The organism is Aerococcus loyolae, assembly GCF_002871915.2.
GTDB lineage: Bacteria > Bacillota > Bacilli > Lactobacillales > Aerococcaceae > Aerococcus > Aerococcus loyolae.
In genome coordinates this window covers 1,383,514-1,498,856 of the sequence record NZ_CP126958.1, presented here as the reverse complement: position 1 = coordinate 1,498,856, position 115,343 = coordinate 1,383,514, and the positions used below count along the sequence as shown (strand labels likewise).

Here is a 115,343-nt window from a genome sequence, read left to right as displayed (position 1 = left end):
TTTACATTGCTTGGCTAAAATGGACAATGTACTTTAATGGAAAGGAGAATTCACATGAAGTTTTTGCATCTTTCGGATACCCATTACTTGGATAATTACCAAGGCGAGTTTGAAGTGTTTGGGATCGACTATGAACCCCATGAAAAACTTTTTCACGCTTTAGAGACTTTCGATTTTAATAGCGTGGATTTTGTGGTGAATACGGGTGATTTGATTCATGATGGTGGCGTAGAAGACTACCAGGCGCTTGACCGAATATTGCGGTCCTACATGCCTAAAGATATGCCCCTTTATTATGTATTGGGCAACCACGACAATAAGGCAGCTTTTTACCAAGCCTTATACGGCAAGGAAGCTGATGAAGGATTAAATTATGTGGTTGATTTTCAAGGCTATCGCTTAATTATCTTAGATACTGCCGAACAGAGTCGTCACCACGGGATTATTTCTAAGGAAATGGAAGCTTGGTTAGCTGATCAATTAGCCAAGCCTAGTGAAAAGGGAACCTTACTTTTCCACCACCATCCTCTACTTATTGGCTGGGAACCAGGAGTTATCGAAACTGAGATTAGTGACAGCTATCTGGATCTATTAGAAGAGTCCGATGTACGGGGGATTTTTACTGGTCACCTTCATGAAAACCGCCATGCCATGGTTAGAAATATCCCGCAACACACGGCGGCTTCCTTGGCTTTCGGTCTGGAGCAAGTGGGGGATGTCGCTTTCTTTACCGATCAACTGGGTTATTCCGTGGTTGAAGTGAATGATGAGACCATTGATGTCTTTACGAAGACAACCAATCCCGTCACGGAACGCTACAAGCAACAAAGATTATAAGTTATTGGTCACTAGATATCGCTTAAAGGAGTAGGCAAATGAAACTAAAGAAATGGTTGTTAGGTGGTTTAACCTTACTTACAGGTTTATCACTGGCCGCTTGCGGCAATAGCTCAAGTGGCAATGAAAGTGCTGCTTCGGACGGGCCAATTGAAATTGAATATTGGCATCCTAATGGTGATACCAAGGGAGGGCCAACCGTCACTGAATTAATTAATGAGTTTAATGAGTCTCAAGACGAAGTCCATGTGACGGGTGTCTTTCAATCAGGGACCTTCCAAGGCTTAATGCAAAACTTACAAACCAATGCTGCGGCGGGGAAGACGCCGGCTCTGGTTCAAGTTGGTTGGTCTTATCGTGAATACTTTGCTAATAACTTTGAATATAGTCAGCCACAAGATATTATTGACAATTTATCAAAAGAGGATAGTGGCTTTATCTCTGATAAGTTTGAAGAAAACATCTATAACTTAGCCACTGCTAATGATGGTTCCCAAGTCGGACTACCTTATTCCTTATCGGTAGCTGTTATTTATTTAAATATGGATATCTTGAATGAAGCCGGGGTTAATAAAGACGACCTGAAGACATGGGAAGATATCCGCCAAGCTGCTCAAACCATAAGCCAAAACACTGATCACATCGGTCTCTATATCCAAGAAGCCCAAGATAATTGGAATATCCAGGCCATGGTAGAGTCTAACGGTTCACAGGTGCTAAAAGATGGCAAAGCCGCTTTTGCTGACGAAAAGGGTAAGGAAACTTACCAGTTTTATCAAGATATGGTTGAAGAAGGGAGCGCCCTCCATGCTACTGGTGAGGAGGGACAACAAGCTTTTATTTCAGGAAATATCGGGATGTGGCACCAATCGGTTGCTCACCGGACTAACGTGATGAAGAATGCCAATTTTGAAGCGGTAGCGATTCCTTCACCAGCTTTTGAAGGGGAAGAAAATAACAAACCGGCGGGCGGATCCATGCTAGTGGTTACCGGTCAAGATGAAGAACAACAATTAGCTGCTTGGAAATTTATGAAGTTCTTATATGAACCAGATAACATTGCCGCATGGACTGCTGGAACTGGATATGTGCCACCAACGAAAGATGCCTCTGAAAATGAAGATTTACAAGCCTTAATTAAGGACGACAAAATCTTCCCAGCTGCTTATGCCAACTTAGAAAACATGGTCCCCTGGGCACCGTTCCCTGGAGACTCCGGGATGCAAGCAGAAAAAATGCTTATTGACCTCAAAGACCGTGTCCTAAGTGGCGCTGACGTAGAGACTGAAGTCACTAAGACCCAGGATGAAATTAACCAATTGATTAAATAAGAATGTATGATATTTGGAAGCTAAGCATGTCTATTAATTTAAGATTCTCAGTTTAATTTAAGAAAAGGAGTAGAGAAATGAAGCTTAAAAAATGGTTATTAAGTGGCTTAACCTTATTAACAGGTTTATCACTAGCCGCATGTGGCAATAGCTCAGGAGAGGGCGATAGCGCTGCTTCTGACGGCCCCGTAGAAATTGAATATTGGTACCCTAATGCCGACACCCAAGGGGGACAAACGGTTACTGAACTGATTAATGAGTTTAACGAGTCCCAAGATGAAATCCATGTGACCGGTGTTTTCCAATCGGGGATGTACCAAGGCCTAATGCAAAACCTTCAAACCAATGCTGCAGCTGGTCAAGTGCCGGCCTTAGTACAAATTGGCTGGTCCTACCGCGAATACTTTGCCAATAACTTTGAATATAGCCAACCCCAAGAGATTATTGACAACTTATCCACTGAAGACAGTAGTTTTATCACCGATAAGTTCGAAGAAAATATCTATAGCCTAGCGACAGCCAATGACGATTCCCAAGTTGGTTTACCTTATTCCTTATCGGTACCGGTAATTTACTTGAATATGGATATCTTAAATGAAGCCGGGGTTAATAAAGATGACCTCAAGACCTGGGAAGACATCCGGGAAGCGGCTCAAACCATCAGTGAAAACACTGACCACACCGGCCTATATATCCAAGAAGCGGAAGATAACTGGAACATTCAATCCATGGTGGAATCTAACGGTTCTCAAATGCTAAAAGACGGTAAAGCTGCTTTTGCTGACGATAAAGGGAAAGAAACCTACCAATTCTACCAAGACATGGTTGAAGAAGGCAGTGCTATCCATGCTTCTGGCGAAGACGGCCAACAAGCCTTCATCTCAGGAAACATCGGCATGTGGCACCAAACCATCGCCCAACGGACCAATGTCATGAATAATGCCAATTTTGAAGCCATAGCGATTCTTTCTCCTGCTTTCGAAGGCGAAGAAATTAACAAACCAGCTGGGGGTTCTATGTTAGTGGTGACTGCCCAAGATGATGACCAACAATTAGCTGCTTGGAAATTTATGAAGTTCTTATATGAACCAGACAACATTGCTGCCTGGACTAAGGGAACTGGCTATGTGCCACCAACGAAAGATGCTTCTGATAACGAAGAATTACAAACTTTAATTAAAGACGATAAAATTTTCCCAGCAGCCTATGCCAACTTAGAAAATCTAGTTCCTTGGGCACCATTCCCGGGTAACTCTGGTATGCAAGCAGAACAAATGCTCATTGACCTCAAAGACCGTGTCTTAGGTGGGGCTGACGTGGATACTGAAGTACAAAAGACCCAGGATGAAATTAACCAATTGATTAAATAACAATGCTTGATATTTAGAAGGTGAGGAAATATGAAAGAGCGTTATAAACCGCTATGGTATCTACTACCAGCCATTCTCATTTTTGGTATATTTGTAGCTTGGCCTACACTCTATACTTTATATTTGAGTTTCTTTGAATGGAATATGGTCAGTCCTAAGAAGACATTTGTAGGCTTTGACAATTACATCACTTTGTTTACTGACCCCCTAACTTATAAGATCCTATGGAATACCGTCGTCTATATTCTTATCTTGTTAGTGGTTAACTTTGCTGTTCCTTATGTGATTGCCTTTGTGCTTCATTTCTTAATTCCAAAATTCAAAGACTTCTTTAAATCCGCATTTTTCCTGCCTTCATTTATTTCAATGGTGGTTGGATCAATCGTCTACAACTGGATTCTGAATCCAACTTCAGGACCAGTGGCTAAATTATTAGGCTTTGTCGGGATTAACCTCCCTAACTGGTCAACCTCCCAAAGTCTGGTGATTGTGGTCATTTGTTACATTACGGCTTGGAAAGTTTTTGGTTATAACTTTATTACGCTTTATGCGGCCATTTCAGGGATTGATAATGAAGTCATTGAAAGCGCGCGTTTGGATAAAATTCCTTCCTGGCGCGTCTTCAAGGATATTGTTGTTCCTATGTCCTCCTCAACTGGTCTATACGTATTCATTATGACCATTGTAACTGGTCTCCAATACGTCTATACCCCGATTTCGGTCATTACCTCAGGGGGACCGGACAATGCCTCATCCAACTTGATTTATGAGTCTTATAAGAATGCCTTTGTTCTTTTCCAAACCGGCTATTCGGCAGCCATGTCCATAGTGACCTTATTACTCTTTTCTATCTTACTGTTCTTGAACTTCAAGTTCAGCGAAAGGGGTGTCTACTATGCAAACTAGGGGCAAATGGAGCGCAAGTAATGTTATTTGGACCATTGTCTTCATTCTTATCGTGATCATTTGGTTAATGCCAATCTTATTTGCATTGGGAACCTCACTGAGACGACTCCCGGATGTTTATGACAATGTCCTAGCCTTTATCCCTCTGCAACCGGTCTTTGATAACTACATCAAGTTGATGGACCGCTTGCCACTACTTAGGATCGTGATGAATACCTTTACTATCGCTACCACTGTAACGGTGGCTAAGTTAGTGATTTCCTTCTTAGCTGCCTATGCCTTTGTCTACTTTGACTTTAGAGCGAAGAAATCATCCTATTTTCTCTTTATTTCTTCCATCTTTATTCCCTTTACGGTAACCATGATTCCTAACTACCTCATGATTAACCGGATGGGACTGGGAGACAATATTTTTGGTGTAGTCTTCCCCTTAGTTGCTGATGCCACCGGGATCTTATTGATGAACCAAGCCATGCGGAATATTCCGTATTCACTGATTGAAGTAGCCAAGTTGGACAATATCTCTGACTGGCGGATTATGAAGGATATCATTGTGCCCTTGATTCGTCCACAATTGACCTCGACGGGGATTTGGTTCTTTATCAATTCCTGGAACGAATTTGTATGGCCATCCCTCTTCTTAAAAACCGAAGAAAACTTTACCCTACCACTGGCCTTACAACTCTTTATGTCGGCAGAAGGTGGTACTGACTTTACCGTTGCCATGGCAATATCCGTGATTACCATGAGTATTCCGCTATTACTCTACCTGGTATTCCAAAAATACATTATCGGTACCTTCACCTCAGCCGGTATTAAATAGATTAGCGACAAAGTAAGGAGTGCAAAAAAGTAATGACTAGAATCTTATTAGATAACATCAAAAAAGCTTACGGCGATACCGTCATCATGGAAGATATGAGCTTCTCGGTTGAAGAGGGTGAACGTTTAGTTTTACTCGGCCCATCTGGTTGTGGGAAGTCTACCATCTTGCGGATGATTGCCGGCTTTGAAGAAATTACGGATGGTAATTTGATGTTTGATGAACAAAAGGTGAATGAAGTGGCTCCGGGAGACCGTAATGTAGCCATGGTTTTCCAAAACTATGCCCTTTATCCCCATATGAATGTTTATGATAACATCACTTATGGCCTTAAGGTTAACAAAGTCCCCAAAGACCGGATCGATAACCGGGTCAATGAAGTGGTGGAAGCTTTAGACTTAGAAAAATATTTACAACGTAAACCTGCCGAATTATCTGGTGGGCAACGGCAACGGGTCGCTTTAGCTCGCGCCACAGTGAAAGATAGTGATGTCTTCCTTTTAGATGAACCCCTATCTAACTTGGATGCTAAGTTACGGGTCTCAGCCCGTGAATCCTTGGTGGATATTCATAGACGTTATCAACAAACCATGATTTACGTGACTCACGACCAAATCGAGGCCATGACCTTCGCAGACCGGATTGCCCTATTGAACTTTGGGGAATTACAGCAAATCGATTCACCGGAAAATATTTACCACACTCCGGCCAATATCTTTACCGCCCGCTTTATTGGAAACCCACCGATGAATATCTTTGATAACAGTTCCTACAAGGATGGCCGGCTCTTTATCCATGAGCAATCGGCACCCCTAGCCCCTGAATGGGTAGAATATATTGAAGCAGGTAACTACCGCAACCTCAAAGTGGGTATTCGTCCAGAAGCAATCAAGGTGACTGTGAATCCTACAGAGACCACTTTCACTGGGGTAGTCAGCCATGTTGAAAACCAAGGAGCTAACTACGCTAATTATGTAGATATCGCTGGCGAAACCATGGTGGTCTTAACCCAAATCCGCCTGGCTGATCCAGGGGATCCTATTTATATGGAATTTGAAAAATATGACTTACATTTCTTTGATGTCGATACCACAAATTCCATTGGCTATCCAGAAAATATTCTTAATGCCAAGCGCTTATCTGCTGGTCAAAAACCACTACCTATCGGAGCAGAAGAGCCCAAAGTTCCAACAGCTAATAAAAAATAATAATATAGAAAGAGGGTTAAAGAAGGATGTCATTAAAAAATAGAATCTTCAAGGGAGCCATGGCTCTCTTGGCTGGACTCTCCCTTGCAGCCTGTGGCAACGGGGGTTCAGAATCCGCAAGTAACAGTGGTGAGGGCGACGGCCCGATTGAAATTGAATATTGGCATGGTAATGCTGATACCCAAGGGGGCCAACAAGTTAAAGAACTGGTGGACAAATTCAATGAATCCCAAGATGAAGTTCATGTGACCCCTGTGTATAATGAGGGGTTATACGTTGGTTTGATGAAGAACCTCCAAACCCAAGCAGCAGCTAAGAAATACCCCGCTGTGGTTCAAATTGGTTGGGCTTACCGGGAATACTTCGATGAGAACTTTGAATCCATGAAACCTGCTGAGTTGATTGACAAGTATGCGGCTGAAGAAGATAAAGACTATATGAACACCAAGTTCCATGATGAATTCACCAACCTCGCTAAGAACTTAGAAGGGGAAGTTCTCGGTTTCCCTTACTCTGCATCCACTGCGGTTATCTTCGTCAATGAGGACCTCCTTGCAGAAGCTGGCGTCAACCCTGATGAAATCAAGACCTATGATGACTTATTTGAAGCGGCTAAAACGGTTAAAGACAAAACTGGAAAATATGGTCTAAATATCGACCAATCTAATGACAACTGGACTTCCCAACAATTAATTGAATCTAATGGGGGGAAAGTGGTTACTGACGATGGTAAGACAGCCATCGGTTCTGATGAATCCGTTGAAGCCATGGGTGCATGGGCTAAGGGGATTGAAGAAGGTTACATCTTCAACGGCCAAACCGCTGACGGTCAACAATCCTTCATTACTGGTGACGTCGCTATGACTAACTCCACCATTGCCCAACGTGGTAACATTACCCGTAACGCTAGCTTCAATGCTAAAGCTATCCCTCTACCAAGCTTTGGGGATAAAGAACGCGCAATTCCTGCTGGGGGTTCATTCTTAGCGGTAACTGCTCAAGATGAAGCTGAACAAGAAGCTTCTTGGAAATTTATTAAATTCCTCTTTGAACCAGACAACATTGCTATTTGGGACGAAGGGACTGGTTACCTCCCACCAACGACCGATGCGACTGAAAATGATACCTTGAAGAAATTGATTGAAGAAGATCAAATGTATCAAACCTCATATGGTCAAATGGAAGACTTAGTACCATTCTCATCCTTCCCAGGGACTAACGGCTTACAAGCTTCTGAGAAATTCAGAGACGCACGTGACCGTATCTTTACTGGCGTGTCTGCTTCTGAAGAACTGCCTAAAGCAGAAGATGAAATTAATGAATTATTAAACTAGTCTGATTAAGTGAAAGCTGGGGCAAGTGGATGCTCCAGCTTTTTTCGCCAATTAAGAAAGGGGGATAATATGGTTAAGGTCATTAAGGAATTTATCCAGGGCAAGCACCCCGACCAAGCACTTTGTGAAGACACTTATTTTATTAACGAAGATTATGTGGCCGTGATTGATGGAGTTAGTTCCAAATCAGATTTTCACTATCAAGGGAAAACGACCGGGCAATTGGCCAGTCAAATCATTAAAGATACGCTTGGCAAACTGCCAAAAGAAGCCCAGCTGGAAGAAATCTTAGCGACTATCAATGCCGTCATTAACAAGTTTTACCAAGACGTCACTTTCGATTTAGACCGGGGAGAATATGGTCTCCAAGCCGTTATGACCCTATACAGCCGTTATCTGGGTAAAATTTTTCTGGTGGGGGACTGCCAAGCCCGGGTTAATGGTAAGAACTATTACCAGCCCAAGCTATCCGATGAGGTCTTAAGCCAGATGCGCTCGCTGGTATTAGCTATTGAAGCAGACCAGGGGGCTGACCAGACTAAAGATTCGGGTCGGGAAGTGATTCTCCCTTGGATTATCCAAGCCACTCGCTTTGCTAACCAGGATGACACGCCATATGGCTATGCAGTTATTAATGGGGAAGACATCCCTGCTTCTTTAATTCAGGTCATTCCCGTTCAAGCGGGTGACCAGGTCACCCTAACTAGTGATGGTTATCCAGAGATAAAGGAAGATTTTACTGCCACTGAGTCCTACTTAGAAGCGATACTGACTAAAGATCCACAATTGTCTCGAGACTTTCTCTCTACTAAGGGGCTCAGCCCCCGCTATAATAGTTTTGATGACCGATGTTATGTCGAATTCATTGTGACTTAGGAAGGAAATACTTATGGAAATTAACAACCCGCAAGATAAATTTACCAAGACTGGCCAAGTCGTCGCTAATCCGGGCTATACGGTGATTTCCTTTGCTAATGAGGCGATGGACGACCTCGTCGCTTATGGAAAGCAGGTACAAGCAGGCTTTTCTACTTTACCACGGGAAGACCAAGACCAACTGGCCCTCTTACCTCCGTCCAGTTTTCATATCACTGTCCTTGGTCTCTTTAAGGAGCATGACCAGGGAACAGATAAATGGCCAGCTTTCTTACCGAAAACCTACTCCCGACAAAAGATCAAACAGGCTCTCTTGCAACGGTTTAACCAGGTAGTTAAACCGCAAAATATAAAAATGCAGGTAAGGGGATTGATTCCTCAAGCTATTCTCCTAGAGCCTAGTGATGTGGATAGCTACCACCGCTTAGACAATTACCGCCGCCAACTGGCGGACGCCTTCCAACTGCCCTTGGAAGAGGATTATCAGTTTCATATGAGCTTGTCCTATCTTTTAGGAGAGGAGAGTTCGGCTATCACTAATATCTGCCAGCAACTAGAAGGTGAGCTCTTAACACTAGAACCCTTTCTCTTGCCCCAGCCAGACCTGGCCTTCTATGAAGATATGCTAGCCTTTCACCCTTTGCTCAATAGTGAGACTTACTCAGGAGGCAAGTATGCGACAAGTGATTATTGATACCGATCCCGGTACGGATGACAGCCTGGCTATCTTACTCGCTCTCAGCCAGCCTGATATCAAAGTCCTTGGCCTCACAACGGTTCAGGGAAACCAGCCCTTAGATCAGATTAATGATAATGCCACTAGCTTGGTCAATTATCTAGGGTTAAACACTCCGGTATACCCCGGTTCAGCCTATAGCAGTCAGAACCCGGTCATTAAAGCGAGCCAGCGCCAAGCCTATCACGGAGGGAGGGGAATGGGTAGTTTAGACCTCCCGGATAATAAAGCTTTACTCGCTGAGGAAAGTGCGGTTGACTTTATTATTAATACGGTTAAGCAGTCGCTTCAAAAGGTGGATATCTTGACCCTAGGCCCACTAACCAATTTAGGGCGCTGTCTAGAAAAAGCACCCGACTTAGTGAATGACTTGGGTCAGGTCTATTCTATGGGCGGTGGCATCTATAAAGGCAAGCTGACGCCGGTGACGGAATTTAACTATGGCTATGACGCTCAGTCAGCTCAGAAGGTCTATCAACAAATTGGTCCTCAAAATCCGATTACCATGTGTGGTTTGGATGCCAGTTACCAGGCGGTCTTTAGCCCTGAAATCATTGGAAAAATTGAGCAAAACTTTCCTAAATTAGCCCGTCTCTTTCACGCCTTATTTGATGGTCAGATTAAAACCTACCAAGAGCGGGAGAACTTACCCGGTTGTGTTATCCATGATGTCATGGCCTTTATGGTCTACTATGACCCTGACTTTGTGGAGGAGGCGCCCTTGACTGCTATGACCATTGTGACAGACAGTGACCTGGTCCAGGGACTCTGTGTGGCTGACTTGGAGGGGCGTTTCAACCAGGTGACTACTGCGCGAGTAGTGATGAAAATTAATCGCAAGCGTTATTTTAATCAGCTTATGGAGGCATTTAGCAATTTGGAAGCAAAACTCCCTTCATAAAAACTATATAAGTAATCCATCGAGCCCTCTAGACTCTCTTTTTTATAAGAAAGTCCAGAGGGCTTTTTCTATTTTGCATTTTATAAACATTATTTTTGTACCTGTTGATTGTATTTTGATAAGTACAAATATGTATATCAGCGTCTCAATATGTAGGCGATTTATATGTTTTTTATAATAAATGGTACAAATTATTACATGTTTTCTATATTAAAGGACATTCAATCCGGTTGAAAAAATGCAATAAATTGTACATCAGATATTTACGATTATTAAATAAAATTTATATAACTATCGATAAACGCTGTTATTTGGCGATTTATCGATTTTTTTATAAAATAATAATTTGAGTACAAAAATGTTTTTTTATTAAAAATACCTAATTGACCTAGTAAACCTTAAATTTTTTTGCTTAACTGGCAGGGTGAAAGTTTTACTGTCACCCGAGCCAATAGAAAATGTTACGTTAATTAGCTAGCTATAGAGAAAGTAGTTGAAAAAATGGTTGGAAAAAATAATTTTAAGTTGTTACGGGAGAAAAATAGCAATCGCTATTACCGCTACAGCATTAAACGTTTGAATATAGGAGTGGCCTCAGTCGCTGTTGCGGTGGGTTTACTCTTTATAGGAGACGCTTCGGTAGTTCGCGCTGCCGCTAATGAAGTCCATACAGAGGAAGCCTCACTTCCAGCAGATTCTGCCCACACGCTTACGGCTGATACTAGTGCCATACTGGAAAATGCCGCAAAGAATGAAAATGTAGAAAAATTTGAAGCGAATGCTCCGGCAGATTCTGTTAGTGATAAGGCTGAAACAGAACCAGCCCCAGCGGCTGAAGTCGTTCCAGCAGCAGAAGTAACACCTGTTGAGGAAACTCCAGCTAAGACTGAAGAAGTAACAGAAGATTCAGCAGCTGAAGACAAGGCTCAAGCCCCAGCTGAAGCTGACCAGGCTAAAGAAAACAAAGAAGAAAAAGCAGCTGACACTGCCTCCCCAGAAGTGGGTGAATTGTCAGACAAATCTAAAAAAGAAACGCCTCAAAGCCAAGCAGGAAACTATGCGGCAGCTGAAGGTGCTGAAATCCCAGGTGCTTCTGCAGAAGCTGCCCGTGATGCAGGCCTCGACCGTTTAGCTAAGAGAATCTTAGGGGCAGCCAATCCTCAAGAAGCTCTTAGAACAGAACTCAAGGACATCTACACCGACGAAGAAATCGACGGTATCGTTAAGAATGTTGACTTATCTAAAGTCAGCAACGGTCGCCAGTTGATGGAAGAAGTCTCCAAGGCCGGCGTCCAATACGCAGGTGATAAACGCCGCACAGGCTTTGCCTTCTATGCAGCACCTGAAACTCCAAGTGAAGTGCGAGTTGGTGGAGCCCCTGTTGCCTTAGGAAATGCGAATACGCCGATTACTCATAAGGGTGATGGGATTGTATGGGGGACAGGTGGAGCACCTGCTAGTTACACTTTGAAAGCTATCCCCAATCGAGCAGCCAATAAAGTTGATTTTGAATTAACTTACAATGTCGGACCTAACGGGCTAGAAGGTTTAGGGTCACAAGAACACAACGCTCGTTTTGGTATTGATCTAGGTGAAGGATTTGCTGTTCCTGCGGGAGGCATAACGGGGACAACTACTGTTGTTCCAGGAAATAAATTTTTAAAACCTAGGAATTTTCAATTGAAGAAAGGTGCGGCAACTGGATATACTGGGCTATCAATCCAGGCTGGATATGCATTAGCCAATCAACATGCTAGACAAAATAATTCACTCGTATTTAATTTTTCTGTTCCTGTTAAGGATTGGAATAGTAAGTTAGATTATAAAGCAACTATCGGAATGTTTAATCAGTCTGATCAAAAGGGAGACGTTGACCCTGAAACACGGCGTAACTATTTCTATAACACTCGTATCCAACAAGGTGACTTAAATCCAGATGCTAACTTCGGTACTCGTAAAAAAGTTGAAAAAGTTCCAGTTAGATTCCAAACCATTTATAAAACAACTACTGAATTACCTGTAGGATCAAGTAAAGAAGTACGTCGTGGTGAAGATGGTATTAGTAAAACGACTAAAACAATTCGCACCTACAAGGGAATTGATATAGGTGAGATTGATTCACGAACTGAGGTAGAAAAACCAGTCGTGGACGCTGAAATTTTGATTGGTGTTGGCCTACCTGAAGGTCAAAAACAACCAATTGAGCCACCAGTAGTTAACCCTCGTTTATCAGGTGACACTACAATCAGTGGTACAGCTGAACCAAACAAGACTATTACCGTATCAGTTGGTAATAAAACTTACCAAACACGTACCAATCCTGATGGTGAATTTCAAATTTCTGATGTTCCTCCATTGAAAGAAGGAGAAACAATCTCCGCTGTTGTACGTGACGGCGATCGCACTAGTCGCCCAGGCAAGACCATCGTTCCCCGTGATGGACGTACTCCTAAGATTACAACCGAACGTGGAACTAAAGATGGCCGTCCAGGAACAAGGGTTACTGTAATCGATCCAGTAAGTGGAAGAACTCTTAACGAAACCTTTGTTTATGATGGCCAACAAGGGCCTAAAGGTGAGACCGGTGCTAAGGGTGACAAAGGTGAACCTGGTGTCGCTGGACCAAAAGGCGATAAGGGTGAACCTGGTGCAGTAGGTCCACGTGGTGAAAAGGGCGAACAAGGCGTAGCCGGTCCTCAAGGTCCAAAAGGTGACAAAGGTGATCCAGGCGTAGCCGGACCACAAGGCGCCAAGGGTGAAAAGGGCGAAGACGGCAAAACCTTCGTTCCAGTCGTTGACCGCGATGAAGCTAAGAAAGAAACTACTATTAAGTTCTACCCAGCTAAAACTGACGGTACGGCTGACACGACTAAAAACCCTGTCGCAACTGGTGTCGTTAAAGACGGTAAAGACGGTGCTAAGGGTGAAACTGGTGCTACCGGCGCAACAGGTGCTCAAGGTGCCAAGGGCGAAGATGGTAAATCTTTCGTTCCGGTTGTAAGCCGCGACGAAGCTAAGAAAGAAACCACCATCAAGTTCTACCCAGCCAAGGCTGACGGTTCTGCTGATACAAGTAAGGATCCAGTAGCCCAAGGAGTTGTCAAAGATGGTGAACGTGGTCCTCAAGGCGAAGCAGGTCCACAAGGTCCACAGGGTCCTAAGGGTGAAACCGGCGCTCAAGGTCCTAAGGGTGACCAAGGTGAAAAAGGTGAACAAGGTACTCCAGGTAAGGATGGCCGTGACGGCTTAAGCCCACTGGTTGATGTTCGTCGTAATGACGCTAACGATGGGGTTATCATCACCGTAACGCCACGCCACTACAATGCCCAAGGTCAACCTGAAAACGGGACGCCAACCACTAGCGAAGTCAAAGATGGCGCTCCTGGGACTGACGGCAAGACCTATGTTCCTGTTGTTGAAAAGGGCGACAACGGCGTAACTACCATCAAGTTCTACCCTGCTGACAAGAATGGCAATGCAGATACCAAACAAAAACCAGTCGCAACCGGCCAAGTCCAAGATGGGGCTAAAGGTGAAAAAGGTGACCCAGGTATCCAAGGTCCTCAAGGCGAAAAGGGTGAAACAGGTGCAACCGGCGCCCAAGGTGAGAAGGGTAAAGATGGTGCAGACGGCAAGTCCTACGTTCCAGTGGTTGAACGCGACGAGGCCGGCAAACAAACAACCATCAAATTCTACCCCGCTAATACCGATGGTACAGCTGACAAGACCCAAAACCCTGTCGCTGAAGGTATCGTAAAAGACGGCGAAAAGGGTGAAACAGGTGCAACCGGCGCCCAAGGTGAAAAGGGTGCGGATGGCAAGCCTTACGTTCCAGTTGTTGAGCGTGATGAGCCTAAGAAACAAACTACCATTAAATTCTACCCAGCCAAGGAAGATGGCACAGCAGATAAGGCTCAAAAGCCAATCGCTGAAGGTGTCGTAAAAGATGGCGAAAAGGGTGAGAAAGGTGAAACTGGCGCGACCGGCGCAACTGGTGCTCAAGGTGCCCAAGGCGAAAAAGGCCAAGACGGTGCTGACGGCAAGACTTTTGTCCCAGTTGTAGAGAAGGGCGAAAATGGTGTCACTACCATCAAGTTCTACCCAGCTACCCCAACAGGAGAAGCCGATAAGAGTCAAAACCCTGTCGCAACTGGTGAAGTTAACGACGGTAAGGACGGCAAGGCGCCACTCATCGAAACAACCCGTGTGGACGACGCTGATCCTAAGGAAAACGGCAACCAACCAGGCACCAAAATCACCATTAAAGATCCAGTCACCAAAGAAGTCCTCAGCGAAAGCTTTGTTAAAGATGGCGTGAAGGGTGACAAGGGTGAGAAAGGTGACCCAGGTCAAAATGGCCGCGATGGTTTAAGCCCATTAGTGGATGTTAAACGGAACCCAGCTAACGATGGCGTGATCATTACCCTGACCCCACGTTCATACAATGAACAGGGTGAAGTGGTTACTGGTGACCCTGTGACCAGCGAAGTCAAAGATGGCGCCAAGGGTGATCCTGGTAAAGACGGCAAGAGCCCTCTTGTTGAAACCACTCGTGTGGACGACGCTGATCCAAACACAGACGGGAACCAACCAGGTGCTAAGGTGACCTTCAAGGACCCAACCACCGGCGCAACTTTAAGCGAAACTTTCGTTAAAGACGGTGAAAAAGGCGACAAGGGCAATGACGGACTGACTTACGCGCCAGTCGTTGAAAAAGGCAAAGACGGCGTCACCACCATCAAATTCTACCCAGTGGATCCTCAAACGGGCCAACCTGATAAGTCTAAGCAACCATTCGCTGAAGGCCAAGTCAAAGACGGCGCTAAAGGTGACAAGGGTGACCCAGGTCAAGACGGGAAGACTTATGCACCTGTTATCACTAAGGGGGAAGACGGCACAACTTCAATCAAGTTCTATCCTGTCAACCCAGAAACTAAGAAACCAGACACGACCCAAGAACCTGTCGCAACTGGCGAAGTTAAGGATGGGAAAAACGGTAAGGACGGCTTAACGCCTAAGGTTGAAACCCGCCGTAACGATACCAACGATGGTGTCATTATCAAGGTGACCCCACAAGTTCGTGACGCTCAAGGCAATGTCGTAGACGGTACGCCAACTGAAACGGAAGTTAAAGACGGCAAGAACGGCGAAAACGGCAAGACTTACGTTCCAGTCGTTGAAAAAGGCGACAATGGCGTAACTACTATTAAGTTCTACCCAGCCAATGCAGAGGGTAAAGCTGATACGACCAAGGAACCAGTAGCCACCGGCCAAGTCCAGGACGGGGCTAAAGGCGACAAGGGTGAAAAAGGTGACCAAGGTGAGAAAGGCTTAGACGGCAAGAACGGTACAGACGGTAAGACCTTTGTTCCAGTTGTTGAGAAGGGCAAAGACGGTGTCACCACCATCAAGTTCTACCCAGCTAATGCAGAGGGTCAAGCCGACAAGAGCAAAGATCCAGTCGCTACGGGTGAAGTTAAAGATGGGAAGACTCCAATCGTTGAAACCAGCCGTGTAGAAGATGCTGATCCAAGTATTGAAGGCAAGCAACCAGGGACCAAGATTGTTGTCAAGGACCCAGAAACCAAGGATGTGATCAGCGAAAGCTTCGTTAAAGACGGGATCGACGGTCAGACCTTTGCACCTGTTGTGACTAAGGGCGCAGATGGTAAGACCACCATCAAGTTCTACCCTGTTAACCCAGAGACTAAACAACCAGATACAACGAAAGACCCAGTCGCAACTGGCGAGGTTAAGGACGGTAAAGACGGCCTAACGCCTAAGGTTGAAACCCGCCGCAACGATACCAATGACGGTGTGATCATCAAGGTGACCCCACAAGTTCGTGACGAAAAAGGTAATGTTGTTGACGGTACCCCAACTGAAACAGAAGTCAAGGACGGTAAGACCTACGCTCCAGTGATCACTAAGGGTCAAGAGGGCGTGTCAACCATCAAGTTCTACTCAGTCGATCCTAAGACTGGCGAGCCAGATACCAAACAAGCCCCAGTTGCCACTGGCGAAGTCAAAGACGGCGCTAAAGGCGACAAGGGTGAAAAAGGTGACCCAGGTGAGAGAGGTCAAGACGGTAAGAACGGCGAAAACGGTAAGACCTTTGCTCCGGTTGTCACTAAGGGCGCAGACGGCACTACCTCCATCAAGTTCTACCCAGTGAACCCAGAAACTGGCAAGGCTGATGAAAGTCAACCAGCTGTCGCTGAAGGCACCGTGAAGGACGGCCAAGACGGCAAGACCTTTACCCCAGTTGTTGAAAAAGGTCAAGATGGTACGACAACGATCAAGTTCTACCCAACTGGTAAAGATGGCCAAGCTGACAAGAGCAAAGATCCAGTTGCTTCTGGCGAAGTTAAAGACGGCGCAGACGGCAAGACCTTCGTCCCAGTTGTTGAAAAGGGCGACAATGGTGTCACTACCATTAAGTTCTACCCAGCTGCTAAAGATGGCCAAGCCGACAAGACCAAAGACCCAGTGGCTACTGGCGAAGTCAAAGACGGCAAGAGCCCAGTTGTGGAAACGACCCGCGTAGAAGACGCCGATCCAACAACTGAAGGCAATCAACCAGGCACCAAGGTTACGGTTAAAGACCCAGAAACCGGCAATGTTATTAGCGAAAGCTTCGTTAAAGACGGCGAAAAGGGTGAAAAAGGTGACAAGGGGACCGATGGTAAGAGCCCAGTTGTGGAAACGACCCGCGTAGAAGACGCTGATCCAACAACTGAAGGCAATCAACCAGGCACCAAGGTTACGGTTAAAGACCCAGAAACCGGTAATGTTATTAGCGAAAGCTTTGTCAAAGACGGTAACGACGGTCAGAGCTATGCCCCAGTCGTTAAGAAGGGTGAAGATGGCACAACCTCCATCAAGTTCTACCCAGTCGATCCTAAGACCGGCAAGGCTGATGAAAGTAAGCCCGCTGTTGCAGAAGGAACCGTCAAAGATGGTGTCAACGGTAAGTCCGCTTACACCACGGTTGTTGAAGGACCAAACGCAGCCGGTGAACCAGGTCAATGGATTATCAACTACTTCGATAAGAACGGCGACGGTCAGTTCACCGACGACGAAATTGTTTCAACCCAATTTGTCCGCAACGGTAAAGATGGGAAAGACGGTAAGGACGGTAAGACCTATGCACCAGTTGTTGAGAAGGGCGCAGACGGTACAACCTCTATTAAGTTCTACCCAGTCAACCCTGAAACAGGTAAGGCTGATACTACGCAACCAGCCGTAGCAGAAGGAACCGTCAAGGATGGCCAAGATGGTAAGACCTTCGCCCCAGTCCTCGAAAAAGGTAAAGACGGCGAAACCACCATCAAGTTCTACCCGGTTAACCCAGAAACTAAACAGCCAGACACGACCCAAGCCCCTGTTGCAGAAGGCAAGGTGAAGGATGGCAAGGACGGTAAAGACGGCCTCAGTCCTAAGATTGAAACGCGTCGTAACGATGCTAACGATGGTGTGATCATCAAGGTGACCCCACAAGTTCGTGATGAACAAGGCAATGTCGTTGACGGAACTCCAAGTGAAACAGAAGTTAAGGACGGCCAAAACGGCAAGACTTACGCTCCTGTTGTAACGAAGGGCCAAGACGGCACCACTTCGATCAAGTTCTACCCAGTGAATCCAGAAACTGGTAAGGCTGATACTGATCAACCAGCTGTTGCTGAAGGAACAGTTAAAGACGGTGCTGACGGCAAGACCTTCGCCCCAGTTGTTGAGAAGGGTGCAGACGGTACAACCACGATTAAGTTCTACCCAGTAGATCCTAAGACCGGTCAGCCAGACACCAGCCAAGCAGCTGTTGCAGAAGGTGCAGTAAAAGACGGCAAGTCTGCCTACACTACTGTTGTTGAAGGACCAAATGCAGCCAATGAACCAGGCCGCTGGATCATCAACTACTTCGATAAGAATGGCGACGGCAAGTTCACCGATGATGAAGTCGTATCTGCCCAATTCGTTCGCGATGGTAAGGACGGCAAAGATGGCGCTGACGGCAAGACCTACGCTCCAGTCCTCACTAAGGGTGCAGATGGCACAACCACCATTAAGTTCTACCCCGTAGATCCTAAGACTGGTGAGCCAGATACCAAGCAAGCCCCAGTTGCCACTGGCGAAGTCAAAGATGGCGCTAAGGGTGACGACGGTAAGAGCTTTGCCCCAGTGGTTGAGAAGGGCGCAGACGGCACCACCACCATCAAGTTCTACCCAGTAGATCCTAAGACCGGTAAAGCTGACACGACCCAAGCTCCTGTGGCAGAAGGCTCTGTCAAAGATGGTAAGTCCGCCTACACCACCGTTGTTGAAGGACCAAATGCAGCCGGCGAGCCTGGCCGTTGGATCATCAACTACTATGACAAGAACGCGGATGGCAAGTTTACCGACGATGAAGTCGTGTCTGCTCAATTCGTTCGCGATGGTAAAGACGGCAAGACTTACGCTCCAGTTGTGACTAAGGGTGAAGACGGCGAAACCACCATCAAGTTCTACCCAGTAGATCCTAAGACCGGCAAGGCTGATGAAAGTCAACCAGCTGTTGCAGAAGGTACTGTGAAAGATGGTAAAGACGGGAAGGCCCCAGTCGTTGAAACTGAACGGGTGGAAGACCTTGATCCAAACACCCCTGGCAAGCAAGCTGGGACTAAGATCACCGTTAAAGATCCAGAAACTGGTAAAGTTATTAGTGAAACCTTCGTTAAGGACGGCCAAGACGGCAAGTCTCCAGAAGTGACCACTAAGGACAATGGCAACGGGAGCCATACCATCACCATTAAGAACCCAGACGGCACGACCACAAGCACAACCGTTAAAGACGGGGCTAAAGGTGACAAGGGTGAGAAAGGTCAAGACGGCACGAATGGTGTCGACGGCAAGACCTATGCGCCTGTTGTTGAGAAAGGCCAAGACGGCACAACGACCATCAAGTTCTACCCAGTCGATCCTAAGACAGGTAAGGTTGATAAGAGTCAAGAACCTGTGGCCACTGGCGAAGTTAAAGACGGCGCTAAGGGTGCAGCTGGTCAAGACGGTAAATCTGCCTACACGACGGTAGTCACTGGACCAAACGAAGCTGGTGAACAAGGTCAATGGATCATCAACTACTACGACAAGAACGGTGACGGTAAGTTTACCGATGATGAAGTCGTTTCCGCTAAATTTGTCCGTGACGGTAAGGACGGCAAGTCTCCAGAAGTCACTGCTAAGGACAATGGCAACGGGACCCACACCATCACCATCAAGAACCCAGATGGCACAAGCACTACCACAACGGTCAAAGATGGTAAGGATGGGAAAGCACCAGTCGTTGAAACGAGCCGCGTAGAAGACGCTGATCCAAATACCCCAGATAACCAACCAGGTACTAAGATCACTGTTAAAGACCCAGATACTGGTAAGGTCATCAATGAGACCTTCGTTAAAGATGGTAAAGACGGTAAGGACGGCCTCGATGGCAAGACCTTTGCTCCAGTTGTTGAGAAGGGTGCAGATGGCACAACCACCATTAAGTTCTACCCAGTCAACAAAGAGACTGGCAAGCCAGATACCAGCCAACCAGCCGTTGCAGAAGGCACTGTCAAAGACGGTAAGGATGGCCAAAGCTACGCACCAGTTGTAGAAAAAGGTCAAGATGGCACAACGACTATCAAGTTCTACCCAGTTGATCCTAAGACCGGTAAAGCGGACACGACCCAACCAGCTGTTGCAGAAGGTGCAGTCAAAGACGGAGCAAACGGCAAATCTGCCTACACCACCGTCGTTGAAGGACCAAATGCAGCCGGCGAACCAGGACGTTGGATCATCAACTACTTCGATAAGAACAACGACGGCAAGTTCACCGACGATGAAGTCGTATCTGCCCAGTTCGTTCGCGACGGTAAGGACGGTCAGTCCCCAACAGTCGAAGTGAAGGACAACGGCGATGGCACTCATACCATCACAACCAAGAACCCAGACGGCAGCGTGAACTCTACCACTACTGTTAAGAACGGTAAGGATGGTAAGTCACCAGTTGTTGAAAGCACTCGGGTTGAAGATGCCGATCCAAATACTCCAGACAATCAACCAGGTACCAAGATTACGGTTAAAGATCCAGAAACCGGTAAGGTCATCAGCGAAACCTTCGTCAAAGATGGCGTCAACGGTAAGGATGGTAAAGACGGTAAGAACGGTATCGACGGCAAGAGCTTTGCGCCAGTGGTTGAGAAGGGTGCAGATGGCACAACCACCATTAAGTTCTACCCAGTAGATCCTAAGACTGGCAAGCCAGATACCACTCAACCAGCTGTTGCAGAAGGCACTGTGAAGGATGGTAAGGATGGCAAGTCGCCAGTCGTTGAAGCCAGCCGCGTCGACGACCTCGATCCAAACACCCCTGGCAACCAAGCCGGCACTAAGATTATTGTCAAAGATCCTGAAACCGGCGCTGTTGTTCATGAAAGCTATGTGAAAGATGGACAAGACGGCAAGTCTCCAGAAATCACCAGCAAGGACAACGGTGACGGGACCCACACCATCACCATCAAGGATCCAAGTGGCACAGTAACCACAACCACTGTCAAAGACGGTAAGAATGGTAAAGATGGCCGCGACGGTATCGATGGCAAGAGCTTTGCCCCAGTGGTTGAGAAGGGCCAAGATGGCACGACTACGATTAAGTTCTACCCAGTAGATCCTAAGACTGGTAAGCCAGACACCACACATGCACCTGTTGCAGAAGGCTCTGTCAAAGATGGCAAGGACGGCAAGTCTCCAGAAGTCACCACTAAGGATAACGGCGACGGCACCCACACCATCACCATCAAGAACCCAGACGGCACGACCACCACGACCACGGTTAAAGACGGTAAGGATGGCAAGACACCAGAAGTCGGCGTGAAAGACAACGGCGACGGTAGCCATACCATCACTATCAAGAATCCAGATGGCACGACCACAACCACGACTGTCAGAGACGGTATCGACGGTAAGACTTTTGCCCCAGTTGTTGAGAAGGGTCAAGACGGCACGACCACGATTAAGTTCTACCCAGTAGATCCTAAGACTGGCAAGCCAGATACCAGTCAACCTGCTGTAGCGGAAGGTTCCGTTAAGGATGGCCGCGATGGTAAAGACGGTAAGGACGGCAAGTCTCCACAAGTTTCTATTCGAAACAATAACGACGGCAGCCACACCATTACCATCAAGAACCCAGACGGCACCACCACCAACACCACTGTCAAAGATGGCAAGGACGGTAAGTCCCCAGAAGTTAGCGTCAAAGACAACGGTGACGGCAGCCATACCATTACCATCAAGAATCCAGATGGCACGACCACAACCACGACTGTCAAAGATGGTAAGGATGGTCGCGATGGTAAGGACGGTAAAGATGGCCGTTCCGAACGCATCCGGACCGAAAAAGGTAAGGATAGCCAAGGCAACGAAGGCGTTTGGGTCATCATTACCGACGACAAGGGCAATGAATTAAGCCGTGAATTTATCCGCGACGGCAAGACCCCATCTGTTAAGGTGGAAGAAGGCAAGAACAGCCGCGGTGAATCTGGCCAATGGATTATTGTCTTCGACGGCGACGGCAATGAAGTTTCCCGTGAGTTCGTCCGTGACGGTAAAGACGGCGCTTCATCAAGCCTCGAAACCGTTCCAGGTAAGAATGAAAAAGGTGAATCCGGCCTTTGGGTAATCGTTAAAGACGGCCAAGGCAAGGAATCCAGTCGTCACTTCGTCCGCGATGGTAAAGACGGCAAGGACGGTAAGGATGGCCGCAGCGTACAGAAGATCTACAACCGCCAAGGTAAACTGATCATCATCTTCTCAGACCACACCACGGAAGAGATTGAAATCCCATGCTGCAAACCATGCCCAGAGTCTCCAAGAACACCAAACCCAGGAGACCCAACACCAAACGTTCCGAACAAACCAGATACACCAAAACCAGGCGAGCCTAAGGTACCTGGCGATCCAAAACCAGGAGTACCAAGTGTACCGGGTGATCCTGAAAAACCAGGTCAACCAGACCAGCCGGAAGTACCTGAACCGGGTGAACCTGAAGAACCAGGTCAACCAGACCAACCAGAAGTACCTGTCCCAGGTGAACCTAAAGAACCAGGTCAACCAGATCAACCGGAAGTACCTGAATCGGGTGACCCTGAAAAACCAGGTCAACCAAATCAACCGGAAGTACCTGTCCCAGGTGATCCAACACCAGAAGTACCGAATGTACCTGCTGAGCCAAGACCAGAAGTTCCAAACCAACCTAGTGATCCAGCCCCACAAGTTCCAGGGCAAGCTGATCCAGACAATTCATTCAAGACCAAGGACAATGAATCGGTTACAAATAAAGAACAAGATGGTCAAAACAAACAAGCGAGCTTACCAGCCACAGGTGCAGAAGTGACATCAGCCATGACAGTGATTATTGCTTCATTACTACTAAGTAGTGGTGCCTTATTAGTCAAAAACAATAAGGAAGATTAATCGCTAACTAGGATGATACTCACTTGACTTAAAGCTCACTAGACAAAAGAAGCAGAACAAGACTGAAGATAATCAGATCTTGTTCTGCTTTTTTGTATACTTATAGATAAAAATTAGAATGAGCTTGGGTCAAAATTCTTACGCTTTTTTCATTGCTTCTGACCTTTGACGCGCTTGGAGCACTTTTTTAATCCAATAAATCGTCAAAGACAACTCGGTAACGGTAGACTTTACTGTTTTTAACTTTCCATTGCCCGTCGATCTTTTCGAAATAATCATCATAGTAGCCATAACCAATAAAGGCCGATACTCCGAGGTTAACTACCCTGTCTTCAAAGGGGAAGTAGGCGTGGGCCGTATTGTCTGAAGTGATTTCAATTTCAGGAATATGTCCCATGTGGGCGCTTTGTACATGCTCACCCATTAAGCGTTTAGCGTTTTTAATAATTTCTTCACACGAGGTTGAAGGAGTGGTTTTTTGGGGGATGAGTGGATGTTGGCCCTTGATGGGGTCATGGGCTACCAATGACGTATCAAAAGTGACATCGTCAGCAAATACTGTTCGAAGTAGGTCGAAATCTTTACTGTCAATTGCCCGCCAATACCGGGCCTTACATTGTTTAATTTCTTCGATAGCAGCTAATTGGTCGATTGTTTCCATAGTGAACCTCCGTATCCATGATTCTTTAGTTATTTAGAAATAAGTCTACACCCGCTTTTTATCTTTAACAATAGCTTAATTTTATTTTGATAAAAGTATAGTGAGTAAGAGAAGAATTGGTTTTCTAGAGTAATTTTTCCACTACGACTTAAGCTTTTCTTAGGCAATCCCTCAAAAATATGCGATAATGACAATGGATATTATAAAGGAGGCGGTTGTCATTATGGGAAAGCCATTGATTTTTCATAAGGAAATTGCAGCGCAAAAACCGGAAAACTATCGCAATGAGGGGGCTTATTGCCCCTTCTGTGATCGCGAGACGCTAACCAATATCTTCCGTGAAGAAGATGATAAGATTTGGCTTATGAATAAATACCGCACTCTGGATGATACAGTGCAAACCCTGGTGATTGAGTCCCAGGAGCATTGGGCCGATACTCCTACCTATAGTAAGGAAGAAAACCGCCAAGTTTTTCGTTTCACCTTTGATTGTTGGCTAGACATGATGAGAGACGACCAATTTGAGAGTGTCCTCTTATTTAAAAATTATGGACCACTTTCCGGCGGTTCTTTGCGCCACCCTCACTCACAGATTGTGGGGCTGAAGGATAAGGATGGCTATGAAGAAATTGATCTAGATGCCTTTAAGGGCTTAGAAGTCGGCAAAAAGGGGGATGTCACCGTTACCTTGTCTACCCAACCAATTATGGGAATGACTGAATTTAATGTCTCGATCGCTGATCTCGACCAGCTGGATGACTTTGCAGACGCGGTCCAAAGCATTGTGACCTATATTTTGACGGATGACTTTAGTTCACGGAGCGGGTCTTACAATCTCTTTTTCTATCCTTTAGGCGGGCGCTATTATTGTAAGGTTTTCCCGCGCTTCATTGCTAGCCCTTATTTTATCGGCTTTAAGATTGGTCAAGTTTCCTACCAGGGGCACTTAGAAAAGGTAGTTGCCGAGCTCCAAGACTACCTCCCTTTTTAGATAAATAAAAAATGAGCTTTTCCGAGTCCGGGGTAAAGCTCATTTTTTTATTTGCTAGCACGTTTTGCCTTGTAGGAAGGACACAGGTAGCTGGTAATTGCGGTTAAGATCGCTATATGGTTGTTTAATTTTCTTAATTAATAGGTCAGCGATCAGGTTGGCGTAATCTTGGATGGGTTGAACAATAGTGGACAGTTCAGGATGGTATTTTTGGATGAAACGACTACCATCGTAGCCAACCACTTTTAAATCTTGGGGGACCTGGAGTCCTAAGTCTTTGGCCGCATCTAAAGTGAGAAGGGCAGTGAGATCATCGGTACAAAAAATTCCATCCAGCTGGTCCTTTTTCAGGATACTCTGAATGTGTTGGGCGGCTATTTTAGGCGACCGCTGTTCTTGGAGCTGGTAAACATAGGGACTCAGCTTTTGGGCTTCGATGACAGAGAGATAACCTTCCAAACGTTGGTTGGTTGGTGAGGCAGATTTTTGACTACCGGTAAAGATTCCGATCCTGTTGGCTCCGCGGAGGGCCAGCATTTCTGTCGCCATTTGTCCCCCTTGGAAGTTATCGCTACCAACAATGGGAATTTCTTCGGAAAGATAGCGGTCAAAGGAGACGACTTGCTTTTGATAGTGATGATATTCTTCTATTCCCATATTATGAGCCCCAGCGACAATACCGTCCACCTGGTTAGCAGCCAGCATGCGCAAATAGTGGCGTTCTTTTTCCTTATTATTGGCTGAGTTACAGAGGATGGTGTAATAGCCCTCTTCAAAAAAACAGCTTTCCAAGGCTTCCACTAATTCCCCATAGAAGGGGTGGGCCACACTAGGAAAGATCAGACCAATTAATTGCGTTCCTTTACCTTGTAATGACCGCGCTAAGGCATTGGGCTGATAATTTAATTCCTCCATGGCTTGGCGGACTTTTTTGATGGTCTTCTCACTGAGATAGCCATAATTATTAATCACCCGGGAAACAGTCGTTGCTGACACCCCGGCTTTTTTAGCCACATCGGCTAGGGTAATCGCCATGACCAGCACTCCTTTACTTGTTAATAGTTTCTAGGGGGTAGATCTCTCCCCATAAACGACCACTTCCCTTTATTATAAGCTGACTTTGTCCCTTTTTGGGGAAAATTCTGCCGCTAAGGACTTTATAGCCGTCTTGGACAAAAATTTCGAAGGAAGAGGCATCGATAAAGATTTGCAACTGGAGCTCTTCTCCGCCTGTAAAGTGACTTTCCCGGACTTGGCCGTATTCAGGGTTGACGAGTTCGCCCTGGTCGGTCCGTGTTGCCTTGACTTTGCCTGCTGGGACATCCACCTCAATGTGAAGGGCGGCAGCTTCTTGATCATCACTCATGACCAGAAAGTTAAGTTTGGAGTCAGCGGCCAATGAACAGTTTATTTCGTAGGCATTGTCTTCGGGATCATAGGTCCAGGATTGACCTGATTCTAGCGTCTCCTTGATGGCGATAGGGGTTTGGCGCAGACTCTCCATTTCTTCGACCGGTCGTTGGTAGAGATGACCCTGGTCAAAGTGGAGTTCCTTGACAAGGCTTAAGACCGAGGTCCAGCCATAGTCAGCATCAGGATAAGCCAGGTCTGGTAAACCTAGCCAAGACACGGCTAAAGCCCGGCCGTCAGGCGCGTTAAAGGCCTGGGTGGCATAGACATCGAAGCCATCGTCAAGATGCTGCAAAGAACTAGGCTCATCTAGTGTCAAATTCTCCCAATCAATGGCCTCGGACGACAAATAAGTATTGGGGTAAATGTTTTGATACTTGAGTTCATCTTGGTCTAAACCTTGTGGGCAAAAGATTAGCAGGTCTTTCCCATCGACTTTCACATAATTGGGGCATTCCATCATATAGGCACTCTCTCCGCTAGTTAATTTTAAGGGACCGAGAAATTCCCAGTCCTTAAGATTGTCACTTTGGTAGACTAGAATCTGGCCTTTAAGGTCTTCCGACTGGGCACCCAGTATCATCAGATAGCCGTCTTGGTAGGGGAAGAGCTGGGGATCACGGAAATGATCGGTATAGCCTTCTTCCACCGCCTCAATGAGAGGTGGGTCGATTTTAGTGAATTGATAGTCCTTATCCATCCAGGCACCGACCTGGTAGGGATGACGTTGCCAGTCACTATCGCGGGCATTCCCGGTGTAGAAGAGGAAGAGCTGGTCATCCACGGGGAGGGCAGATCCTGAATAGACTCCGTGACTATCATAGAAAGAATCGGGTGCTAGGGCAAGACCATGGGGCTCCCAGTGGACCAGGTCTTTGGAGGAGAGGTGGTACCAGGACTTGAGCCCGTGAACCGGTCCCATAGGATAATATTGGTAAAAAAGCTGCCAGCGACCATTGTAATAGGAGAAACCATTGGGATCATTGAGTAAACCCGTTTCTGGTTGGATGTGGTAGTGTTGGCGCCAAGGGCTGTGGGCAACTTTTTCTTTTAGCTGATCCAGATAGTCATTCGACCAGTCTTCATAGGCTTGGTAGCGCAATTGCCGCGTCCATTTGGAATCTTGTGTCATGGATAAGCTTCCTTTCTTTATCATTGATCTAAAATCAAGTGCTTATTTTACAGTAAGTATAAGAAAAAGCCAGAATTATGTCAAACGCTTTCATAATTATAAGTACTTTGGACACTAGCAGAAAAACATTTTTAAAATTTATTCTGTTAAACGATTGACATAAATAGAAATACTGCTAAGATATTAAGTGTAAAAGCGTTTTCACCTGAAAGGAGACCGATCATGAATCACAAACAAGTTGCTCAAGATATTGCAGACGCACTTGGTAAGGATAACCTCCTTGCTGCTGCTCACTGTGCAACCCGCTTACGCTTAGTTTTAAAAGATAGTCAAGCTGTTGACCAAGAAGCGATTGATAATAACGAAGGGGTCAAAGGGACCTTTGAAGTGAACGGTCAGTACCAAATCATCATTGGAACTGGCGATGTAGATAAGGTTTATAAGGAACTCACTGCAATCACTGGCGTCCAAGAAGCCTCAACCGAAGACATTAAAGCTGTGGCTCAATCCCAAGAAAAAAGTAATCCCTTCATGCAGTTGACCAAACTTTTATCGGATATCTTTGTACCAATCTTGCCGGCCTTAGTCGCAGGGGGCTTGCTTCTCGCCTTAAATAACCTTTTAACTTCACCTTTTGGAGGTGTGGCACTTGTCGAACGATCAGCTGTTATTGCTGACCTTTCTGGTATGCTAGGGGTTATTGCGGGAGCACCCTTTACTTTCTTACCAGTTCTTCTGGGGTTCTCAGCGACCAAGCGTTTTGGTGGCAATCCTTTTCTAGGAGCAGCCATTGGGATGGCCATGGTGATGCCGTCCTTAGTGAGTGGTTATGAGGTTGCCACAGTAACCGCGGCTGGAGAAATGCCTTATTGGGACATTTTTGGCTTTAAAATTGCTCAGGCAGGTTACCAAGGCCAAGTCCTGCCTGTCTTAGCAGTCGCTTGGATTTTGGCCCGTTTAGAGAACTTCTTCCACGACCATATCCATCCGGCTTTTGACTTTACCTTTACTCCCATGTTGGCCATCATTATCACTGGTTTTCTAACCTTTGCCATTGTGGGACCAGTGATGCGGAATGTATCAGACGCCTTAACCTATGGCTTGACCTGGCTGTATGAAGCGACTGGGGCCTTAGGGATGGGGATATTAGGGCTCTTCTATTCACCAATCGTGATTACAGGCCTCCATCAAAGTTTCCCTGCCGTTGAAACCACCTTAATTGCTAACCAAGCCACAACAGGAGGCTCCTTTATCTTCCCAGTGGCATCTATGGCGAATATCGCTCAAGGGGCTGCCTGTTTAGCGGTGATGGTGATTACCCATAATGAAAAACAAAAAGGAGTTGCTTCCTCAGCTTCAGTGTCAGCCTTACTCGGGATTACTGAACCAGCGATTTTTGGGATTAACCTTAAATTACGTTATCCTTTCTACTGTGCCATGATTGCTTCTGGGATCGCCTCAGCTTGTTTAGGCTTCTTCCATGTACTGGCAGTCTCCTTAGGCTCAGCCGGTTTCCTTGGCATTATTTCTATTGATTCGAATTCTTGGATCCCTTTTTTAGTCGGAGTTGCTATTAGTTTTATCTCAGCTTTCTTGCTAACCTTCTTCTATGGAAAATACTCCAATAAAGAAGCCGAAAAATCAGAAGCAGCAGCCCTCCAAGCTGAAGAAGCTGCGGCAAGTAAGTCTAGTCAGGCTGATCGCTCAGGTATTGAAGCTGACCTAGTTTTACCTGCAGTCGCTAGTGGCCAAGTCAAAGCCTTAAAAGCAGTGGATGACCCTGTCTTTTCTCAAGAAATGATGGGCAAGGGGATTGCCATTCTTCCAAGCGATGGTAAGGTCTATTCACCCCTAGATGGAACCTTGACAGTGGCCTATGACACCAAGCATGCTTACGGTTTAACGGGGGATAATGGAGTGGAAGTCCTGATTCATATTGGTATTGATACCGTGAACTTACAGGGTCAGTATTTTACTTCCCAAGTCAGCCAAGGTCAAGCGGTCAAACGCGGCGACCTCCTAGGAACTTTTGATATTGAAGGTATTAAGTCTGCTGGCTATGACCCCACAGTGATGGAAATCATTACCAATACTGGAGATTACCAAGCCATCACCGCTGTAAGAGAAAGTGGAACGACTTTAGCCAATGAAGACCTCCTAGCGATCTCTAAATCCTCTTAATTATATTTTGTCTCCCCATGAGGTTGGCTAACATTAGCCGCCTCTTTTTTTGTAGAGAGTGCGACAGTCATACAAAAGGGGGAAAACGCTGTAACATATTTTGATGAACGCATGAGTCTATTTGCAATGAAGTTAGAATCATCTGACAACTGAATGAACAAGGAAATTATTTTGACGAAAGCTTGAGTAATCGTTAAAATATGGCTGTAAAAGAAAAAGATGAAATGAGAGGTAGCCATGAAAGAACAAGGCAAAAAGAAAGTTATCAAAAAAGTCAGTTCCGCTTTAAGAAAAGATATTATTATGGTGCCAGAAGTGATTGAAGAGGCGCCCGGTATTCAAATCTTTGGTCGTACCATTAAATCCTTACTATTTTCTACCGATGTCGCGACTATTACTTACTCGAATGCTGACGCCATCCTAGCGGTCTATCCTTTTACGCCTCATCCCAGCATTATTTCTGCGATCTTACAAGTCGCTTCCCAACCAGTTTTTGCTGGCGTGGGTGGGGGCAAGACTCAGGGGATGCGGAGTGTTGAAATTGCCTTGCTTTCAGAAGCAGAAGGAGCTCTAGGCGTGGTATGTAATGCCCCTATGCCAATCGAAACTATCCAAGCCATAGAGGACCGGATCGATTCCCCAATTATTTCTACCGTGATTTCAGAATATGACTTGCTTTCCAAGTTAAATAGTGGGGTAGATATTCTCAATGTTGCCAATGGCCGGCACACCGTGGAATTAGTTAAACGGGTCCGTGATCAATTTCCTGATATCCCTATTATTGCTACCGGTGGAAAATCCGAAGAAAATATTAAAAAGGTCATTGAGGCCGGGGCCGATGCGATTTCTTGGACCCCACCAACTAATGCTGAACTTTTCCAGGAAGTGATGGATAATTACCGGGATAGGTCGGAAGAGCGTTTCATGTCCAACCATGATGGCCTCACCCTAGACGCTTATGAGGATAAGTATAATTTATAAGAAAGTATTTGCTGAATGAAGAGAGGAGTCTTTTGATGAAAATCGTTAGTGTCCAACCTTTAAATGTAGCAAAAGAATTAATTGATGAATTGGCCCAGCCCTTAATTGAGGCAGGACATGACTTTGTATATTATGAGGAGAAGACTACTGATCCCGAAGAGATGGCTAAGCGGACAGAAGGGGCGGAAATCCTGATTATTGATTCTACCCCTTTCCCTGAGGAAGTAGCCTCCAAATTAGAGGATACTCAATTAGTGGATGTCGCATTTACCGGAGTTGACCATGTGGCCATGGATGTTCTCAAAGAAAAAGGCATTATGGTTAACAATGCCTCCGGTTACGCCAACCAAGCCGTGGCTGAATTATCGCTTGGTCTAACTTTAGCGCTCTACCGTCATCTCCAAGCCAATGACCAAGAAACCCGAAAAGGCAGCCAATTAAGTCAAGTATTCCAAGGTAGGGAAATTGCTGGCAAAACGGTTGGGATTATCGGAACCGGCTCGATCGGTTTAGCGACAGCTGCTCTCTTTAAGGCTTTTGGGGCTAATTTGATCGCCTATAGCCGTAGCGAAAAAGAAGAAGCTAAAGCTTTAGGAATTGAATACCATAGTCTAGAAGAAGTGATGGCTGAAAGTGATATTATTTCCATTCATCTGCCTAATAACCCCCAAACCAAAGGCATGATTTCTAAAGAAATGATTGGGAAAATGAAATCATCGGCAGTCTTAATTAACGTGGCCCGGGGCCCAATTGTGGATAATGAAGCTCTAGCCCAAGCCCTTAATGATGAGAAGATTGCTGGGGCAGGGATCGATGTCTTTGATAGTGAACCGCCATTGGCAGATGATTACCCACTTCTCCATGCCAAGAATATTCAACTAACACCCCATGTGGGCTATTTAACCGATGAAGCCATGGTAAAATTAGCTAGAATCGCTTTTGATAATATTTATCATTACCTCAAGGATGATCCGCAAAATATCGTGTCCGAATAGCAGGCGCAATTACTAGCTTTGAAAAAGTGAATACAAAAAAAGAGAGACAGGAATTTTTTCTCCTGTCTCTTTTCTTTAATAAAAGTTGAGATAAGCGCCTTTTGATGTGGCTACTTCACCCTCTAAACGTGTTCCGGGTGCAGATCGACCTCCACTTCACTAAAGTGCAAGAAATTCTCTTCGAGAATTTTTGCTCTTTAGTTCCAGTTGCTATAGCTGTTCGAAGCGTCAGCGAGTTACAGATATAGTATGCATAGCTCTATCGATCTTTGGCGCACCCGTCACACTTTTTTCTTAGTGCCCTTCGGCGAATTCGACTTTACCGTTGGATAGAGAGGCGATCCGCACTTCTGAATAGAGGTCAACGCCGGCATCGAGGATGCGTTGACGACCATCTTGGAAGGATTTTTCAATACAGATCCCTACACCCACTACTTCAGCTTGGGCTTGGTTAACAATATCAATGAGTCCCATAGCAGCTTCACCATTGGCTAAGAAATCATCGATAATCAGAACCTTATCGTCTGGACCTAAGTATTGCTTACTGATAATCACAAAACTATCGGTATCCTTGGTGTAGCTATGTACGTTACTCCCATACACGGCTTGGTCTTTGAGGGTAGATGGTTGTTGTTTCTTAGCGAAAACCATAGGAACCCCTAATTTTTCGGCGATGATAATCGATGGTGCGATTCCAGAAGCTTCGACGGTAACAATTTTAGTAATTTCGCGACCTTGATAGTGAGCAATGATTTTATCAGCAATATCACTGATGACACTAGGATCAATTTGGTGGTTGAGGAATGAATCAACCTTCAATACGTTGTTCGGAAACACTTTACCATCTTCAAGAATCCGTTGCTTTAAGTTTGCCACTCTTTTTCCTCCTTTGGTATTTTGAGCAATAATTAGAATAAGTTATCCCTATTCTACCCTTTATCGGGATAAAATGCGAACATTTTTTGAACATTAAGCGATTTTTTCCTGTTTCTAAGTCTTAGTTTCGTAATCATCCAGCTAGGGGTATAATAGATAGGATGAGAATATTGTGAAGAGGAGATTTTAATGACAAACCATATTGTATTATTTGAACCAGAAATTCCAGCCAATACCGGAAATATTGCTCGTACCTGTGCGGCAACTGATACCCACCTGCACTTAATCGAACCCTTGGGTTTTCAAACGGATGATAAGCACTTAAAGCGGGCGGGTCTCGACTATTGGGATGCCCTAGACATTACCTACCATGACGATTTGAAGGCCTTTATGGACTATCTGGATGGACGACCTCTATATTTGATCAGTAAATTTGCTACCAAGAATTATACCGATATTGACTACATGGCCCATAAAGAGCGGGGCGAAGATATCTTCCTCATGTTTGGTAAGGAAACTACGGGTCTACCGGAAGCCTTTATGCATGAGCATGAAGACCAATGCCTGCGTCTGCCTATGGATGATACCCATGTCCGCTGCCTTAATTTATCCAATTGTGCAGCGATTTGTATTTATGAAGTACTTCGTCAACAGGCCTTTAATGACTTAGAACTCACCCATAGCTATGAACATGATAAGTTAGCAAATTTAAAAAAAGATTAAATGATAAATAAGAAAATTTAAATATCGCTTCAAGGATAAATATTAATGAAGAAACTGTAGTAAGATGAATTGAATACTTGAAAGGGGGCAACGATATGAATGAGGGAGAACAGCAAGAAAGTTCGTGGTTTGACAAGGTCAAAGCCTTTCTGAGTCACTACTGGAAGAAATTTCGTCTAACTAAGTGGCTAATCTTTCTTGTCCTCTTGATCATCTTTATTTTCGAATCTTATTTAGTGGTTGGGGCAAAGATGACGAATGTCGATGACTTACAAGCCCGTCTCCAAATGACTACTGAGATTTATGACCAATCTGACCAAGCCGTTGGGGAAATGGCTGACGGACGCGGAACTTATGTGTCCTTAAATCAGATTTCACCTAATATTCAAAATGCTGTCATATCCACTGAAGATAAGCGCTTTTACCAACATCCTGGCTTTGATATTATCGGGATCGGTCGGGCTATGGTGGGCTATGTGGTTCACCGCGGAAATGTGGTTGGTGGGGGCTCCACTCTGACCCAACAATTAGTGAAGAATTCCTTCTTAACTAATGAGCAGAGCCTGCTGAGAAAGTTTAAAGAACTCTTTATTGCCTTAGAAGTAGAGAAGAAATACTCAAAGGATCAAATCCTAGAAATGTACCTCAACCATACCTATTTTGGTAATGGGGTCTATGGGGTAGAAGATGCATCCTTAAAATACTTTGGTACCCATGCCGCTGACCTTAATTTACCTAATGCAGCAGTTCTGGCCGGAGCTTTGAAGGGGCCCAGCCTCTATAATCCGATTGATAATTATGAAGAAGCTCAAGGACGCCGTAATTTGGTGCTTTCTCTGATGAGTAATAATGACTTTATCAGTGAAACTGAGGCCCAAAATGCCCAAGCTACAGTTATGCCTCAAATGAACAATCCGGTGGCTAGTGACCAATCCAAGTACCCTTATTATTTCGACAGCGTCTTAGAAGAAGCGATCAATAAGTTTGGCTTGACCGAGGAAGAGGTTATGAACGGTGGTTATAAGATTTATACCAATCTTAACCCCACCTACCAAAGTCAGTTAGAGGCAGCTTATGAGAATAAGCAACTCTTCCCAACTAATAATAATGGTCAGGCTTCGCAAAGTGCGACCGTTGCTCTAGACCCCTATAATGGCGGTGTCTTAGCCAGTGTTGGTGGCGTGGGCGATTATCACTTCCGGGGCTTTAACCGGTCTACCCAAATGAAGCGGCAACCGGGTTCGACACTCAAACCTTTAAATGTTTATGTTCCAGCCTTAGAACACGGTTTTTCTAAGAATGACCAAGTCCCTGATGAAGTCCGCTCTTACGGGAGTGACAACTACAGGCCTGAAAACTGGAACCACCAATCGAATGGTGACTTGCCGCTCTGGGAAGCCTTGGCCCTAAGTAAAAACACCTCAGCAGTTTGGTTGATGGACCAAGTGGGGGTCAATACAGCCATGAAGAAACTCGATGCTTTCGGAATTCCCTATACGGATAAGGACCTCTCCTTAGCTAGTGCCTTAGGGGGCTTGACGGAAGGGGTTTCACCTATCCAGCTAGCCAGTGCCTATACAGCCTTTCCTAATAATGGGAAACGTTCTGAGTCCTACTTTATTCGAAAAATTGTCGGACCTAATGGTGAAGAAGTGGTTAAGGAACAAAGTCCTAAGCAAAATACGGTCATGTCTCAAGGTGTTGCTAAGGAAATGACCAGTATGATGCTAGCGGTTTATGATGGAAACTATACCGGCTCTCAAGCTGAACCAGCGGGTTACCAAGTAGCTGGGAAGACGGGGACAGTTGAATTGACTTTGGATGATCCCAATGCAGCGGGCTATAACGATGAATGGTTTGTCGCCTATACCCCTGATGTGGTAGTGACTTCCTGGTTTGGTTTTGATCAGACCTCTTCGGAAAATTATATTTCTGCCTACTCTGGAGTCAATTCCCACTCTAGTTTCAATACCATCCTCCAAGGAATCCTTGCTAATAGTCCTGGAACTGCTTTTTCCGTCGAATCAGCGGCTAAGCAATATGGTAATCGCTTTGAATATAATAACGGAGAAGAGGCTAGTCAATCACCTCACTCCAATTCAGACAATGAAGACGTAATCAACCGAATTATTGATGGTGGGCGAAACCTCTTCGATTATTTCAGAGGTTTACTTTAGGCTTACCATTCAGGCACTGAATTGGCTTGGATAGTAAAATACTTTAAAAACAATCCTATCCATGGTATATTGAAAAAAACATATAAGGGAGAGATTAATTTGGCAAATATTTACGATACCATTAACCAATTAGAACGTGATATTCGCGAATTAGACGCTTATGACGCCTTAAGTGAGGCGATGGATAAGCTTCTTAATGATGACGAAGCACGTGAACTCTATATTAATTTTAGAAACTACCAAACCAGCGTCCAAACTAAGATGCAATTAGGCCAAGAGTTAAGTGAAGAAGATGTTAAGAAAGCTGAAGACATGCAAAAAACCTTGGCTAACAATGCAGTCTTAAGTGAGTTAATGCAAAAAGAACAACAACTCAACCAATACGTTGAAGATGTTAACCAAGCGGTTGGTCGTCCTATTCGTGAGATCTATGACCGTGCTAACCAAGCAACCAAACTCAGTTCAGAAGATAAGGATGGCGAATAATTAAGCCTCTAGTCACCTCAAATCTTTGAGGTGGCTATTTTTTTATTTTGAAAATATTTTCTGGTGAGCAATTGCTGAGGTCCTATCGCCTTGAATTCACCGATAAATCTTGCGACAAAGCCCGTTAAATTATGATAAACTAGGGAAGTATCAATAAGGAAAGGGTGCGATGACTTGTTACGCTTTGTTCATGCGGCTGACCTGCATCTAGGTCAAACAATGAAAAAAATAAAAAAACAAAACCATAAAGTGTACCAAGCCTTAAGGCAAGCGACCATTGACTCCTACAATCGTTTGATCGACATTGCCATCAATGAGGAGGTTGACTGTGTCTTATTAGCAGGAGACCTCTATGATAGTCCTGAGGGGACCTTGGCAGAACAGTTTGCCCTCGTTAAGGGCTTGGAGCGCTTGGACCAGGCAGGCATCGCCTCTTTTATCTTGTTTGGCAATCATGACTATAAGAGCCAAAAAGAAAAACACCTGGCTTTGCCAGCCTCTACCCGAGTCTTCCCTCGGCAGGTAACTACCCTAGAGTTTACTAGCGCTAGGGGTGACCAGGTGGCTATTACCGGCTTTTCTTACCCCAAACGCTGGTTAAGGGAAGATTATAGCCAATATTTTCCTAAGCGTTATAATCATGTTGACTACCATATTGGCATGTTTCATGGCCAGGAAAGACAGGGAAATAGCCAACAAGACCACTATGCGCCTTTTCAAAAAAGTCATTTACAACAATTAGCTTATGACTACTGGGCCTTGGGGCATATTCATGCAGCCCAACAATTATCCGGGCATACACCTATCGTCTATCCCGGAAATATCCAAGGAACCCATTTCAAAGAAACTGGCCCTAAAGGTGGGGTCCTCGTCTCGCTTGAACAGGGAAGGGATCCAATCATTGAAAGCATCGAAACGACTGATTGGCAATTTAAAGTCCACCAAGCGATTGCGCCCCCAATTCAAGGGGTCAGTGATTTGCAAGCACTTTTCCAAAAAGCATACCAAGCTGAGGTGGACCAGGCAAGAGCAGAGGGCTTACATTATGTCTTGCGCCTCCACTATCGCCTGGACGGCTCCGATGGCGATAGCTTGGCTTTCTGGGAGGACTATGCCAAGGACTTATTCGATCAATTACAGTGGCAGACCCAAGACCAGGATGATGTTTTTTTGGCTGACTTGCGCTTTGAAGTCAAAGGAGCCAAAAGTTTGGACCAGGCCAGTTTATATGAGCAGGCCTTGATGGAGACACTCGACCATTATCAGGATCCAACAGCCTTTGACCAGGCATTAAATGAACTATTAGATCATCCGCTTTGGCAGCGCCACTTGCAACCGGCCATCTCACTAAGCCAGTTTCAAGAAGACGTCTTAGCCGCAACTAGAAATAAAATTTTACTCTCTCTCTATCAAAAATAAGTAAGCACGGAGGAATCATAACAAATGAAACTACAAGCAATCGACATCTTTGGCTATGGGAAATTTGTCCACCGCCAATTTCAATTGACGGATGATTTTAATGTTTTCCTAGGTCCAAACGGGTCGGGAAAATCCACTTTGATGAGCTTCGTTTTAAGTATCATGTTTGGCTTTCCCAACCAACGCCGTAAGGGAAGCCGTGATTTCGATACCAATGACCAAGTTCGTTTCGGGGGGCGTCTATATTTTAAGGATACCCAATGGGGCGATTGTGCCATTGAACGTACCCGAGCTAATGGTAAGCAAGTCTTAAAAATGTCTGTTGCCGGTCAAGAGGCCCAAGAAGTCGATAATTTTAAACAATTATTTGGTGACCTGACCAGGGACACTTATTTAGCCTATTTTGGCTTTACTGAACCTGATTTAATGCAATTTATCTGGGAATCGGAAGAAGATTTTGCCCGTAGTTTAGTCAACTTAGGTGTGACCGGTAAGCTCTCTCTCAGCCAGGAAGTCGACCAATTACAAGCTGATGCTGATAGCCTCTACCGGCCCCAAGGACAAAATCCTAAGCTTAACCAAGAAATGGTTGCATTAGAAAGACAAGACCAAGACTTGGCGGCTGCTCGTCAAGAGGAAGACGCCTATTTTGACTTGGACCAAGAATTGTCAGAAAAAAAGGCGGCCTTGGCAGAAGTTCAAAGTGCTGAACAAAGTGCCCGGCAAAGCTTAATGGACTTGGAAAAGGCTGACCAACAGAGTGCCTCTGATGAAGAACGGGTGGCACTGGGCTTTGAACTCGCCCAATATGATGGACCACGTTTTTCAGACCAGGATGTTGACCAATGGCAAAACATTGTGAGCACCAAAGACCGCTTAGTTGAAGAATATCAAGAGCTCAACCCTGAAGGCTTTGTGATCATGGATTCTGTAGAAGCAAAGGCAGAGCCCGAAGAAGAACTGAATGCCGGAGGACAATGGATCAGTGACCATCTCGGCATTTCTGAGCAAATGTTGGCTGAGGCCCGGGCCTACCGGGAACAAATCCGGCAAAATGAGAATCTCCATGATCAAATTGTCGAGAAACGTTACCAAGAAAGCCGTTTACTTTCAGCCTTAGGAGCTGAAAACATTGATGAATTGCCACGTGATTTCACCGACGAAGAGCGCGAAGAATGGCAAAAACGCCAAAAAGCTATTGATAGCCGCCGGGTCTTCTACAAAAATACCAAAGCCGGCCTAGAAAACCTGATGGAAGACCGGGAAAGTCTTGGTCAAGAACGTCAAGAGATTTCCAGCAACTATGATGACTTCAAAGCCACTGTTTATAAATATACCCAGTCCTGGATTCGTCCGATTGGGATGACCTTATTAGCTGTTGGTTTAATATGTTATGCGATTTCACTCTTCCACACTAGTCCTTTCTGGCGGGGAGCAGGGATGCCTGCTTTAATACTTGGTTTAATCTTTGTCTTAATTGCTTGGTTCCAAGAACGCAAAGGTAAACACTATGTTAATGAAGAAGAGAAGGCCTACCAATTAGACTTACGTGATATTGACAGTGAAACGGCTGAAATCCAACGCCAAATCGATAATCAAAACCAACAAATTGCAGAACTAGAGGAAGAATCCAAGCAATTTACCAAGGATTTAGAGGCCTTCTTACAAGCTAAGGGCGGTTCCGCTTACATCATGCCCTTGGTTTGGCTACAAACCGACTATGTGAAACAAATTGAAGACTTGGAAGGGGAAATTAACCAACTGATCCATCAAAGTGGGGCAGGCGCTTTTGGTCAAGCCCACCAAGCGGAATGGTCAGATTACCGCCAAGCAAGCAATAATCAGGCCTTGTCACTGGATTCCTTATTCCAACAGTTTGAGGATGACTACCACAATTACCGACTTTATGCGGCTAATCTTGATTATGAAGACCAAGAACAAAAAGCCAAGCAAGCCCGTCTCAGCCAGTTAGCTGACCATATTGACCAACTTGAAAAAACTGAGGAGAACTTCTTAAAACAATACAACTTAACCGACCGTGCAGACCTAGAAAAAGCCTTGACTGCCTATGGTCAATTTAAGGATAAAGAAGCTCGTTACCAACTCTTAAACCAATATCTGGATAAAAAGGCTTCAGCTTTAAATGAAGATGAAGCCGAAGTTAGCGAACAAATTAAGGCCACAAAAGATCAAATCAATAGCTATGAAGGGCAAAGACAAGTCCTCCTTGCTGATATCGCGCGGATTGAAAATCAATTGAAGCAAATGAAAAACAGCCAAGCCTTACAAGCTATGGAACAAGACAAGCAAGAACAAGTTGATCAATCTTATGACACCGCAGTCGCTTGGGCTAGCGATACATTGGCAGCTAAGACGATGGAGGAAGCGACTCTGGGACAAGGCCAAGATACTGTCCAACGAGTTCTTGCCCAAGCTAATCGCTATCTCTTCGATTTAACTAATACTAAATTTGAAAAGATGCGCTACACTGATGAAAGTGTCGAAGTCTATCAACCGATGCGAGACCAATGGACCAGTGTTAACCAATTATCCCGCGGGGAGAAGGCTCTCTTGTTTGTGGCTATGCGCTTCGCCTTCTTAGACGCCCAACTCGGCCACCAAGACTTGCCGATTCTGATTGACGAAGGTTTTGCTCATTTAGACCAAGAATACCGGCAAAATATTTATCGATTCTTGAAAGAAAAGAGTCTATCCCGTCAAATTATTGTCTTTACCTTTGACCAAGAAATTACCCAAGGCTTACATTCCGACCAAGTTCATCACTTAGAAGCATAGAAAGGAAGCCAACTTAATTTATGGATAAGCGCTTAATTTATGAAATTCCTCAAAATGAAAAATTTGATCTCTACATTTTGATAAAAAATGCTAATGTACGTACTGACCGCAATGGGCGCGACTTCATTGCATTTACCTTCCAAGATAAGTCAGGGACTATTGATGGCATGTATTGGAGTGCTATGGAAGATGAAGTGGAGGCCTTTCAAAGTGGTCGGGTGGTCCGCTTAAAGGGGCACCGGGAATTATATAATGGCCAACCCCAAGTGAAGATTTCGGGCTTGCGTCTAGCCCATGATGGCGAACCCAATGACCCGAGTTTGTTTATTGCTGACGGTCCCATGAAGGTAGAAGATATGAAGGCTGAAATTGAAGCGGGGATCAAAAGCATTATGCATCCGGTACTCAAGAAAATTGTGGGCAGCATCATGACTGAATACGATGATATTTTCTACCAATATCCAGCTGCTAAACGCCACCACCATGCCTTTGTTGGTGGATTAGCCTTCCACACCGTTTCCATGTTACGCCTGGCTCAAGCAATTGCTAAACTATACCCTAATGTGGATAAAAGCTTGCTTTATGCCGGGGTTATCCTCCATGATGCCGCTAAGGTGATTGAATTTGTGGATCCTTTAAGTGGAGATTATTCTATTGAGGGGAATCTTATTGGTCATATCTCTCTAATGGGGCAAAAAATTTCCCTCACCGCAGAACAGTTAGGCTACCGTCAAGATGAAGAAGCAGTGGTCTTACTTAAACATATGATTCTTGCCCACCACGGGAAGAATGAATTTGGTAGTCCGGTAACCCCACGTCTATTGGAGGCTGAAATCCTTCACCGGGTGGATGATTTAGATGCCAAGATTAACATGATGACCAGTCACTTACAGGATGTTGAGCCTGGTGAATATACACCAAAAATTATGGGCTTAGAAGGACGTTCTTTCTACCATCCGAGTGATGACTATTATCAAAATATTTAATGAGAATTAAAAAAGGGGATCGGGACCATTGTTCCGACCTCCTTTTTTAACATATGGACTTTCTAATCAAAACGTGCTCTGGGTGCAGCCCGATCTTTACGTCTCTAAAGTGTTATTGATCTTTGGTGCGCCCGTAGCACTCTCTTTTTTTGTTGAGAATTTATTAAGCTTTAACTTCCTGGACTTTATTTCATCTGGACATGGTAAAGTAAGTCTAATGTTACTTTTTTAGTCAAGGAGCTATGGAATGAACTTATTATTTGCCGTTGATGACCACTATGTGGAGCCCATGCTAACCACGCTTTACTCCATCTATAAAAATACAGCCAAGCGTGACTACCAAGTCTATATCTTGCAAAAACAGTCCCTGGCAGCCCACGACAAAATTGATCGTTTTTTACAAGCCATGGGGATGACCTACCACCCGGTTCTTATTGATCCAGATATTTTTCAAGAGGCACCGGTTTCTAAGCGCTATCCAGAGACTATCTACTACCGCTTGCTAGCCCACTATTTCTTGCCCGATCAGTTAGAGAAGATCCTATACTTGGATGCGGATATCCTTTGTATCAATGACCTCGTGCCCCTATATGAAACTGACTTAGGAGATGATTTATATGGAGCGGCTAGTCACGCCAAGTTGACTAAGATTACTGACCAGATCAATAAATTGCGCTTAGGAAATAGCCAGGCTGACCACTATTATAATTCTGGAGTTTTATTGATGAACCTTAAGGCGATCCGGCAAAAGGTGAAGGCGGATGATATTTTTAGCTTTATCCGGGAAAACCGCCTTCAATTAATTCTCCCTGACCAGGATGTTCTCAATGCCTTGTACAGCCAGTTTATCTTTGACTTGCCTGACCAAGTTTACAACTATGATGTCCGTTATAGTAAACTTTATGAGTTGATTAGTGAAGGGAAGTGGACCCCCAAGTGGGTAGTTGAACACGGCGCTCTCTTGCACTTTTGTGGCAAGAAAAAGCCTTGGCAAAGTAAGCACTTGGATAACTTTGGTCTGCTTTATGCTCACTATGACCATAAGCGGAAATTATTTGGCAATTTCAAATAAAGTGAAAAGAGCATGTTCCGAGGAGATTCCTTGGAACATGCTCTTTTACTTATAGACTACTTTTTATCAGACTCTGACTGACTTTGGCTGTTTTCTTGTCCTTTTTGGTCATCTTTATTTTCTTCTTTTTTGTCTTGATCTTTTGATTTTTCTTTGGAATCTTTATCTGCTTTTTTGTCCTCTTCTTTTGGTTTGAATTGGTCGAGAGCAGATTTTAGGTCGGAGTCCTTAATGTCAATGTTGTATTTCTTCAAGAGATCACTGGTGACTTGGAGAAGGGTAGAAGGATCTTGCATTTTCTTATTCTTCACTTGTTCAGCCAGCTTATCTTTTTCATCTTCAAAGCTACCTTTTTGACCCTTTTTATCTAATTTAATGATGTGGTAGCCATACTGTGATTTGACCGGTTCCTTGGTGTATTCCCCTTCGTTTAGTTTGAAAGCGGCGTCTTCAAATTCTTTGACCATTTGTCCTTTTTCAACTTGGCCTAAAGATCCTCCTTTTTCTTTGCTGCCTGGGTCTTTACTGTGTTCTTTAGCTAATGCACTAAAGTCGCCACCTTGGTCTAATTGTTTGATGATATCTTTGGCTTCGTTTTCATCTTCTACTAAGATATGAGAAATTTCTGCAGCAGGTTCATAGTCTTCGTAGGCTTTTTTTAATTCTTCGTCAGAAACTGGGATATTTTTCTTGAGGGCCTCTTGGGTGAGGGTGTATTGGATTAGTGATTCTTTGTAGGCTTCTTCAGAAGGCACACCGGAACTTTTGAGGACATTTTGGAATTTGTCATTATCGCCAACTTGAGCCTTAGTTGCCGCAATTTGTTGGTCAGTTTCTTGTTCGATTTCTTTATAGCGGTCTTTACCCACTTCTTGTTTAGAGATTTCAGAAAGGATGAGTTGGCGAAGGGTTTGATCGCCAGCAACTTTCTTCATTTGGTCATTCAGTTGACCTTGGGTAATTTTAATATCATCACCGGTCGCCACAGCGCTATCATTGCTTTGACTTTGGCAAGCCGCTAGGGTGAAGGCACATAGACTGGATACTAGGCCTAGGGTGAATTTTTTCTTAAATTTCATAAATCAAACTCCTAATCATTTCATTCAATATACTCTAAAAATATAGCACAGCTCTTATTCTAACTCAATCCTAATGAAAAGAAGTCTAAGAACCTTCAAAGATTCTTAAACTTCTTTTCTCTTACTATCCTAGTACTATTCGTCTTCCTTATTAGCCGTTTCATCGCTATCTGCGGACCCATTTAAAAGGGCGGAATTATCCACATCGGCTTGTAATTGGGCGACTTGTTCTTGGATACGATTCATTTGAGGCACGGCTGTGCGTTGGAAGTCGCGGATAGCTAGTTGGATGTCATCCCGGGCTGAGCCTAGGGTTTGCATGCCTTGGTTGGCTAAATCGCTAATGGCCACTTGGGTTTCAGCTAAGGAGCCCGTGAGGTCGGTGGCTGCGCCTGATAAACGTTTACTATAATCTTTTAGAATGCGGCGGTTGGTTTCGCCAGAATGGGGCGTTTTCAAGAGGGCATAAGAACCTGCAAGGAGGGCGCCCAAGCCCAAACCTTTTAAAAATGCTTTTAACATCGACTACACCTCAATATTTTCGTTAATGGTTTTAGCAATTTCGGCTAAGTCTTCATCACTATAATTGTCACCATTATTGGTGAATTTGACAGCAAAACCTTCCTCTTTTTGGTAGCGAGGAATGATGTGAATGTGAGAATGGAAGACCGATTGATAGGCAATTTCACCGTTGTTATTTAAGATGTTAATTCCTTGCACGTCTGGGTAGGCCTTCTTAATGGCTTCGACAATAATAGGAATCCGTCTAAAAATCGCTCCCGCATCCTTGACATCGTAGTCAAAGATATCTTTTAGGTGTTTTTTAGGAACGAGTAAGGTGTGCCCCTTAGTAACTTGAGAATTATCTAAGAAAGCAGTGACTACTTCGTCTTCATAGACTAGATTAGTGGGAATTTCCCGGTTTGCAATTTTACAGAAAATGCAATCTTCCATGATATATCGTCCTCTCTAATTGACTTATTCATTTAGCTTAAGTTTATCACAAGCCTAGGTAAGTCACAATTTTTCTACGGGGATTTTTTCGGCCGCCCCTGATCGAAAAAAATCTGGATATTTGCTAAACTAGGTGTAAAATGAGGTCTTAAGATTAGATTAACAATAGCAAAGGAATTGAAAGATGACACTATCTGTAGAACATTTAAGTGGGGGTTATAGTAATTATACGGTCCTCCACGATTTAAATTTTTCTGTTCAAGCTGGTGAAATTGTCGGCTTGATTGGCTTGAATGGGGCTGGCAAATCAACCACTATTAAGCATATTTTAGGTCTGCTCAAGCCGAGTGCGGGGGAGATATTGGTGAATGGCCATTCACTGGCTGAAGATAACCAGGCCTACCGCCAAGCCCTCAGTTATATTCCCGAACAACCGATCCTCTATCCAGAGCTCACTTTGCGCGAGCATATCCAACTGATTGCCTTGGCCTACCATATTGACCCTGACCAAGCCATGGCTAATGCCGAGCCGCTCTTAGAACGCTTCCGTTTGACCGAACGCTTGGACTGGTTACCCATCCATTTTTCTAAGGGCATGAAGCAAAAGGTCATGATTGTTTGTGCCATGCTGGTTGATACCATGTTATACATTATTGATGAACCCTTTGTCGGCTTAGACCCACTGGGGATCGATGACTTTACCCAATTATTACTGAAGAAACGCCAAGCCGGGGCAGCGATTTTAATGTCAACCCATATCCTGTCCAGCGCTGAACACTACTGTGATCGCTTTATCTTTCTCCATGAGGGACAAATTAAAGCCCAAGGGACCTTACAGGAGATCCGTCAGCGCTTCAATAAGGCAGATGCCAGCTTGGACGAACTCTATGTTGACTTAATAAGAGGGCAGAGCCATGACCTTTAAAGAGCTCTATCCCAAACGCCGTCAAAGTCAGCAAAAACGCATTTTCCGTTATTTTAAATATATTTTCAACGACCACTTTATCCTAGCTTTGGCTTTTATTTTAGCGGCCTTGGCCTTTCAATACAGCCAGTGGTTAAAGACCCTAACGACTTTTAACCCGCTTTACCAATGGATCTGGCTAATCATCGCCACGGCCTTAGTGATGGGGATAGGAAAGATAGCTAGCTTCATTGAAAAGGCGGACACAGTCTTTTTACTGGCTAGAGAAGCGGACTTTAAGGCTTACTTTAGCCAGGCCTTAGCCTATAGCTTACTCCTGCCAACGGGGATCTATGCCTTATTTGTGGGGGTATCTTATCCTTTCTTACTGATTCACCAAGGCTTGTCAGCGGGCCAGGTCCTTGCTATCTTTGTGATAATGGTCGGCTTGAAGGCTCTCCAGTTACGGTCAGTTTTAGAGAATTTTCATTTTTACAGTCCCAGCAAAAGCAGGCTCTTGATGGTTTTGACTGCAGCTTATAGCTTTTGCCAGTTGTATTTTGCTGTGCGGGGAAAGATCTTTTTGGCCCTGGCTTTTGTTTTTGTGATGATCGTCATCTATTATCTGACCAGTAAAAACTGGCAGGGTGAAAAGCAATGGGATTGGTTAAAGATTGCAAGTGATGAAAGCCAACGCCAAGAAAGAGTTAACCAGGTCTTGAGCCTGTTTGTGGATGTACCAACGGGTCAAAGGGCAGTTAAGCGGCGGATATATTTAGATTTACTGCTTATGACCAGCAAGAACAATCCCTATTATTTCCTCTACCAAAGGGCCTTTTGTCGGAGCCAGGATTATTTCAATTTATGGCTCAGGCTTACTGTCCTAGCGACTCTCTTGGTTTATTTCTTACCTAGTCACCCGCTGACCTATTGTTTAGGCCTTTTAATGCTTTATGCCAGTCATTTTCAAATTTTACCCCTCTATCGTCGCTATTATAAGCACCCCTTAATGAAAATTTACCCCCTAGAGCAGGGGCAAGCTTTGCCGGCTTTTCGCCGCTTTTTATACCTGCCGCTAGGCTTGCAGACGACTTTGCTTACCATGAGTTTCCTAATTAGCAAATCCTGGCAGGACAGTGTGATTTTCTTAATTTTAGCGGGATTAATGACTATCCTTTTCACCCGGGTCTATTTACCCCGTCGCTTACGAGGAAAAAATCGTCTCTTGGAAAAATTACATAGATAATTATTGACGATCCTCTAATTTCTGACTAAAATAAGAGATACTGTTTAAATATAATCGGGAGAAAGGGAGGAGAAGTTATGGAGTTCCAATTCGATAAAGAATGGACCTTGCACCCAATAGGTGGCGATACTGGCCAAGCTTTTATGGGAACACATAATCAAGAGCGGATATTTCTGAAGCGAAATTCTTCTCCTTTTTTAGCTGCCTTGTCCATGGAGGGGATTACCCCTCGCTTGATCTGGACCAAAAGAACTGCTAGCGGTGATGTCTACTCAGCTCAAGAATGGCTATATGGACACACCCTGTCAGCCCAAGAAATCCAGCAAGGCATCGTGACTAAGTTAATGTCACGCTACCATCACTCCGACAATCTCTATAATATGCTGGTGAAGATTGGTGGGAAGACCTATAAACCAGAAGATTTCTTACACGAATTTGAAAACAATCTTAGTGAGGATCTGGACTCCCTAACCTATATTAATAGCGTCAAGGATTACCTCTATGACACCCTGTCTTTTGTGCAAAATGCCCGGCGAACTGTCTGCCATAGCGACCTCAATCGCCGTAATTTTATTTTGTCAGAAGACCATCGCTTATACTTGGTAGACTGGGAGAAGGTCTGCATTGCTGACCCTATTTTTGACATTACCCAGCTCTTAGTCCAATATATTCCCTTGGAAGATTGGGATCACTGGTTTGATCTGTATAACTTACATGTTAGTGAAGAAACCTATTTACGGATTGAATGGTATTCATTAATGAATTTGCTCTTTTTAATTAAGGCAGACTATCAGAAAAAACGTATCTATCACATTAATGAAAGTATTTTATTGCTCAGACACATCTATGAAAACCGCTATTTTAAAAGCAGTAACCAAGAAAACCCCATCACTTCCTGGTCTATTGACTAGGAAAATGATCAGCATTAGTTTAAAAACATTTGTCAATTAAAAAAGGTTGTGGCAAGGGTCACAACCTTTTTCTAAGTTAGCAAACACCACTAAGGAGGAAGACTATGCGTGTACGTCACAAACCCTGGGCCAAAGACTTGATCGCCCAACACCCTGAATGGGTGATTACTGACCCTTACGACAAAAAAGGCCACTGGCATGAAATATTTGCCAATGACCATCCTATCCATGTAGAAGTTGGTACCGGGAAGGGCCAATTTCTAATTGAAATGGCTAAGACCTATCCTGAAATTAATTTTATCGGCATCGAAATGATCTCTGATGTCTTAGTTATGGCCCTACAGAAGGCCATGGAAACCGAATTAAGCAACCTGCGTTTCATCCGCGGAGATGGTAACCATGTCAGTGATATGTTTGCCCAAGATGAAGTTAGTGAAATTTACTTAAATTTTTCCGATCCTTGGCCCAAAAAACGCCATGCCAAGCGCCGCTTGACCCATGAAAACTTCCTCAAGCAATACCAAAACATCTTAAAAGCAGACGGTCGCTTAATTTTCAAGACGGATAACCAAGGGCTCTTTGAGTATTCCTTAATTTCGCTCTCCCATTATGGAATGGTCTTAGATGATGTATCCTTAGACCTCCACAATAGTGGGGTAACAGATAATATTATGACCGAGTATGAGGCTAAGTTCTCCCAAAGAGGTCAAAGAATCTACCGCCTAATTGCTCACTTTAAAAGTTGAGCGATAAAAGCAAAATCCTGTTGATAAAAAACCAAGCGGGCAGTCTCTTCATTTTGAGCACTTCCGGCTTGGTTTTTCTTAAGCATGATCTATTAGTCAATGGCAAAAATATCAACAATATTGCCTGTGATTGCGTCGGCATAGAATTCATATTGAACGACTTTATTATTTTCTAAACGGGAGATACCACCGTAATAGAGCTTTTGCTCTTGGCCAAACCGGTTAACATGGACCGGTTGGAGTTCAATCCAAGAGCCTTCGATGTCGCCGTCTTTTTTAAAGTGGTCTTTGACGGCCTCTAAAACTTCCATGCCGTCTTTAGCCTTATGGGCTTGGACTTGGTCATAAATTAAAGCCGCAGCAACGCCACCAATGACTAATCCACAGGCAAAGAGGCTGCCGGCCAGGGCGTAGTTTTGCTTTTGATCGTTGGGAAAAACGCTATCTTTCAACTGATTAATTAGGGCTTTTTTTACCATAGTGAATGTCAATCTCCTTTGTTTAATGGATTAAGCGCAATATTTCTTTTAATTATAACACGCTTAAGCTTTTCTTGCAGGAGGCTAGAGAAAGGGGTATATTTTGGAATTAGGCTTGAATTGCCTTTTTAACGGTTTCAGTTTATAATTTACACGATACTTTGTAAAGATTTAATGACTTGCTCGCTGATATAAATCGGGCAAGCAATATAAAGGAGAAGTTAATTATGTGGCTTAGTTTCTACAATCCTCGAGGAGTAGGCGATGTGTTGATGCTGACGTCAGCAGATCTTCCTCGTGAACTAATAGAAACTGAAACGTTGTCCGATGTGACACGTATTTATAACAAGGAAAATAAAGAAACCATTGGTTATAATATCAATAATATTTCGACTTATATGGAGATAAAGGGGACAGGACATGTTCTCTTAGAAGATGCTCAAATTGAGCAAATTAACCAATTATTCTATGAACAAGGTTTTGAAACCATCAAAATCTCAAACGAACCCCGGATTGTGGTAGGAAAGGTAGTGGAATGTGTCGACCATGAAAATTCTGACCACTTGCATGTTACCCAAACCCAAGTGGGCCCGGCAGGCATCCAACAAATTGTTTGTGGGGCAAGCAATATTGACCAAGGGCAGACCGTAGTCGTGGCCCTGAGTGGGGCAGTTATGCCTAATGGACAGATTATCTGGCCAGGAGAATTGCGCGGAGTGAAAAGTAATGGGATGATTTGTTCCGCCTATGAATTAGGCTTGGACCCTGACCATGAACGTCAAGGCATCTTAGTGCTTGACGATGAATTGACCCCAGGAACTCCTTTTGAGTCAATCAAAGATCAATTAGATTAAAGGAGTCATTGACAGGTTCACTGAAATATTTTATCAAGAAAGGAATGAGAGGATATGGCCTTTGTCCCTTTTTATCGTAAAGAGAATACGCAGCGGATTAAGCCTAAGCACTCTGTCCTTGATTTCCCTAACTATTTAAGCCGTGACTATAGCAATTACCAGGAAAATAATGACCAGCGCTTAGGCAAAGAAGCCCCGGTCAGCTTCCATATTGACGATGATCAGATGGTAATTAATAGTTCACCTTATCAAGCTAACCGAGCCTCTGTTCGTCCTGATCGTTCAGAGGCTATGCGGCGTCGCAAAGAAATTAATGACCAGCGACAAAATAGTCCCTACCATTACAAGCAAAACTCCATTCGTGAGGATAAAAGAGAAAAGCAGGCCCGCTTACGGCGTGAAATTAAAGAATTTCAAATGTACCAGAGTAAAAAGCCCTTTAAACCGACTGAGCTGCCCTCAACCTGGTTGAATAGCCAGACCAGCAATCCTGCTCAAGACAAAGGGACAAAAGCAGAACTGCCTTCTCAAAGCCCAAGTAAGAAAACGGCGTCGCCAAGGACTAGCCAAAAACGCGATTCGGCTTCTACAAATCAGCCTAACTCGAACAAAAGTAAAGCAAGACCCAAGAAGCATTTAAACCGGGGTTTACAGTCAATTATGGCTGAGGAAAGACCCCTCAAGGGGAACTCTTTCCTAGGTCAGGATGATGGCCTAGCTAAAGACCAACCCCCTTTCAAAAAGCATCAAGATGGAAACGGAGACAAATAAGACATGGATAAAGAATTGACCTATCATTTTACCGGAATCAAAGGCACAGGCATGAGTGCTCTCGCACGCGTTCTTAAAGGAGCTGGCTATCAGGTCCAGGGTTCTGATGTCACTGATCATTTCTTTACTGAGGAAGGTTTGAAGGAAGCGGGCATCACCGTATTACCTTTTGATCCTGACAATATCCATGAAGGGATGACGGTGATTTGTGGGAACGCCTTTAAAGATGACCACCCTGAAGTTGTCCGGGCCAAGGAGTTAGGCTTGACCGTTACCCGCTACCATTACTTCTTAGGTGAACTCATTAAGAAATATACCAGTGTTGCTATCACCGGTTCTCACGGGAAAACCTCAACCACCGGTCTTATGGCCCATGTTCTAGGTAGCTTAAAAACGACTTCCTACCTGATTGGAGACGGGACTGGTAAGGGCGTAGAAGACGGGGAATATTTTGTCTTAGAAGCCGACGAATACCGGGAACATTTCTTAGCTTATGAACCTGATTATGCCATCTTTACCAATATCGACTTCGACCATCCCGATTTTTACCACAATATTGAAGAAGTCTTTGCTGCTAACCGAAAATTTGCCCACCAAGTGAAGAATAAAGTGATTGCCTATGGAGATGATCCTTACCTACAAAAACTGAAGGATGAGGTCGACGTATGGTATTACGGCATTGACAATGATGATTTTGATATTGTTGCCAAGGATATCGTTCGTAACACCAAGGGCTCTCACTTTGACGTCTGGGTCCAAGGTAAGCATTATGGCAACTTTTCCATCCATACCTTTGGCCAACATAGCATCTTGAATAGCCTGGCAGTGATTGGTTTCTGTTATTTAGAAGGCTTTGACCCAGAGGATGTTCAAGAAGCCTTGACCAGCTTTAAGGGTGTGAAACGTCGCTTTAACGAACGTTTTGTTGAGGATATGGTGATTGTCGATGACTATGCCCACCATCCTTCAGAAATCAAAGCGACCATTGATGCCGCCCGCCAACAATATCCAGATAAGCAAGTGATTAGTGTCTTCCAACCTCATACCTATTCGCGGACCCTGGCACTATTGGACCAATTTGCCGAGGCTTTAGACAAGTCCGATGCGGCTTATGTCTGTGATATCTTTGCTTCAGCACGGGAAACCGACCACCACCAAGTATCCAGCCAAGATGTCCTGGATCGTTTAACGGTTCCGCATGCGGCGCTTGATTTAGACGATATGACTTCATTACTCGCTTATAAGGATGCGGTGATTCTCTTTATGGGAGCTGGTGATGTTCCTAAATATGCCAAGGCCTATGAAGCCGCCTTGTTAGAAAATGGGCACACAGATAAGGAGTTGTCAGATGATGACCATTAAGAAGGCAGTAATCCCGGCAGCAGGTTTGGGGACGCGTTTTCTCCCTATTACTAAAGCCACTGCCAAAGAAATGCTCCCTTTGATGGATAAGCCAGTCATTCAATTTATTGTTGAAGAAGTGCTGTCCAGTGGAATTGAAGAAATTCTCATTGTTACTGGGCGCAACAAGCGCTCTATCGAAGACCATTTCGACTCTAATTATGAGTTAGAGCAAAACCTTACTGAAAAGGGTAAGGCAGACTTATTGGAAATGGTTCAATCTAGCACCTTACATAATATTCAGTTCAAACGCCAACACTATCCTAAGGGGCTTGGCGACGCCATCCTACAAGCCAAGTCCTTTGTAGGGAACGAACCTTTTCTCTTAACCCTGGGCGATAATATTATGGTTTCCGATAAGCCCGCTTCTAAGCAGGTCATGGAAATTGCTGAACGCTACCAAGCAACAGCTATCCTGACCCAAGCAGTCTCCAACCAAGAGGCTAAGCATTATGGAATTGTTGATGAAGCTAGCTCACGGTCGGGAGATGTCTATGATATCAGTGGCCTCGTGGAGAAACCCACAGAACCCAATTATGACCCCGCCATGGCCATTTGTGGACGTTATGTCTTAACCCCTGAGATTTTTTCAGCGATTGAAGCGGTTGGTGTTAACCCTCAATCTGGAGAAATTGAACTTACCGACGCTTTAAATTTACTGGCTAAGGACCATCCGGTTTTATCCACCCACTTCCATGGCCAATGGTATGAAGTGGGAGAACCCTTGGGACTTATCGAGGCCAGCATCCAATATGCCTTACACCACGAAGAAACCAGCCAAGGCCTCAATGATTATTTAAAGCAAGAAATCATCCCCCGCTTAAAAGCGGAAAAATAAAGTCATCTAGTCTCCTTCAACTAGCTGAGGGAGACTTTTTCATTGGAGGAGAGCAGATTTTTGATTATTAAAGAAGCAATCTTACATATCTATGATCAAAACATTAACCAGGGGGTCATGTCTGAACTCCCCTTAGCAGTTGATAGTAATCATTTATTTAAATATATGCATGCCTTAATTGATAAGGTCTGGGTTACCGATAAGAAGAAGCGGGGGATCTTTCCAGCTGATAATGAAAAATACCAGCAATTTCAAGCGGCTGCAGCAGACTTTATTCCCAATAGCCAAGCATTGGCTAGTCAATGGTTTCAATTTATCCAATTAAACCCTGATATTCCTGCGGCTGACTTACTCTGGCTGCGTTTTTCTGATGACCAAGGAGAGGATTACCTGGCGGCCTTTAAGCTCAACCACAATGAGTCCTATACCCATCACTTGGTCTATAATGATGACAATGTTCAAAATGATCTCATTATTCACAAAAACATCCTGCCTTCTGCTAAACAGGCTATTGATGAAGGCATCGTGGTTAATTTAGCCAGTGGCCAGTATGACTTAGTAGAAAAGAAGCATGAAATTGAAAGTCTAGGGGAAAAGGTCAATTATTTTAGCGAATTGTACCTGAAAGTGCCGACTAAACCCAGTGCCAAGGAAAGTATCCAGGCCATCAAGAAAGCCGTTGAAAAAACGGCTCACACTTATGATGAACCGGTCTACCAATCCCTAGCCAAGGCTAAGGATATCCTCTACCATGAAATGAGTGGGGAGGAAGGCTTTTCCAATGAGCGGATTGCTGATTATCTCTACGAAGATAACCTGGCCAAGAAACAATCCTATTTGGAAGAAACCCAGACTTTCCCTTTTGACAATGAAATGATGCAAGAAGTTGAAAGCATTCCTACAAAACTCCAAAGGCAAAAATTGAAACTGGACAATGGCATTGAAATCACCATCCCCCTCGACTTGTTCTACGATCCCGACGTCATTGAATTAAGCAATAACCCCGATGGAACAATCAGTGTAACCATCAAAAACATCGAATCCATAAAAAATATGTTTTAAGGAATAGAGTGTGACGGTCACATAAAAGGGCGAAACCGCTACGCATACTATATCTGTAACTCGCTAATGCTTCGAACAGCTATAGCAACTGGAGGAAACTGGTATAAGCTCAGTTATAAGGATGTGAGGGTGCCGTTAGAGACTTGGATCACTGGAGGAAAATACCATAAGCACAGGGAGGCTGTGTGTTGGTATTTTCTGAAGTGACTTCAAGTTTGGCAACCGAACTCAATTAAGCCTGAGCGTTGACAGTTTTTGAAGTGGATGTTCGTCCTGTGACTGGAACAGGTTTGAAATAGAGTGTGAGCTGACATCAAAAAGTGAAACGCTGGAAGAAATATGCGGAAATCCTTGAAAAGGATTGCCAAATATTTCTGAAGCGGAGTTCACTTTTGTCAGCGAGCAGGTTTGGAACAGGTTTGGAAAGAGAGTGCAAGCTGACAAAATAAAGCTAAGGCTATCCCAGCGCGAAAAAACTTAGTATACTATAAGAGAAAGCAGACTTTTGACTGCTCCTATAACTTAAATAGAGCGGGCAGTTTAATCATTGACCTGGATATGTGAAAGGATGACCCAAATTAGATGGATTATGAAGAATTTGAAAAAGATTTACCGGTCTTAGAGCGGGGCAAATGGACCCTGGGCCTAGACCATATTCGCGACTTAATGGCGGTCTTTGATAATCCCCAAGACAAATTGCCTACTGTCCATATCGCCGGCACCAATGGCAAGGGCTCAACCGCCTCAATGATTGCTAGGACCCTCCAATTAGCTGGCTATAAGGTAGGTTTGTATACCTCACCATCTTTAGTGAGTTTTAATGAGCGTATCCGGATTAACGGGGAGAATATCGCTGATGAAAAGCTGCGAGCCATGAAAGACTACATGAAGGAAAAACTTGCCGGCACTAAGATTCAATGTAGCGAGTTTGAATTATTTACTGCCATGGCTTGGTTGATCTTTTACCATGAAGGCTGCGATATTATTGTTCTAGAAGTGGGATTAGGTGGTCGCTTGGATGCCACTAACCTGGTGAAGAGTCCTTTAGTCAGTGTGATTACTAAGATTGCCTTAGACCATGAAAATATCCTGGGCCATACCATTTCAGAAATTGCTAAAGAAAAAGCGGGGATTATTAAGTACTACACTCCGGTGGTGGTTTACCCCTATCCGAAAGAGGCGATTGAAGTATTAAGTGCGACTGCTGAACGTCAAGGAGCGCCTTTGAAGACGATTGATACAGAAAGTATTGAGAATATTCACCCGGAAAACCGTCAGCAAGTTTTTACTTATAAGGGAGAGAATTATCACCTTAACTTATTGGGAAAACACCAAGTGCTTAATGCTTGCTTAGCGATTGAGGCTTTAGCTGAAATCAAACGAGCTGGTTTTAATGTAGAGCTCAAGCAGATAAAAGAAGGTTTACAGACAGTTTCTTGGCCAGGACGTTTTGAATGGGTTCACCAAGATCCAGAAATTATTATTGATGGTAGCCATAATTTAGATGGGGTCCGGGCCATGCGTCACGCCGTTGAGGATTACTTCCCTAATATACCTCGCTTAGGCATTACCGGCATGCTCAGGGATAAGGATGTCTACCGCATGTTAGGAGAGGTCGTTCACTTATTTGATGAGATTGTCACCATTACCCCTGATTCAGACCGGGCCATGACAGCCAGTGAACTCACCAAGGCCACCCATATGGTTACAGGCCTCCAAAAGGTAAACACCTACACCGCTCAGAATAATGAAGACGCTATGGCCTATGCCAGACGATGGGCTGACCAGCAGGAGGGGGATTGCCTTATCTGTGTCTTTGGCAGCCTTTACCTTGTTGGTGAATTAAGAGAGCTGGTCTTTGAATCCTTTGAAGCCGACAAATAAAGAAACCGAATGGATCAGTGATTCTTTACACTGATTCATCCGGTTTTTATTTTTATACAAGATCTTTTACTTCTTTAACTCATATTCCACTCGATTAGTTCATAGAAACCATCATGGTAGGAAACATGGGCATAGTGACCGTAGTCTAGCACCTCGGCTAAGTCAAAATCAGCCAAGACCTCGTGCAGAAAGGCAGAGATCGGGGTATGGTGGGAGACGATGGCGACATTGATTTCGGGTTTCATATGGTCTAGGCGGTATTCTAAAGCCTCATCATGGACCTGCATCATCCCACTTTCTAGGCGGTTCCAAAAGGTCATAAAATCTTCAGCTAAGCCTTTAGGATCACGGTGGCTAATGCCATCAATAACATTAGGCACAAATTGTGATTGAGGGATGCCTTCTTCTCGCATGTGGTGGACCATTTCCTGCAAGCTTTCGGGCCAGGCTACTTCGATGGGCTGCCCTTCCATACCGCCGTAATAAATCTCACGAAATTCTTTTAAGGGAGTTGCTATTAGGCCTTGGGGCTGACTCGATAAGAGAATTTGGGCACTCGTTTGACTCCTTGGCATGTCACTTGAGTAGGCTAAATCCAAGGGAATATTTTTAAAGTGGTCAGCTAAATCGGCCATTTGTGCTTGACCTACCCGGGTTAGGGGGGTATCGGTCCAGCCTTGTACTTTTTCTTGACCAGCCAGCTTGTTTTGGTTGGCTTCGGTCTCTCCATGGCGGATAAAGTAATAGTGTATGGCTTGCATCAGATCACCTCCTCTTTTTTATCTTTTATTTATTTTAGCATATATTTTTACTAAAGGTGAGCCATTGCCTGAAAGAAATTCCCAAAGATAAATAAAGTTGCTCCTGGGTCTAAAGCGTGATACAATGGCATAAGTATGAAGACGACTCAGAAGTAGTAACTTGGGCGGAATACTTAGCGAGGATGTGCTTGGTGAAAACATCTTATTCCTAACAGTGAACTCGTCTGATGATTCACACGCAACTTGTTTGCCGTCTCACCTGCGTTAAGGGTAAGAAGAGAGCCAACGTAGGTGGTACCACGATCATTCGTCCTATTTATGCAAGATAACTTGTATAAGGGGGCTTTTTTTTTAGGTAAATATTTCATGTTGAAATGGAAGGGGATTACATAATGGCTTATAACCACAAGACAATAGAGAAAAAATGGCAAAAATATTGGAAAGACAATAAGAGCTTTAAAATCTTAGAGGACAAGTCCTTGCCTAAGTTTTATGCATTGGACATGTTCCCTTATCCTTCCGGTCAAGGACTCCATGTGGGGCACCCAGAAGGTTATACTGCAACTGATATTGTTTCGAGAATGAAGCGGGCTCAAGGTTATAATGTCCTCCATCCTATGGGTTGGGACGCTTTTGGTTTACCAGCGGAACAATATGCCCTCGATACCGGTAATGACCCTGCCGAATTTACCCAAGCCAATATCGGTGTCTTCAAGAAACAAATTGAATCCCTCGGTTTTTCCTATGACTGGGACCGTGAAATTGACACCACTGACCCAGAATATTATAAGTGGACCCAATGGATCTTCACCAAACTCTTTGAAAAGGGCCTAGCCTACGAAGATGAAATCATGGTTAACTGGTGTGAAGCCTTGGGCACGGTTCTGGCTAATGAAGAAGTGATCGATGGCTTGTCTGAACGGGGCAACCATCCTGTAGTCCGTCGTCCGATGAAGCAATGGGTATTAAAGATTACTGCCTATGCTGACCGTCTCTTGGATGGTTTAGACGACTTGGATTGGCCAGAAAGCATTAAGGAAATGCAACGGAACTGGATTGGTCGTTCAGAGGGGGCCGATGTGACCTTTAAGGTGGCTGATACTGACAAAGAATTTGAAGTCTTTACCACCCGTCCTGATACGCTTTACGGAGCGACCTACTGTGCTTTAGCCCCAGAACATCCACTGATCAAACAAATTGTGAGCGAAGGCCAAAAACAAGCCGTGGCTGATTATGTTGAAGCAGCCAGCCATAAGTCTGACTTAGAACGTACCGATCTCGCTAAGGAGAAGACTGGGGTATTTACTGGGGCCTATGCAGTTAACCCACTCAACGGGGACAAGCTCCCAATTTGGGTGGCTGACTATGTCTTGGTTTCTTATGGAAGCGGTGCGGTTATGGCTGTTCCTGCCCATGACCAAAGGGACTACGAATTTGCTAAGCAATTTGACCTTCCAATCAAAGCCGTCATCGAAGGTGGCGACCTGGAAAAAGAAGCTTATACCGGTGATGGGAACCACATTCATTCAGAAGAATTGGATGGTTTAGGCAAGGATGAAGCCATTCAAAAGTCCATTGAAATCCTGGAAGCTAAGGGCGCTGGCCAAGCTAAGACCTCCTACCGTCTCCGTGACTGGGTCTTCTCACGCCAACGCTACTGGGGTGAACCAATTCCTGTTATCCATTGGGAAGATGGGACCACCACAGCGGTTCCTGAAGCAGACTTACCGGTCTTGTTGCCAGAAGGTAAAGATATTAAACCATCAGGTACTGGAGAATCCCCACTAGCCAACTTTGACGACTGGCTTAACGTTTATGATGAAGAAACTGGCCTCCACGGGAAGCGCGAAACCAACACCATGCCACAATGGGCGGGATCAAGCTGGTACTTTATTCGCTTCTGTGATCCTAAGAATAAGGAAGCTCTCGTTAGTCAAGAAGCCGCTGATTATTGGATGAATGTTGACCTTTATATCGGTGGGGCAGAACATGCTGTTCTTCACCTCCTCTATGCGCGTTTCTGGAACATGTTCCTCTATGACTTAGGGGTAGTGCCTACCGAAGAACCCTTCCAAAAACTCTTCAACCAAGGGATGATCCTCGGTGAAGGTCATGAAAAAATGTCTAAATCAAAAGGCAATGTGGTTAACCCCGATGACATTGTTGAACGTTATGGGGCCGATACCTTACGCTTGTATGAAATGTTTATGGGACCTTTGGATGCCTCAATTGCTTGGAGTGAAGATGGCTTAGCGGGGGCTAGACGCTTCCTGGAAAGAGTCTGGCGCCTATTTATCGATAGTGACGACCAATTACGAGACCGCATTACTACCATTGATACGGGTGAATTAGACAAGGTTTACAATCAAACCGTCAAGAAAGTCACTGAAGACCTGGAAAAATTACACTTTAATACAGCAATTTCGCAAATGATGGTCTTTGTCAATGAAGCTAATAAGGCAGAAAGTATTCCTTACGACTATGCCAAGGGCTTTGTCCAATTACTGGCTCCAATTGCTCCTCACTTGGGAGAAGAATTGTGGCAACGTTTAACCGGTGAAGCTGGGATTTCTTATGTGCCATGGCCAAGTTACGATGAAAGCCAATTGGTTGAAGAAAGCATCGAAATTGTGGTCCAAGTGAACGGTAAAATCAAGGAACGTCTCCAAGTAGCTAGCGGCCTTAGCCAAGAGGAATTAAGTCAAGCAGCCAAAGATTCAGACAAGGTCCAAGCAGCTATTGCTGGTAAGGACGTGGTGAAGGTGATTGCTGTTCCTGATAAATTAGTTAATATTGTGGTTAAATAGGAAGGAAATTGCATGAAGAATATTTTAATCGTCCATGATATTTCCTGCTACGGTAAGTGTTCTTCAACAGTAGCCTTACCTATCTTAGCCATGATGGAATTAGCGGGGACCTTATTACCCACCTCACTCTTGTCTACCCATACGGGACCAGGTTTTGAAGGCTATACCTATCTGGACCTCAGTGATGAAATGGCTAAGATTGTTGGTCACTGGCAATCCTTTGGGCTAAAGTTTGACGCTGTTTATGTCGGTTATTTGGGAAGTATTGAGCAAATTGACTTCTTAATTGAAAAATTACCTCAATTAATTAAGGCCGGTGGGAAGATTTACCTAGACCCAGTTATGGCTGACCAAGGCAAGTTTTATCCCGGTTTTGATGAGGCCTATGCCAAGGCCATGCGCAAGTTATGTGATATTGCTGATGTGATCATGCCCAATCAAACCGAGGCGGCCTTTATCTATGACTTACCCTATCAAGAAGGCCTGGCAGGCTATCAAAGCGCTAAAGACTTAGCCGCTTTAATCAACCAGGACAGTGACCAGCCGACTTCACTGGTTCTCACTGGGGTAGGATATGATGGTGATCAACAGACAGGGGCCTATTACTATGACGCTGACAATGAGACTGAGGGTCTGATTCAGGCGGATTTTGTTGGCGGACTTTTCCATGGAACCGGTGATATCTTTGCTTCTATATTCGTTGGCGCCCGTGAAAATGGGGCCTCGCTCAAAGCAAGTACCGCCTTAGCCGTGGAAACCCTGCCCAAAATTCTCCAAGCCTCAATCGACAATCCCAATATTCACCAAGATGGCCTGAACTTCGAAAAAGCCTGTCCCGACCTTAACCGTTTTGTTCATGAATTAAAAAATTGATTTTTAAGTCTTGGCAACTAATTATTAAATAAAATTTTTATTTACTTAATAATCATGAGCAGTAGTGACGCTTTGAAATGGGGAGTTAGTCATGAACAAGCAAGTGAAGCGAATTATGGATCGTAGGCGATAGCCGTACGAGGCATTTGAGTCTCGCTAGGTGAGGGACCTAGGCCCGAACCGGTGCCATGGCTTTTTAACGACCCAATTTCAAATGCAGAACGAATGCTCATTATAATTATTTGCTAAATAAGCTGAATAAATAGTAAAACAATTAAGCGATTAATATCTAGCCATTAAAGGCAGGTGTTAATCGCTTTTTTTCAATGCAGATAAAAAAACTTTCAGCTCACTGAGCAATATGCTTTTTATGAGAGAAAAATATGTTAAAATTATTACTAACAAAAAATAAGTAAATGGAGGGAAGACTTTGCTGCGCCTAGAGAACATTCACAAAACTTTCGCTGATAAGGAAGTTTTAAAGGGGATTGACTTAACCGTCAATGACGGGGAAGTGGTTGCTATCATTGGTCCCAGTGGTACCGGAAAAACCACCTTATTAAGAACCATTAATTTCCTCGATCCCGCTGACCATGGAAATATCCAGCTCAATGACTTGACCGTGGCAGCTGACCAAGCGACCAAACAAGAAATTACTGAAATCCGCCGGCGAACGGCTATGGTTTTTCAAAATTATAGTCTCTTTAAAAATAAAACCGTTTTAGAGAACGTGACAGAGGGTCTAATTACGGTCCAGGGCAAGAGTGCTGAAAGTGCTGAAAAAATTGCCAAGGCAGAATTAGACCAGGTGGGCATGTTGGACCATTTAGATAAGTATCCTAGCCAGTTATCTGGAGGCCAGGCCCAACGCGTAGGAATTGCCCGGGCAGTGGCTCTAAAACCTGAAATTTTACTTTTAGATGAACCGACTTCGTCACTGGACCCAGAACGCTCGGCAGAATTGCTAAAGATTCTACAAGAGATTGCTCGGACCGGGGTGACTATGTTAATTACTACCCATGAAATGGATTTTGCTAAATACGTTTCTTCCCAGGTTGTTTTCATGGAAAATGGTGAAATCGTTGAATCGGGAAGTCCCCAACAGATTTTTTCAGCAGCTAAGGAAGTCCGTACGCGAGACTTTGTCAATAAGATCCAACATCCCTTTTTAGCCGAAAGTGAGGAGAATAATTAATGAAAACATTAAAGACTTTTATCATTGTACTAGCAGGACTCTTTTTAGCAGCCTGCGGGAATAGCCAAGGCGGATCCGAATCCGGAGCCAAAACCGTGACTGTTGCGGTTGAAAATGCTTCAAAGCCCTTATCCTTTACCGATGAAAAGGGGAATTTAACCGGATACGAAGTGGAGCTGATCCAAGCCTTAGATGAAGTGATGCCTGAGTATAATATTAATATTGAAAGTGTTGACTCTGAAGCTGCCCAAGTAGGTTTGGAAACAGGACAATATGACTTTATCGGTGGGGGACTCTACAAGAATCCTGAACGTGAATCCATGTACCTCTTCCCAGAAAAACATACTGGAGCCAGCGTTATCGAAATCTACAAGCGCGCTGATGATGATTCCATTCAAAGTTTAGATGATTTAACCAATAAGAAGGTCCACCCGGTAACACCGAATGGGGGAATCTTTAACTTATTAACCGCTTATAATGAAGCCCATCCTGACAATCAAATTGATATCCAATTGGGTGAATCAGGTTCTTTTGCGGAACGTTTCCAAGCAGTTGACAAGGGCGAATCCGATGCTGTTGTGATGCCGTCCAACCTGGGTGCCGACCAAATTATTGAAGAATTAGGCTTAAATGTGAATACAGCTGACCAACCTGTTCAAGTCAAAGCCACTTACTTTATGATTGCTCCTGACCGGGAAGATTTAAAAGAAGCTTTAGATAAGGCGATCCAACAACTAGCGGATGAAGGTAAATTACAAGAACTTTCAGAAAAATGGTATGGAAAGAACATTTTCGACTATGAAATCAGTGAAGAAAATTAATAGTTGTCAGGCGACTAATCAGTTATTAACCATTAGTCGCTTTTCTCTGTAATAAAGGAGTTGCTTTATGGATTTTGGATTTATTATTAATATACTCCCCGCCCTCCTAAAGACCTTGCCGCTAACTTTATTTGTCTTTGTAGTTGCCTTAGTTGGCTCCCTATTGCTGGCTGTTATTGTGGCCTCTTTACAGGTGAAAAAGATTCCGATAGTCGACCCGCTATTAAGGATATACACATCCTTTATGCGGTCGACCCCAGGAATTATCCACCTTTTCGTGGCCTATTATGGGATTCCTTTTATTTTACGTCCCTTTCATATCTCACTGGGAACCAATAGTCAGGTAACGGCAGCGATTTTAGCCTTGGTGGCTTATAATGGGGCCTTTATGGCTGAAATTATCCGTCCTGCCTATCTAGCTGTCGGCCAAGACCAAAAAGAAGCGGCCCTGAGTTTGGGGATGACATCCTGGCAAAGAAATTGGCGGATTATTTTTCCACAAATTATCCCCATTGCCTTACCGTCTTTAACGACTGCTGTGATCGATTTGTTAAAGGACACTTCCTTACTTTTCCTTATTGGTTTAGTCGACCTGATGGGGCAGGCAGAAATTATTATTGCCAATAACTATGGTCTTTACCAGGTGGAAGTCTACTTTGCGATTGCCCTCATTTATTGGGCCATGTCATCACTATTAATCTTAATCAGTAAGTTGCTGGAAAACCGTTACGCTATGATTTGGAGAAGGGAGGACTAGGCTATGCGTTTTGATTTTAAAGTTCTATGGGATACCATTTTAGTGGTCTTACAGGCAGTCCCCCGGGTCCTCTTATTAGCCCTGCTTGTCTTAGTCTTGGGGATCGGGTTAGGGTCCTTAATTGCCTTAATTCGACGTCGGCGGATTCCGATTGTTGACCAAGTATTAGAAATTTTTATTTCTTATATGCGGGGGGTTCCGCTAATTGTTCATCTATTTATTATCCGTTATAGCTTACCGGACCTGGCGGCTAGTTTTATGAACCTGCTCGGCTTTGGTATGGAGCCCAATGATTTTCCCAATATCCTGCTGATTATCACCGCTTTTACCTTATTAGAGGCAGCCATTGAGTCGGAAAATATTCGTGGTGCCCTCAATGCAGTCAGTAAAGACCAAGTGGAAGCAGCCTTATCTATCGGAATGACTAAAAAGCAAAGCTTACAACGGATTATCTTTCCTCAAGCCTTAACAGTCGCCATTCCACTCTTCTTAAACGCTTATCTGAAGGCCATTAAGATCCAGTCCCTGGCCTTTACTGTGGGTGTGGTTGACATTCTTACTCAAGCTCGCTTTGCAGCCGCCTTGTCCTACCATTATCTAGAATCTTACCTGGCAGCGGCCCTCGTTTATTGGTTAATTTGTGGCCTCTTGCAGGTCGTCTTTGACCACTTGAGTCAGAAGATTTCATTTGAGAAAGGAGTCTAGCATGACAGACAAGAAAAAACTTTTAAAAGCCTTCATGGCTAAGCAGTTGAGGGGGTATACGCCATTCTCTGCTTGGACCCATTATCCGGAAATTGACCGAGAACCCCAGGCCATCAGCCAAGCCACTTATGACTTTGCCCGCCAATTTGACATAGATTTTATCAAAACCATGAGTAATGGCATGTATACGGTGGAAGACTATGGCGTCGACCTCGATTTTTCGGCTATAGCCAAGGGTGGGGTAGCCCAGGTCAAAGCAACTCCGATCCATTCCTATCAGGATTGGCGGGAGGTCCCTGAGCTAAGCGTCGACCAGGCCCCGGCCTTTCAAAGAGAGTTAGAACATTTGGAGCGCTTAGTGGAACTGACCAAGGGAGAGATTCCCCTTGTGGTTACCGTTCATAGTCCCCTAACCACTGCTAATAAGCTATGCCAGGGTCAGATTGACCAATATATTGAAGCAGATGGGGAGGGCATCCTCTTACAAGCCCTAGAACGCTTGACGAGACCAACTATTGAATTTGTCCAATTGGCGCTAGCTAAGGGGGCAGACGGGATCTATCTAGCCAGTCAAATGGCTTCCCATGATAAGTTGAGCCCTGAGGCCTACCAAAAATATGGAATTCCCTTTGACTTGAAAATTATTGAAGCAGCCGACACTGCTTGGTTAAATACCCTTCATATTCACGGAGCGAATATTATGTTTGACCTTCTTAAGGATTACCCGCTTCCGGTTATTAATTGGCATATCGGTGAGTCGAAACCCGAATTAGAAGAAGGTATTCAAGAAACCGATAAATTTATTATGGGGGGCTTACGTCGAGAAGCTATTACCCAAGCGGATTGGCCAACACTAGAAGACCAGCTTTCCCAAGCCAAGGCTATTAATCAAACTGATAATCGTATCCTCTTAACGCCAGGCTGTGTGATCAGACAGCCTTTTTCCAAAGATACTTTAGCCCGGCTAAGAGATTTAATCAGAAGCTAGGAGATAAGGGTTTCTTAGATTCTTAAAGTCCTTAAGTTTACTTAACGAATCCAGGCCTCAATTGAATTGGGTAAAATTATTGATTAGAATGGATTAATATGAACAAAATTTTACGTTAGATTTGGGGTAAAAATATGAATGATAATGAGAGGAGCCGCTCTATTCTTCAGGACCAGCAATCCAAGGAGAAGCTCAATGAAGGTTCGGCTTGGATGTCCATTGCTAGTGTGGTTTCTAGAATTCTTGGTGTCTTATATATTATTCCCTGGATGCATTGGATTGGAGACCCACAAGTCGGTACCGAAGCCAATGCCCTCTATGGGATTGGCTATAATTATTACTCGATATTCCTAGCTGTGGCCATCGCTGGAGTGCCAGCTGCGATCTCTAAGCAAATGACCAACTACATGGCTAGAGGCCAGTACCAAACCAGCCAGCGCCTCTTTAAAAGTGGCACCGTCATGATGCTTGCTACTGGGATTTTAAGTGCCCTGGCTCTTTATTTCCTGGCTCCCTTTCTAGCCCAGGGAAAGCCGGCGCGTAATGTGGAAGATGTTATCCTAGTCATCCGCTCCTTAGTCCCTGCCCTGGCTTTGATTCCCTTGCTATCGATCTTGCGGGGCTATTTTCAGGCCTATTTAGAAATGAAGCCCAGTGCGATTTCTCAGGTCACCGAGCAGTTTGCTCGTGTCATTTATATGTTGGCGACGGTTTATCTTATTCGTGTGGTCATGGATGGCAGTGTTGCTAAGGCGGTCAGTCACTCCACCTTTGCTGCCTTTATTGGGGCAGTCATGGCGATTGTGACCTTAGCTTTCTATTATTTCAAAAATCGCGACAAATATGCAGTCCCTGCTGGTCATGTGGACAGTGATTATGTATCCACCCGGACGCTCTTATTTGAGATTGTCCGCATAGCGATTCCCTTTGTGATTACGGGCTCGATCATTGAAATGGTCAACCTCATCGATATGAATACCTTCATGCCGATCATGCAAAGGGTGAGTGACCTAGGAGAAGGGCAGTTAATTTATGAATATGGGGTATTTAACGCCAATGCTCGCCGGGTGATTCAAATTATTATTTCATTTGCCACGGCGATTTCCTCAACTACCGTTCCCGTGGTGACCGATGCCTATACCCGCGAACTGGCTAAGTTCCAGGCGCGCTCAGCTTACGATGACTACTTAAAACCGGTTTTTGACCATACCTGTGATGTGGTCTTACATAGTATCCACCTCTTTACCCTAGTGATGGTGCCAGCAGCCATTGGCCTAGCCGTTCTCGCTGCCCCAGTCTACCAGTTGCTTTACGGGATAAATGACCCCTTGGGTGAATTTTACTTGCAAATTTCTTGTTTAATGGCTATTCCTATGGGACTATTCTATGTTTTAGTGATGACCTTGCAGTCCATGGACCAACAGAAAAAAGCCATCTTTGGGATTGTTCTAGGCCTAGGGATTAAATTATTAATTCAGTTTCCGCTCCTGGCTGTTTTTGGCAGCCAAGGGGCTATGTATGCCTCAATACTGGCCTTTATTTTTATGTGTGCCTTCTACCTGGCATGTATTTATAAGCAAATCCAATTTAGCTTTTCTGATTTAGCTGGACGGATCTGGCCAGCCCTAAAGGTGATCTTAATCATGGGGCTAATGAGTGAAATAACCTATCAGATCCTCCACTGGATCATTCCTGAACCTAATAAACTAGGGGCTTTCGTTATGGTTATCCTTGTCGCTTTACTAGGAATTTGGGTCTATTTGATTGGGCTTATCAAGTCTCAACAGCTAGAAATTATCCTAGGACAAGAAAAAACGCAAAAATTACGTCAGTTTTTACATTTATAAAAATAGACAGCAAAAAGGCTCTGACATTGGTCAGGGCCTTTTAGCATTATATGAAACTTTTACTTGCAGGCAAGCGGTGGTAGAGTTTTGTTAATCCATAGAGGTCCCTAAGCAAGCTGTAGCTTAAGGCTGTAGCTGACATCCGCCATTGCCAATTACCTCCCAGGGTAGAAGGGGTATTCATGCGGGCATGGTCATCAAGATTTAAGAGGTCTTGCATGGTATAGATGACCGTCTGACTGCAAGAGGCGGCTAGGCTTCGGTTTAACATTTCCGCGACGCTCTCCGCTTTTTGACGCCCACAATAGGCATCTATATAATAACGACTGGCAGCGTCTTGGCCTAAATACCAGCCCAGGGCCGTTTGGTTGTCATGGGTTCCGACATAGGCAACGGAATTTTTATTGAAATTGTGGGGGAGGTCAGACGAATCTTCACCAGAAAAGCCAAATTGCATCACATGCATGCCGGGAAAACCGGTGACTTCCAGTAAGTCAGCAACCTCTTGAGTCAGAAAGCCCAAGTTTTCTGCGATAATGTTGACAGAGCCTAGGGCTTCTTTGATGGCTTGGAACAAGTCAAGGCCTGGTCCCTTGACCCATTTGCCACTGGCAGCCGTTGGGGCGCTAGCTGGTATCTCCCAATAGGCTTCAAAGCCCCTAAAATGGTCAATTCTTACCATGTTATAGAGCTTGAGGCTGGCTTGGATCCGTTTGATCCACCATTGGTAATTGTCCTTAGCCACGGCCTCCCAATCATAGATCGGATTTCCCCATAATTGCCCATCAGCAGAAAAAGCGTCTGGAGGACAACCCGCGACTACCTGGGGCTGTCCGCTTTGGTTAAGCTTGAAATAGTGGGGCGTTTGCCAGACTTCGGCACTATCACTAGCCACATAAATGGGGATATCACCAATTAGGTAAATGCCTTGTTGATTGGCATAGTCCTTAAGGGCAAACCATTGTTTAAAGAAAAAATATTGACTGACATAGTGGTAATTGAGGCTGCCTTTTTCCTGGGCTAGGATTGTCTCTACAGCCTCTCCATCCCTTAAACGGATGGTTTCGGGCCAGTCGCTAATTGGGCTTAGATCATAATGTTCTTTTACCGCCATAAATTCAGCGAAGGGCTGCAACCAGTCCTGATTATCTTGGACAAAGGTCTGGTAATCGGGATCACTGTCGGCTTGTTTAAGAAAGTTAGCGACGGCTTTTTCCAGGATGGGGCGTTTATGGTAGAAAACTTTGGCATAATCAATCTGTTCGGGATTATTTCCCCAGTCGACGTCTTGGTAGTCCTTAGCTTCAATCAAGCCCCAATCGACCAATGTTTTTAAGTCAATGAAATTGGTGTTACCCGCAAAGGCAGAAAAGGATTGGTAGGGGGAGTCCCCATAACTGGTTGGCCCTAGCGGTAGGATTTGCCAATAGCTTTGCCCAGCTGCGGCTAAGAAGTCAACAAATTGATAGGCGGACTTTCCCAAGCTGCCAATGCCTTCAGCATTAGCCAAGGAAGATATAGGTAAGAGCACACCACTTGCACGTGTCATAGGCTTTTTTCTCCTTTAATCAAGATTAAACTTATTATAGCAAAAAGGTGGAAAAGAATGACTTTTCCTTTTTTTAAGGGGGTGTTTGACTTCTTTAGGAGACCAGGATGCTCTAGATTAAGGAATGGTGATCAAGCTTGTTCTTGAATATAATTTAGTTAAAGAGAAAGAAATGTTTACTCCCTTAGCCAAGACAAAGGCTCTTGTGCTATAATGTAGCCAATTGGAGGGATGAAGAAGATGACGATTAATTGGCAAGAAGAAGTTGCAAAAGTAAAAGACGACTATCTTAATGATTTATATACTTTACTGAGAATTCCTAGCTTCCGTGAAGACGATAAAGCTACGGAAGAGGCACCCCTAGGACCTGGTCCTAAAGCAGCCCTCGACGCTTTCTTAGCCATGGTAGACCGTGACGGCTTTACCAGTAAGAATGTTGCCAACATGGCTGGGCGCTTTGAATTTGGTCAAGGCGATGAAATTTTGGGGATTATCGGCCACTTAGATGTGGTTCCTGTCGATGATTCTTGGGAAACTGATCCCTTTGAACCAACTCTAATTGATGGTAAACTCTATGCCCGCGGAGTAAGCGATGACAAGGGGCCAATGCTAGCGGCCTACTACGCCTTAAAAATTATCCGTGACTTAGATTTACCCGTATCGAAAAAAGTTCACTTTATTGTCGGAACGGATGAAGAAAGTGAATGGAAGGGCTTGACCCGTTACCTGGAAACCGAACCCCTACCTGACTTTGGTTTCTCACCAGATGCTGAGTTTCCAATTATCAATGGAGAAAAAGGGATGTATTCCACGACCTTGAAATTTCCTGCCTTAGAAGGGGCGATTGAGTCCTTTGAATCTGGTATTCGGGAAAATATGGTACCAGGGGATGCTGATGCGGTTATCAAGGGCTTTGACCTTGAAGAAGTCCAAGCAGCTGCTGAAGAATTCCAAGCTAAACAACCAGTAAGCTTGACGGTTGAGGCCAGTGCAGACAATAAGATTCACCTCCACCTACATGGTCGGGTATCACATGGGGCCTTCCCTGAAGCTGGAGAGAATGCGGCGACTTACCTGGCTCTATTCTTGAAGAACCTATCCAGTGATTTAGAAGGCAATTCCTATATTAGCTTTATTGCTAACCTCTTGCACCAAGACTTTAAGGGGCAAAAGACCGGGATTGACCACCATGATGAAGTAATGGGGGACTTATCCTTAAACCCAGGTGTCTTTGGTGCCAAGGATGGCCAACAATTTGTGACCTTGAATATTCGTTTCCCTCAAGGGCAAAGTTTTGAACAATTGGATAAATCCTTTAGTCAATTAGGGGACCAATTTGGTTTTGCCCAAGAAACTGGGACTTCTAATAAAGTGCCCCACTATGTTCCTGGGGATGATCCGCTGGTGCAAACCCTCTTAGAGGTTTATGAAGAACATACTGGTATGGAAGGCCATGAAGTTGTTATTGGTGGGGGAACTTACGGCCGTTTGATGGAACGGGGCGTTGCTTTTGGGGCTGAATTCCCAGATGAAGTATCTACCATGCATGAACCGAATGAAGTTCAACGCGTTGACCGCCTCCTCTTAACCATGGCCATTTATGCGGATGCGATTTACCGCTTGATCAAGTAATATGCTGACTTCCAAAAACAACCCTAAAATTAAGTCTGCTAAAAAATTATTAAGTCGACGGGGGCGAGAAAAGGCTGGCCAGTATCTTATTGAAGGCCCCCATCTCTTAGAAGCTGCCTTGGAGGCAGGGGCTGACCTGGCTGAAGTTTTTCTTACCCCCGACCATGCAGCCGACTTTAATCTGGCTAATCAAACTCTGATTAGTCCTGAAATAGCTTCAGAACTATCTGACACCCAAAGGGACCAGGGGGTTTTTGCCGTGGTCAACCAAGACCGAAAAGCCTCCTTAAAACCGGCTTCTCCTGCAGTTCTGCTATTGGATGGAGTTCAAGATCCGGGAAACCTGGGCACTTTGATCCGGTCGGCAGATGCCTTTCATTATCAGGATATTTACTTGGGTAAGGGTACTGTTGACCCCTACAGTCCCAAGGTGGTCCGTTCCATGCAGGGCAGCCAATTCCATGTTCGCCTCCACCAAGTGGTTTTAGAGGAGGCCATGGCCAGTTTAAGAGCAGCAGGCTATTGTTTGGCGGTAACCGAATTAAATGATCAGGCGCAAGCTTTAGAAACTTATAACTTGAAAAAACACCAAAAATGGGGCATTATTTTAGGTAACGAAGGAAATGGTGTTCGACCGGAAATCATTGCAGCGAGTGATATTAGTCTCTATATTACCATGCTGGGTCAGGCGGAATCATTGAACGTTGCCATTGCTGGCTCGATCGCTATGCACCACTTCCTTCCCAATTGATCAGTAGGCTCAACAAAAGAAAGGACATGAACTTATTGACAGAAACTAATTACCCTTGGGAAAATGACCGTGACTATTTGGCCTTAATCGATGATATTAAAGACCATGAATTTATTACCGATTTAGGTCTGTTTCGCCAACATATTTATGGGAATCGTTTAGTTCATTCTTATTCTGTCAGTTATTATAGTTATAAAATTGCTAAGCGTTTAAACTTAGATTACCGTTCAGTCGCTCGTGCGGGTTTAATGCATGACCTTTTCTACTATGATACGAAAGAAATGACATTCTCAAAAGGCAATCATTTCACTAATCACCCTTATATTGCACTAAAAAATGCAGAAGTCTTAACCGACTTAAACGAAGTTGAACATGATATTATCATTAAGCACATGTGGTTGGCCACTTGGCAACTCCCTGCCTATCCAGAGTCATTTGTGGTGACTTTTGTGGATAAGTACTTAGCATCGACAGAATATTTAAAACCTGCCTCTAAGATATGGCGGGATAATTGCCAAACTTTCTGTAGCCAACGCATTCTTAATCCTCTAAACCAAGCCATTGATGAGCGCTTGCTAACGCCATTTAATCGCTTGAGGAGAAAATATTTTCCGAATTTAGCAGAAAATAATAACAAGAAAAATTAACTTTATTAAGAAAGGAAGTGACCGCTTGAGTGAACAGCACATTCCTTCTCTGTGTCGCAAGTTTGAGCAAGGTTTCCAATTATTAGGAAAGAAATGGAATGGTTTAATCATTCAAAGCTTACTCAAAGGCCCACTTCGTTTTTCTGAATTACGTGACCATATTGATGGGATTTCTGATCGGGTACTGACCGAACGGTTAAGAGAACTGACCTGTCTAGGAATCCTTGAACGGGTGACCCAATGTAATGATTGTCATAAATATACTTACTATGCCCTCACTCAAAAAGGTCAAGACCTTGAAACCGTCTTAACCTCACTACATTCCTGGTCTGACCAATGGATTGAGTTAGATAAGTAGAGAGTGTGACGGGTGCGCAAAAAGGCAAGACCACTGGAACTAAAGGACTAATGAATTCTTAAAGAGAATTCCTTGTCCTTTAGTGAAGTGGACGCTTGCCTTGCACCCGGAACACGTTTAAAAAGGAGAGAGTGTGACAAAAGTCAAAAGAGCCCTGAACCACTGGAACAAACTATGGAAGATAGGTGAAAGCCTATCGCACATAGTTTGTGAAGTGGACGTCAGGGCTGACTTTTGGAACACGTTTTGATTAGATAGTTCGTATTTTAAAAGAGTCTGGGACAAAAATCCCAGACTCTTTTTTTAACCCCTGCCAGATTATTTGTTGACGAAAGCCAATTTAACGGCTACAATTATCCTTAATGAATACGTTGATAGAAGACGGTTCCTTATCATAGCCTGTGACAGGAAGAGAAATCACCGATTGAGAGTTTCTTACAGGTAAGCGGGGAATTTTTCACTTCTGGAGTAGGTACCGGGCGACAGCAGTCAAAAGGTACCACGACTGGGCACGTTATCGCCTGAAATGAAGGGTTTATTCGTTTGCTTTAAGCAAACTGAGTAAAAACTAGGGTGGTACCGCGGTCTCTCGTCCCTATTGGGAATGAGAGACTTTTTTTGTGGAAAAATTCTCACATAATCGTTATAAAAAGGAGTTTAAGCATGGATATAATTAGCAATTTACAAGCAATTGAAGGGCAAATCGCTGAAGAAATTCAAAGCATTTCTAGCCTTGACGATGTGCAAGCCATTCGCGTGAAGTACCTAGGGAAAAAGGGGCCGATCACCGAAGCTTTGCGGCATATGAAGGATATTGACCCCAGTGACCGCCCTAAAGTTGGGGCTTATGCCAATGAATTGAAAAATAAAGTGGCTAAAGAGCTTGACCAAAAACAAGTTGTTTTAGAAGAAGAAGCCCTTAACCAAAAATTAATGGCGGAAACCATTGATGTGACCCTGCCTGGTAAGCAGCAAAAATTAGGCAGCCAACATGTGATTAGCCAAGTTATGGAAGAAATTGAAGACCTCTTCTTAGACCTGGGTTATATCATTGTCGAAGGACCAGAGATTGAATCTGATTATTACAATTTCAAGCGGATGAACCTACCAGAAGATCACCCGGCCCGCGATATGCAAGATACCTTCTATATTGAAAAGAATCAGGTACTCTTACGGACCCATACTTCACCAGTCCAAGCCCATGCTATGGACCAACATGATTTTTCAAAGGGGCCTTTACAAATGATTAGTCCAGGTAAGGTTTACCGCCGGGACTCTGATGACGCTACCCACTCCCACCAATTCCACCAAATTGAAGGTTTAGTGGTTGATAAAAATATCGGTCTCTCAGACTTAAAGGGAACCCTGGAATTGTTTGCCCGCCATCTCTTTGGGGCTGACCGCCAAGTGCGTCTACGTCCCTCTTACTTCCCGTTTACCGAACCTTCTGTTGAAATAGACATCTCTTGCTTTAAATGTGGTGGTCAAGGCTGCAATATCTGTAAGAAAACCGGTTGGATTGAAATTCTCGGTGGGGGTATGGTCCATCCTAATGTCCTAGAAATGTCAGGGATTGATAGTGAAGAATACAGTGGCTTTGCCTTTGGACTGGGACCAGACCGGGTAGCCATGTTGAAATACGGGATTGAAGATATCCGTCATTTCTACCAAAACGATCTCCGCTTTATTCATCAATTTCAAGAAAGAGGGTAATGACTGACATGTTAGCATCACGTAATTGGTTAAATGAATTTGTAGATATTAAAGATATTCAAGATGAAGCTTTAGCAGAAGACTTATCACGGACCGGTCTGGAAGTCGATGGCTTGAACCAAGATTTTTCCGGCTTGAAGAAAATTGTTGTTGGAAAGACCTTGACGGTGGAAAAACACCCCAATGCAGACAGCTTGCACGTTTGCCAAGTGGATGTCGGCCAGAAAGAGCCCTTACAAATTGTTTGTGGCGCCCCTAATGTGGCAGCCGGCCAGAAGGTTATCGTTGCTTTACATGGGGCCCGTGTGACTGGTAACCAAAAGATCAAGAAGGGGAAATTGCGGGGCCAAGAGTCTAACGGAATGTTATGTTCTTTACAGGAACTCGGCTTCAGCGAAAATGTGATTCCCAAAGAATTTGCTAATGGGATTATGATTTTACCGGAAGACGCTCCCCTAGGCCAAGATATTAAAGAATACTTAGGCTTAGAAGATACAGTCTTAGACCTTGATATCACCCCTAACCGGGCCGATGCCCTATCCATGCGGGGGGTTGCCTATGAATTAAGTGCTATCTATGACCGTTCCATCGATGTCAATACCTATGATGACCAAGCCTTTGAAGCGGGGAGCGATTTAAGTGGCGAGGTCACTGTTGAAATTTCTGATAGTGATCTTTTCCCTCACTACACTGCTCATTTGGTTAAGGATGTCAAAATTCAAGCCAGCCCGATTGAGGTACAAATCCGCCTCATGAAGGAAGGTATCCGTCCGATTAATAATGTGGTTGATGCTACCAACTATGTCTTATTGGAATACGGCCAACCCCTCCATGCCTTTGACTATGATAAGTTGCAATCCAAAACCATTGCCCCTCGTCTAGCTAAAACTGGGGAAAAATTAGTGACCTTAGACGGTGTGGAAAGAGACTTAACGGATGACGACTTAGTCATTACTGACGGCCAAGAGCCCATTGCCCTAGCTGGAGTGATGGGGGGCTTGTCTACTGAGATTGATGACAATACCACCACCGTTTTGATTGAATCCGCCATGTTTAACTCCTCCCATATCCGTCGCACGGCCAGACGCTTAGCCCTTAGAAGTGAGTCCAGTTTAAGAAATGAACGTGGCTTAAATATTGCCACTATCGATGAAGCTGGCGCCTATGCAGCCCAATTGATGGAAGACTGGGCGGGTGGACAAGCGGTTAAGGGACGCGCCCGGGTATCTCACCTTGACATTAAAGATAAAGAAGTGACGACCAATTTAGATTATATTACCAGTCTCCTAGGTATGGAAATCAGTTTTGAAGAGGTCAAAGAATCCTTTAGACGGTTAGGTTTCCCGGTTGAAGGTGACGCTGATGAATTTACCGTGTCCGTTCCTACTAGACGTTGGGATATTTCTATTCCAGCTGATTTAGTGGAAGAAGTCGCCCGTATCTATGGTTACGATAAGATTCCTTCCCGAATTTCACCCGTCCAACCGGTGAAAATTGGCTTAAACGACTGGCAAAAATTTGAACGTCAAAGCCATCGGACCATGGAAGCGCTAGGCTTTGACCAAGTGATTTCTTATAGTTTAACCAGTGAGAAGAAACTTGATGTCCTTCAAGCCCAAGCCCATGAAGCGGTAGCCCTGGACTTTCCGATGAGTGACGAACGCCGTTATATGCGGACTAACTTACTGACCAGTTTATTAGATATTGCCCAATACAACCTGGCTCGTAAGGTGAAGGACGTCCAAATCTATGAAATTGGCCGGGTCTTCTATAATGATGAGTTAGAAGATGACCTGCCTCGGGAAGAAAGCCATCTGGCAGCCTTGTGGACCGGTGATGTTGAAGGTGATAGCTGGCAAGGTAAAGCCCAAGCGGTTGACTTCTATGATATGAAGGGCGCGGTTGAGGCGTTACTAGCTTCTTACATTTTAGCTGGACAAATCCGCTACCAACAAAGAACCGACCTACCGGATACGCATCCGGGTCGTACAGCTCTGGTGCAAGTGGAAAACCAAGGAAAATGGCTAACCATTGGTTACCTCGCCCAACTCCACCCTCAAATTACCAAGGACTATGACCTCAATAGCCAAAGTTTTGTGGCTGAGTTTAACTTACAAGCCATCTATGACTTGCCAGAGCACCAAGTGATCCAAGAACCTCTGGCAAAATATCCAAGCATCAGCCGCGATATTGCTATGGTAGTGGCTGAAGAAGTGAGTCATGCTGAAATTGTGGCAACCATTCAAAAAGCAGCCAATAGCTATCTGGTTAATGTTAAACTCTTTGATATTTACCGCGGCGACCATATCCAAGATGGTCAAAAATCGGTAGCTTATCAACTCACTTATCTGAACCCAGAAGCGACTTTGGTAGATGAAGAAGTCAATGAAGACTTTGCTAAGGTCAAAGCAGCCCTTGCTAATGAATTACAAGCAAAAATTCGCGATTAAGATTCAATCAGCTAGCTGCTAAGCAAGTGCCAAGGGTGTGGCAGTAAAGCTAACATTGCTAATAAAGGCTATCTTTAAAGAACCTTGATAAGTCAAGGTTCTTTTTTTAGCGGGAGATTTAAATTTAAAACGATGTTAAAATTCATTACAAAAAACCATTGCTATTTATCGCCCTTTTCGCTAATCTAGTAAGGTAAAAACTTTTAATTGATAAAAAGGAGCTGACTTCAGTGACTGAACAACTGATTAATTTTCTGACACCAATCAGCAATGTCCTTTATTACCCGATTTTAATTGTCTTGCTTTTAGGAATTGGTCTTTATTTTACCTTCCGCACTAAGGGGGTCCAAATTAGAGATTTTAAGGAAGCAATTGGGGTAATTATGGAAAAACCCGAAAAAGAAGATTCGGTATCTTCATTCCAGGCCTTAATGGTTTCAACGGCTTCACGGGTAGGAACCGGAAATATTGTCGGTGTCTCAACAGCGATTTGTTTAGGCGGCTATGGGGCGGTCTTTTGGATGTGGCTAGTGGCTATTATTGGCGGATCTTCGGCCTTTATTGAATCTACCCTAGCTCAAATTTACAAGAAGAAGACGCCAACTGGGGATTCTTATGGGGGCCCCTCCCATTATATTGAAACGGCCCTCCATAACCGGGGACTAGGTATTATCTTTTCCGTGTTCTTAATTTTGACTTACGCAGTTGGTTTTAATATGCTGGCTGCCTATAATTTGCAAGACTCCTTTCAAGTCTATGACTTTTATCATGCTCAATGGACGCCTTTAATTGTTGGTGGGGTCTTGGCTTTGGTGACCGGCTATTGTATCTTGGGTGGAGGCAAACGGATTATTTCCTTCACTAGCTTTTTAGTTCCTTTTATGGGGACCATTTATGTGGGGGTCGCTTTGATTATGATCCTCTTTAACTTGAATTACCTGCCCACCATCTTTACTTTAATTTTTAAGGATGCCTTTAACTTCAAGGCCATCTTTTCAGGAATTGCTGGGTCTAGTATGATGTATGGAATCAAGCGCGGTCTCTTTTCCAATGAGGCAGGGATCGGTTCAGCTCCTAATGCAGCAGCTTCAGCCCATGTGTCCCATCCGGTTAAGCAAGGGCTGGTACAAATGATTTCGGTCTTTATCGATACCTTGTTAATTTGTTCAGCAACTGCCTTCATGTGTTTAAGTTCAGGAATAACTCCTGCAGAAGAATTATCTGGTGCGGCTTACGTCCAAGCTTCCCTCGCTACCGTCTTTGGAAACTTTGGGAATATCTTTATTACGGTATCGCTCATGCTCTTTGGTTTTACCACTTTAATTGGGAACTTATATTATGTGGATAATAATATTGCCTATATCTTTAAAGGAACACCAAGACCTGGGATTATGCGTCTCTTTAGAATCTTTTTCATCCTGGTGGTCTTCTTAGGAGCCTTACAAGAATCGACCTTAGCGTGGATGACTGCAGATATTCTAATGGCCCTGATGGCTTTAATTAACTTACCGGCCATTTTACTTTTAAGTAAGCAGGCCATTGCGGCTTTAAATGATTACCATAAACAAAGGCGTGCTGGTAAAAATCCAGTCTTTCGAGCCAAGGATATTGGCCTTGATCCCCAAAAATTGGATTTCTGGCAATAGTCTAGGATAAATCATTATATTGATGAAATTGTGAGCGCCCCTTCATATGCCGATCCTATTCGTAATAGGCAAGCTGGAGGGGCGCTCTTTTTCTTTGTACTTTTTGCATATGATTATTAGAAAAGCTAATTTTATGGTAAACTAAAATTAGAATCTAAATAATTTATGGAGGTAGAGAAATGGCTTTATTTGATGAATTAAAAGCAAAAATTAAAGGAAAGCAAACGCGTATCGTTTTTCCAGAAGCTACTGATGAACGGATCCAAGGGGCTGCAGCTCGCTTAAAAGCTGACGACCTCTTAGTTCCTATTTTAGTAGGTAACCCTGATGAAATTCATTCTCAAGCTAAAGACCGCGGCATTGACCTATCTGGGATTGAAATCGTCGATCCTGATAACTATGATGCTTATGAAGAAATGGTCCAAGCCTTTGTTGAACGTCGTAAAGGCAAGGCTACTGAAGAACAAGCACGTGAAATGCTTAAAGACGTCAACTACTTTGGTACCATGCTCGTTTACATGGGTAAAAGTGACGGTTTAGTCTCAGGAGCTGCCCATGCGACTGGTGATACCGTACGTCCTGCTTTACAAATCATCAAGACTAAGGCCGGTGTAAAAAACGTTTCTGGTGCTTTCTTATTGACCCGTCCTAAAGAAGACGGCAGTGAAGAAAAATACATGATGGGTGACTGTGCGATCACCATTAGTCCAGACGCTGAAACCTTAGCGGAAATTGGTTTAGTGACAGGGGAAACCGCTAAATTATTTGACGTGGAACCGGATATTGCCTTCTTGTCATTCTCAACCAAGGGCTCAGCTTCTTCTCCAGAACAAGAAAAGGCTGCCCAAGCAACTAAGATCGCTCAAGAAAATGCGCCTGAAGACTTCAATGTTGACGGCGAATTACAATTTGACGCGGCTCTGGTTCCAGCTGTTGGGGAAAAGAAAGCTCCTGGCTCAAAAGTAGCCGGACATGCCAAAGTGCTTATTTTCCCAGAAATCCAATCAGGAAATATTGGTTACAAGATTGCTCAACGCTTCGGTGGCTTTGAAGCCATTGGACCAATCCTACAAGGAATGGCTAAGCCCGTAAATGACCTATCACGTGGCTGTAACGAAGAAGATGCCTACAAGTTAGCTATCGTCACTGCCCTACAAGCAGGCTTAAACGAAAATTAAGACTGAGAAAAGACTACGATAAATATGAGCCCTTGCCCCAAGGTAAGGGCTTTTTATCGCTATAGGGTTAGCTAAGCTAAAAAGGTGCGATTGGCTGACTTTTTGCTATAATGATTATCAGAAAAGAGGGAATATATGCGACGATTTAAGAAATTTTTAGGGGCCCTAGTGATCATCTTAGGATTACTAGCAGTTGCCTTTATTGGCGGTCATTATCTCGGTAAGCAGGATAGCCAGACAGAAATTACTTCAGAATTAGTGGGTAACCGTTTAGAACAAGCCAAGGAGTTAACCACGACCAAATACTTCTACACCAATACAGCCTCGTTTGAAAACCAAAGAAAATTCTATAACTGGAACTTGCCCTTCACCACGAAAAAATTTATTGTTTCCTATGACGGGGTGATCCATGTCGGAATCGATCTCAGCGCAATTGATGTTCAGGTTCAAGACCAAACTATTGATGTCACCCTGCCTGAGGTGAAGATTCTCTCCCATGATATCGATAGCGATTCGGTTAAAGTTTTTGATGAAGAGGCCTCGATTTTCAATAAGATGACGGTGGATGACTATGCGAATTTCACCAATGAACAAAAGAAAGCCTCAGAAGAAGAAGCTAAGGATAAGGGTTTATTGGAAACTGCCAAGCAAAATACTGAAAAGACCATTAAAGAAATATTAAATATGGACCCCAACATACAGGAAAATTATACGATCAATGTCCATTAAAGACTACTGAAAATCCAAGTGACTGTTTTTACAGGCCTTGGATTTTTATTTTATAGGGGACTTTTGACCGGATCATTCAATCAAAGTAAGGAAATTTGCAGACTCGGCTAGGCTTGTCTATACTAAAGCAAGAGGACACAAATTTAGAAAAGGGGAAAAAATATTTATGGAAATTAGACAGTTAACAGTATCGGATACCCAGGCCAGTTACCAGGTGATTAAGGTCATCTTAGAACACTTAGATGAACCTTTAATTAATGAATATGGTTGGGAAACTAGTGGCAAAATTATCGCTCAAGCCATGAAGAAACCCTATTACCGTTATGGTTATGCGCACGGCTATGGGGTTTTTGAAGCCGACCAATTAGTGGCTGTTGCCTATGCTTATCCAGGTGTCTTGGATCCTATTATTGAGAGTCCCCTGGAGACTACCATGCTAGAAATGGGCTATTCCCTTGACCAAATTCCCAGAAGCTACGCAGAAACTGAAGCCTTGGTGGATGAATTCTATCTCGATTCCCTGGCTACCAAGCAGGGAGAAGAAGGCAAGGGCTATGCCCGCCAATTAATCGCCCATCTCAGCCAAGTCGGCCGTGAAAAAAATTATCACAAACTCTCCTTAAATGTGGACTTCCATAACCAACGCGCCCTGACGCTTTACCAACGCCTCGGCTTTGAAACCATTTCGGAATTGATTATTGGGGGACATCCGCATTATCATATGATTAAGGCCATTTAAGTTTTTCTAAGCAGGTCAAATTGTACTTTAAGAAGTTAAATAATTGAGCCGGGGACTGAGATTCGTTATAATAAAATTGAATTTCAAGGAGAGTCCTTGGCATTTTTATAATAGGAAGGACTATGTCATGTTTCAAGAGCGAAAAGCGATTATTGATATTGGGTCAAACACCATCCGTCTTGTTATCTATGGGATTGATGACTGGTATAATTTTGAAGAACTTCAAAACGTCAAAGTGCCGTCACAATTGAGCCAATACCTCATTGAAAAAGATGATAAAAAATACATGAGCGATACTGGTATCCAGCGCTTAATCACTGCCTTAGATGACTTTGCAACGATTATCAAAAACTTTAAAGTGGATGAAATCAAAGCCCTGGCTACGGCAGCCGTCCGGCAATCGGCTAACCAAGAAGAAATTATCGACCGTGTCAAAGAAAAAACCGGCATCACCATTGAGATTATTTCTGAGGAAGAAGAGGCCCGTTTTGGCCAGTATGCCGTCATGCATGCCATTACTATTCCAGATGCGCTCACTATTGATATTGGTGGGGGATCTTGTGAGGTAACCAAGTATCAAGACAAGGCCATGGATACCTTCCATAGTTTTCCATTTGGTGTGGTCTATATTCGTGAACGCTTTTTTAAGAATAAGGACCATAATGATGAAGATGCTATTGAGGCGGCTAGGGATTATATCCGTAGTCAATTTAAGCAAGAATCCTGGATCAAGAAGGCTAAGTTGCCTTTAATTGGGATTGGGGGCTCAGTCCGTAATGTGGCCGAAATGCATCAGCGCATGCATAATTATCCGATTGCGGGGCTCCACGGTTATCAAATGACTTTAGATGATTTAGAAGAAACCTTGGATATGGTTTTAGATACCAAGCCTAAGGATTTAGATGATATTGAAGGCTTGAGTACTGAACGGACGGATTTGATCGTACCGGCTTTGATTGCCTTTATTGAACTCTTCAAATTGGCAAAGGCGAAAAATTTCACAGTTTCCACCCAAGGCCTGCGGGAAGGGATTATCTTAGAGGATATTAATAAGAATTATAATACTCCGATTGATACCCAGCTCATCCGCCTGCGTTCAACCAGAAAAATTGCTCATGACCTGCCTTTTAACTCAGCGGGGACCCAACAACACGTTGATCTTTGTTTGAGTCTCTACCAACAAATGTGTGATTTGGATCAATTTACTTTTGACGATGAAGAAAGAGAAATGATCGAATTTGCGGCCTACCTCTATCGCTTTGCTAGTTTTGTCAGTCGGGAGGCCGATTCCCAACACACCTTCTACTTGCTCTCTAACACCAATCTCCTCGGCTTTTCTCATTTGGACCGGGTACGTTTAGCGCTCTTGAGTTCTTATAAGAATCGGTCGCTCTTCCAACTTTATATGACTAATTTCAAGGATTGGTTTAGTGAGGAAGAAGAAGACCACTTAATGAAAGTGGGCGGAATGATTCGCTTTGCCCAAGCCTTAAATTACTCCAAAACTGATCCAGTCAAAAAATTACGCTTAGAACGTGATGAAGATGGCAATTACTTGTTGAAAATCTACCATACAGAGCCTATAATTACCGAAAAATACCGGGCCAACCGCCATAAGAAACACCTCAGTCGGGCCTTAGATGGGAGCTTAAGTTTAGAATTTATTCCCCTGGCTAGCCTTGATGAATAAGTATTAAAAGTTAAATTTTAATTGAATCCTGGCTGGCTAACGTTCTTACTGGCGTTTAATCATCGATTTGACACATAATTTCTATCTGTTTTTATCGACATTGTCGTATTACTTGTGCATTAAAATGGAGGAGAGTGCAGTATGTCAACCACTAGCAATAATCAAAAAAATACCCAATCCTTGCAGGCTGAAAACTCAGCTGCTCATTATTATTATAATCGGGAGCTGAGTTGGTTAGATTTTAACTATCGTTGCGTTGAAGAAGCCAGTGATCCCAACAATCCCTTGTTAGAACAATTAAATTTTTTAGGGATTGTCAGTTCTAACTTAGATGAGTTTATTATGGTTCGCTTTGCAGGGGTTTATAATCAATACCTTGATGGCGTGCAAGTTGCTGAAAACAAAACCCAAATGTCACCTAAGCAGTTAATGCAAGGTATCCATGACCGTAATACACGTAATGTGAAAGCCCAATATACTCGCTACCACGACATGGTAGAACTATTGGATGAAAAGGGTTACCACCTTAAATCAGTAGCTGATCTCAGTGAGGCACAAAAAGCACAAGTAAAAGAGCAATTTGAAGAACTGATTTTGCCCACCTTAACGGCCATCGGTATTGATGCCTACCGACCTTTCCCACATTTAAAAAATCATGCCTTGAATATTTTAGTGGAATTAGAGAAGGATCAGAATTCCTATATTGCTGTTGTTCCAATTCCGACCCTACTCAAGCGTTACCTCACTTTAGATGAAGGCGAAGGCAAGGCTTATGTTTTAGTAGAAGATGTCGTCATCCATGGCCTAAATGCACTCTTCAAGGGTTATACCATTAAACGTCGGATTCCATTTCGGATTGCCCGGAATGCTGACTTTGAATTAAATGAAGACGATGTCATGGACCTCTTGGACGTGATGGAAGACCATGTTAAAAACCGCCTACACGGAAAAACTGTCCGGATCGAATGGGATACCCGCTGGGAGACCCCAAATGACCACAATAATGAAGATTTCTTAGCGACCGTCCAACCGTATTTGAAGGTGCCGGAAGAGGGGCTTTACCCCATTAATGGACCGCTTGATTTGACTTTCTTATTTGACCTGGTTGATGATATCAGTGAAGACCACCCTGAATGGATGTATCCCGATTTTGAACCGGTAGAATATCCCAACTACCATGGTGAAAATCTCTACCAACTCATTAAAAAGGGAGACTTATTCTTCCATCATCCTTACGACTCCTTTAAACCGATCTTATCCTTTGTCGACCATGCGGCTTCAGACCCAAAAACAGTAGCCATCAAAATGACCCTCTACCGGGTATCCAAGCATTCGCCGATTGTCAAATCCTTGAAGAAGGCAGCAGAAAACGGTAAGGAAGTCACGGTCTTAGTGGAACTAAAGGCCCGCTTTGACGAAGAGAACAATGTTCACTGGGCTAGAGAACTTGAAGATGCCGGCTGTCACGTCCTTTATGGCCTAAGTGAACTCAAAACCCACAGTAAAATTACTCTGGTGGTGAGACGGGAAGCCGGAAAAATCCAACGTTACATCCACCTAGGAACCGGGAACTACAACGACAAAACCGCTAAACAATACACGGATATGGGAATTCTGTCGACTAATGAAGCCTTGACCAGTGATGGGTCCAAGTTCTTCAACTTCCTGAGTGGCTATAGTGAAGTGCCTGATTATGAGGCTCTCCATGTTTCGCCTTTTGCCATTCGTGACTCCTTGACGGATTACATTGATGAAGAGATTGAAAATCAGAAGAAATACGGCAATGGGCGTATTATTGCTAAGATGAACTCCTTGACCGATAAACCCCTCATCAAAAAACTCTATGAGGCGAGTCAGGCCGGGGTACAAATTGATCTGATTATTCGGGGAATTTGTTGTTTACGTCCCCAAGTTGAAGGCCTATCAGAAAATATTCGGGTGCGCTCGATCGTGGGCCGCTTCTTGGAACACAGTCGGATCTATTACTTCTACCGTAATGGTCAAAAACATGTCTTCCTCTCTTCCGCGGATATGATGACCAGAAATATGATTCGCCGGGTGGAAATTGAGTTTCCGATTATTGACCAAGATATTGAAGCCCAAATTATCCATTTCTTAGAAGTGGAATTAGCCGATAATCAAAAAGCGAGAGAATTAGGTAGTGATGGTGTTTATCGTCATGTCAAATCTGGCGATAAGCCTATCAACTCGCAAGAACAAATGATGCAAGAAGCCGAAAGTCGCCGCAATGAGAGTGTTATGCGGATTACCCCGTCTTCACCTAATTTTTTCAAACGGATGACCCGATTTTTAACTAACCGGCATAAAGACGATTAAAAAAATAAGTAAAAAAACACTTGCCAATACCACAGATAGTCTAGCCAGGCTGGGGCTAGATGTGGCGTATCGGGCAAGTGTTTTTATTATGGAAATAATTATTTTAATTGGCCGGTAAATTGTAAAATGAAGTGCATAGAGAAAAGGACGACAAAAAACCAGTGATGCTCTATACTTAAAAGCGTCTAAACCCAAGTAAAGGAGCACTCACTGGCTATGAAACATTCTAACACGAAACCTAGATCATATACACACCTTTCTGCAGAAAAACGCGGAATTATCCAAGCAATGCACCAAGAAGGACATAAACAGAAAGAGATTGCTGACGCCGTTGGCGTCAATCAATGCACCATATCTCGTGAACTAAAACGTGGAAAAACACGTCAAATGAACTATGATCATACCTACGTTGATGTCTATCTTGCAGAAACTGGCTCGCGTGTTTATAAAGATAATCGGTCAAATTCTAAAGCCAGAGGCGCTTTGTATGGAAAATCTAACTTCATTAAAGCCTTTGAGGAAGCCTTACTGACACCTAAAGAAGACCGTATTTTCAGTGTTGATACGTTTATTCATGATTACCGCAGAAAACACCCTTTAGAAAGAGTTCCTTGCACCAAAACCATGTATAAATATATCAATCTTGGTTTATTAAATGTGAGGAATATTGATCTTCCTATGAAAACAAGGATTCGTCCAAGAAAACAACCTAGTGAACCGCGTGGGACGAATAAAAAGGTATTTGGAAAAAGCATTGATCAGCGATGCCCAGACGTCCTTTCAAGAGAAGAATTTGGTCACTGGGAGCTTGACCTCGTGATAGGAAAGAAGACTAAAGGAGAGCCATGTCTTATTACTCTAGTTGAACGGAAAACGCGAAAATTCCTCACCAAGAAGACTTGGAAGTGGGATGCAGATTCCATTGTAAAATCGGTTAAAAAGGTGATTCTTAAAGAGGGTCAAGCGTGTTTTAAAACCTTAACGACCGATAACGGCAGTGAATTTTCTAAACTATCTCAGCTTGAGTATGCTCTGAAGGATTTGGAAGTCTTTTTCGCCCATGCCTATTCAGCTTGGGAAAAAGGCAGTAATGAGAGACATAATCGCATGTTAAGAGAATTCTTGCCCAAAGGGACAAGCTTTAAAAAGCTGACATACCAGGAACTCGCACACTATACGAATACAATAAATAATCGCTTTAGAAAGGTCTTAGATTATCAAACCCCTAACGACTGTTATAACCTAGAAGTTGCGAAACTTCAGGAAACGCTTAAAGAAGCAGGCTAAAGTGCTTAACAAAGCATAGAGATTCAGTGTGGGCCAGTCAAGGTCCGCTTCGCTCTCCACCTTGACAGCCCCACCCTGAATCTCTAAATGATAATCAAGCACTTTAAGCTAGAGAAAAACGGGCCAAGAATTATTGACTTTATCAGCTTTTTAGTTATTTGGCATGACACTGGGATTTTTTAAAATAAATATGCACTTGATATTGCAATTTACCATTTTAATTGGCCATTGTAGTGGGCGCGTTCGCCTCCAATGAATTTTGGACGGGTGCGGGCAGCGTTGACCCAGGCGGAACCGATCCGGTGGTTTTCTAAGCGCAAGGGAACAGCCACTGGTTTGAGGTGCATACCAATCAAGGTGTTCCCAATATCAATCCCAGCATCGGCTTGAATTTCTTCAATCACGATGGGATCTTGGAAGGCTTGGTAGGCAGCGGTGGAAAATGACCCACCCGCCTTGGGTTGGGGGACCACATTCACTGTGGGAGCAAAAGGACGGGCTTCTCGTTCAGTGACAATGGCCCGGTTAAGGTGCTCACAACATTGGCTGGCTAGGTAAATTCCGGCTTGGTCTAGGCTTTGGTGGATGGCGTCGAAAACCGCTTTTCCAATTTCGGGTTGAGAGTCCGTCCCAATTCTTTCCCCCATAATTTCACTGGTGGAGCAACCAACCACTACGGTCATTCCGGACTTTAGCTGAGCCTTATCGATTAGTTCTTCTATCAAATTCCGCGCTTGTGCTTGCACTTCTTCTTTCATGATAATCCCTTCTTTGTACTTAGTTTACGCCTATTATAGCAAAAACAGGAAGGATTAAGCTTAGAATATGCAGGCTAGCTAACTGCCATGAAGAAGATCGGTCAATAAATGATGAAAAACTAGGCAGCTTTTGCTTCCCATGCTAAAATGGAAGGGAGTCTATAAAAAAGAGACAAGAGAGTATTGAGGTGAAAGCATGTCAGAGATCAAATGGCATAACGAAGAAGATACCGAGAAAACTGCCCAAAAATTAGCCGACTTGGTTCAAGCTGGGGATGTCATCTGCCTAGAAGGAGACCTAGGAGCGGGCAAGACTACCTTTACGGGCTATTTTGCCCATGCTTTAGGGATTGATAAGGCGATTAAGAGTCCGACTTTTACCATTATGCGCGAATACCAAATGGGCCGCTTACCCCTCTACCACATGGATGCCTATCGTTTAGAGGAAACGGGCGCTGAAGGCTTGGGGATTGAAGAATACCTAGATGGCGACGGGGTGACTGTGATTGAATGGCCCCAGTTCATTAGGGAAGACTTAGAAACGCCTTACCTGTGGCTGACTATTCATAAGGAATCGGATATCGAGCGTCGGATTAGCTTAGCACATAATGGTGGACGCGGTAAGGAATTAGCAGCAGAATTATTAGAAAGTTTGGCAGAATAAGCATGAAACGTGAAGAAATACAAATTACCTTAGTAGACGCAGAACAAAAACATGCCAAGGCCCTTTTAGACTTTTACAAAAAAGTGGGTGGCGAGTCTGATTTTCTCAGTTTTACCTCCCAAGGCCTCGGTATCAACCAGGAACAAGAGCAAAGGTATTTAAAAAGTATCCAAGAAAGCTTGAATAACCGGGTTCTGATTGCCTTATTAGACGATGAGATTATCGGGGTAGCTTCAATCGGTGCCCCTGAAGGCTCCAAGGAAGAGCATGTGGGAGAATTAGGTATTTCTATTCTCAGACGCTTTTGGAGTTTAGGCTTGAGCCATGTCTTAATGGAAGATATGCTGGGCTGGGCCAAGGAAAGTCCGATTTTGCGCTATATCCGTCTGGAAGTGAATGTCAACAATGTCCGGGCCATTAAGCTTTATGAGAAATTTCATTTTGAAGAGCTGGGACGTATTCCTGGAGGGCAATATGCCCAAGGAGACTTTCAAGATACCCTAATCATGGGCCTAAGTGTCTTAAATGACCAACAAGTTGCAGACGCTGACTTACCTGCAAGTGATGAATACTAATGATTAAATAAGAAAAAAGAGTTGCCGGTAATGGCAGCTCTTTTTAAGTGCTTGATTAATATTTTTACGACATCCAAAAGACATAGATCATAATGGCTAGCAGGAATAGATTAATAGCAACTAGGGTCCACTTGAGACCGACCTTCTTCTCATTAAGGGCAAAGACAGTGGCAACAATCGGAATCAAGTGACCCAAAAACAGGTGGTAGCCATTCAGTTGATCAGCGGGCTTTTGCAGTTGGTAAGTGGCATAGATTAAGCTCAGGGCAGTCATAAGTAGGGCTTGACGACGTGATTTGTTCATGAAAATTTCCTTTCTGGTAAACCGTTAATGATGGCTAGGATAAGAAAAGCTTAAATGTCCTTTTGGGGCTAAATTAAAAGACTATTTTATGCTATCATAACATTTGTGATAAGAGTAAGGATTTAACCTAAAAAATGACCTACTCTGATTAAGAAGAAGCGAGGAATACAGATGGATTTTCAAGCCTTTATCGATGCTTTTAGCCCAGAACATATTAAAATCAATGAACCGCTGAAGCGCTATGCCTATACGAAAACCGGCGGCCCGGCTGATCTCTTGGTCTTTCCCCAAAGCAGCCAGGAACTCCAAGCCATGATCAAAAAGGCCAATGAACTCCAGCTGCCCTTTATGGTGATGGGAAATTCTAGTAATGTCATCGTCCGCGATGGGGGTATTGAAGGAATCGTCTTTATGCTGACCCAAATGGCAGCCATTGGAGTGAAAGATCATCAGGTCTTCGCTGAGGCGGGAGCGCGCATTATTGACGTGACTCGGGCTGCTCGTGATGCGGCTTTAACGGGACTGGAATTTGCTTGTGGGATCCCTGGTAGTGTTGGGGGAGCAATCTATATGAATGCTGGCGCCTACGATGGCGAGATTAAAGATCTTCCCCTAAGTGTCCAAGTGGTTGATAAGTTTGGTAACTTAAAGACTTATACTAATGAAGACTTAAACTTTTCCTACCGCCACAGTATTATCCAAGATAATGGCGACTGTGTGGTGAGTGTGGTTTTTGACCTCAAACCGGGCGATTATGACCAAATTAAGGGCAGAATGGACCACTTAACCCAACTCCGTGAATCCAAACAACCCCTCGACCTGCCTTCTTGTGGTAGCGTCTTTAAGCGTCCCAAGGGGCACTTTACTGGCCAACTCGTTCAAGCCGCTGACCTTCAAGGTTATACGGTTGGTGGGGCTCAAGTATCAAAAAAACATGCCGGTTTTATTGTAAATATTGACCATGCAACAGCTGCTGATTATCTGGCGGTGATCCACCACGTTCAAGAAGTGATTAAAAAAGAATTTGATGTGACTCTGGAAACGGAAGTTCGGATTATTGGTCGCGATCCTAAGTAATCCTATCTGAAGAACAGAAAGTGGATAAAAGGAATAATATATTAAGGATAAGCTTTAGTGGATATACGCTAGGGCTTTTTTGGTTCTTTGTCAAATAGTGTTGATGAGAATATTTATAATTAATGGTTCTTTGTCAAATCGTGTTGATGAGAATTTATATAATTAATGTCATATCAGAACTGGTATGACATTTTTTAATATTTGCCGATCAAAGAAAAATGGGGACGATTAAAAGACCTCTTATTTCTTGTTTTTTCGCCATAGGCGAAAATAAAGAGTAAGAAAGCAATATCATAAATAATGAATAAGTATCACAAAGACTATGCTGCTTCTGAAAAAGTGAGAGGCCGAGGTTGAAAATCATTACATACCAATCGAGAGGCCATTATTATACGTATTCTTAAATGATCAAAACGACGATACCCATATCCTGTGCGCTTAATCAGTTTCGTTTTATTGTTCATTCCTTCTATTGGACCGTTAGATAAAGTATACGTTAAAGCTGTACAAATACCTTCTTGATATCTTTCTAACGTTTGAAAAATGGTTCGTACTCTACGTGGAAATGTGTATTTCTTGACTTCAATAAGCAAGTCTCTAAAGGACTGAATATCATGGGTATAAATACTATATTTTAGGCGATTAACGTAAGTATAGGTGCGCGATAATTCGGGAGATAAATTGGTGAGGTAATCAACAATCATCTGTTCTGAAACGAGACCGTCAAAAAGTCGATGAGTATATAAGTTTTTAAAGTCAAGTTCCCATTCATTTTTTAAAGGCAACTTCCATAGCTGCTTTAATTTGCGATAATCACGTGGTGATTGATAGCGAATCTGATTCATTAGCTGAATACGTACGGAATTGATGGCCAAATTGAGATGTTGAATGACATGAAAACGGTCAAATAGAATTTTTGCATTGGGAAAACAAGCGCGGATGACTTCGATATACGGGCTATACATATCAATTGTAACGATTTTGACGGCTTGACGACTTTGGTAAGAAAAACGCATAAAGTAGTGGATTAATTCGCTCTTTTGTCGATTTTCAACAATATCAATTAACCGATGGTTCACTGGATCAATAAAAATAAAGCTCATCGCACCACTGACATTTTTCACTGATTTAAATTCATCAAAAGAAAGGTACTGGGGCAAATAATTAAATTTAGGAAGTAATGCTTTTCCTCTTTCTTCTAGAAGTCGAATCACCGTCGATACGGAAACATTGTGTTGTTTACCAATAAGAGTCATCGCTATCGTCTCACTGAGAGCAAAAGTGATTGCATTTTTTAGCGTGTTAGAAATATAACAATTAGCAGTGACTATGGGAGTTTTAGCATTAAAAGTCCTTTGGCAGTGTTTACAAAAGAAACGTTGCTTTTTAAGACGCAAAGTAACGGGTTGCCCATCATTAATGGTTGTTAGTAAGATATCGCTTGAATAAGAACCATTTTTAACGATATCAGCTTGTGATTCGTTGATATGGCCGCAATGGGAACAGTGAGAAGGTTGGTTAGTTAAGTTCCCAAAAATAACCTTATGAACGATATTGCCTTTCTTTTCCTCCACTACTTTATCTTCAATTTCAATATTTTCATCTTTTATATTAAAGAGATTTTGTATACAATGGGATTGAGTCATGGAATCCGCCTTTCTGTGTGTTTGTTTGTATTTTCAGTATAGGCTTTCCATGGCTTTTTGTGTATAAAAAAATGGTGCCAATGAAGAGCCGTTGGCTCCCATCAACACCAAATATTATAGAACCTAATTAATGTCATATCAGAAATGGTATGACATTTTTTTATATTTGCCGATAAAAGAAAAATGGGTATGATTAAAAGACCTCTTATTTCTTATTTTTTCGCCATAGGCGAAGACAAAGAGTGAGGTAGCAATATTATAAATAACGAATAAGTATCACAAAGACTATGCCGCTTCTGAAAAAGTGAGAGGCCGAGGTTGAAAATCATTACATACCAATCGAGAGGCCATTATTATACGTATTCTTAAATGATCAAAACGACGATACCCATACCCTGTGCGCTTGATCAGTTTGGTTTTATTGTTCATTCCTTCTATTGGACCATTAGATAAAGTATACGTTAAAGCAGCACAAATACCTTCTTGATATCTTTCTAAAGTTTGAAAAATGGTTCGTACTCTACGTGGAAAAGTGTATTTCTTGACTTCAATGAGTAAATCTTTAAAGGCCTGGATATCATGGGTATAAATACTATATTTTAGGCGATTAACGTAGGTATAGGTACGTGATAATTCGGGAGATAAATTGGTGAGGTAATCAACAATCATCTGTTCTGAAACGAGACCGTCAAAAAGTCGATGAGTATATAAGTTTTTAAAGTCAAGTTCCCATTCATTTTTTAAAGGCAACTTCCATAACTGCTTTAATTTGCGATAATCACGTGGTGATTGATAGCGGATCTGATTCATTAGTTGAATACGTACGGAATTGATTGCCAAATTGAGATGTTGAATGACGTGAAAACGGTCAAATAGAATCTTTGCATTAGGAAAACAAGCGCGGATGACTTCAATATATGGGCTATACATATCAATTGTAACTATTTTGACAGCTTGACGACTTTGGTAAGAAAAACGCATAAAGTAGTGGATTAATTCGCTCTTTTGTCGATTTTCAACAATATCAATTAACCGATGGTTCACTGGATCAATAAAAATAAAGCTCATCGCACCACTGACATTTTTCACTGATTTAAATTCATCAAAAGAAAGGTACTGGGGCAAATAATTAAATTTAGGAAGTAATGCTTTTCCTCTTTCTTCTAGAAGTCGAATCACCGTCGATACGGAAACATTGTGTTGTTTACCAATAAGAGTCATCGCTATCGTCTCACTGAGAGCAAAAGTGATTGCATTTTTTAGCGTGTTAGAAATATAACAATTAGCAGTGACTATGGGAGTTTTAGCATTAAAAGTCCTTTGGCAGTGTTTACAAAAGAAACGTTGCTTTTTAAGACGCAAAGTAACGGGTTGCCCATCATTAATGGTTGTTAGTAAGATATCGCTTGAATAAGAACCATTTTTAACGATATCAGCTTGTGATTCGTTGATATGGCCGCAATGGGAACAGTGAGAAGGTTGGTTAGTTAAGTTCCCAAAAATAACCTTATGAACGATATTGCCTTTCTTTTCCTCCACTACTTTATCTTCAATTTCAATATTTTCATCTTTTATATTAAAGAGATTTTGTATACAATGGGATTGAGTCATGGAATCCGCCTTTCTGTGTGTTTGTTTGTATTTTCAGTATAGGCTTTCCATGGCTTTTTGTGTATAAAAAAATGGTGCCAATGAAGAGCCGTTGGCTCCCATCAACACCAAATATTATAGAACCTAATTAATGTCATATCAGAAATGGTATGACATTTTTTTATATTTGCCGATAAAAGAAAAATGGGTATGATTAAAAGACCTCTTATTTCTTATTTTTTCGCCATAGGCGAAGACAAAGAGTGAGGTAGCAATATTATAAATAACGAATAAGTATCACAAAGACTATGCCGCTTCTGAAAAAGTGAGAGGCCGAGGTTGAAAATCATTACATACCAATCGAGAGGCCATTATTATACGTATTCTTAAATGATCAAAACGACGATACCCATACCCTGTGCGCTTGATCAGTTTGGTTTTATTGTTCATTCCTTCTATTGGACCATTAGATAAAGTATACGTTAAAGCAGCACAAATACCTTCTTGATATCTTTCTAAAGTTTGAAAAATGGTTCGTACTCTACGTGGAAAAGTGTATTTCTTGACTTCAATGAGTAAATCTTTAAAGGCCTGGATATCATGGGTATAAATACTATATTTTAGGCGATTAACGTAGGTATAGGTACGTGATAATTCGGGAGATAAATTGGTGAGGTAATCAACAATCATCTGTTCTGAAACGAGACCGTCAAAAAGTCGATGAGTATATAAGTTTTTAAAGTCAAGTTCCCATTCATTTTTTAAAGGCAACTTCCATAACTGCTTTAATTTGCGATAATCACGTGGTGATTGATAGCGGATCTGATTCATTAGTTGAATACGTACGGAATTGATTGCCAAATTGAGATGTTGAATGACGTGAAAACGGTCAAATAGAATCTTTGCATTAGGAAAACAAGCGCGGATGACTTCAATATATGGGCTATACATATCAATTGTAACTATTTTGACAGCTTGACGACTTTGGTAAGAAAAACGCATAAAGTAGTGGATTAATTCGCTCTTTTGTCGATTTTCAACAATATCAATTAACCGATGGTTCACTGGATCAATAAAAATAAAGCTCATCGCACCACTGACATTTTTCACTGATTTAAATTCATCAAAAGAAAGGTACTGAGGCAAATAATTAAATTTAGGTAGTAATGCTTTCCCTCTTTCTTCTAGAAGTCGAATCACCGTCGATACGGAAACATTGTGTTGTTTACCAATAAGAGTCATCGCTATCGTCTCACTGAGAGCAAAGGTGATTGCATTTTTTAACGCGTTAGAAATATAACAATTAGCAGTTACTATGGAAGTTTCAGCGTTAAAAGTCCTTTGGCAGTGTTTACAAAAGAAACGTTGCTTTTTAAGACGCAAAGTAACGGGTTGCCCATCATTAATGGTTGTTAGTAAGATATCGCTTGAATAAGAACAATTTTTAACGATATCAGCCTGTGATTCGTTAATATGGCCGCAATGGGAACAGTGAGAAGGTTGAGTAGTTAAAGTTCCAAAAATAACCTTATGGATGATATTACCTTTCTTTTCTTCCACTACTTTATCTTTAATTTCAATATTTTCATCTTTTATATTAAAGAGGTTTTGTATACAATGGGACTGAGTCATGGAATCCGCCTTTCTGTGTGTTTGTTTGTATTTTCAGTATAGGCCTTCCATGGCTTTTTGTGTATCAAAAAATGGTGCCAATGAAGAGCCGTTGGCTCCCATCAACACCAAATATTATAGAACCGCTTTTTTTATATAATAGTTAAAAGCGGGTAGATATTTGTAAGCGTTTGTAATCCTTTTATTGGTGCTTTTTGCTTGGCATAGTTAAAATAGTATTATACAAAATAAATTTTAGGGATTTCTCATAAAATATTAGGCTAAGTCCAGCTTTTGTGCTATATTTATTAGAATGATACTAGTTTATAAGAGGAGGAGTCAGCGTGTCTAGCCCGTGGATTCAGATGCGTCACTTTAGCTACCGATATCCCCGTCAATATCGGATGGCATTAAGAGATATCAACATAACCCTAAACCATGGTGAAAAAATTTTAATCTTAGGTGCCAATGAATCAGGTAAGTCAACCTTTCTTAAAGCCTTGAAGGGAGAGCTACCCGAAGATGGCGAGTTTTCTGGTGAAATTATTCACAGTGGTGAGTCTGCCCAGCCCGTTGACGGAACGGCAATTCGTGATGTGATTGATGAGAAGATCGATGATAGTCCCAATGAATCGGTCAACCACCACAAAAAAGCGATTGAAAAACGTTGGTATGAACTGGTCGATTGTGAACTACAACCAGAAGAATACCAGGCTCTTTCTCGTGGGGAAAAAGAAATCCACCGTATGTCCCACATCTTAAAAGAAAACAATGAAATCTATATTTTTGACGAACCTTTAAAGACCCTGGCTCCTAAACAACAAAAGGTCTTTATCGATATTATTGATGATTACCACGTCCATACTGACGCCACTATTATTATCTCCGAACACCAATTGGAAGCGATGATGTCTCGTCCCATTGACCGCGTCTTAGTCTTTTCAGAAGGGCGGATCGTCTTCGATGGTCAGCTTAAGGCCCTCTTGGAAAGTGGTATTTTAAATCCCTTGGGCATTCGTGAACCTTTCTATATTACCGCTATGCGCTACGCGGCTTATCCTCTAAAAGACGTTTATAATATCCAGGATGTCCACCATATCTTTGGGCCACAGCTACGGCAAAAGATTGAAAACTGGATTATGACCCTACCACGTTTTCGTTATCAAGAAAACAAAGCAGTTCTCCTCGAACTCGATAATGTATCAGCCCTTGTCAATGAGAGCAATCAGCGGGGACTCCACAATATTAACCTTAAAATTAACCAAGAAGAAATGCTGAGTGTCGTCGGCCCTAATGGCAGCGGCAAGACCCTTTTAGCTCAATTGTGTAGCGGCTCCTTAAGGCCTCAGACGGGAACGATTAAGTGGTTGGGCCAAGAACTTTCCCTGGACCAATTTGACCATCTCCGTCGCAATGTCGGCTTGATTACTAATGACGATGTCACCAATATTAGTCAATCGCAAGCAGAAACAGTTGCAGACTACCTGGCCCAGAGCCCCGTTTTAGCGGAAGGTAATTACCAGGATGAAGAGCTAAAGAACAAGTTTAATCAGGTCCTAGCCATGGTTAACTTGGATAATCTCTTAGATTTCCCCTTAGACCACCTTTCGGAGATTTCTAAACTCCGCCTGGCCATGGCCCGGTCTTTATTAAAAGAGCCAAAATTACTGGTGGTTGAAGAGATCACTGAAGGTCGTGACTTTGTGCATTTTCGTGCCATTATGAATACCTTGCAGCGCTTGAATAGCCAATATCAGATTGCCATTATGATGACCACCCATGATATTGAAGTCATGCTGGAGTATAGCCGCCGGACCTTGATTATGTCAGAGGGGCATTTGATTATTGATGCTTTGCCAGTGGATGTGGCGACTATGCCAGCCTATCTCAACAAGGCCGGCTTACGAGAAACCAGTTTAACCACCTTCGCAAGGCAATTGGACTTGGTAGATCCCTATACCTTTATCCGTAAATTTGTGGATTATGACCGGGAAATGCAGCAGAATTTAGATTAAAAGCAATTATTTATCAATCGATTAGCTTCTAAATAAGAATTGGAAATATTTTACTGAATAGTAAAAGGACTGTGAAAATGATACACAGTCCTTTTTTAGTTAAGCGGATTGATACTATTTTTTAAGACCAGGCTTTTTTCTAGCTCTTCAAAATGGAAAATTTGACAATTAGAGAAGGCTGGGAGGGGTTGGTTGAGATAGTCCAGCATAAAGCGGTACATAATTGACCCATGGCTAACTAGGAGGATATTTTTTTGAGGATAGGTTTTCAGGACGTCATCAAGGGCTGCTTGAAAGCGGCCTTTGACTACGGTAACTGACTCGCCTCCAAATTGACAAAAATACTGATCACTAGGCGGATCATTGAGCTTGATCCCCTTAAGGACGCTGAGTTCTTTACCTTCTAGGCTACCATAGCGCCACTCCGCTAGTCGCTGATCAGTCACTAGGGGGCAGGACCTATCTCCTTGGAGAATTTTTGCTGTGGCATAAGCTCGCTTCAATGGGGAGGAGAGGATGAGGTCAATACTGATGTCTTTTTGATCAAAAAAGTTTTTCGCTTGCTTGGCTTCATGGCTGCCTCTGGGACTGAGGGGACTATCGATTTGCCCTTGAATTTTCCCCTCTAGGTTATAAAGAGACTGGCCATGACGGATAATAAAAATTTCTCTTGCCATCTTGACTCCTTTGTTTATATTTTCTTCAGCATAAATGGTTTCACTAAGATGTCTTTATTATATATAAGATTGGAGAGACAATAAATGGCCCATTCATGGTTCACGGTTCTTTTAACATCTGTCTCACTCTCCTTATTTCCCATCAGAATTTTTCATAAAGATAGTCAAGTCTTGTGCCATCTGCTAAAATAATTACTAATCTGTGGGAGGTGTTAGACCGGATGAAGAATAAAAAAGGACTCACTTGGTTAAAAAAGTTGGGCATTTCATTAGCCTTGCTGACGGTGATTTCTCTAGCGGCCACTTATTTTGTCGGAAACTACTTTGTTGATTATGCCTTGGTGCCTAACCAGGGTGGGCAAGACCGCCAAGTTGACCAGGAGACAAAGCCGGGTCAGAGTCAGTCAGCTGTTCAAGAAATTAATGCCAATAAGGCCCAAGCTAAAGCAGACGCTAAGGCTTGGTTAGACCAGGTAGGAGATAAAAAAGAAGCGGTAAGCATTCGCTCCCAGGACGGGCTCACTTTGAGCGGAAATTTGTTCCATAATGACTCCGCCCAACATAAATATGCCTTGATTGTCCATGGTTACCAGGGCCAAGAGGCGGATTCCTATGATATTGCCCCCGCTTTTTATCAAAAAGGTTATCAGGTCCTAACCATCTCCTTAAGGGCCCATGCGCCTAGTCAGGGCCAATATATTGGCATGGGCTATCTAGACAGTCAGGACTTACTGCAATGGGTTCAGTGGCTGATAGATCGTGATCATCAGGCCCAAATTGTCCTCCACGGTACTTCTATGGGGAGTGCTACTGTTCTCATGGCTTCAGACAAGCTGCCTGCAGCCGTCAGAGCGGTCGTTGCTGACTGTGGTTATTCAAGTATTTGGGATATTTTTGCTTCTGAGTTAGATAAACGTTTTAATCTCCCCACCTTTCCAGTCCTTTATATGGCGAATACTATGGCAAGACTGCGGGCGGGCTATGATTTACGCGAAGGAAATACCTTGGAATACGTGGCCCAGTCCTCCCTACCGATTTTATTTATCCACGGGGCAGCGGATGACTTCGTTCCGGTATCCATGGCTCGAGAACTCTATGATGCTAAAGTCAAGGGCCCTAAGGAACTCTACATCGTTCCTGAAGCTGGCCATGCCGAAGCCAAGTACAAAGAGCCCACCACTTATTACCAGAAGATCTTTCAATTTATCCAAGACTATGGGGATGGAAATAAAGAATAAAAAGAGATTTTTTAGGAAAATGAAAATAGGGCTTGTCCTTAGCTCAAATATCTGTTATATTACATATAACATATCAGAGAGGAGTCGCTACAATGTCACTTAAACAAATTACTACTTTTTCATGGCAAATCCGCATGGTGTAGTTGTGTTTATACTGTGATCAGCATAGATACAACTTCAGCGTTTTTTGAAGCTGTATCTGTGCGGTAGCTCGACTTAATAAGAATTCCCGCATAGACCACATGAATAGTCTGTGCGGGATTTTTTTATCCTGCAGCTTCTAGAGTTGGAGGATTTTTTTATTGTAAAGGAGTGCCCTATGAAAAAGATTACAAGTTTTGGAGTTATATTAATTACCGCTTTAGCCGTTTTGTTCTTGGCCATGCCAACTTTAATTCAACACCGGACAGCCAGTGAAAATCAGGCAAAAACCAATGTTAGTCAAGAAGATATCAAAGACACAGACCATAAGATTCGCATCGGACTTTTACAACTAACAGAACACCCAGCCTTAGATGATATTCGTCAAGGAGTCTATGACCAACTGGCTGAGCGAGGTTATGTTAATGGTGAAAACGTTGAAATTGACTTTGCCAATGGTCAAGGAGACCAAAACAATCTGAAAATGTTATCCGATAAAATGGTTTCTGATGGGGCTGAATACTTAGTCGGTATTGCCACACCCGCGGCCCAAGCCCTAAAGAATGTGGCCAATGACCAGGTTCCTGTAGTAATGGCAGCTGTTTCTGACCCAGTTGGGGCTGGTTTGGTTAAAGATTTAGACCAACCTGGCTTCCAAGTGACTGGGGTCCGTGATGTCCCACCGGTCAAGGAACAATTTGACCTGATTAAACGAGTGATGCCAGATATTAAAACGGTGGGGATTATTTACAATTCTTCTGAAACTAATGCCCAAAATAATGTCCGCATGGCTAAAGAACATGCCAAAGAATTAGGCTTGAATGTAGTTGAAAAAACTATCACTTCGACTAACGACCTGGCCCAAGTAGCTGAACAATTGGCCCAAGAAGTGGAAGCTATCTGGGTACCTAATGACAACTCGATTGCTTCTTCAATGAACACCTTAATTTCGGTCACTGACCATTATAGAATTCCAGTCTTCCCAGTGGTTGATACCATGGTTGTTGACGGCGGGATGGCCACAGTTGGACTCAACCAATACCAATTGGGGGTTGATTCAGCCAATGTCCTTGCTGACTTGATTGAGGGTGCTGACCCAAGAAATTATTCTGTTGTTATTCCAGAGAAGAAGGCCTTAACCATTAATTCTAAGAAGGCTAATGAATTAGGAATCGAAATTCCAAATGATGTCGTCAATGAAGCTACTGACGTGGCAAAGGAGGGTAAATAATAATGATTGATTTAATTACGAGTGCCTTATCCGAGGGCAGTATCTGGGCTGTCATGGGACTGGGGATTTATATTTCTTTTCGGATTTTAAATGCTCCTGATATGACGACTGAAGGTTCCTTTACTCTAGGGGCGGCTTTAGGCGTCCAAGCCATTCATTTCGGTATCCATCCCCTCATCGCTATCCTGATCTCCTTTTTAGGGGGGATGGCTGGAGGTGCCATTACCGGTTTATTAACTACTAAGTTAAGTATTAACCCCTTACTCGCTGGGATTATTACCATGACCGGACTTTACTCCGTCAACCTGAAAATTATGGGTTCGGCCAATATTTCTCTAACGGGTCAAAAAACCTTAAAAACCATACTAGAACCTCTTAACCTAGGTAGAAATATCGATACCATCGTCATTGGTCTAGTGGTATCTGCTATTGTGATCTGTTTGATGAGTCTCTTCTTTAAAACGGAAATGGGGCAAGCACTGATTGCTACTGGGGATAATCTCGTGATGGCTAAGTCCTTAGGGATTGATACCCACGAAATGACCATGCTAGGCTACATGCTAGCCAATGGATTGATTGCTGTTGCCGGTGTCTTAGTAGCCAACAGCAATGGTTATGCAGATATCTCCATGGGGATTGGGACTGTGGTGATTGGCTTAGCCGCCATCATTATTGGTGAAGTTCTCTTCCCTAATGTTAGCCTGTCCATGCGCTTAGCTACCATCGTAGCTGGTTCTATTGTCTACCGTTTACTCCTAGGTCTTGTTCTCATGCTGAAATTTGAAGCCAATGACTTTAAACTCTTCTCAGCGATCATCGTGGGTCTTTGCTTGGCTATTCCAACGATTAGAAGCAAAATGGGAAGCGGCCGGACCAAGAATATTCGCAGTAAGGAGGCTTAATCATGAGTCAAGTATTAAAGCTTAATAACATCAATAAAACCTTTAATCCTGGAACCCTGGATGCCTTTCATGCTTTGAAAGGCATTGACCTTTCAGTGAATCAGGGAGACTTCATTACTATCGTTGGGGGAAACGGTGCGGGGAAATCTACCTTACTCAATGCCATTGCGGGAACCTTTGCCTTAGATAGTGGCAAAATCTTCTTGGAGGAAAAGGATATTACCACTAAGAGTGAAGAAGAGCGGGCAGGGTCGATTTCACGGGTCTTTCAAGATCCTAAAATGGGAACTGCTCCGCGAATGACCGTCGCTGAAAACCTGGCCCTAGCCGCTAAGCGGGGACAAAAGCGGGGCTTGAGTATGGCCATTACCAATGACAAAGAGGCCTATTTTAGCCAAACCCTTTCCCAAATTGGCCTGGGCCTTGAAAACCGCTTGAATGCTGAAATGGGTAAATTATCTGGTGGACAACGTCAATCCATTGCCTTATTAATGGCTACCATCGTTAAGCCCAAACTCCTATTATTGGATGAACATACAGCAGCCCTAGACCCTAAGACCTCACGTAGGATCTTGGAACTCACTGACCAACAAGTCCAAGAAGAAAACCTTACTGCCCTAATGATCACTCACAACTTGCAAGATGCCCTAACCTATGGCAACCGGATGATTTTACTCCATCACGGAGAAATAATCCGCGACTTCACCCAAGAAGAAAAAGAAAACCTATCCAGCCAAGAACTCTACACAATCATGGAAGACTTGGTATAAAGATTAGAGTGCGACGGGTGCGTCAAAGATCGATAGAGCTACGCATACTATATCTGTAACTCGCTCTTAGCTTCGAACAGCTATAGCAACTGGAGCTAAAGATCAAAAATTCTTGAAAAGAATTTTTTGCACTTTAGTGAAGTGGGCGTCAGGGCTGACTTTTGGAGCAGGTTTGATGAGGATGTGAGGAAGGATCAGGGAGAGAGATTCCTTGGAGGAAAAGATGATAAGATCAGCAAGGCTGGTCGTTAAACTTTTCTGAAAGGACATCCCCTCCCCCTTCCGAACTCAACTGTAAGGATATGAGGACGCCGTCAGAGACTTGAATTGCTGGAGGAAAATACCATAAGCACAGGGAACTGTGTGTTGGAATTTTCTGAAGCAACTTCAAGGCTGGCGTACGAACTCAACTAGAGAGTGCGACAAGCGCGCCAGCTCAACTAGAAAGTAATAAATACTCAACCAAATAAAAAGCAGTTATGCCTGTTATGAGCATAACTGCTTTTTTTAATAACTAGTCCTCTTTTTGGTGGACTTGTTCATAGAGGTCTAAGATTTCATTGACTTTTTGGTTGACTTGACTGTTATTTTTGATGCGGTAGGGTTCTAGGGCATGGACTTGTTCCTCCAAGCTGGCGCCAATGGCAAAGTCAAATTGAGCTTTGGGGATAGCGGCTTGATTAGGAAAGAGCCCTTCTTCACTAGCCTGACTGATCGGAATCCGGTATTGGGTATTGTAAGGCCCTGTAAAGCTACCAGGAAGTGTTCCGGTTTCTTTGACTACTTTTTGGCGGATTAGTTGCTGGGAAGGGGTGAAAGTCTCACTAGAGCCCATCATTTGCGGATCATAGTTATTCAACTGATTGAGCAGGCTCAGCCAGTGTCTGGCGTGACGTTCTACCGGATTGCCGAAACTGGCATTGCCGTCATCATTTAAGGTATGGCGTTGGTAAGTGTTATCGTAACCAATCCATGACATGAGCGTGATCCTTGGGCTTGAGCCTCCAATCCAATGGTCATTGAAATCTTCTGAGGTCCCTGTTTTCATATAAATATCCGAAAAAGCATTCAAACCGCCACTATATGGTTGGAAAGTCCCGGTCCGATGGGTATCTTTCAAGACATCAATCATGATATCACTGCTTTCTTTATCAAAGACAGGCTCTTGATGATTTTGATGTTGATAAATAAAGTTCCCATTACTATCAGAAATGCTTTCAATGAGGTAAGGGCTGACGCTTTGGCCGTCGTTTGCAAAAGTCGCAAAGGCCGCCGCTAATTCAACCACAGTTGGTCCCGTTTGGGTTCCTCCAATGGATAGGGCGACATTATCCTTGACCTCGTTTTCTGTAACGGCTTGGTCTAGACCTAAACGATCCACATAAGCTTGGATATCGACACCATGTTTTAAAAGGTGTTGGTAGAGATAAATGGTCGGGTTGTTCAAGGAATTAGCCAAGGCATGGCGGAAAGTCACTAGCTGATTGGAGATATTATTTCCATAGTTGGACGGTTCATAGTAAGATCCATCGGCTTGTTGGATACGAATAGGGGTATCAGCGATTAGGGTACTTGGAAAGGCTAGCCCCTCTTGGACAGCTGGCCCATAGGTGAGCAGGGGCTTGAACATGGAACCTGGTGACCGTCGCATGTCAAAGGCATGGTCCACTTGGTTTTGGTCGAAGTCAATTCCTCCAACAAAGCCTAAGATTCGTCCGCTGGCATTTTCGATAAGGACGTTACCGGTTTGGACAGGGAGAGGGATGGCTTCGCTTTCACCGGTTTCTGGATTATTTTGATAGTTCATATAAGTTTGCCCCAGGGAACCGGCTTGATTGGCGACCGTTTGGTTGAGAAGCTGATAGATATTAGGGTCCACTGTGGTTTTAACGGTTAAACCGCCATTACGGTAATAAGAATCGGCCCGTTGTTGGTATTCACTACGCAGGTTGTCATCGGCTTGAATATCTTCTTCACTGACTCCATCCATGGCCATAAAACGCTGCATGAGGAGTTTAAGGCTTTGCTTTTCCACTTGCTGGTAGAGATAAGTATTCTTCTGCCCAGTGCTTGAATCAGACTCAGCAACTTGGTTTTGGGCTTGGATAAAGTCGTTTTGAATAGGGTAGTTTTTAGCTTTTTCATAGTCTGCTTGGCTAATATAATTTTCCAAGCGCATCCGGTCGAGGACTTCCTGCATCCGTTCAACACCGTAGCTAAGGTCTTCTGGGGATTTTAATTGCCCCTCGCTATCATAAGGAGTATAAGTATAAGGGTTTTGAGGCATCCCCACTAAAAAGGCGGCCTGGGGTAAATTGACTTGGTCGGCGCTTTTACCAAAGATACCTTCAGCAGCAGCCTCAATACCAGCAATATTTTCGCCCTTATTGTTACGACCAAAAGGTGAGGTATTAAGATAGGATTCCAGGATTTGTTCCTTAGAAAAATAATTTTCTAAACGGTTGGCTAAGAGCATTTCTTTAGCCTTACGTTCAAAGGAAACTTCATTAGATAAGAAGCGTTGCTTGACCAATTGTTGGGTAATGGTTGACCCACCCGAAGAAGACCCGCCTAGAACTTGGGAGACGATTGCACGCAGGATAGCACTGGGGACTACACCATGGTGTTTAAAAAAGTGTTCATCTTCAGTAGCCACTAGGCCGTGAACAATCTGTGGCGAAATCTCTTCTAATTGAACATTCTTTCTCACTAGGTCACTGCGGACTTCATCGATCAGGGAACCGTCATTGTAGGTGAGGGTCGAGATTTCTTCCAAGTTTTGAATTTGGCTAGCCATTTCCTCAGGGGAGGGATTGGGAAGGTCTTCGGTTAGCCCTAAGAAAAATCCAGTACCCACTCCCATAGCTAAGGCCAAACTGAGTAGGCCCAGAACTAGGACATAGCCTAGTAGGCGTTTGATCACTGAAAAGAAAACATTACTGGAAAAGAAGAATTTATCTTTCCAACTCGATTTATTCTCTTTCTCCTCTTGATTATTATTGTGGATAGGTGAATGTTGATTAATAATAATCCCTCCTTATGAACTCTTAGTTATTATAGCAAAAGTCTGAGTAACTGACTATGTGGATGACTGGATCAGTCTGTGAAAGCGGAAGCTTGAACTTGCGCCATTTAGCTGTTTTTGGTAAAATTAAGAATTGTAGATTATAGACTAAAAACGAAAGAAGGTATGTTTCGTGTCGGGACATAATAAGTGGAGCAAAATTAAAAATACTAAGGGCGCTGAAGACGCAAAACGCGCTAAGATCTTCCAAAAATTATCGCGTGAAATTTATACGGCGGTAAAACAAGGTGGACCAGATGCGGATGCTAACCCATCACTTCGTATGGTTATGGACAAAGCCAAAGCAGCAAACATGCCTAAGACCAACATTGAACGGGCCATTGATAAAGGGAGTAATACCGCTGGTGGCGAAGACTACGATGAAGTCACCTATGAAGGCTACGGTCCTAATGGGATTGCTGTTTTTGTGGAAACCTTAACCGACAATACCAACCGTACCTTAACCAACGTGCGGACCATCTTTAACCGTAACGGCGGTAGCCTAGGTGAAAGTGGTTCAGTGGCGTATATGTTTGACCGCAAAGGCTACCTAGCTATTGAACGTGAAGACTTAGACGTTGATGAAGAAACCATGTTTATGGATGCCATCGACGCAGGGGCTGAAGACTTACAAACCTCTGACGAAGTCTTTGAAATTTATACCGAAGCCAATGACTTTGGAGCCGTTCGTGACGCCTTAGAAGAAAAAGGCTATAAACTCGCCACTTCTGAATTAACCATGGTACCAAAAACCATGATTGACCTCCCAGAGGACAAGAAAGCCACCTTTGAAACCCTTATTGAAAAATTAGAAGACGACGATGACGTCCAAAATGTCTACTACAACACTGAACTAGACGCGTAAATAAAAGGTTAGTTTTTAATCATACTGAAAAATTATTTAGTGAATATTCTTTGTCAAATAGTTTTGGCAGTAGTGGTGCTTTGAAAATTAGGCATTAGCCATGAACAAGCAAGCGATGTGAATTACGGTTTGTAGGCGTCAGCCGTACTAGCCGTTTGAAGCTTGCTAGGCGAAAGACCTAGGCTTGAGCCGGTGCCATGGCTTTTCAATGACCAATTTTCAAAAGTATAAAGAATGCCATAAACTTTGTTTGATCATTTACTTAAAGCTAGAGTTTCGACTCTAGTTTTCTTTTATCATTAAATTTATCCCAAAAAAGGGACTAAGCAGAAACCGTAAATTATGTTATAGTGTAGGGGTAAATTTTTCAATCTAACTGATATAGAAAGAAGCGATGATTGCATGATTAATCAAGAATTAATTCGACAATTCCATGAAAAATATCATTCTGACCCTAAAAACAGTGCCAGCGAACACGCCATCCGTGAAGTCGGCATTAACAAGGCCAGCGTCAATTATCAAGTTCGCCAAGAACATGACTTTAAATTTTCCGAAGAAACCAAACGTGGTAAGATCACTAACCAAAAACAAAGTGGTCGATGCTGGATGTTTGCAGCCCTAAATACTGCCCGGGTTTCCACTATGGAAAAATTAAACCTAGAAACTTTTGAATTTTCCCAATCTTATACCCTATTCTGGGATAAGTTAGAGAAGGCTAATTTCTTCTTAACCAGTATCATTGATACCGTGGATGAAGCCCAAGACTCTCGCTTAGTTTGGCATTTACTCCAAACACCATGTGAAGATGGGGGCCAATGGGAGATGTTTGCGGATATCTTGAAGAAATATGGTTCAGTGCCAAAAGAAGTCATGCCTGAAACCTTCCATTCTTCCAACACCCATCTCTTGGATGAAGTCTTAGAAACCAAGCTCCGTGAATTTGCGGCTCGTTTACGTCAAATGCATGAAGCCGGTAAATCAAAAGCAGACTTAGAGGCAAAACGCGATGAACAACTTTACTTTATCTATAATGTCTTAGTAAAGGCCTTAGGGGAAGTGCCAAGTCAATTTACCTACCAATACCGTGACAAGGATGACCAATTCCACCGGATTGAAGACATTACCCCACAAGAATTCTTCCAAAAATATACTAATCTCGAAGTGAACGACATGGTTAGCCTTTTAAATGCACCAACTGCTGATAAACCATACCATAAGACATACACAGTGGATTATTTAGGATCAATCGTTGAAGGTGAACCGATTAAGTATCTCAACGTCCCAATTGAAGCCCTTAAAGATGCTGCCATTAAAGCCATTAAAGACGGCTATCCAGTTTGGTTTGGTTCAGATGTTGGTAAAATGAGTGAACGTGAACTTGGGTTAATGGATACCAAGATGTACCGCTACCAAGATACCTTGGGTGAAAACTATACCTTAAATAAGGCAGAACGCCTTGACTATAGTGTCAGTCTCCTAACCCATGCCATGGTTTTAGTAGGGGTTAACTTGGATAAAGAAGGCAAGCCTACCCATTGGAAAGTCGAAAACTCCTGGGGTAAAAAGGTCGGCGATGAAGGAATCTTCTCCATGTCCGATGAATGGTTCGATGAATACACCTTCCAAATCACCGTACCTAGTCGCTATGTTGATGAAAAATTATTAGAAGAATATAAACAAGAACCTGTTCACCTAAAACCTTGGGATCCAATGGGCTCTTTGGCTAAAGTTCATTAGTTTTAAAGACCTAACTATAAAGAATTTCATAGAACAACCGCTTGCTGTAAAGCATTGGTCCTGACTGGATTAACTTCCAAGCTCCTGAGACCAGTCTCTACCAGGCGGTTGTTTTTTATTTGGCTTAGCAATCACACTCATTTTTAGATAGTAATTTTTAGCCGAAATAAAAAATAAAGTGAACACAGTTCATTTTGCTTGCTCTTGAAAAATGAGGGGCGTATAATCGTCCCTGTTCAATGAAGGAGGAAGAAAAAAATGTTTTTAGCTTATAAAGAAATTATGCATAGCAAGGCCCGTTACTTATTAATTACGGGGCTCTTGTTTTTAATTGCTTACTTGGTTTTCTTTTTAACAGGTTTGTCATATGGGCTGGCCCAAGATAACCGTCTAGCCGTGGATGCTTGGTCAGCTGATCAAATTGTATTGGCTAGTGACAGTAACCATGTCTTGGGAAAATCAAATTTTGAAGCAGACTTAGCCAATGAAATTACTGCCGACCAAAAGGCTCTCTTTTCGGAAATGCCGGGAGTGGTCAAATTGGATGAGGAGGGTGAGAAGATCAATGTTGCCTTCTTTGGGATCCAAGGGGATGAGTTTCTCAAACCGGATATTATTGCTGGAAAGATGTTTGATGCTCCCGGACAAGGAGTTGTTGATATCAGTATGAAGGACCAATATGGTTTGGAAATAGGTGATAGTCTGCAAGTGGCCAATATGGACCACCCCATAAAAGTGGTTGGCTTTACTAAAAATCAACGTTTTTCCGTGGCGCCAGTTGTTTTTACCAGCTTGGAAGACCTTAAAGAAATTCGCTACAGTGGGCTCGGGCAACTACCGGTGAAAGATTTTATCAATGCCATCGTGATCCGTGGTCAAGCAAGTCAAGTCCCTGAGGATTTGGAGGCCATTAGTATTGAAGACTTTATCCAAGATATTCCTGGTTACCGGGCTCAGGTAGTGACCTTTAACTTTATGATTGGTTTTCTGATTGTGATTGCAGCTGTGGTGGTTGGTATATTTATCTATGTTCTAACCATGCAAAAGGCGCCCATCTTTGGCGTTATGAAGGCCCAAGGCATTGCAACCAGCTATATTGCTAAGTCGGTTCTTGGTCAAAGTTTCCTCTTGGCCAGTCTTGGGGTAGCCTTCGCCTTACTAGTAACTTTGGCTTCTGCTTATCTATTACCAGAAGCGGTTCCCTTTGCTTTAACTTGGGAGTATTTCATTCTAGTGGGCCTTTTAATCATTATTGCAGCGGTTATGGCGGCCTTATTCTCGGTCAGAGCCATTGCTAAGGTTGACCCTCTCGAAGCTATGGCCTAAAAGAGAAATGAAGTAAAGGAGTGTTCATATGAAAGCAATCGAATTAATAAATGTCTCTAAATTCTTTCAAGACGGCGATCAAACGATTGAGGCTTTAAAACCAACTAATTTTTCCGTGAATGATGGGGAATTTGTCGCCATTGTGGGCCCTTCAGGTTCTGGAAAATCGACCTTCCTAACCCTTAGTGGAGGCTTACAAAGTCCAAGTCAGGGTGAGGTTAGGGTCAAGGGCCAGGCCTTTTCCAGTTTAAAGGAGAAAGACAGAGCTAAGCGCCGTTTCCAAGAAATTGGCTTTATCTTACAAGCTTCTAACTTAATTCCCTATTTAACGGTTAAAGACCAATTACGCTTAGTCGATAAAATCCAAGGCCACAGTCAAGCCGCCTATGCCCAAGACCTCTTCCAAGAATTGGGAGTAGACCACTTATTAAATAAGTATCCAGCAGACTTGTCAGGCGGAGAACGACAAAGGGTAGCTATCGCTCGGGCTCTCTATCCTAAACCTACCATTATCCTGGCTGACGAACCGACTGCTTCCTTAGATAGTCAAAGGGCTTTTGAAGTGGTTAATATATTGGATAGAGAGAGTAAGGAGAAAAATAAGGCCATCATTATGGTTACCCATGATACCCGCTTAATCAAACATTGTGACCGGGTTTTTGAAATGCGTGATGGTGTCCTGGAGGAAAGCCGTTAATAAAAAAACAGTTGGCTGCTTTAAATTAGCCAACTGTTTTTCTTTGTTGCTTTCTTTTTTAGTCTTTAGACTGATCTAAATCGACTTTTCCGTGAAGAATATCGTCCCGGTGACGGATAAATTGAACTAGGAGGAGCAAGAAAACGAAAACACCCAAGTAACCGATAAAAGGATAAACATAGGAGACCAAACGAGTAAATCCGAAAGCAGAAAGTCCCAGTCCCACTAGAACCATTGGAATCATTAGCTTGGGGACCCGCTGAGGTTGGTTATAGGAGAAGCGTTTGGCTAAAGGATAAAACATGCCGATAGCGGTATTGAAGATCATCCCAAAGACTACCACACCCATAACAGCGCCCAGTAGGGGATGGATATCATCGAGGACCATAAGCATGGGCATTTCATTAGTATCCAGGCGTTGAATATTACCTACAATGGTAACATAAGCCGCTGCTTGTAAGATTGTTGTTACGAGTCCGCCGAGTATGCCGCCTAGACCTGCTTCAAAGGAAGATTCTTGGTTGCCCCCAATCACAATAGCCATGGAAACGCAGGTCATGATCCCTAGTGAAGTATAATTAATGGCAGATACCCACCAATTTGGCAGGGAGGTTTCTGCTTTTTGGGCCAGGTCCAAGGCTTCAGAGAAGGGGATAGGGGAAGCCATCAGGGTATAGATTGAAGCCCCTATTATTAAGATTAAAACAAAGGGCGTGATGGCACCAATTAATTGGGTGACCTTGGTGGTATCTAAAAAGGCGGTTAAAATTAGTAATACTGTCAATAAGATGCTACCTACCCAGGTGGGCAAGGAGAAAATCAGCTTTAAGTTAGTCCCCGCTCCGGCAATCATCACAAAACCAATTAAAAATAAGGATAAATTGATAGCAAGGTCAATCAATTTAGCAATGATAGGACTAGAGATTTTGTCAAAAACAATGCGGTGGTCCTCAGCTGAATAACGAAAACCATAGACTAAAAGTAAATAGCCGCCCATGGCAAAGAAAAAGCAAGACAAGATTAAAGCAAAAATCCCTTCACGACCAAAGGCAACATAATATTGAAAGGCTTCTTGCCCACTAGCAAATCCGGCTCCGACAATCACCCCGACATAAGCCAAGGCAATGGTAATTAAACGCATAAAACGTCCTGACTTCATATAAAATCCTCCTTACAAATAAATTAGTATCCTATGGCCAGTATAGCAGAGTGGTTTTTATTTTAAAATAAAGCGCTTTCATTAATTGAGGATAAATTTTCCTTACTTATATTCTTTACTTCTTTATAAATTATCATCAGAAAGAGGTAAAGGTTAAGCTTAAGTTAAATATTTCACTAGAAGCCCCAATACATTTTTGTTTTTTGCTTGGATTAAAGTAGAAAGTGAAAAGTTCCTTGACAGAAAAATGATAATTATTTATGCTTAGATCAAGGAAATGAATGTCTTCCCAGGATTTACTCCTAAACCGCGCATAAGAAGTGCTTATGAGCTGATGACTTCTGCAAATAAAAGCAGAAGGGCATCAGCTTTTTTGCTTGAAAAGAAAAGGAGTAGAAAGATGTTATTATTAAGTTTTGCCTATATTTTTATTTTAGGCTTGTTAGTCGAACGACTGTGTCAGTCTTTACGTATTCCTAGCCTAGTGGGGTATCTCTTTTTAGGGATCTTACTAGGGCCCTATGCTTTAAATTTATTGGATCCCACTATTTTAGATTTATCTGCTGATTTGAGACAGGTGGCTTTGATTATTATTCTGACTCGGGCAGGTTTGTCCTTAGATATCCGTGGCCTGATTAAGGTGGGTAGGCCCGCACTTTTGATGTGCTTTTTACCGGCAACTTTTGAAATGATCGCTACCAGTCTTTTGGCGCCGAAAATTTTAGGAATTAGTCAGGCTGATGCCCTAGTCCTGGGGGCGGTACTCGGAGCGGTTTCCCCAGCGGTTGTGGTTCCTAAAATGTTAAAACTGATTGATGAAGGCTATGGGACTGAAAAGCAAATCCCACAAATTATCCTAGCCGGGTCGTCAGCTGATGATATTTATGTCTTGGTTCTCTTTTCTTCCTTCTTATCTGTCGCTCAAGGGGGAAGTTTCCAAGTTACCCAACTTCTGACTATCCCGCTTTCCATTATTATAGGGCTCATAGTCGGTGGGCTTTTGGGTACTGGCTTAAATAGCCTCTTTGGCCGCTTCGACTTTAGCACTGCCAAGCAGTTAATTTTACTCTTATCCCTATCCTTTGTCTTGGTATCGGTGGAGAAAATCCTGCCAGCTATCCCATTCTCAGGAATATTAGCGGTAATGGCCATGGGACTCATGATTAATCGTCTCGATTCAGAAAAGGCGGTCGATCTCGGCCAATACTATAATAAATTATGGATCCCTGGTGAGATTTTGCTCTTTGTCTTAGTGGGCGCTTCTGTCAATATTTCCTATGCCTTTCAAGCAGGTTGGAAACCGGTCCTCTTAATTGCTCTAGTCTTAATCTTCCGGTCAATAGGGGTTTTATTATCCCTAGCCAAGACTCATTTAAATCTAAAAGAACGCCTATTTTCAGTGCTTGCCTACCTGCCTAAAGCAACCGTTCAGGCAGCAATCGGTGGCGTTCCTTTGGCGATGGGACTAGGATCCGGTGAAATTATATTAACGGTTTCGGTACTGGCCATCTTAATTACTGCACCCCTAGGGGCATTTGGAATTGACCTGACCTACCAAAGACTCTTAGAAAAAGAAATCAAATAAGTAGAAATAGAGAGTGTGACAAAAGTCAAAGGAGCCCTGAACCACTGGAGCAAACTATGGAAGATAGGCGGGTGCCTATCGCACATAGTTTGTGAAGTGGACGTCAGGGCTGACTTTTGGAACACATTTTGATTAGCTAGTTCGTATTTAACAATAGCCTGAACCTTCTTTTTATAACTTTGTAAAGAATGGGCTTTACTTTCAAGTGAAGAAGTCTATAATATTCACTGAGAGTAGGATTAATGCGTTAAGTGTCAGTGGACGGAATGTTGCTGCTGGACGAAGAGATTACTCGCGATGTTAATCCGCATTCGCTCAAATGCCATCGAGTGTAATGTCCCTTTTTGGGCCTCTCCAATGTATATTAGGAGGGTTTTTTTATTATGTTTAGAAAATGGTTACCTTTAGATGTCGCCTCATCACGGGTGATTACGGGTATGGGTTTATTGATGGCTTTAAACCTCTTACTCAACCAATTCCGTTTAGTTCTAGGGCCAACCCTAGAAATCAGTTTTGCCTTTATACCATTAGCTATTATGGGGGCTTTTTACGGACCTATCTATGCAGGAATTGGCGCCGGTTTATGTGATGTGATTGGTTTTGTTCTGAGTCCAAGTGGCTTCTTCTTTCCTGGCTTTACTTTCAATGCGGTCTTAGCCGGTTTGATTTATGGCTTTGTTCTTTTCCGTCAAGGCTATAACTTGAAACGAATTCTCATCGCTAAAGTCATGACCACGGTATCGATCTCATTATTCTTAACGCCTTTATGGCTCAATATGATGTACCAGTCCGGTTTATTTGCCTGGGCTAGAATCATTCGTACAGCTGTACTATTTCCTGTAGACCTATTTCTTCTGATTATTATTTTCAAGATGATCGAAAGAAGTCGGGCTGTCAAGAACATGCGCAGCCAAAGTGCTCATTAATAATTTGATTTAAACTATTTATACTATCTTAAAGAGGTAAATTGTAAAATGAAGTGCATAGAGAAAAGGACGACAAAAAACCAGTGATGCTCTATACTTAAAAGCGTCTAAACCCAAGTAAAGGAGCACTCACTGGCTATGAAACATTCTAACACGAAACCTAGATCATATACACACCTTTCTGCAGAAAAACGCGGAATTATCCAAGCAATGCACCAAGAAGGACATAAACAGAAAGAGATTGCTGACGCCGTTGGCGTCAATCAATGCACCATATCTCGTGAACTAAAACGTGGAAAAACACGTCAAATGAACTATGATCATACCTACGTTGATGTCTATCTTGCAGAAACTGGCTCGCGTGTTTATAAAGATAATCGGTCAAATTCTAAAGCCAGAGGCGCTTTGTATGGAAAATCTAACTTCATTAAAGCCTTTGAGGAAGCCTTACTGACACCTAAAGAAGACCGTATTTTCAGTGTTGATACGTTTATTCATGATTACCGCAGAAAACACCCTTTAGAAAGAGTTCCTTGCACCAAAACCATGTATAAATATATCAATCTTGGTTTATTAAATGTGAGGAATATTGATCTTCCTATGAAAACAAGGATTCGTCCAAGAAAACAACCTAGTGAACCGCGTGGGACGAATAAAAAGGTATTTGGAAAAAGCATTGATCAGCGATGCCCAGACGTCCTTTCAAGAGAAGAATTTGGTCACTGGGAGCTTGACCTCGTGATAGGAAAGAAGACTAAAGGAGAGCCATGTCTTATTACTCTAGTTGAACGGAAAACGCGAAAATTCCTCACCAAGAAGACTTGGAAGTGGGATGCAGATTCCATTGTAAAATCGGTTAAAAAGGTGATTCTTAAAGAGGGTCAAGCGTGTTTTAAAACCTTAACGACCGATAACGGCAGTGAATTTTCTAAACTATCTCAGCTTGAGTATGCTCTGAAGGATTTGGAAGTCTTTTTCGCCCATGCCTATTCAGCTTGGGAAAAAGGCAGTAATGAGAGACATAATCGCATGTTAAGAGAATTCTTGCCCAAAGGGACAAGCTTTAAAAAGCTGACATACCAGGAACTCGCACACTATACGAATACAATAAATAATCGCTTTAGAAAGGTCTTAGATTATCAAACCCCTAACGACTGTTATAACCTAGAAGTTGCGAAACTTCAGGAAACGCTTAAAGAAGCAGGCTAAAGTGCTTAACAAAGCATAGAGATTCAGTGTGGGCCAGTCAAGGTCCGCTTCGCTCTCCACCTTGACAGCCCCACCCTGAATCTCTAAATGATAATCAAGCACTTTAAGCTAGAGAAAAACGGGCCAAGAATTATTGACTTTATCAGCTTTTTAGTTATTTGGCATGACACTGGGATTTTTTAAAATAAATATGCACTTGATATTGCAATTTACCACTATCTTAAAGACGAGTCTTCGGACTCGTTTTTTATTGACAAAAATTTGCTCAGCTTCTTGCATTGGAGTACCATAGTGAGAAGAAAAAGAAAACAGGAGTCTATCTATGCGAGTTAAAGATGTGATATTAGAAAATAAGGGAAAAGAGATACTAGCTTTTTCCGCCAAGCTAATTGAAGCCGTCCTGGAGCTAATGGTCCCCTATGTTATGGCTGATTTGATCAATAAGGGGATTAATCCAGGGAATACGACTTATATTTGGCAGCGGGGCTTGCTTTTAGTGCTTTTGCCATTCTTAGGTTATTGTTTTGCCTTGGTTTGTCAGTGGTACGCTTCAGTGACTATGCAAACAGTAGGAACTCGGTTAAGGTCGGCACTCTTTGACCAAGTTAACCATTTGACCCTAAATCAGCTCAACCAAGTGGGAGCGGATTCCTTAGTTACCCGGGTAACTAATGACACCAATAATATTCAAGAAGCAGTGGCTAGAGCGTTACGGCTAGCCTCGCGTTCACCGGTGATTGTCATCGGGTCCATTATTATGGCTTATCTGATTAGCCCCCAATTATCTCCTATTTTTATTATTGCTGGCCTTATTTTGGGCCTAGCTTTTACAGGGATTACTCTCAATTCAAACCGCCGTTATCAAGGCATCCAGCATGGCTTAGACCGCTTGAGCCAGGTGGTTCGCGAAAATCTTAATGGGATTCGAGTCATTCGCGCCTTTGTTAACCAGAAAACAGAGATCCATCGCTTCCAGGAGGGAAATGATCACTTAGTCGATCAACAAATTCGAGTGGGCCAGGTTCAAGCTCTAGCTACACCGATTTCTTTATCAGTAGTTAATATCGCTATCGGACTGATCCTCTATTTTGGGGGCCGCTTAGTGAACAATGCTTACCTCATGCAGGGGGAGATTATTGCTTTAACTTCTTATATGACCAGTATCTTTTTAGCCTTGAGTGTTTTAGTGCGCTTATTAGTGGTCTTAAGTCGGGGCTTTGCCTCAGCCCGCCGGATTGATGACTTTTTAGCCTTACCAGTGGCCAGTGAAGAACCATCTAACCTAGAGTCAAACAGGCAAACCGACCTGGCACAATCCACAGAGCCTTTAGAAATCACTTTTGACCAGGTGAATTTTTCTTACAGTGACCGACCCCTCTTAAAAGACCTTAGCTTTCACATTCAAGCGGGTGAATTTATCGGTATTATTGGGGGGACTGCAGCGGGCAAAACCAGCTTGGTTAACTTGATCTTAGCCTTCAACCAAAAGCAAAGTGGGGATATTATGATTAACGGTCAAGCCATTGAAAGTCTCTCCCTAAAAGGCTTACGCCAAGCCATTGCTCTAGTTCCCCAAAAGGCAGTCCTCTTCAAGGGAAGCTTGCGAGATAACTTAAAGATGGACCAGCCAGATATCTCGGATGCTGACTTGTGGCAGGCTTTGGAAGATGCTCAAGCGGCTGACTTTATCAGGCAGGCTCAGGGGCTAGATACCCCGGTTGACCAAGGCGGAATGAATTTTTCTGGAGGTCAACGGCAAAGGCTAACTATTGCCCGGGCCCTGGCCCAACCGAGTCGGGCGATTATTTTAGATGATGCGGTGTCGGCCCTAGACTTTGCGACTGAAGGGCGCTTACGGCAAGTGCTTCTGGAAAAAGAACAGACCCTCATTATGGTTTCCCAACGGATTTCCTCAATCTTACATGCCGATAAAATATTAGTCTTAGACCACGGGGAATTAGTCGGCTATGCTAGTCATGAAGAGCTATTAGCGACTTGTCCTACTTACCAAAAAATATATGCCAGCCAATATCCAAAAAGTAACGGAAAGGGGGAAGCCTAGATGCCTGTTGAAACTAGTAAACGCTTAGTCCAATATATTAAAGCCTTCCCTGGCTATTTTGTGGGGATCCTAGTGGCTTCAACCCTGGCTGTGCTTTTCCAAATTCTGATTCCGATTCAAATTGGTCGGGCGGTGAATTTATTAGTTGCTGCCGGGGCGGTTGATTTTTCCGCCTTAGGACGAGCGATTGGGCTGCTCATTCTCTTAGCCCTCTCAGCAGCCTTGGCCTCTTACCTACAGAATGACCTAGCCAGCCGCTTATCCTACCGAATCTCTCACCAATTACGGCAGGAAGTCTTCCTCAAAATTCAATCGCTGCCTTTATCTTATTTGGACCAACATGCTTATGGAGATATTGTTAGCCGGGCCATTAACGATGTCGATTATCTCAGTAACGGTCTATTACAAAGCTTTACTTCCCTGTTTTCCGGCTTGGCGACTATTGTAGGGATTATCATTATGATGCTGTCGCTTAATGCTAAAATTGGACTGATTGTTATTGTTTTGACGCCAATCTCAGTGCTTGTTTCTTCTTTGATTGCCAACCGAACCTACCGCTATTTTCAAGAACAAGTGGCCTTGCGCGGTGAGTTAGGGGCCTACATGGATGAAATGGCCAACAACCAATACTTGGTAAAGAGTTTCACCTATGAAGAGCGGAGCCAAGAGCGTTTTGATGCTATCAACCAGCGCTTGCATGAGAGTGGGGTAATTTCTCAATTTTACGGGGCCTTGATTAATCCTACTGCCCGGCTATTAAATGCCATGGTTTATGCGGCAGTAGGGCTTTACGGCGCCTTTGCGGTAGTCAATGGCCAGCTAACTGTGGGGCTTTATTCCTCATTTCTTACCTATGCCAACCAATACACCCAACCCTTTAATGAGATTTCAGCGGTTATTAACGAAATGCAAACAGCCCTGGCGGCCGCGCAACGAATTTTTGACTTCTTAAACCAAGCTGATGCCGAATCTGAAGGAAACCAAGTGACTCTCGATCATTGCCAGGGTCAAGTGACCATTCAAGACCTTTACTTTTCTTACGACCCTAATCGCCCTTTGATTGAAGACTTTACTTGTCATGTCAAAGCAGGAGATACCGTAGCCATTGTGGGGCCAACCGGAGCCGGGAAGACTACCCTAATCAACTTGCTAATGCGCTTCTATGAACCCGATGCCGGCCAGATTCTCATTGATGGCATAGATACCCAGAACATGTCTAGGGACCAGG

Annotated in this window: 88 protein-coding genes and 2 riboswitches (1 of these 90 running past the window's edge); of the genes, 70 read left to right on the top strand and 18 right to left on the bottom strand. The window is 43.4% G+C overall.

Features of this window, described 5'->3' with window-relative positions; all coding sequences use genetic code 11:
* The first annotated feature begins 54 nt into the window (after positions 1 to 54).
* The 11 genes from CJ190_RS06695 (at position 55) to CJ190_RS06645 (ending at position 22,811) form a co-directional block, all read left to right on the top strand.
* Positions 55 to 837: a metallophosphoesterase family protein gene (locus tag CJ190_RS06695; protein WP_064292964.1), complete on the top strand. Its 783-nt coding sequence runs from the start codon at positions 55 to 57 to the stop codon at positions 835 to 837.
* A gap of 38 nt (positions 838 to 875) precedes the next feature.
* Positions 876 to 2,168, top strand: a complete 1,293-nt coding sequence (locus CJ190_RS06690; RefSeq protein ID WP_064292963.1) for an ABC transporter substrate-binding protein — start codon at positions 876 to 878, stop codon at positions 2,166 to 2,168.
* A 77-nt stretch (positions 2,169 to 2,245) separates the two neighbouring features.
* Positions 2,246 to 3,538: an ABC transporter substrate-binding protein gene (locus CJ190_RS06685; RefSeq protein ID WP_064292962.1), complete on the top strand. Its 1,293-nt coding sequence runs from the start codon at positions 2,246 to 2,248 to the stop codon at positions 3,536 to 3,538.
* A 30-nt stretch (positions 3,539 to 3,568) separates the two neighbouring features.
* Positions 3,569 to 4,444 carry a carbohydrate ABC transporter permease gene (locus CJ190_RS06680; RefSeq protein ID WP_064292961.1) on the top strand — a complete coding sequence of 292 codons (876 nt, stop codon included), beginning with the start codon at positions 3,569 to 3,571 and terminating at the stop codon, positions 4,442 to 4,444.
* The gene (locus tag CJ190_RS06675) at positions 4,434 to 5,267 is read left to right on the top strand and encodes a carbohydrate ABC transporter permease (RefSeq protein WP_013668872.1); all 834 of its coding nucleotides are present in this window, start codon (positions 4,434 to 4,436) and stop codon (positions 5,265 to 5,267) included. Before CJ190_RS06680 ends, CJ190_RS06675 begins: the two co-directional genes overlap by 11 nt.
* Before the next feature lie 32 nt (positions 5,268 to 5,299).
* A complete protein-coding gene (locus CJ190_RS06670; protein WP_064292960.1) occupies positions 5,300 to 6,475 on the top strand; it encodes an ABC transporter ATP-binding protein in 1,176 nt (391 codons plus the stop codon).
* 26 nt (positions 6,476 to 6,501) lie between these two features.
* Positions 6,502 to 7,809: an ABC transporter substrate-binding protein gene (locus CJ190_RS06665; RefSeq protein WP_064292959.1), complete on the top strand. Its 1,308-nt coding sequence runs from the start codon at positions 6,502 to 6,504 to the stop codon at positions 7,807 to 7,809.
* 69 nt (positions 7,810 to 7,878) lie between these two features.
* Positions 7,879 to 8,685 carry a hypothetical protein gene (locus CJ190_RS06660; protein WP_064292958.1) on the top strand — a complete coding sequence of 269 codons (807 nt, stop codon included), beginning with the start codon at positions 7,879 to 7,881 and terminating at the stop codon, positions 8,683 to 8,685.
* Between the two features lie 13 nt (positions 8,686 to 8,698).
* Positions 8,699 to 9,379, top strand: a complete 681-nt coding sequence (locus CJ190_RS06655; protein ID WP_070598414.1) for a DUF1868 domain-containing protein — start codon at positions 8,699 to 8,701, stop codon at positions 9,377 to 9,379.
* On the top strand, positions 9,360 to 10,322 hold the full coding sequence (locus CJ190_RS06650) for a nucleoside hydrolase (RefSeq protein ID WP_064292956.1): 963 nt from the start codon (positions 9,360 to 9,362) through the stop codon (positions 10,320 to 10,322). Before CJ190_RS06655 ends, CJ190_RS06650 begins: the two co-directional genes overlap by 20 nt.
* A gap of 501 nt (positions 10,323 to 10,823) precedes the next feature.
* Positions 10,824 to 22,811 (top strand): collagen-flanked surface repeat-containing protein, encoded by an 11,988-nt coding sequence (locus CJ190_RS06645; protein WP_101562078.1) that lies wholly within the window; start codon positions 10,824 to 10,826, stop codon positions 22,809 to 22,811.
* Between the two features lie 187 nt (positions 22,812 to 22,998).
* On the opposite strand, the gene CJ190_RS06640 is transcribed toward CJ190_RS06645, so the two are convergent.
* Positions 22,999 to 23,472 carry a nuclear transport factor 2 family protein gene (locus tag CJ190_RS06640; protein ID WP_064292953.1) on the bottom strand — a complete coding sequence of 158 codons (474 nt, stop codon included), beginning with the start codon at positions 23,470 to 23,472 and terminating at the stop codon, positions 22,999 to 23,001.
* 223 nt (positions 23,473 to 23,695) lie between these two features.
* On the opposite strand from CJ190_RS06640, the gene CJ190_RS06635 reads away from it, so the two are divergent.
* Complete coding sequence (locus tag CJ190_RS06635; protein WP_064292952.1) at positions 23,696 to 24,463, top strand: DUF4931 domain-containing protein; 768 nt, start codon at positions 23,696 to 23,698, stop codon at positions 24,461 to 24,463.
* Positions 24,464 to 24,517: 54 nt separating this feature from the next.
* Here CJ190_RS06635 and CJ190_RS06630 read toward each other — a convergent pair whose 3' ends face one another.
* The gene (locus CJ190_RS06630) at positions 24,518 to 25,498 is read right to left on the bottom strand and encodes a LacI family DNA-binding transcriptional regulator (protein WP_064292951.1); all 981 of its coding nucleotides are present in this window, start codon (positions 25,496 to 25,498) and stop codon (positions 24,518 to 24,520) included.
* A gap of 13 nt (positions 25,499 to 25,511) precedes the next feature.
* Entirely contained in the window at positions 25,512 to 27,005 is a 1,494-nt protein-coding gene (locus tag CJ190_RS06625; protein ID WP_064292950.1) for a sucrose-6-phosphate hydrolase, read from the bottom strand.
* A 222-nt stretch (positions 27,006 to 27,227) separates the two neighbouring features.
* Here CJ190_RS06625 and CJ190_RS06620 point away from each other — a divergent pair, with 222 nt between their 5' ends.
* From CJ190_RS06620 to CJ190_RS06610, 3 genes are all read left to right on the top strand, one after another.
* A complete protein-coding gene (locus CJ190_RS06620; RefSeq protein ID WP_064292949.1) occupies positions 27,228 to 29,186 on the top strand; it encodes a sucrose-specific PTS transporter subunit IIBC in 1,959 nt (652 codons plus the stop codon).
* A gap of 237 nt (positions 29,187 to 29,423) precedes the next feature.
* The gene (locus tag CJ190_RS06615) at positions 29,424 to 30,167 is read left to right on the top strand and encodes a hypothetical protein (protein ID WP_064292948.1); all 744 of its coding nucleotides are present in this window, start codon (positions 29,424 to 29,426) and stop codon (positions 30,165 to 30,167) included.
* A gap of 35 nt (positions 30,168 to 30,202) precedes the next feature.
* Positions 30,203 to 31,162 carry a 2-hydroxyacid dehydrogenase gene (locus CJ190_RS06610; RefSeq protein WP_064292947.1) on the top strand — a complete coding sequence of 320 codons (960 nt, stop codon included), beginning with the start codon at positions 30,203 to 30,205 and terminating at the stop codon, positions 31,160 to 31,162.
* Between the two features lie 294 nt (positions 31,163 to 31,456).
* On the opposite strand, the gene CJ190_RS06605 is transcribed toward CJ190_RS06610, so the two are convergent.
* Entirely contained in the window at positions 31,457 to 32,038 is a 582-nt protein-coding gene (locus CJ190_RS06605) for a xanthine phosphoribosyltransferase (RefSeq protein ID WP_064292946.1), read from the bottom strand.
* 189 nt (positions 32,039 to 32,227) lie between these two features.
* Here CJ190_RS06605 and trmL point away from each other — a divergent pair, with 189 nt between their 5' ends.
* The 7 genes from trmL (at position 32,228) to CJ190_RS06570 (ending at position 41,697) form a co-directional block, all read left to right on the top strand.
* Complete coding sequence (gene trmL, locus CJ190_RS06600) at positions 32,228 to 32,761, top strand: tRNA (uridine(34)/cytosine(34)/5-carboxymethylaminomethyluridine(34)-2'-O)-methyltransferase TrmL (protein ID WP_064292945.1); 534 nt, start codon at positions 32,228 to 32,230, stop codon at positions 32,759 to 32,761.
* Between the two features lie 95 nt (positions 32,762 to 32,856).
* Positions 32,857 to 34,938 carry a transglycosylase domain-containing protein gene (locus CJ190_RS06595; RefSeq protein ID WP_101562077.1) on the top strand — a complete coding sequence of 694 codons (2,082 nt, stop codon included), beginning with the start codon at positions 32,857 to 32,859 and terminating at the stop codon, positions 34,936 to 34,938.
* Between the two features lie 99 nt (positions 34,939 to 35,037).
* Entirely contained in the window at positions 35,038 to 35,424 is a 387-nt protein-coding gene (locus CJ190_RS06590; protein WP_013669338.1) for a YlbF family regulator, read from the top strand.
* A 174-nt stretch (positions 35,425 to 35,598) separates the two neighbouring features.
* The gene (locus CJ190_RS06585; protein ID WP_064292943.1) at positions 35,599 to 36,843 is read left to right on the top strand and encodes a metallophosphoesterase family protein; all 1,245 of its coding nucleotides are present in this window, start codon (positions 35,599 to 35,601) and stop codon (positions 36,841 to 36,843) included.
* A 24-nt stretch (positions 36,844 to 36,867) separates the two neighbouring features.
* Positions 36,868 to 39,639: an ATP-binding protein gene (locus CJ190_RS06580; RefSeq protein WP_064292942.1), complete on the top strand. Its 2,772-nt coding sequence runs from the start codon at positions 36,868 to 36,870 to the stop codon at positions 39,637 to 39,639.
* A gap of 20 nt (positions 39,640 to 39,659) precedes the next feature.
* Positions 39,660 to 40,625 carry a 3'-5' exoribonuclease YhaM family protein gene (locus CJ190_RS06575; protein ID WP_064292941.1) on the top strand — a complete coding sequence of 322 codons (966 nt, stop codon included), beginning with the start codon at positions 39,660 to 39,662 and terminating at the stop codon, positions 40,623 to 40,625.
* A gap of 247 nt (positions 40,626 to 40,872) precedes the next feature.
* Positions 40,873 to 41,697, top strand: coding sequence for a glycosyltransferase family 8 protein (locus CJ190_RS06570; protein WP_064292940.1), 825 nt, complete (start codon positions 40,873 to 40,875; stop codon positions 41,695 to 41,697).
* Between the two features lie 56 nt (positions 41,698 to 41,753).
* Here the strand turns inward: CJ190_RS06570 and CJ190_RS06565 are convergent, their stop codons facing one another.
* The 3 genes from CJ190_RS06565 to CJ190_RS06555 all read right to left on the bottom strand — a co-directional run bounded on the left by CJ190_RS06565 (position 41,754) and on the right by CJ190_RS06555 (position 43,730).
* Positions 41,754 to 42,776: a peptidylprolyl isomerase gene (locus CJ190_RS06565; RefSeq protein WP_070598419.1), complete on the bottom strand. Its 1,023-nt coding sequence runs from the start codon at positions 42,774 to 42,776 to the stop codon at positions 41,754 to 41,756.
* A gap of 135 nt (positions 42,777 to 42,911) precedes the next feature.
* On the bottom strand, positions 42,912 to 43,298 hold the full coding sequence (locus tag CJ190_RS06560) for a hypothetical protein (protein WP_064292938.1): 387 nt from the start codon (positions 43,296 to 43,298) through the stop codon (positions 42,912 to 42,914).
* A 3-nt stretch (positions 43,299 to 43,301) separates the two neighbouring features.
* Positions 43,302 to 43,730 carry an HIT family protein gene (locus CJ190_RS06555; RefSeq protein WP_064292937.1) on the bottom strand — a complete coding sequence of 143 codons (429 nt, stop codon included), beginning with the start codon at positions 43,728 to 43,730 and terminating at the stop codon, positions 43,302 to 43,304.
* Positions 43,731 to 43,914: 184 nt separating this feature from the next.
* On the opposite strand from CJ190_RS06555, the gene CJ190_RS06550 reads away from it, so the two are divergent.
* The 4 genes from CJ190_RS06550 to trmB all read left to right on the top strand — a co-directional run bounded on the left by CJ190_RS06550 (position 43,915) and on the right by trmB (position 47,537).
* Positions 43,915 to 44,655, top strand: a complete 741-nt coding sequence (locus CJ190_RS06550; RefSeq protein WP_064292936.1) for an ABC transporter ATP-binding protein — start codon at positions 43,915 to 43,917, stop codon at positions 44,653 to 44,655.
* The gene (locus CJ190_RS06545; protein ID WP_064292935.1) at positions 44,645 to 45,880 is read left to right on the top strand and encodes an ABC transporter permease; all 1,236 of its coding nucleotides are present in this window, start codon (positions 44,645 to 44,647) and stop codon (positions 45,878 to 45,880) included. Before CJ190_RS06550 ends, CJ190_RS06545 begins: the two co-directional genes overlap by 11 nt.
* A gap of 77 nt (positions 45,881 to 45,957) precedes the next feature.
* The gene (locus CJ190_RS06540; protein WP_064292934.1) at positions 45,958 to 46,791 is read left to right on the top strand and encodes a phosphotransferase family protein; all 834 of its coding nucleotides are present in this window, start codon (positions 45,958 to 45,960) and stop codon (positions 46,789 to 46,791) included.
* 104 nt (positions 46,792 to 46,895) lie between these two features.
* A complete protein-coding gene (trmB, locus tag CJ190_RS06535) occupies positions 46,896 to 47,537 on the top strand; it encodes a tRNA (guanosine(46)-N7)-methyltransferase TrmB (RefSeq protein ID WP_064292933.1) in 642 nt (213 codons plus the stop codon).
* A 92-nt stretch (positions 47,538 to 47,629) separates the two neighbouring features.
* Here the strand turns inward: trmB and CJ190_RS06530 are convergent, their stop codons facing one another.
* A complete protein-coding gene (locus tag CJ190_RS06530; RefSeq protein WP_101560380.1) occupies positions 47,630 to 48,016 on the bottom strand; it encodes a hypothetical protein in 387 nt (128 codons plus the stop codon).
* A gap of 227 nt (positions 48,017 to 48,243) precedes the next feature.
* On the opposite strand from CJ190_RS06530, the gene ytpR reads away from it, so the two are divergent.
* The 6 genes from ytpR to CJ190_RS06500 all read left to right on the top strand — a co-directional run bounded on the left by ytpR (position 48,244) and on the right by CJ190_RS06500 (position 54,826).
* A complete protein-coding gene (gene ytpR / locus CJ190_RS06525) occupies positions 48,244 to 48,870 on the top strand; it encodes a YtpR family tRNA-binding protein (RefSeq protein WP_064292932.1) in 627 nt (208 codons plus the stop codon).
* A 54-nt stretch (positions 48,871 to 48,924) separates the two neighbouring features.
* Positions 48,925 to 49,641, top strand: coding sequence for a hypothetical protein (locus tag CJ190_RS06520; protein ID WP_064292931.1), 717 nt, complete (start codon positions 48,925 to 48,927; stop codon positions 49,639 to 49,641).
* A 3-nt stretch (positions 49,642 to 49,644) separates the two neighbouring features.
* On the top strand, positions 49,645 to 51,003 hold the full coding sequence (gene murC, locus CJ190_RS06515; RefSeq protein WP_064292930.1) for a UDP-N-acetylmuramate--L-alanine ligase: 1,359 nt from the start codon (positions 49,645 to 49,647) through the stop codon (positions 51,001 to 51,003).
* Positions 50,993 to 51,880 carry a UTP--glucose-1-phosphate uridylyltransferase gene (locus tag CJ190_RS06510; RefSeq protein ID WP_064293009.1) on the top strand — a complete coding sequence of 296 codons (888 nt, stop codon included), beginning with the start codon at positions 50,993 to 50,995 and terminating at the stop codon, positions 51,878 to 51,880. Before murC ends, CJ190_RS06510 begins: the two co-directional genes overlap by 11 nt.
* Positions 51,881 to 51,940: 60 nt before the next feature.
* Positions 51,941 to 52,942, top strand: a complete 1,002-nt coding sequence (locus CJ190_RS06505) for a nucleoid-associated protein (protein WP_082888663.1) — start codon at positions 51,941 to 51,943, stop codon at positions 52,940 to 52,942.
* Positions 52,943 to 53,524: 582 nt separating this feature from the next.
* The gene (locus tag CJ190_RS06500; protein WP_064292565.1) at positions 53,525 to 54,826 is read left to right on the top strand and encodes a bifunctional folylpolyglutamate synthase/dihydrofolate synthase; all 1,302 of its coding nucleotides are present in this window, start codon (positions 53,525 to 53,527) and stop codon (positions 54,824 to 54,826) included.
* 74 nt (positions 54,827 to 54,900) lie between these two features.
* Here CJ190_RS06500 and CJ190_RS06495 read toward each other — a convergent pair whose 3' ends face one another.
* Positions 54,901 to 55,587 (bottom strand): histidine phosphatase family protein, encoded by a 687-nt coding sequence (locus CJ190_RS06495; protein WP_064292564.1) that lies wholly within the window; start codon positions 55,585 to 55,587, stop codon positions 54,901 to 54,903.
* 392 nt (positions 55,588 to 55,979) lie between these two features.
* Between CJ190_RS06495 and leuS the strand changes: the two genes are divergently transcribed.
* The 8 genes from leuS to CJ190_RS06455 all read left to right on the top strand — a co-directional run bounded on the left by leuS (position 55,980) and on the right by CJ190_RS06455 (position 65,580).
* On the top strand, positions 55,980 to 58,394 hold the full coding sequence (gene leuS / locus CJ190_RS06490; RefSeq protein WP_064292563.1) for a leucine--tRNA ligase: 2,415 nt from the start codon (positions 55,980 to 55,982) through the stop codon (positions 58,392 to 58,394).
* A gap of 12 nt (positions 58,395 to 58,406) precedes the next feature.
* Positions 58,407 to 59,267 carry a pyridoxamine kinase gene (locus CJ190_RS06485; protein ID WP_064292562.1) on the top strand — a complete coding sequence of 287 codons (861 nt, stop codon included), beginning with the start codon at positions 58,407 to 58,409 and terminating at the stop codon, positions 59,265 to 59,267.
* Between the two features lie 430 nt (positions 59,268 to 59,697).
* Positions 59,698 to 60,462: an amino acid ABC transporter ATP-binding protein gene (locus CJ190_RS06480; RefSeq protein WP_064292561.1), complete on the top strand. Its 765-nt coding sequence runs from the start codon at positions 59,698 to 59,700 to the stop codon at positions 60,460 to 60,462.
* Positions 60,462 to 61,283 (top strand): transporter substrate-binding domain-containing protein, encoded by an 822-nt coding sequence (locus CJ190_RS06475; RefSeq protein ID WP_064292560.1) that lies wholly within the window; start codon positions 60,462 to 60,464, stop codon positions 61,281 to 61,283. The genes CJ190_RS06480 and CJ190_RS06475 overlap by 1 nt, the downstream gene beginning before the upstream one ends.
* 67 nt (positions 61,284 to 61,350) lie before the next feature.
* Positions 61,351 to 62,040 carry an amino acid ABC transporter permease gene (locus tag CJ190_RS06470; protein ID WP_064292559.1) on the top strand — a complete coding sequence of 230 codons (690 nt, stop codon included), beginning with the start codon at positions 61,351 to 61,353 and terminating at the stop codon, positions 62,038 to 62,040.
* A 3-nt stretch (positions 62,041 to 62,043) separates the two neighbouring features.
* A complete protein-coding gene (locus CJ190_RS06465) occupies positions 62,044 to 62,745 on the top strand; it encodes an amino acid ABC transporter permease (RefSeq protein ID WP_064292558.1) in 702 nt (233 codons plus the stop codon).
* 1 nt (position 62,746) lies between these two features.
* The gene (locus tag CJ190_RS06460; protein WP_064292557.1) at positions 62,747 to 63,733 is read left to right on the top strand and encodes a uroporphyrinogen decarboxylase family protein; all 987 of its coding nucleotides are present in this window, start codon (positions 62,747 to 62,749) and stop codon (positions 63,731 to 63,733) included.
* Between the two features lie 134 nt (positions 63,734 to 63,867).
* Positions 63,868 to 65,580: a putative polysaccharide biosynthesis protein gene (locus tag CJ190_RS06455; RefSeq protein ID WP_064292556.1), complete on the top strand. Its 1,713-nt coding sequence runs from the start codon at positions 63,868 to 63,870 to the stop codon at positions 65,578 to 65,580.
* 46 nt (positions 65,581 to 65,626) lie between these two features.
* Here CJ190_RS06455 and malQ read toward each other — a convergent pair whose 3' ends face one another.
* Positions 65,627 to 67,129, bottom strand: coding sequence for a 4-alpha-glucanotransferase (gene malQ, locus CJ190_RS06450; RefSeq protein ID WP_064292555.1), 1,503 nt, complete (start codon positions 67,127 to 67,129; stop codon positions 65,627 to 65,629).
* A gap of 240 nt (positions 67,130 to 67,369) precedes the next feature.
* Between malQ and pepV the strand changes: the two genes are divergently transcribed.
* The 13 genes from pepV to CJ190_RS06385 all read left to right on the top strand — a co-directional run bounded on the left by pepV (position 67,370) and on the right by CJ190_RS06385 (position 84,286).
* The gene (pepV, locus tag CJ190_RS06445) at positions 67,370 to 68,761 is read left to right on the top strand and encodes a dipeptidase PepV (RefSeq protein ID WP_064292554.1); all 1,392 of its coding nucleotides are present in this window, start codon (positions 67,370 to 67,372) and stop codon (positions 68,759 to 68,761) included.
* A 1-nt stretch (position 68,762) separates the two neighbouring features.
* Positions 68,763 to 69,512 (top strand): TrmH family RNA methyltransferase, encoded by a 750-nt coding sequence (locus CJ190_RS06440; RefSeq protein ID WP_064292553.1) that lies wholly within the window; start codon positions 68,763 to 68,765, stop codon positions 69,510 to 69,512.
* 26 nt (positions 69,513 to 69,538) lie between these two features.
* Positions 69,539 to 70,159, top strand: a complete 621-nt coding sequence (locus CJ190_RS06435) for an HD domain-containing protein (protein WP_064292552.1) — start codon at positions 69,539 to 69,541, stop codon at positions 70,157 to 70,159.
* A gap of 25 nt (positions 70,160 to 70,184) precedes the next feature.
* Positions 70,185 to 70,517, top strand: coding sequence for a winged helix-turn-helix transcriptional regulator (locus tag CJ190_RS06430; RefSeq protein ID WP_064292551.1), 333 nt, complete (start codon positions 70,185 to 70,187; stop codon positions 70,515 to 70,517).
* A 663-nt stretch (positions 70,518 to 71,180) separates the two neighbouring features.
* Positions 71,181 to 72,230, top strand: coding sequence for a phenylalanine--tRNA ligase subunit alpha (gene pheS, locus CJ190_RS06425; RefSeq protein ID WP_064293144.1), 1,050 nt, complete (start codon positions 71,181 to 71,183; stop codon positions 72,228 to 72,230).
* 8 nt (positions 72,231 to 72,238) lie between these two features.
* A complete protein-coding gene (pheT, locus tag CJ190_RS06420; protein ID WP_070598423.1) occupies positions 72,239 to 74,680 on the top strand; it encodes a phenylalanine--tRNA ligase subunit beta in 2,442 nt (813 codons plus the stop codon).
* Positions 74,681 to 74,910: 230 nt separating this feature from the next.
* Positions 74,911 to 76,326, top strand: a complete 1,416-nt coding sequence (locus CJ190_RS06415; RefSeq protein ID WP_064293143.1) for an alanine/glycine:cation symporter family protein — start codon at positions 74,911 to 74,913, stop codon at positions 76,324 to 76,326.
* A gap of 179 nt (positions 76,327 to 76,505) precedes the next feature.
* Positions 76,506 to 77,504 (top strand): phosphate acetyltransferase, encoded by a 999-nt coding sequence (gene pta / locus CJ190_RS06410; protein ID WP_064293142.1) that lies wholly within the window; start codon positions 76,506 to 76,508, stop codon positions 77,502 to 77,504.
* Between the two features lie 135 nt (positions 77,505 to 77,639).
* On the top strand, positions 77,640 to 78,233 hold the full coding sequence (locus CJ190_RS06405) for a DUF4230 domain-containing protein (protein WP_064293291.1): 594 nt from the start codon (positions 77,640 to 77,642) through the stop codon (positions 78,231 to 78,233).
* 166 nt (positions 78,234 to 78,399) lie between these two features.
* Entirely contained in the window at positions 78,400 to 78,972 is a 573-nt protein-coding gene (locus CJ190_RS06400; RefSeq protein ID WP_064293290.1) for a GNAT family N-acetyltransferase, read from the top strand.
* Between the two features lie 127 nt (positions 78,973 to 79,099).
* Positions 79,100 to 80,662 carry an exopolyphosphatase gene (gene ppx / locus CJ190_RS06395; protein WP_070598421.1) on the top strand — a complete coding sequence of 521 codons (1,563 nt, stop codon included), beginning with the start codon at positions 79,100 to 79,102 and terminating at the stop codon, positions 80,660 to 80,662.
* Between the two features lie 141 nt (positions 80,663 to 80,803).
* The gene (locus CJ190_RS06390; RefSeq protein WP_064293288.1) at positions 80,804 to 82,999 is read left to right on the top strand and encodes an RNA degradosome polyphosphate kinase; all 2,196 of its coding nucleotides are present in this window, start codon (positions 80,804 to 80,806) and stop codon (positions 82,997 to 82,999) included.
* Positions 83,000 to 83,215: 216 nt separating this feature from the next.
* The gene (locus tag CJ190_RS06385; protein ID WP_101562109.1) at positions 83,216 to 84,286 is read left to right on the top strand and encodes an IS30 family transposase; all 1,071 of its coding nucleotides are present in this window, start codon (positions 83,216 to 83,218) and stop codon (positions 84,284 to 84,286) included.
* A 209-nt stretch (positions 84,287 to 84,495) separates the two neighbouring features.
* On the opposite strand, the gene CJ190_RS06380 is transcribed toward CJ190_RS06385, so the two are convergent.
* Positions 84,496 to 85,044, bottom strand: coding sequence for a TIGR01440 family protein (locus tag CJ190_RS06380; protein ID WP_101562129.1), 549 nt, complete (start codon positions 85,042 to 85,044; stop codon positions 84,496 to 84,498).
* A 196-nt stretch (positions 85,045 to 85,240) separates the two neighbouring features.
* Here CJ190_RS06380 and tsaE point away from each other — a divergent pair, with 196 nt between their 5' ends.
* Both tsaE and CJ190_RS06370 read left to right on the top strand, forming a co-directional pair.
* A complete protein-coding gene (tsaE, locus tag CJ190_RS06375; protein WP_064293286.1) occupies positions 85,241 to 85,708 on the top strand; it encodes a tRNA (adenosine(37)-N6)-threonylcarbamoyltransferase complex ATPase subunit type 1 TsaE in 468 nt (155 codons plus the stop codon).
* Between the two features lie 2 nt (positions 85,709 to 85,710).
* Positions 85,711 to 86,283: a GNAT family N-acetyltransferase gene (locus CJ190_RS06370; protein ID WP_064293285.1), complete on the top strand. Its 573-nt coding sequence runs from the start codon at positions 85,711 to 85,713 to the stop codon at positions 86,281 to 86,283.
* 64 nt (positions 86,284 to 86,347) lie between these two features.
* Here CJ190_RS06370 and CJ190_RS06365 read toward each other — a convergent pair whose 3' ends face one another.
* Entirely contained in the window at positions 86,348 to 86,587 is a 240-nt protein-coding gene (locus CJ190_RS06365; RefSeq protein ID WP_064293284.1) for a hypothetical protein, read from the bottom strand.
* A 171-nt stretch (positions 86,588 to 86,758) separates the two neighbouring features.
* On the opposite strand from CJ190_RS06365, the gene murB reads away from it, so the two are divergent.
* Positions 86,759 to 87,664 (top strand): UDP-N-acetylmuramate dehydrogenase, encoded by a 906-nt coding sequence (gene murB / locus CJ190_RS06360; protein WP_064293283.1) that lies wholly within the window; start codon positions 86,759 to 86,761, stop codon positions 87,662 to 87,664.
* Positions 87,665 to 87,984: 320 nt separating this feature from the next.
* Here murB and CJ190_RS06355 read toward each other — a convergent pair whose 3' ends face one another.
* From CJ190_RS06355 to CJ190_RS06345, 3 genes are all read right to left on the bottom strand, one after another.
* Complete coding sequence (locus CJ190_RS06355) at positions 87,985 to 89,310, bottom strand: ISL3 family transposase (protein WP_101562096.1); 1,326 nt, start codon at positions 89,308 to 89,310, stop codon at positions 87,985 to 87,987.
* A 285-nt stretch (positions 89,311 to 89,595) separates the two neighbouring features.
* On the bottom strand, positions 89,596 to 90,921 hold the full coding sequence (locus CJ190_RS06350) for an ISL3 family transposase (protein ID WP_284614185.1): 1,326 nt from the start codon (positions 90,919 to 90,921) through the stop codon (positions 89,596 to 89,598).
* Positions 90,922 to 91,206: 285 nt separating this feature from the next.
* The gene (locus tag CJ190_RS06345; RefSeq protein WP_101562134.1) at positions 91,207 to 92,532 is read right to left on the bottom strand and encodes an ISL3 family transposase; all 1,326 of its coding nucleotides are present in this window, start codon (positions 92,530 to 92,532) and stop codon (positions 91,207 to 91,209) included.
* A gap of 323 nt (positions 92,533 to 92,855) precedes the next feature.
* Here CJ190_RS06345 and CJ190_RS06340 point away from each other — a divergent pair, with 323 nt between their 5' ends.
* On the top strand, positions 92,856 to 94,526 hold the full coding sequence (locus CJ190_RS06340) for a DUF3744 domain-containing protein (RefSeq protein ID WP_143739150.1): 1,671 nt from the start codon (positions 92,856 to 92,858) through the stop codon (positions 94,524 to 94,526).
* A 95-nt stretch (positions 94,527 to 94,621) separates the two neighbouring features.
* Here the strand turns inward: CJ190_RS06340 and CJ190_RS06335 are convergent, their stop codons facing one another.
* Positions 94,622 to 95,203, bottom strand: a complete 582-nt coding sequence (locus tag CJ190_RS06335; RefSeq protein ID WP_064293574.1) for a histidine phosphatase family protein — start codon at positions 95,201 to 95,203, stop codon at positions 94,622 to 94,624.
* 221 nt (positions 95,204 to 95,424) lie between these two features.
* On the opposite strand from CJ190_RS06335, the gene CJ190_RS06330 reads away from it, so the two are divergent.
* The 4 genes from CJ190_RS06330 (at position 95,425) to CJ190_RS06315 (ending at position 99,485) form a co-directional block, all read left to right on the top strand.
* The gene (locus tag CJ190_RS06330; RefSeq protein WP_064293573.1) at positions 95,425 to 96,441 is read left to right on the top strand and encodes an alpha/beta hydrolase; all 1,017 of its coding nucleotides are present in this window, start codon (positions 95,425 to 95,427) and stop codon (positions 96,439 to 96,441) included.
* Between the two features lie 319 nt (positions 96,442 to 96,760).
* A complete protein-coding gene (trpX, locus tag CJ190_RS06325; RefSeq protein ID WP_064293572.1) occupies positions 96,761 to 97,813 on the top strand; it encodes a tryptophan ABC transporter substrate-binding protein in 1,053 nt (350 codons plus the stop codon).
* A gap of 5 nt (positions 97,814 to 97,818) precedes the next feature.
* Positions 97,819 to 98,715, top strand: a complete 897-nt coding sequence (locus tag CJ190_RS06320; RefSeq protein ID WP_070598125.1) for an ABC transporter permease — start codon at positions 97,819 to 97,821, stop codon at positions 98,713 to 98,715.
* 2 nt (positions 98,716 to 98,717) lie between these two features.
* Complete coding sequence (locus tag CJ190_RS06315) at positions 98,718 to 99,485, top strand: ABC transporter ATP-binding protein (RefSeq protein WP_064293571.1); 768 nt, start codon at positions 98,718 to 98,720, stop codon at positions 99,483 to 99,485.
* 514 nt (positions 99,486 to 99,999) lie between these two features.
* Here the strand turns inward: CJ190_RS06315 and CJ190_RS06310 are convergent.
* Positions 100,000 to 102,408, bottom strand: coding sequence for a transglycosylase domain-containing protein (locus CJ190_RS06310; protein ID WP_064293079.1), 2,409 nt, complete (start codon positions 102,406 to 102,408; stop codon positions 100,000 to 100,002).
* 274 nt (positions 102,409 to 102,682) lie between these two features.
* Here CJ190_RS06310 and CJ190_RS06305 point away from each other — a divergent pair, with 274 nt between their 5' ends.
* From CJ190_RS06305 to CJ190_RS06290, 4 genes are all read left to right on the top strand, one after another.
* Positions 102,683 to 103,414 (top strand): YebC/PmpR family DNA-binding transcriptional regulator, encoded by a 732-nt coding sequence (locus tag CJ190_RS06305; RefSeq protein ID WP_070598124.1) that lies wholly within the window; start codon positions 102,683 to 102,685, stop codon positions 103,412 to 103,414.
* Positions 103,415 to 103,816: 402 nt separating this feature from the next.
* Complete coding sequence (locus CJ190_RS06300) at positions 103,817 to 105,151, top strand: C1 family peptidase (RefSeq protein ID WP_064293078.1); 1,335 nt, start codon at positions 103,817 to 103,819, stop codon at positions 105,149 to 105,151.
* A 258-nt stretch (positions 105,152 to 105,409) separates the two neighbouring features.
* Positions 105,410 to 106,477, top strand: a complete 1,068-nt coding sequence (locus CJ190_RS06295; RefSeq protein WP_064293077.1) for an ABC transporter permease — start codon at positions 105,410 to 105,412, stop codon at positions 106,475 to 106,477.
* A 28-nt stretch (positions 106,478 to 106,505) separates the two neighbouring features.
* Positions 106,506 to 107,174 carry an ABC transporter ATP-binding protein gene (locus tag CJ190_RS06290; RefSeq protein WP_064293076.1) on the top strand — a complete coding sequence of 223 codons (669 nt, stop codon included), beginning with the start codon at positions 106,506 to 106,508 and terminating at the stop codon, positions 107,172 to 107,174.
* A gap of 58 nt (positions 107,175 to 107,232) precedes the next feature.
* Here the strand turns inward: CJ190_RS06290 and CJ190_RS06285 are convergent, their stop codons facing one another.
* A complete protein-coding gene (locus CJ190_RS06285) occupies positions 107,233 to 108,333 on the bottom strand; it encodes a YkvI family membrane protein (RefSeq protein WP_064293075.1) in 1,101 nt (366 codons plus the stop codon).
* A gap of 264 nt (positions 108,334 to 108,597) precedes the next feature.
* Positions 108,598 to 108,684: riboswitch (Fluoride riboswitch) on the top strand.
* A 49-nt stretch (positions 108,685 to 108,733) separates the two neighbouring features.
* Here CJ190_RS06285 and CJ190_RS06280 point away from each other — a divergent pair.
* The 5 genes from CJ190_RS06280 to CJ190_RS06260 form a co-directional block, all read left to right on the top strand.
* Positions 108,734 to 109,918, top strand: a complete 1,185-nt coding sequence (locus CJ190_RS06280) for a cation:proton antiporter (protein ID WP_064293074.1) — start codon at positions 108,734 to 108,736, stop codon at positions 109,916 to 109,918.
* 227 nt (positions 109,919 to 110,145) lie between these two features.
* Positions 110,146 to 110,237, top strand: a riboswitch (THF riboswitch).
* A gap of 64 nt (positions 110,238 to 110,301) precedes the next feature.
* On the top strand, positions 110,302 to 110,844 hold the full coding sequence (locus CJ190_RS06275; RefSeq protein WP_082888730.1) for a folate family ECF transporter S component: 543 nt from the start codon (positions 110,302 to 110,304) through the stop codon (positions 110,842 to 110,844).
* Between the two features lie 138 nt (positions 110,845 to 110,982).
* Positions 110,983 to 112,053 (top strand): IS30 family transposase, encoded by a 1,071-nt coding sequence (locus CJ190_RS06270; protein WP_101562109.1) that lies wholly within the window; start codon positions 110,983 to 110,985, stop codon positions 112,051 to 112,053.
* Between the two features lie 322 nt (positions 112,054 to 112,375).
* Positions 112,376 to 114,115, top strand: a complete 1,740-nt coding sequence (locus CJ190_RS06265; RefSeq protein ID WP_070597895.1) for an ABC transporter ATP-binding protein — start codon at positions 112,376 to 112,378, stop codon at positions 114,113 to 114,115.
* On the top strand, positions 114,116 to 115,343 hold the 5' portion of the coding sequence (locus tag CJ190_RS06260) for an ABC transporter ATP-binding protein (protein ID WP_064292783.1). Its footprint extends 509 nt past the window's final position; 1,228 of the gene's 1,737 nt are visible here — the first part of the coding sequence; the start codon lies at positions 114,116 to 114,118; the stop codon falls past the right edge of the window. It abuts the gene before it with no gap.

Excerpts from the sequence above, each read along its gene's own strand:
- CJ190_RS06695 (WP_064292964.1), top strand. The coding sequence starts at position 55 with ATGAAGTTTTTGCATCTTTCGGATACCCATTACTTGGATAATTACCAA.
- CJ190_RS06690 (WP_064292963.1), top strand. The coding sequence starts at position 876 with ATGAAACTAAAGAAATGGTTGTTAGGTGGTTTAACCTTACTTACAGGT.
- CJ190_RS06685 (WP_064292962.1), top strand. The coding sequence starts at position 2,246 with ATGAAGCTTAAAAAATGGTTATTAAGTGGCTTAACCTTATTAACAGGT.
- CJ190_RS06680 (WP_064292961.1), top strand. The coding sequence starts at position 3,569 with ATGAAAGAGCGTTATAAACCGCTATGGTATCTACTACCAGCCATTCTC.
- CJ190_RS06675 (WP_013668872.1), top strand. The coding sequence starts at position 4,434 with ATGCAAACTAGGGGCAAATGGAGCGCAAGTAATGTTATTTGGACCATT.
- CJ190_RS06670 (WP_064292960.1), top strand. The coding sequence starts at position 5,300 with ATGACTAGAATCTTATTAGATAACATCAAAAAAGCTTACGGCGATACC.
- CJ190_RS06665 (WP_064292959.1), top strand. The coding sequence starts at position 6,502 with ATGTCATTAAAAAATAGAATCTTCAAGGGAGCCATGGCTCTCTTGGCT.
- CJ190_RS06660 (WP_064292958.1), top strand. The coding sequence starts at position 7,879 with ATGGTTAAGGTCATTAAGGAATTTATCCAGGGCAAGCACCCCGACCAA.
- CJ190_RS06655 (WP_070598414.1), top strand. The coding sequence starts at position 8,699 with ATGGAAATTAACAACCCGCAAGATAAATTTACCAAGACTGGCCAAGTC.
- CJ190_RS06650 (WP_064292956.1), top strand. The coding sequence starts at position 9,360 with ATGCGACAAGTGATTATTGATACCGATCCCGGTACGGATGACAGCCTG.
- CJ190_RS06645 (WP_101562078.1), top strand. The coding sequence starts at position 10,824 with ATGGTTGGAAAAAATAATTTTAAGTTGTTACGGGAGAAAAATAGCAAT.
- CJ190_RS06640 (WP_064292953.1), bottom strand. The coding sequence starts at position 23,472 with ATGGAAACAATCGACCAATTAGCTGCTATCGAAGAAATTAAACAATGT.
- CJ190_RS06635 (WP_064292952.1), top strand. The coding sequence starts at position 23,696 with ATGGGAAAGCCATTGATTTTTCATAAGGAAATTGCAGCGCAAAAACCG.
- CJ190_RS06630 (WP_064292951.1), bottom strand. The coding sequence starts at position 25,498 with ATGGCGATTACCCTAGCCGATGTGGCTAAAAAAGCCGGGGTGTCAGCA.
- CJ190_RS06625 (WP_064292950.1), bottom strand. The coding sequence starts at position 27,005 with ATGACACAAGATTCCAAATGGACGCGGCAATTGCGCTACCAAGCCTAT.
- CJ190_RS06620 (WP_064292949.1), top strand. The coding sequence starts at position 27,228 with ATGAATCACAAACAAGTTGCTCAAGATATTGCAGACGCACTTGGTAAG.
- CJ190_RS06615 (WP_064292948.1), top strand. The coding sequence starts at position 29,424 with ATGAAAGAACAAGGCAAAAAGAAAGTTATCAAAAAAGTCAGTTCCGCT.
- CJ190_RS06610 (WP_064292947.1), top strand. The coding sequence starts at position 30,203 with ATGAAAATCGTTAGTGTCCAACCTTTAAATGTAGCAAAAGAATTAATT.
- trmL (WP_064292945.1), top strand. The coding sequence starts at position 32,228 with ATGACAAACCATATTGTATTATTTGAACCAGAAATTCCAGCCAATACC.
- CJ190_RS06595 (WP_101562077.1), top strand. The coding sequence starts at position 32,857 with ATGAATGAGGGAGAACAGCAAGAAAGTTCGTGGTTTGACAAGGTCAAA.
- CJ190_RS06580 (WP_064292942.1), top strand. The coding sequence starts at position 36,868 with ATGAAACTACAAGCAATCGACATCTTTGGCTATGGGAAATTTGTCCAC.
- CJ190_RS06575 (WP_064292941.1), top strand. The coding sequence starts at position 39,660 with ATGGATAAGCGCTTAATTTATGAAATTCCTCAAAATGAAAAATTTGAT.
- CJ190_RS06570 (WP_064292940.1), top strand. The coding sequence starts at position 40,873 with ATGAACTTATTATTTGCCGTTGATGACCACTATGTGGAGCCCATGCTA.
- CJ190_RS06565 (WP_070598419.1), bottom strand. The coding sequence starts at position 42,776 with ATGAAATTTAAGAAAAAATTCACCCTAGGCCTAGTATCCAGTCTATGT.
- CJ190_RS06560 (WP_064292938.1), bottom strand. The coding sequence starts at position 43,298 with ATGTTAAAAGCATTTTTAAAAGGTTTGGGCTTGGGCGCCCTCCTTGCA.
- CJ190_RS06555 (WP_064292937.1), bottom strand. The coding sequence starts at position 43,730 with ATGGAAGATTGCATTTTCTGTAAAATTGCAAACCGGGAAATTCCCACT.
- CJ190_RS06550 (WP_064292936.1), top strand. The coding sequence starts at position 43,915 with ATGACACTATCTGTAGAACATTTAAGTGGGGGTTATAGTAATTATACG.
- CJ190_RS06545 (WP_064292935.1), top strand. The coding sequence starts at position 44,645 with ATGACCTTTAAAGAGCTCTATCCCAAACGCCGTCAAAGTCAGCAAAAA.
- CJ190_RS06540 (WP_064292934.1), top strand. The coding sequence starts at position 45,958 with ATGGAGTTCCAATTCGATAAAGAATGGACCTTGCACCCAATAGGTGGC.
- trmB (WP_064292933.1), top strand. The coding sequence starts at position 46,896 with ATGCGTGTACGTCACAAACCCTGGGCCAAAGACTTGATCGCCCAACAC.
- CJ190_RS06530 (WP_101560380.1), bottom strand. The coding sequence starts at position 48,016 with ATGGTAAAAAAAGCCCTAATTAATCAGTTGAAAGATAGCGTTTTTCCC.
- ytpR (WP_064292932.1), top strand. The coding sequence starts at position 48,244 with ATGTGGCTTAGTTTCTACAATCCTCGAGGAGTAGGCGATGTGTTGATG.
- CJ190_RS06520 (WP_064292931.1), top strand. The coding sequence starts at position 48,925 with ATGGCCTTTGTCCCTTTTTATCGTAAAGAGAATACGCAGCGGATTAAG.
- murC (WP_064292930.1), top strand. The coding sequence starts at position 49,645 with ATGGATAAAGAATTGACCTATCATTTTACCGGAATCAAAGGCACAGGC.
- CJ190_RS06510 (WP_064293009.1), top strand. The coding sequence starts at position 50,993 with ATGACCATTAAGAAGGCAGTAATCCCGGCAGCAGGTTTGGGGACGCGT.
- CJ190_RS06500 (WP_064292565.1), top strand. The coding sequence starts at position 53,525 with ATGGATTATGAAGAATTTGAAAAAGATTTACCGGTCTTAGAGCGGGGC.
- CJ190_RS06495 (WP_064292564.1), bottom strand. The coding sequence starts at position 55,587 with ATGCAAGCCATACACTATTACTTTATCCGCCATGGAGAGACCGAAGCC.
- leuS (WP_064292563.1), top strand. The coding sequence starts at position 55,980 with ATGGCTTATAACCACAAGACAATAGAGAAAAAATGGCAAAAATATTGG.
- CJ190_RS06485 (WP_064292562.1), top strand. The coding sequence starts at position 58,407 with ATGAAGAATATTTTAATCGTCCATGATATTTCCTGCTACGGTAAGTGT.
- CJ190_RS06475 (WP_064292560.1), top strand. The coding sequence starts at position 60,462 with ATGAAAACATTAAAGACTTTTATCATTGTACTAGCAGGACTCTTTTTA.
- CJ190_RS06470 (WP_064292559.1), top strand. The coding sequence starts at position 61,351 with ATGGATTTTGGATTTATTATTAATATACTCCCCGCCCTCCTAAAGACC.
- CJ190_RS06465 (WP_064292558.1), top strand. The coding sequence starts at position 62,044 with ATGCGTTTTGATTTTAAAGTTCTATGGGATACCATTTTAGTGGTCTTA.
- CJ190_RS06460 (WP_064292557.1), top strand. The coding sequence starts at position 62,747 with ATGACAGACAAGAAAAAACTTTTAAAAGCCTTCATGGCTAAGCAGTTG.
- CJ190_RS06455 (WP_064292556.1), top strand. The coding sequence starts at position 63,868 with ATGAATGATAATGAGAGGAGCCGCTCTATTCTTCAGGACCAGCAATCC.
- malQ (WP_064292555.1), bottom strand. The coding sequence starts at position 67,129 with ATGACACGTGCAAGTGGTGTGCTCTTACCTATATCTTCCTTGGCTAAT.
- pepV (WP_064292554.1), top strand. The coding sequence starts at position 67,370 with ATGACGATTAATTGGCAAGAAGAAGTTGCAAAAGTAAAAGACGACTAT.
- CJ190_RS06440 (WP_064292553.1), top strand. The coding sequence starts at position 68,763 with ATGCTGACTTCCAAAAACAACCCTAAAATTAAGTCTGCTAAAAAATTA.
- CJ190_RS06435 (WP_064292552.1), top strand. The coding sequence starts at position 69,539 with ATGAACTTATTGACAGAAACTAATTACCCTTGGGAAAATGACCGTGAC.
- pheS (WP_064293144.1), top strand. The coding sequence starts at position 71,181 with ATGGATATAATTAGCAATTTACAAGCAATTGAAGGGCAAATCGCTGAA.
- pheT (WP_070598423.1), top strand. The coding sequence starts at position 72,239 with ATGTTAGCATCACGTAATTGGTTAAATGAATTTGTAGATATTAAAGAT.
- pta (WP_064293142.1), top strand. The coding sequence starts at position 76,506 with ATGGCTTTATTTGATGAATTAAAAGCAAAAATTAAAGGAAAGCAAACG.
- CJ190_RS06405 (WP_064293291.1), top strand. The coding sequence starts at position 77,640 with ATGCGACGATTTAAGAAATTTTTAGGGGCCCTAGTGATCATCTTAGGA.
- CJ190_RS06400 (WP_064293290.1), top strand. The coding sequence starts at position 78,400 with ATGGAAATTAGACAGTTAACAGTATCGGATACCCAGGCCAGTTACCAG.
- ppx (WP_070598421.1), top strand. The coding sequence starts at position 79,100 with ATGTTTCAAGAGCGAAAAGCGATTATTGATATTGGGTCAAACACCATC.
- CJ190_RS06390 (WP_064293288.1), top strand. The coding sequence starts at position 80,804 with ATGTCAACCACTAGCAATAATCAAAAAAATACCCAATCCTTGCAGGCT.
- CJ190_RS06385 (WP_101562109.1), top strand. The coding sequence starts at position 83,216 with ATGAAACATTCTAACACGAAACCTAGATCATATACACACCTTTCTGCA.
- CJ190_RS06380 (WP_101562129.1), bottom strand. The coding sequence starts at position 85,044 with ATGAAAGAAGAAGTGCAAGCACAAGCGCGGAATTTGATAGAAGAACTA.
- tsaE (WP_064293286.1), top strand. The coding sequence starts at position 85,241 with ATGTCAGAGATCAAATGGCATAACGAAGAAGATACCGAGAAAACTGCC.
- CJ190_RS06370 (WP_064293285.1), top strand. The coding sequence starts at position 85,711 with ATGAAACGTGAAGAAATACAAATTACCTTAGTAGACGCAGAACAAAAA.
- CJ190_RS06365 (WP_064293284.1), bottom strand. The coding sequence starts at position 86,587 with ATGAACAAATCACGTCGTCAAGCCCTACTTATGACTGCCCTGAGCTTA.
- murB (WP_064293283.1), top strand. The coding sequence starts at position 86,759 with ATGGATTTTCAAGCCTTTATCGATGCTTTTAGCCCAGAACATATTAAA.
- CJ190_RS06355 (WP_101562096.1), bottom strand. The coding sequence starts at position 89,310 with ATGACTCAATCCCATTGTATACAAAATCTCTTTAATATAAAAGATGAA.
- CJ190_RS06350 (WP_284614185.1), bottom strand. The coding sequence starts at position 90,921 with ATGACTCAATCCCATTGTATACAAAATCTCTTTAATATAAAAGATGAA.
- CJ190_RS06345 (WP_101562134.1), bottom strand. The coding sequence starts at position 92,532 with ATGACTCAGTCCCATTGTATACAAAACCTCTTTAATATAAAAGATGAA.
- CJ190_RS06335 (WP_064293574.1), bottom strand. The coding sequence starts at position 95,203 with ATGGCAAGAGAAATTTTTATTATCCGTCATGGCCAGTCTCTTTATAAC.
- CJ190_RS06330 (WP_064293573.1), top strand. The coding sequence starts at position 95,425 with ATGAAGAATAAAAAAGGACTCACTTGGTTAAAAAAGTTGGGCATTTCA.
- trpX (WP_064293572.1), top strand. The coding sequence starts at position 96,761 with ATGAAAAAGATTACAAGTTTTGGAGTTATATTAATTACCGCTTTAGCC.
- CJ190_RS06315 (WP_064293571.1), top strand. The coding sequence starts at position 98,718 with ATGAGTCAAGTATTAAAGCTTAATAACATCAATAAAACCTTTAATCCT.
- CJ190_RS06300 (WP_064293078.1), top strand. The coding sequence starts at position 103,817 with ATGATTAATCAAGAATTAATTCGACAATTCCATGAAAAATATCATTCT.
- CJ190_RS06295 (WP_064293077.1), top strand. The coding sequence starts at position 105,410 with ATGTTTTTAGCTTATAAAGAAATTATGCATAGCAAGGCCCGTTACTTA.
- CJ190_RS06290 (WP_064293076.1), top strand. The coding sequence starts at position 106,506 with ATGAAAGCAATCGAATTAATAAATGTCTCTAAATTCTTTCAAGACGGC.
- CJ190_RS06285 (WP_064293075.1), bottom strand. The coding sequence starts at position 108,333 with ATGAAGTCAGGACGTTTTATGCGTTTAATTACCATTGCCTTGGCTTAT.
- CJ190_RS06280 (WP_064293074.1), top strand. The coding sequence starts at position 108,734 with ATGTTATTATTAAGTTTTGCCTATATTTTTATTTTAGGCTTGTTAGTC.
- CJ190_RS06275 (WP_082888730.1), top strand. The coding sequence starts at position 110,302 with ATGTTTAGAAAATGGTTACCTTTAGATGTCGCCTCATCACGGGTGATT.
- CJ190_RS06270 (WP_101562109.1), top strand. The coding sequence starts at position 110,983 with ATGAAACATTCTAACACGAAACCTAGATCATATACACACCTTTCTGCA.
- CJ190_RS06265 (WP_070597895.1), top strand. The coding sequence starts at position 112,376 with ATGCGAGTTAAAGATGTGATATTAGAAAATAAGGGAAAAGAGATACTA.